The sequence below is a fragment of the Gordonia sp. IEGM753 genome, from assembly GCF_050321825.1.
In the GTDB taxonomy this organism is placed as follows: Bacteria; Pseudomonadota; Gammaproteobacteria; order Pseudomonadales; family Pseudomonadaceae; genus Aquipseudomonas.
Window position 1 is genome coordinate 1,565,260 of record NZ_JBNQGB010000001.1, and the last position, 113,825, is coordinate 1,679,084.

The window sequence follows — 113,825 nt, forward strand, 5'->3', positions numbered from 1 at the left end:
CATACTTCCTGCCAGATTTTTCAACACAGGTGATGTCCTTACTCCAATGATGCAGCAGACCAATGTCTGTCATGCGAGGCATCTGTACGTCTGTGTTGCTTGAAAAGGATTTTAGTAATGAATGTCCAAAGCGACCTTGCCGTAACTACACGCCAACTACCATCGCTACGCGGTATGCAGATCACCACAATGACGATGCTGATCTTCGCTGGCCTCATCAACAATCTCGATCGTAGCGCTCTTTCAATCGCGAACCCTTTGATCAGTCAAGAGCTTCAAATCAGTGCTGCCGGCATGGGCGTATTGATGTCAGCGTTCTCACTGGTCTACGCGTTTTCTCAGCTACCGATAGGCATCATTCTTGACCGACTGGGAGCGCGCCTGGTTCTTGGGTGGGGACTTATCATCTGGTCTTCGGCGCAAGTATTTTGTGGATTGGCAAACAGTTTCAGTCATCTTTTCATTGGTCGTGCTGTGCTCGGAGCAGGTGAGTCTCCCCATTATCCCGCGAGCGCAAAAGCTGTCAGTGAATGGTTCACCGCGGAAAAACGTGGAGGGCCAACAAGTCTCTTTTTGATCGCGGGAACGATTGCACCAGCCATGGCGCCACCGCTGCTGACTCTCTTGATGCTTAGTCTTGGGTGGCGTTGGATGTTCGTCGTGCTGGGTGTAATGGGCATTTTTTTAGGTCTTGCTTGGCTCGCCTTTTATCGGAACCGTGCTGACTTTGATCAAGCGGTAGCAAAAACCGATGCGCCGGTAATTGTGAAGGAAAAGATCTCGTTACGTGAGTGGTGTAGCCTTTTTCGCCAGCGTAATACCTGGGCGATGATCTTCGGATCGGCTGGAGTCATCTACATGATCTGGTTGTACATGTCCTGGCTGCCGGTCTATTTGCAGAATGAACGCCACGTGAGTATCGCCCTGACGGGCTGGCTGGCAGCTATTCCTTATGCATTAGGCACTTTAGGTCAACTCAGCTGCGGGATGCTTATCGACTGGCTTGTACGTCGAAGATGGTCAATTTCGGCAAGTCGCAAGCTGCCGATTTGCGGTGGTCTGTTCGGCGCTGGCATTGCGACTCTGTGTGCTGTATTCGCTCCGACAACGACGGGAGCGTTAATTGCGATTTCTACTTCCATGTTCTTCATCTATTTCGCAAACGTTGGCACCTGGGCGTTGGTCGGTGTAATGGTCGATACGCGCTTTGTTGCGACAATGGGCAGTTTGCTTACTTTTGGTGGTTATCTTGGTGGATCCGCGGCGCCCGTGATCACTGGCATCTTGGTCGATCAAACACATTCCTTTTCCATAGCCCTGAGCATCAGTGCTCTTTTGGCGTTCACCGCGGCGCTGATCTATTTGTTCGGAATTAAGCTAAATCCCACCATTAAGAAATAGGTTTTCCATAGATGGCTCAAAGGAGAGGGTGGGGCGTTTTGCCGTCTGAGCACCTCGGTTAACAAGCTCAAGGCGGGCTGCTGAATAGCACGGTTGAAGAAAGTTCATACCGGAACAGATGGATGAGGCGCGCAAGCATTGGTGGCCAACCAATCATTGCCCAGGTGAGCAAAGCCGCGGGAGAAACCCGCAGTACCGCCAACCAAGCCGCAGCAGTAGCAACTGAAACCAGCACTGGTATGCAGCAACAGCTTCGAGAGGTCGAACAAGTCGCTACCGCGGCTCACGAGATGAGCGCCACTTCGCAAGACGTCGCAAAAAATGCCTCAATGGCTGCCGGGGCCGCGCGCGATGGCGACGGTGCTACTCAGCACTGCAAAGAAATTATTGAAGCCACAACAGGCTCTATCCAATTGCTGGCAAAAAATATGGGGGATGCGATGAAAGAGGTTCATCAGCTCTCCGACAACAGCGAGAAAATTGGCAGTGTCCTTGACGTTATTCGCTCCATTGCTGAGCGGACAAATCTACTGGCACTAAATGCTGCGATCGAAGCGGCACGCGCAGGTGAAACCGGTCGCGGTTTCGCAGTTGTGGCTGACGAAGTTCGTCACTTGGCCAAGCGAACACAAGACTCAGTGAGTGAAATTCAGGGTGTCATAGAGAATCTACAGAACGGCACACGAGGTGTAGTCAATGCGATGGAGTCACAGCACCGCCAAGCTGACTCAAGTGCTGAACATGCGCTAAAAGCTGTGACAGCGCTCGCACGAGTAAGTCAAAGTATTGAAGTGATAAACGACATGACCCTACAGATCGCGAGCGCGGCCGAAGAGCAAAGCGCGGTCTCTGAGGAGGTCAACCGGAACGTATCTGCAATCCGAGACGTGACCGAGTTACTTGCAGAACAGGCACGTGAGTCTGCAAGTGTCAGTCAGTCACTGAATGAGCTGGCGAATCAGCAGCAGACGCTAATGGGTAATTTTAAAGTTTGATGTGGTGAGCGCGAGGCGTCGCAAGGTATGAAGCTTGTCTAGAAAGGCGTTGAACCAGCCAACCAACTTTCCCATTTCGTCGCGTCGTTCAAAATCGAGGCGACGCGTGAGGTCACCCTCACCATTTGCGATATTTTCAAGCATGGCAGAAACCCGAATAATCGGTTTGCTAATGCTCGCGGCGAGTAACCACATCAGAGTGAGACCTACTATCGCAACCGAGCTTCCAATGATGATTTGTTTGCCAATGCCTTCAGCATTAAATCGCTGAAGGGTTAGCTGTAGATCCTGCGCCGGTGCCATAAGAGTCGCTTCTGGGACACTGATGATGACTTGCCAAGGTGATGCGCCCTGCACAGGTGAAAAGGGGACAGCGATCATCAATGCACCGTCACTGGTAGTTTCTGTCACCGTCAAACCATCTTTACGAGCCTGCTCTATATTGGTCGTTGTTCGTACAGGGTCGACTGACCGAAGCAAAGTCAACGTTATCCAGCTTGTCCTTATTAAAAGCCACAGCGATGCCGAGGATTTCCGGTGTGGCGGCTGCCTGTGCTTGCATCAATTGAAACAGGTGAGTACGCAGTACATTGCCAGGTAGGCGATCCTTAATTGCCTGGTTGCGCATTACGACGATTTGACTTGCGACTGTTCGAGTGAAGACGTTTGCGCTCACGAACCGTTCTTGGATGACATCGGCCTGTTGTTTTGCTGCGGCGTTCAGGTAGCGAAGGGCACCGTCCTTCAGTGAGCGCGTTCCTGATTCATCAACCAAATATGACGTTTGCCGTATGTGATCAATGGAAAAAAATACCAAACCAATGATCACACCAAGGAGGCAGAGGCCGGAAACCAGGATGATTTTTGTTTTTATTGCTAGGTGAGAGAACTGCATGAAAGCGCCTCGCATAAAGGGGTAATATCTTAATCGGCAAGGTAAACGATTACATTAGAATTGGCCTTGATTTTTTGAAGCGATGTATGAGTAAAAAATAAGACTCAGATGGTTGACACAGAATCTCGTAAACGATTACATTTGTCTTGTCAGCGATTTCTCCCAGCTTTTGCCAGGGGCGGAAGGGGCAAGGCAATTTGCTTCACGGCAGATTTTTTGGCTCTGAATGTAATTTTACAGTCAGGTGCCAGGTCAAGGCTCGGTTTGGTCACCCGCTTTGGCGCAAAGTTGTAATTTTTCGTTAGGGTTTTGTTTCATGTTTGACCCGCTGATTTCAGCGGGTATTTTTTCTTTGTTGGTGCTCTTCCTCACCCGCTTTCACACCGGCGGGTTTTTTTTGACGTTAAGAAAAGGGTCGGTCATGGGAAGTTGGGTTGCGATGTCGGAGGAGGGGGGAAGTGATTTTTCCGGTTACCTCTGTTTACCTCCTTCTGGCAGAGGCCCAGGCCTTCTGCTAATCCAAGAAATATGGGGGGTAAATGCCCATATTCGCGCGATGGCAAATGCCTATGCAGCCGAAGGTTTTGTGGTGCTCGCGCCAGATGTCTTTTGGCGTCAACAAGCCCGTATTGACCTGACCTATGACGATGCAGGTATTGAGCAGGCCTATAAACACTACAACGCGCTGGATATGAATCAGGCGTGCGATGACCTTGGTCGAGCTGTCGAATATCTAAAAGGTTGTGAGTTCGTCGAGGGGAGGCTCGGTGTGCTGGGATATTGCTTGGGCGGCACCTTGGCCTACTCCCTGGCAGCTAACGAACACCTCAGTGCCGGTGTCAGTTATTACGGCAGCGGGATTGGTGGGATGCTAAACAAAACTCCGCGGATGGCTTTTCCTTTCCTTTTTCATTTCGCCGGAGACGACCACCTCATCGCGATGGGGGAAGTCACCAGGCTCCAACCTTTACTGAAGGCTACCGGCAATGCCAATTTTCGAATTTATGAGGGGCAACGCCACGGCTTTAATTGTGTGGAGCGATCTAGCTATTCGATGGAAGCAGCGTTGCTCGCTAAGGCCGGCACGCTGCGGTTTCTTGCTCAACACCTGGTACGCTGAGTCATGCGTGCCAGCTTAGCGCTTGCTGCAAACTCTACAGCGTCCCGAAAGAGCGCCTCGCTTCTGGTATGCATGGCAGCATTCTTTCTCGCCATACATGATGCAATGGCCAGGCACCTGATCGCCACGCTTCCTGTAGTGATGCTGATATGGGTTCGTTATTTTTTGCAGGCGGTCTTGATGTCCGCTTGGGGATGGGCTCGATCAGGTCCTGCAGTATTCAGCACGCGGCACCTAGGACTGCACTTTGTAAGAGCACAGTGCCTTGTAGTATTGAGTGTTTGTTTCATTGTCGGATTGAAGTACGTGCCGCTCGCAGAGGCTACGGCATTGAATTTTTTATCGCCTCTGTTCGTGCTTCTGATTAGCAGGCTTGTATTGCGTGAGTCAGTCGTGCTCTCTCAGTGGGCAGCTGTTGCGGTGGGTCTGGTTGGCGTGCTGATGATCGTAAGACCAGGAGAGGAGCTATTCGTCCCTGCGGCGCTTTTGCCTTGCTCTGCAGCTTTCTTCTTGAGTATCTATCAGTTGGTGACACGAGCGGCATCAAGGTTCGATTCGCCAGCGACATCCACTATATGGCTCGGCATTTTTGCTTTCTTGATCGCCAGCTTCGCTCTTCCGCTTGTCTGGGTGACCCCGACGCTCGATGATTTGTCCTGGATGCTTCCTATGGGGTTGGCAGGAACATTTGCCCATTGGCTATTGGCTTCTGCGTATGTATCTGCGAGTCCCTCATTTCTCGCGCCATTCAGCTATATCCAAATCGTTTTCTCGGTTTTTTTGGGCTTCGTTCTGTACTCGACCTTTCCTTCGTTTGCGGCGTTAGGTGGGGTTTTATTGATCTCGATCGGTGGATTGATTGCTATCAAACGTCATAAATAGAGATCTTTCGAGAGGCACGAAGGCGCATCCACAGTCCTCTACAGATAAGGTGCGCTGGTTGTTCTGACCAATGGCGTGAAAATCGCTTGCGAATTGGATAGTAAACGATTACATATAAAGTACCTTCATATGTTGTGGTTATTCGTATGAGCTCCAGGTCAAGGAATAGCAATACTTTGTAGATTCCATAGCTCGCTGGCTTATTCGGAAAATGACTGTCGTAAGGCCGCTGATAGCGGATGTAAGTGTTTTTTTTGATTTTGAATGTAAACGATTACGAGCCTTGAAAGCCAAGTATTGGCAGGCTCGCCCAACAAGCTTGACGGAGGTTTTTGTGACTAATACAGCAATTGATTCGAACGAACCGGCAGAAGCAAAAGGGACTCTGGTCTACGTCACTCGTGAGACTGAAGTCAGCTACTGGCAGCCGAAGCCTGCAAACGGCTATGTCTCTGTGGCGGTATCACCTCAGTTGTTCAAGATGAACCGTAACTTCTCCGTGGGTACGCAAATGCTGCCGCCTGGCGGTCGTGTTCGTGAACATGCGCATGCGGCTAATGAAGAAGTCTTGCACTTCGTATCTGGCACCGGCACCGCAGTGGTCGATGGCAAGGTGTACAAGCTTGAACCAGGCGTGACCCTGTTCTTGGGTGAGCACAACTCTCACACGTTCAGCAATGACGGCGACGTAGATCTGCACTGGGTATGGTTCATGAATCCAAGTGGTTTGGAGACTTTCTTCCGTGATGTTGGTCGCCCTCGTCAGCACGGCGAGCCTGCTCCGGAGCCATTTGAGCGCCCAGCAAATATCGAGCAGATCGAGTCCACCGGTATTTTTGCCTACACCAAAAACTGAGATTGATGACATGGCAGAAAAGATCTACGCCCAGGAGAGAGGGGCGGGCATCCCTGTAGTTTTGATCTCAGGATTGGGCGGGCTGGCCGAGTTTTGGCAGCCGGTTGTCGATCAACTCAAAGACGACTACCGGGTGATTACGTTCGACCACCCCGGAGTAGGTCGAAGCGAAATTGAAGGGTCACCCAACATCCTGGGTATCAGGGATGCCTTACGTGGATTGTTGGATGAGAAGGGCATTGAGTCGGCTCACATAGTGGGGCACTCGACCGGATCATTAGTCGCACAAAGCATGGCGCTGGATCACCCCGAGCGGGTAAAGAGCATCCTGCTTAGCTGTGGCTGGGCCATGCCTGACAAGCGTTTCAAGGACTTTTTTGCCTATCGTCAGTATCTGCTAATCAAGCTAGGGGGCGCTGCTTACAACGCGCTCACTCGCTTGGTTGCTTACCCATCGAAATGGTATGGCGAGAATTTCGCAATCGATGATCCGCTCGATTTTGAAAAGGTTTCATCGGTAGATGTTGAGATGACCTATGCACGAATGGAGATGCTTCTGAACTTCAGCCGTCGTGATGAGTTGTCGACTCTGAATCTGCCTGTGTGGGTCGTTGGCGCTCAAGATGATTACATCATTCCTTTTCATCATTCGCAGGAACTGGCCAGTCTCATTCCTGGATCCAGCCTCGTTGAGCTGAGTGGTGGTCATTTTCCACCGGTTACTCGCACCAAGTATTACACCGCACTACTTCGTCAATTCTGGGAGTCCATAGCATGAGCACTAACAAAATCAGCCGCGTCGGGATAATCGGGCTTGGGGCTATTGGCAAGCGCGTCCTGAATGCCTTGCAAACCCAACACCTTCCTCAGGCGTCCTACGCTGCAATTGATCATGCCCCTCATGCTGACGACTTCGTCAAAGCGCATAGGCTCGAGCTTTTCACTGAAGCCCAGCAACTGATCGATTGGAAACCAGACCTGGTTATCGAATGTGCAGGTCATGGTGCGGTAGTTCATTCAGTCCCTGTGTTCCTTAATGCAGGTATAGACGTCGTAATTGCTTCTATCGGCGCACTTGCTGATAAGTCGCTGGCTGCAGATCTTGAGCAAGCGGCGGAGTCAGGTGGTGCACGATTGATACTCGTCTCGGGCGCGATCGGTGGCTTGGATGCCATGCGCTCTGCTCGAGCTGCTGGCTTGGACGAAGTGTTGTACGTAGGTCGCAAACCACCGCAGGCGTGGGCAGGAACACCTGCCGAAGAAGAGTTCGACCTTGATCAAATCAAGGTGCCAACGACGATCTTCCGTGGTACCGCTGCTCAGGCATCCATTCGCTTTCCAAAAAATGCAAATGTGACGGCTGCTGTTGCATTGTCCGGAGTTGGTTTCGACGACACACAGGTAGAGTTGATCGCTGATCCGACTGTTGGAAAGAACGTGCACGAGGTTAATGCCAAGGGCGCGTTTGGTGAATTGTCGATTCGACTGATCAATAACCCGCTGCCTGACAATGTGAAGACATCCTGGTTGGCGGCGTTGAGCATTGAGGAAGCGGTCAGTAAGCAGCTACTGACTACCGTATTCTAGTTTTTGATTGAGAATGTAATCGTATACAAAAAGACATGTTCTTCTGACCTCATTTCAGTGGCGGATAAGAGTTTCTTGTTCCTGTCGCGGCTCTCAAGAACAAAGCATTTATGGCGAAGGAAAAGTCGGCGCTTGCGCCGCTTTTTCGTCATGGTTTTTTAATAGCCAGAGGTGGTCGATGTGTTTCTATCGCTACCGTCTCTGACGATCTCAGCCTGAGCCATAGCTCCTCAGCCTCCTATGGTTTTGCGCTGATTCTATAGCCTGTCTCAGCGCAAGGTATGGGCAGTCAAAGCATGGCCTGAGGGCATCAAAGAATTTTGATTTGTTCCTAAGTTTCGTGCAGTGATCTCAGCGATCCAGAGCGGCGCGCTGATCGGTACCTCAGGGAGTTACGACTATGTTTAACCATGTTGAAGGCTATGCCGGCGACCCTATTTTGTCTTTGATTGAAGCCTTTGAAAAAGATCCGCGGGCAGACAAGGTCAACCTGAGTATTGGCCTTTATTACGATAATAACGGTGAGATACCTTTGCCATCTTCTGCGCGCGAAGCAGAGATGAATCTCTTTGAGAAAGGGCAGCATGCATCTCTGTACCTGCCCATGGAAGGCCTCTCTGAATACCGTGAGGGTGTACAGGGCTTGCTGTTTGGCAAGGATCATCAGGCCGTCAAATCTAACAGGGTGGCAACAGTACAAACGATCGGGGGGTCTGGCGCGCTCAAGATTGGCGCTGACTTCCTAAATCGCTACTACCCCAATTCACAAGTTTGGGTTAGTGATCCTACTTGGCAGAACCATCATGCGATATTTGCTGGCGCGGGCTTCAGGGTGAATACCTATCCCTATTTTGATGCTGCTTCAGGGACGGTAGATTTTGCCGCGATGGTACAAGCTCTGGAAAGTCTACCCGCGCAAAGTATTGTTGTGCTTCACCCTTGCTGTCACAACCCAACGGGCGCTGACTTGACACCTGATCAATGGGATGTTGTGACGTCAATCGTGAAGGCAAGGGAGTTAATTCCTTTCCTGGACATTGCGTACCAAGGCTTTGGCGTTGGTATGGACGAGGATGCGTATGCAATTAGATCAATGGCTCAAGCAGGTGTCAGCTGCTTGGTCAGCAACTCTTTCTCGAAGATCTTTTCCCTATATGGCGAGCGAGTAGGGGGGCTTTCAGTGGTGTGCCAGGATGAGGCTACAGCTGACAAGGTTCTGGGACAGCTAAAGGCAACAATTCGGCAAAACTATTCGAGCCCACCTCGACATGGGGCGCAGATCGTCTCAACAGTCTTGGCTCAACCGGAACTCAAAGCGTCCTGGATTGCGGAGGTGGAAACTATGCGTCTGCGCATCGTTTTAATGCGCAAAGCGTTAGTGGCGAGATTGAGTACTGCGTTACCTGATCGAAATTTCAGTTTTTTTCTGACTCAGCAAGGGATGTTTAGCTATACCGGCTTCAATGCCGATCAGGTGATGCGCCTGAAGGTCGAAAGCCGTATTTACCTTATCGGTAGTGGTCGGATCTGTATGTCTGGATTGAACCCTCAGAATATTGATCAGGTTGCTGAGGCAATGGCCAGGACATATGGCATTCGAGAATGCGCTTGATGGTGTAGTTTTGTGATTGAGCATGACAGAACCCGTCTTTACACGGGCTCTGTCATTTCTATTGCTGTAAATGGCTGCTCCTTCGTCATTCAGTTACCGCAGAGTCCTGGATCATGTACCAAGGCCTTACGATTTACCTAGTCAGGGTGCTTCTATCCTGAGCAACTTACCTTGGAGGCTTACGCCTCAGCATTGGAGGGAAGGCAATGTTTGATTCGTGCCAGTGGATTAACGAGCCCAAGATCTGGTCAATCGATGGACATAAGTTGTCAGTCACGACAGATGCCAATACCGATTTTTGGCGAGGCACCTACTATGGTTTTTTTCGTCATAGCGGCCATTTCTTTGGAGCCAAGGTTACCGGCGATTTCACAGCGCAGATCCGTGTAATAGGCGATTTCAAAGAGCTTTATGACCAAGCTGGGTTGATGGTACTCATCGATGAAAAGCGCTGGATCAAAGCGGGCGTGGAGGTGAATGACAACGCTGTCGTGAGCAGCAGCGTATTGACTAATGGCCTCTCAGATTGGGCCGTTAGCTCGGCATTGACAGGTGGCAATGAGTTTTGGCTCCGCATCACGGTAGCCCAGGGCTCTGTTCGTGTTCAGATTTCTGAGGATTACATTGTTTGGCCGCTAGTGCGGCTCGCGGCGTTCCCGGTTGCAGAGCACTATCTGGTAGGCCCCATGTGCTGCACACCTGAGCGGACGGGGCTGCGCTTGAGCTTCAGTGAGTTCACTGTTGGGCCTGCATTGAAAAAAGAGTTACATGATCTCAGCTAAGAGATGCGGCGACGCCTTGAGCAGCGGTTAAGTCAATTTTCACCGAGCCTTGCAGATCTTGAGTCGGTGATTGGCGACGAGCTATGTATATATATGGGTTTCAGATTTAGCGCCTACCGATAGTGAAATACACGATTTAACATAATATACATTATGCGTAACGACGTGTTTCCAGATCAGCCCGGTTCCACGCAGATCTCAAGCAGTGTCGAGATTTCTTAAAAACAAGAATTTTCATGCAAAAGAAATAGGCTTAAAAACCAATAATATACGGAGGTTATTTCGATCCTTTCTTAAGCATTCTCCTTTTTAACTCCTACGACATCGTGGCGTGTCCTGTCTTTCGGCTTCACCAATAGTCCGCCGTACTAAAGATCAGAATTTTTCCCCCTACAACACAGAAACTGTAGAACTGTCGTTGTCACTTTAAAATCAGAAAAATCAACTTAAAAACATATCCTCGAAAAATTCATAGGCCTAGAAAATCACGAAAATAATTCTTCGTGGTTTAGGTATATGAAGTAATCGGCGCTGTCCCACTCAGTACAAAAATCGATACCACGAACATCATTGGACTTAACCCATGACTACATCCATGAGCCTCATACGACATTTTAGCCCTTTGCAGCCATACGGGAGCATGCCTGTCGTCGGAGCCAGCAGTTCTCGGAAGAATCGCGTGAAATTGCCCTAGAATCGCGCGTTCGTGCACCGTATGCGAGTTCTTCTGTTCGTTTGATATAAGGGGGCTTTTGGTTACAGCTTGTACAAGCACGTCGCTATGTGAAATCTACAGCGTTCAGCGTGGAGTTTGTGCACAGATTTCAAGGGCTGCCATACGTGGGAAAGACAAACGCCGGCTGATGTACATGCAGATGCTGCGGGTTTGGCGGGTGCCACCTTGCGATTGAAGGCTGTGAGCTTTCCTCCCACCAAATACCCTGGAAGCTCGCCAGAATCTGGCTAGATGAAAAGCTCAGTAAAATGCTTGTCCGGTACCGTTGTTAACCACAATTTTGACTTGTAAACCTCAGTGGTTAACAAGTCAAAAAACAGGCTTACAGAATGGTACTGCACCTGATTGTTAACCTTGACTTACCTAGCGCGCCTGGGATTTCAAAGCTCCGCATTGCTGTTCGAGCCTCGCGAATTGCCAGTCGAAATGTTTACCCTTATTATTGCTCGCGTTGCACTGTCAACAGCGACCGTAATCATCGGATTCGGTAGATGTTGCCCCTCCTTATCTACCAATAAAACGTCGAGCTCAAACGTACAAATTTCAACGGACTTCTTCATTTTTTGACACCCTGCTAGATTAGGTTGGAGTTCATCAGAACGTCATGAAGCGTCATGTCTGAAGAGTGATTTGTGCTCTTGAGGATAGTCTATGCACCACCTGCCGCCAGAGGCACCTTAACAGGCTCTATATGGAGAACATCAGCCAACTCAACTAAACATCTATTTAGTTGAGCTATATGTATTGTTGATTGGCTTCCCTACTGAATTCATCTTTCTTTCGCGGTACTTACGGCGATCATTGCCTCTGTCCTATCGTTGTAGCCAGTAGCGCTCCCCTACTCTGCCCCATCAAATCATGCGTTAGATGGCCCAGTTCGGTCGCATTTAGTGCGCCGGATGGGTTGAAATACCGATTTCATCCTTGGAGAAACGACTTAGAAAACCCTATTCAGGGTTGGGCATGACGCTGAGCGTGACTCCGGCGCAAGCTGTGGTTGGAATGGCGCCGTTATGGGTACCGCTTACGCCCTGCAATTCTGGTCTGTTATCAGAAACAGCCTCGATTTTGATGACCGGCCACGGTGATGCGCGCCCCGCCTTGAGGTCGTCCAGAAAGGAGGCGACCATTCCTGAGTTGAACCAGTAAGGATTTATTCCAAGGAAACTGTGCGCTCGCCGAGCCTTCCGGTGAGTGCAAGTGCGATAGCTTCCATCAGAGATTACTTACCAGCGTCGCTGCCGCCCACCAGTAGTTTCATCTTTGGGTTGGGGGTAAGCTCGAGATTCCGGTGGATTCTGTAGCCCTTAATTTGATCTTTGTGATAATCGTACACTCTTGGTACTTGGGTCGGTGCTGCGTTGCTGGGCTTTTAGAGGTGATGGCCAATGTGGTTCGAACTGCGAACGGTTAGCAAGCTCATGCAGAGTAGTTCTCAGATTTCCGGAATTCGCGTGCTTGCCGCTTGCGAAATGACTAGTCACCCTCCCCGGGCTTCAATTGCCTGATTCGGCCAGGTGACAGTGGAAAATTTACCATCCTGGATGCCATCGAGCTTTATCTTGGCGCCAGGCGTAGTGCTCCCTTTGGGGATACCGACCATTACAACCTCAACGTTAATGTGCCTATCAGCATTTCAATTACGTTGGGCGACCTGCCGAACGACCTGATCAATTCGGTGCAGGCTACCATGCGCGAAGCATAAAATCGGGCTAGGCTAGCTTCAAATGTCGCAACCGAAGTTAGCCAGATGGTTTCTCCTCGTACCCAAACAGCTAAATCGACACCGCCAGCCCGCAAGCCTACGGAGTACTTGACCCAAGTCAAAATCGAACAGCTCAGCCAGCTCAGTATTTTCTTGCTGGCCAGGGAGGGTTTCGCCCTCAAAGATGTTCAGGCCATGCTCTCGGTCTCTGAGCTTTACTCGTCATCGAGGGTCATCAAGCGGATCGTCGGCAAGCCCATCCGAACGAGCCAACGTCAGGGCGATGACTCAGACAGCTCGGCTTAACGTTCAGCAGAGCGCGGTGGCCTTTCAATACGCGAAGGTTCTAGAACACGCGACGACTATTTTTGGCACACAGCGGCTTGCCAAAAATGGCTCGATCGGCCTTGTAAGCACCTTGCAGGCAATGTCCCTCTTAACCTTATCGATAACTCTCTTGGGTTTCAGGCTGTCGAGGACTACCTAGAGCGGATTGAGTTAGCGGCTTACCAATGACCTTCCGGCCTCAGGCGCTTAGGCAAGAACATGATCATACGGGCTAAATCTGTGGGCAACGCTACGGTGTTGCAGGCGAGCTCTGCTACCGCTGTGACGAGGCCATGGTTGTTACAAATTCTTAACTTGGACGATTACACCAGAAGCTGATTGAAGTGTTGCAAGAGTAGACAGGCTTCCATTGCAGCGACCATGGCAACCGCTGCGGCTATATGCACACGCTGCAATGCTGCCATACTCGGCGCTCGGATAGGCTTTTGGTTGGCTCGGACTCTTTTGATCATGTGCAAGTGAAACGGTGTCATTGGGTGAAAGCGAAGCTAATTCGGTTTCAATATTTTTGAGAAGATCGGATACATTTTGCCGATTTTCTTTGTGCAAATATGCAACAACCATCATGGTAAGTGGATGGACGTTGAGCACTGAGGACAACTGTTCCAGCTTTTCCAGTGTGGGACTTTTCAGGCCTCGCTCCAAGGTGCTCAGATACGTCCGGCTGCTGATACTTGAAAAGTCCTCTTGGGTGAGCTGCTGCCGCTTACGGACCTGTTTGAGCGCAAGGCCAAACGCTGTGTTGAGTTCCAATTTGCCGATTCCGCAAAAGGAACGATGGAGCGCTATCGAAACCTATAGAGCTACAATCTATAGTGTTCATTTCGAGGTGGCTATGTTCACTACTTACCGTCATACAGAAATCGGATTGGAGCTGCCCGAAGAGCTATGCTCCGCTCCCCACCAGCAATTATGGAGCTGCGTCGAGCAGGAGTTGATCTTGCCTTGGTTCTACCTGCAGGTGGTACGTCGCTATGGGCGGGAATTAAATGCCACCATGCTGATGCTATATCACGCCCATGAGCTTAAGCAGTACGTTGATTACCAGTCAACACGAACGTGGATCGAGCAGGTGCAGTTGGTAACCCCGCCATATATGAATGGTCAAGCCAGATGGTTAATGGAGCCGCTGCAACAGGTCTCGCTCGTAGAAGCTCCAACGGATGGCGCCCATTTCCTAGTATTCAAGGTGACCAGCGGCTCTACCTATTCGTTGAGGGGCGACCTCGATCTCACACTCCCTGCTATGCATGTCTTGTTCTGTGCAGAGACCGATCTTCGTCACCCCAGATAGAACAGAGCGCAGGCGAGACAGCTTTGCTTCAATCATCGCCTGGTAAGCTGAAAACGGGCTCGATGAGCCCTGTTAACAAAGCGGGTTGCTCCTCGAGTCGGGCTGCTAGCACCATGTCAGCTTTGCTTGGGTAATGTCGCAAAAGAAACTTGGCATCGCGCCGAATTTTTTCGGGAAGTGATTTATCGCGGTATAGCTCAACTAAGAATTCGCGAGTCTGAATCACCGCGCGAGTACGCTCTTCCGGCATGGTCATTTTGATCTCCCAGCAGCTTCAGCAAAAGTTAAGGATGAAGGTTGATGTAATATGCAAGCTCCACCGTACACCCGCGTCTGTCACTTACGAAAGGCGCACACCGATCAGCTTAATTCAAGCTTGGTCATCATCCTTGCTAAAGTTCTAGGTCGCAACGGGCGAACGGTATGTGTGCGTTCATATCAGTTTTTGAGGGCATAGCCACGATTGGGTGGCTGATGGCGTTTGTACACCCGCTCACCTAGTCAGGGCGCAGCTGCTGACCAAGGCAGCCATAATTCCTCGCCATCGCGCTAGCTCCAACTGATAGGTTATGAGGTAAGGCAGGACCGCATCCATTTCGGCATTTTGCAATCTAGAAGCTTGCGAAATTCTTCATTGCTCAACGTATCAGTGATTTTCGACAGAGTCTCTTTGGACATCCCCCGCTTTCCAACGTAGTGGAGAGCTGTGAGTACTAATCCTAGATTGGTACCGGCATGCTGAAGGCGGTCTTTAGATACATGCTTGAGACGCACCAAGGCAATCCCGATTTTGATTTCGCGTGAAGAGCCGCTTGTATAATAAGTTGGTAGCACCTGCATTTGTGTGCTGAGGCCTAACCTGCGGATTGCCTCCGCTCCATGTACCTGTATCGTCTCACCGTTAGCTGTGGTGATTAACTTCATAACTGTGAGGGGGCTCGGACGCACTGGACCGATGTAGCTGTTCAACTTGGGGCGCATGTATACGCCTCGGGCCACGCGTTCTAGTAAGCCTGCGAGTACCAATTTGGAAAGTGCTTTATTGACCGCAGAGCGAGAGCCGACGGAGGCGAACTTCGTGCCGATGAAGGGCTGCCCTTTCTCCAGGCGTTTGACTCTCTGGTAGATGACGTACGCAACGGACACAAATGCCTCCCCCAATGGGAAACGCAGAGCTGACCCTTCAGCACCGGCGCACTACACGCCCAGTATGCATTCAAATAGCCAGGCCCGCAGTGTGTGTGACTCGCTCAAGTCGTCTGATAGTCCAAATATTCTGACCCGGATATTGCATGGTGCACCCTAGCCGTTCAGTGCCCGATCGCTTGCCAGCCTCCCCCCAGGCTCTGGATCAGCGCGACACTTCCCTGACTGAGCTGGCCCTGGGTGTCCCGCAGGTTCTGCTCGGCTTGCGGCAACACCAGTTGCTGGTTAAGCACCGCAGCAGGGTCGAAGGCAAGGTCAACGGTGGCCGAGGCAGGACGAAGGTGAAGTTATTTCGAGATGCTACAGCAGACTCGCTCGGTGCCACGCCCACCAGCACCGCCAAGGCATGTTCGTATTGCTCGCGATCGCGCAGTGAGGTCTGCAGATCGGCAATTGAGGTAGTACCAGCAGTTGGTCGTTTGTGGCAACACCCTGGGTGTACTGGGAATGGATCATGTCCAGCAGCTGCTGATTGATCTTCTGTTGCTGTTGCTACAACCGCACATCGATATTCATCTGCCGCAGTGCGAAGTAGTTACTGGCTACGCTGGAGCTGATGGACAGCCGCACCCCAGCCAGCAAGGCATGGGATTGCTGGGCCGTCGTTTGGCTCGACTCAATGCTACGGCGTACCTCGCCCCACAGGTCCGACTCCCAACTGGCGGTCAAGGTAGCGCTGACGCTGTTCTTGACCTCGCTTGAGGTGGTGTTGGTGGTGCTATCGCCGCCCTCCCCCCGCGAACCCTACAAGCCCACGCCAACCGTCGGCGACAGCCCGGCCCGACTCGAGCCACCTGCGACTTGGCCAGACTGGTCTCGGGTATTGATTCCAACGTCCAGCCAGGCTCATTTTTAGTTGGTTGCGACAGGCTGAGAACGGCCATGAGCGGACGTTCATTGCAGGTCAGATTACGGCCCAGAGTGTGTAAAAACGCTTCGTCAAAATTGAAGTGTGCGCGTCTCCGTTAAATCTGAAATTTATTGGCCCATCAGCAGATGTAGATTTCGCATAGAAGCGCGATTTCCAGTTCGATTTTGAGTACCTGTCGCGCCGAAAAACGTTTTTACACAGCCTCGGCCATTAGCGGCCTCTCAGATCCGGGTAGATCCATTTTGCAAGGGATAACTCGCATGCCCCAACCTTTTTCCGTCCTGCGCAAAAAAACGCATTCACTCACCTCCTAGAGTCACCAGTAATCCGAATAAGAAACACCAGCGTGAGCTTAGATTGGAAAGATGGGCGGCCTGCAGTCATGGAACTGGCGCTCATCTGGATAGCCAAGCTTGTTAGAGGCTGGGATAATGGGCGCTGCACTTTGAATGTAAACAGCGAAAACGCAGGTCTTATCAAAAAGGTTCCCAGGCTGAAAGTCAGGAAATCGAGTAGAGTTTTTACTTCTAACCATCAAAATCCCGACCAATAGTCAGATAACCAACCCTTCACTTGATGCTGGGGAGAACCTGATCTCTATCCACCTTGGCAACCGTTGCCCATAACTTTGTACTTTAACTCTTTGAGCTCGCCAGCCGAATTCTTATACACCATCGTATTTTCGATAATTCCGCCTGCATCAAAGGGGATCGGATCCACTCGCACCACTTCTTTAATGTCAAGCTTATCTTGGGTTTCAGGTGCGTCCTTTGCAAAAGCTGTATGTGTACCCACCATTAAAACCGCTGCAACCAACATAGATGCGAAGCGCATAATTACTACCTAAGTCAGATTATTGAATTAATAAATTTATGATGTAAGCATTACGGCTGGATTAACGAATCTATAACAAATTGTTTAACTTTGTGAACTGGTCAACTTAATCCTAGCTTAACCTTCGAAGGCTGGAATATCACAACAAATTCATTCAATACTATCGAGCGAGCATATAAGTATGATAGATACAGCGGCAGTCAGCTCTTTCTTGCGAAGGCTATTAGGACTAACTCTAAGCCTTCCAACGCAGAAAAAAATTGTTGAGATTGCACCACTGATGATTCGTTTGATAGTGGGTTACGGATTTATGGCTCACGGGTTCGCAAAATTTTTTCGAGGCCCTGAATCATTTGCGGTTGTGTTGCATGCGTTAGGGACGCCAAATCCGTACCTAATGTCAGTTATCACAATTGTTATCGAAATTTTTGGTGGTCTGGCGATCCTTCTCGGTGCGTTTATTACACTTGCAAGTATCCCCATGATTATCGTTTTGCTTGTTGCAACCTTTACTGTACACCTTCAATACGGCTTCAGTTCAATTAAGATTCTGGCCATCACTCCTGCCGGTGCTCAGTTCGGGCCTCCAGGGTATGAGACTGACCTTTTATACTTAGCAGGACTTCTAGCCCTTGTCATCGGCGGGCCCGGACGATTTGCAGTCGATACGCTACTGAGAAAACGACTAATTAGTAAATCTAACTAAAACAAATTAAAGGCTGCCTCCTGTATTAAAAATACTAATCATCGGCTTCATTCTTGTTCAAGAGTTTGGGGCCGCATACAAAATGATCAACAGGGTAGTGCTTATCCTGCTTTTTACAATAAAAGATTTGTGTTTGCTCATCGTTGCCGTGGGTGTGTCGCCCATAGACACTTCCTTCCATCACTCCATCACACTCGGTGTTGATTGGCCCAAACAGAGCACGTCAAGCCAGTCGTTTTAGCGACAATGCCTCGTGAACGTCTGCTTCGGGTCGTTTTCAGCCGATCACGACAGGCAGCATTCGATCCAAAGTAGTCCCTAATCAGCAAACGGGGCAGATGCATTCGACCTGATCGCCGGCGGATATTAACCATTGTTTCGAGTTGCGTAGAAGCTCCCTTCAGCCCGCTGCTGCCGGTAGTTAGCTCCAATCAAAAATGCAATCTGCAACGAGAAAATCCTTAACTGGACGACATTGCAGATGAACATACCCGCGCCCTGCCGGCGTTCTTCGCTTCGTAGAGTTGCTTGTCCGCAGCTTCTATCAAAGCCTCGAATCCTTGTTCGCCAGCGGCCGTCAATGTCGCGACGCGTAGAGAGATAGTCATCACGCGATCGACATCAGAAGCAGAATGCTCGATGCCCAACGCTCGGACACGCTTTTGCATTTTTTCTGCAATGTCGACCGCACCCGAAAGAACGGTATTGGGCAGAACGCAGGCGAACTCCTCGCCACCGTACCGAGCGACCAGGTAGTAGGGGCGTCTACTCAGCGAGTCCAGACACTGCAATGTCGAGATGGCCGAGTGGTTTCCATCCCTAGGAGAAAGACAGCGATTGCTCGCGACGCTTAATTTGGGAAAATCCAAGCTTTTAGAGCTAGGTAGGCTGCGGAAAATGGAAGCTTGGCTAAGCTCGCAATAGGTTTATGAAGCCAGGCTGGTCAGGGAAGACAGGCTGGGTAGTGCTTGTTTTGAGGGAGAGCAATGGAAATGCGCAAGAAATCTCAGTCATGGTTTGTCCCACTCCTGATTCTTTTCGCTGTCCTTTGGGCGATAGGCAAAAAAGACACGCCTCCCGCTCAGGTGCAACCGAGCCCCCCTCCCACTCCGAATACTCTGGTCTCATCTACCCCGGCTCCATCACCGACACCTGCCCCCTCAGTTGATCAATACGTAAGCGCGAACCAGCTCAATATCCGGGATCAGCCCGGCGGAAAAGTCATTTCCAAGCTGAGCCGAGGAGCCAAAGTTCAGGTCTTCGAAAAACGGGATGATTGGGTACGCATAAGCGTCGATGGCCAACCTGCGAAATGGCTTTCTTCCAAAAGTATTTGTGCCGGATCGAATTGCTACAGCGCCTCTAAACCGAAACCATCGCCTTCGCCAGTAAAACCAACCCAGAGGCAGACTCCAGAATACGGATCCTCCTGCCCTTGTTCTTCGGGAAACGTTTGCATCGGGCCAAGAGGCGGTCGGTACTGCATTACTTCAGGTGGCAATAAGCGTTACGGTGTTTGAGCGATTTTCGAGCGGTAGATATTCTCGATCACGAAGTCAGTGCAGTCTTCGATTTGGTATCGAACCCCTTCCAGCGAGAGGGGTCTGCTTTTGTACTACTCTCGGGAATAGATCCAATGTCCGCGCAACACAACCTTGTAATACTCGCTCGGGGAGGATACGCCGCTCGAGGAGTGCTTTATTTGATCATCGGCCTCTTCGCGTTGCTGGCAGCGCATGATTCGACAAAACCGAAGGACAGCCACAAGAGCCTGGAAACTTTACTAGGCCAGCCATTCGGATATTTTTTAGTTGGTCTTGTGGTGGCAGGTCTGCTCGCATTTTCGGCTTGGCGTGTCTTGCAAGCTATGCGTGATGTCGATCATCACGGCAAAAAACTTAAAGGAGTAGTAATTCGCACTGGTCTGTTTGCCGGAGGTTTGGTCAACGCCGCTCTGGCGTTTTTTGCAATGGGTCTACTCATTAGCGGTATTAGAAGCTCGGGGGATTCCGGAGGGCAGACCAAAGACTGGCTAGCGCATCTTCTGTCTTGGGATCACTCGAATTTGTTGGTGTACCTGATCGCTCTCATTCCGCTTGGTGTTGGAATTGCTCACATCATCAAAGGATGGAAGGCGTCGTTCGAGAAATATTTTGAGGCCGACGAGGACGTCATGCGGTACGTCCGGCCAGTGTCTCGGTTCGGTCTAATAGCCCGTGGATTCGTGTTTATAGAAATTGCCTTACTGCTGGCAATTAGCGGTTCCACTTATCAAGCCATGGATCCACCAGGTATGAAAGAAGCCCTCGACGCTCTCCAGAATCTTCCTGCTGGATGGCTGATTTTGATTGTGATGGCCCTGGGGCTAATTGCCTTCTCGGTTTACAGTTTCTCTGAGGCTTTCTGGCGCAAGATCAATATGGATGTGCCTGGAGTATCGAGACCATAGGGTGCAGCGATAATGGCGATCCACCTCTCGGATTAGAGCAGGAGCGGCCTCAATCTGCCGCTGGCGGTCATCGGCGCCGGCTCTTCATCATCGTGCTGCTGGCAGAGGAATTCTCGTATCAGTTTGGCAGTTCGCTTGGCGCTGGTGACCACGAAAAAATGCCCCTCGCCCTTTAGGACGTGCACTTCGGCACGGCGGATGCTGCGGCGCAGGATATGCGCGTTGTACGTCTGTACCAGCGTGTCGCGGTCGCCGGTAAGGATCAACGTTCGTTGGCGCAGACGGAACAGCCGCAGCAGGCTTGTCCAGCCGACCAAGGCAGCTAACTGGTAGTAATAGGTTCGCGGATTAACGGTGAGCATACCTTTCACCACACCGAAGCGCACCAGCGCCTGTATCGAATTACGCGAGCCTTCTTTTTTGTGCAGTTTGGCGCCTTTGAGGCTGCCAAAAAAATCCAAGATGTCTGCGGGCTTCACTAGAATCATCGGGCCAGCAGAGGTCGCCGCGAGGATCAACCGGCGCACCATGCTCGGGTAACGCAGTGCAAACTCTTGCGCCAATGCACCGCCCCAACTCACGCCGAACAGATCGACTTGGTCGATTCCCAGCTGCTTCAGCATTCCGGCGATCAAGTCGGCATGGCGCTGCAGGCGCATTGGCCAGCGGGGCATTTGCGATTTGCCGACTCCTGGCACGTCCAAGGTAATAGTCGTGTAGTCCATCAGCTCATCGCGCAGAGGATCGAAGGTACGAATCAAACCACCCAGGCCATTGAGCAAGAGTAGCGGTGAGCCTTGCCCACAGAATGAAACGTTCAACTGCAAGTTTTCAATGGTCAGTTTGTGCGTTGTCATTGTTGTCCCCCTCGCTTCATGTCGCTGAGATGGCAGCGGTAGATGATGACTCTTATTGTTCAAAGCATGGTCTCGATTATGGATTCTGACCTAGCATGGCTCCGAACGATCCAATAACAAGTGTTGGGTAAAGGAACCCTCGTCCGTACGCAGCACCTAATGATTGATCCTAGAATTTGAGAAAGACGAAATGCACATATCTGAGACAATCCAAGTCATGGAAGCGCTATCAGCCAACGAAGCAAACCTCAAGCTTCATGAAGGCTGGTCATTGATCTCTGTAGTGGTCACAACCCATCCTAATGGTCAGCTCCACCCCTGCTACATTCTCGGGAAATCGAATGCATCACCCAACCATCAGAAGCCCGATTGACTAGCGTGGCATCCACATAGCGATTCAGCTCACGAATCTGTGCTGGGAGGATATTTTGGCTAATCTGGATTGGGTTCAATGGCCAGCGATGGTTGTGACCGTTCTCGCCGCATGGCTAATCGGATCGCAGCGACCAGGACGACGAATGACCGGGTTTGTATGCTTCAGTTTGAGCAACGTGTTGTGGGTGACTTGGGGAGTGTACGCGGGGGCGTATGCGTTAATCGTCTTGCAGATTTGCCTTTTCCTTATGAACCTACGCGGGTTCAAAAAGAATTTTAAAGTCCAGCAGAAGTAAACCCCTCACGCGCATCGACGGCTCGCAGCTTTTCTCAACTCTCTATGTTCCCTCACCAACGCCCTCCACAGCTTGGGCATACCGTTTAGTCGTCTCGATTACCAAGCTTTCCCGTTCTTCGCGACTGATGAAACCTTGTTTTAGATATTCTTCGGTAAGCCTCAGTAATTCTTCGTGTTGCACTTGAACAGTCTTTCGAATTTCAGGCTTGTCCATCAATGACTGCCACATCTCAAGCGCCTGCGCTTTCCGATCTTCATCCATAACTAACGTTCCCGACTATGTGCGGAGAACCGTGGAGCGGCGCGATGTTCATCTGATACGACGTGTGGCAAACTCAGGCCAGCATCATCTGAATAAACATAGGCCACCCGCCTCCAAAGCAAAGTTGCAGGGTTTGGATCTGACCTTATAAGGGATCGGCACATCAAAGCTATCACCTAAGGCGCTTCTCCCGGATAAGAAAGAAGCTGGGTGCTACCCCTTCGACGCCTTCATCTTCCCCGCCTTTCTAGATGCAGCGTCTCCACGCATATCACGTGGAGAAAGCAAAGGTATCAAGTACATCGCTTTTCACGTTATCAAATGCAAGTTTACGCGCATCAGATTCTTGCGCTTGCACCTGGGCTTGAAGCTGCTCCCGCGCCAGGTGCCAGTAGAATTGCGCAGCTCCTTCTGGGCAAGCATCCTTCTCCCACAGTGCATACGCTCGTTCGCGGATGGCTGAATCGTCAATCATGACCTTCTCCTCAGTGATCAAGGTGTCGCTCCACAGCCCTCAATTCGAATTGATGTACTCGAACCTCCTGCCTCTTATATTAGCCTTTGCTGTGCTCCGGAGAGGTTGGCCCCTCCTTGATTCCCCGTGGGCCCGCCCCACCCCCAAACAATCAATCCCAAAACGGGAAAGATTATGAGACCAATGGCCCAGGCTGCTTTTATGCTCACGGATTTGTCACTACGAAAAACGCTGATCGTTGCCCATAGATCTACAAGCAAAATGATCACAGCGACGGCGATAGCGAAGTAAGTGGTGGCTTCCGACATGATTCGACCCTCCAAGCGCTAGTAAAACTTAGGCCTCGGCGTCATGCCTGCGTTCAAACCAATTTATTTTTTGCAACAGACGAAGCAATGCGACGCGTGACCTCCATGACATCGACTTCTGACAATCGGGCGAGGCGCATTGCATGGAATCAGAACTCAGCCGCTAGTCGGCTTGTCTTTTCTCCAAAGTACCGCCACACATTTGTGGCTTGACCGAGACATAGATGTGCATGCGAAATCTGACCAACAGCAATGATGGAGCCTGTCATGGCGCCTATGCTTGATGCTGTGACGAATAGGGAGACACAACTGCTTTCTCCCGTTGTCCCGAAATTCACTCAGTGAGCAATGGGAGGAATTTGATGATGGATGAGCAAAAAATTCGAGAAGCTGCGTATCGGCTTTGGGAGAAGGAAGGCAAGCCTCAAGGACAAGACTTGGAGCACTGGTTCACTGCTGAAAAATCAGCAGGCGAAGGGGATTTTGACAGTTCTACCTCTGGCTCAACATTAGGGAACGAAAATGCCCCGTCTCCAGCTGACTCTACTTCCGAGGCTGAGAACCCAGATAACGATGGTCGTTAAAGCTTGAGTTGGATGAAGCCACTACTAGCGGATACCCATCGATAGCGCGCACGCATCGAATGCGCGCTATCACCGTGAATTTATAGGGTGTCCGGGTGTGAGGGGATACTCTGCAGCCGTCGCAGGTTTAACCACTGGCACTCAGCCTCAGCCTCTTGTCGACTCAAAAAGGTTTCTTGCGAGCGCAACTTTTTCTCATTATCGTAAATGTTAAAACCTATTGGCGCTGTTTTGCAGTATCCGGACGTTCCCTTACGAGAGGAGCCAGTTTCAGTGGGGACTGCAGGGACAACAACGAATCTTGGGATCATCTTCACGTCCTCACAGAGATACCTTCACCATAGGTCACATCTGCAAAAGTCTTCCTCTGTTTCCGATAAGACACGCGAGCTTGCGATTACTCTCTTTGAGGTCTTTCGTGTAGACAGTCGCGCTTGATGTATGGCGCCATGTCGTCAGGATCCTCGATACCCGTTGAGATTCTTCTTGAAGCCTCGGGCGTTCATTCCCAGCAGAACACATTCGAGGATTATCAACGCGTAAGCGTCTGCGTGGAGTCCCCAGACAACCCACAAAGCATTACTCGAAATGAACCCCCAAAAGGCGATCATGCGCCGACGTGGTCGTTGCGAGCCAACGAACCAAGCTGAGATCACCGTTACTACCATGGCGGGCCATTGCACAAAGTCGATGTATTCCAAACTCATCCCCACCAGGCCTGCAATTCAGGAAGCACCAGCACTGACCAGAGGGTTAAGTAGAGGACTCCAAGCGTAGCGCCGAGAGAGGTCAAATACTCGCCAAACCCGCCCCGACATTTGAAATCCCGGCGTGCGCTGGTAATCACCGGGTTCGTCGCTGTCCAAACAATGCGTGCACCGATCCTCTCAAGATCGGCCACCAAGTGAACGTCTTCATGTGCGGCAAGATGCTGAAAGCCACCGGCGTTTCGATACGCTTCGGCGCTTAGTCCGAGATTAGCTCCGTGAATATGGCGATGGTTCTCGACGAATTGGTATAACTCGAGATACTTGGAACGTACCAGGTCTCCATGCTCATTCCAGTTGTCCACTTCAACTGTTCCACATACCGCATCAGCTTTGAACTCAATCTGGCGAGCGAGCCAGTCGTGAGCAACGACCGTGTCGGCATCGGTGAAAGCTAGCCACTGTGCGCCTGCATTAAGCAATTCCTGCGCTCCAGTCGCTCTGGCCTTACCCACATTCTGAAAAGTGGCCTCGAGCTTTGCGACACCCTGAGCCGAGACCAACTGCGCGGTGTTGTCCGAACAATCGTCCAAGACGACAAGTATCGTGACCAACTGACCATGCAAGTCTGGATGCCCCGCAGCCACCAGGACAGACGACAGGCAGTCGGTGATGTGGTTTTCTTCGTTATGGGCGGGTATCACAACACCGATCATTGGCGTTCTCTCGTTCAAGCAAATTTTTAGCTCTCCAGTTATCGACACCCGGCTTTAAAAGAAGGTTTAAAGAATCTACATCATCGCAAAGATCTGCTTCATGACGTCCTCAGCAGGAAAAAATCATTCGGATCTAGCTTCAAAGTCCCAATCCTATGACTGATTCATCAAACGAAATGCAGTGGGGCTGCAAATCCTTCGATTGGGCATACACTCAGAGCCAGGCTTTTATGACGCTGGCACGTTTTGCACCACTAAGGAATCAATGAGTGTATTTTATTTGGGAAGGAATTTTGCCAATTCTAGGAGTCGAAGTCGTCGTAGAAGACGATCCGACCTTGCGTTCACTGATGGTGGATATCGTCGCTGAAAATAGGTGCCAAGACTCTACCGACACGCGCTATGCGCTATAGACCTGTCGTTCTGACCCTGATACTCATCTCCCTAATTTTGGTAACGGGTGCGGCATTGAGTTTCTTTAGCCTGTTCGGGGCCTAGTAAACCTCCGGCGGGAGCTGGTTCATAACATCACTAATCAGCCCCCCCTAATCACTCGGCGTTTATGGCCAAAAGCGGTACCTAAAATTGGCCGAGTCGCGCCTACTGGTTGTTTCGACTGCCATCAACACTGGGTTGATCGACGACCATAATCTGTGCCAGCCCTACCAGTTCAACCTGCTTCAAAATCTCGTCTGGCGTCGCGTCAGCAGTGGGCATGATCAAGCTGTTCTCACCGTCCCCAAAATGGAGCTGTAGCAAGTGCATCGCGGCCTCATGAGCGGACAACCGAGCCTGCTTGATTTCAAATTGATGCGTGCGGGGCTCGCCTTTGAACAGGTATTCAATCTTGTAAATCTGCATGGTTGGATTCTCCTATCGGGTGCCATTAACAAACCTGACTTACAGGTCAGTTTTTAGTTTAACTGCAGATCCAAAAATCGGTTATCGACGGAGCTTCATGCGCCTTGATACGCGGCCTGCAATCGCCAAGTGCCGTCAGCCCTTGGCGTTGAACTCTTCTGTCATGGATACCGTCTAGCACATAGAAGCGGATAGAAATTAAGCTTTAAATCTCTGGCGTTATAGGACATATCCATGACCGACCGCGCACGTTTGAGTTACTTAAACGACACCCTCTTCGGCCCCATCGCTAAAACAATTGAATGCGACGTACTCATCACGCCCATTACGCCAGGTGCCTTTCAGGTACAGGTTATGTCGCCGGTGCCAGATGACCTACACAAGGCCCACTCCTTGACCATTATTCTTTCTTCAGGAGGACAGCGCTTGAACGGCACGGTGGCTCACGCCCGCAGACTGGAAAATGCTGATTTGGAGTTGCAGATCGATACATGAAAAACCATCGCCGCATCTAGGTCTCGGAGATCCTTAAATGAACAAACCGCGAGCTGAGACAGCTACCGTTCAAACCCTGATGCTTGAACGCAACCAATGGGTTCCCAACAACCCGCGACTGCCGGTACTCATTTACCCAACCGCGATTGCAGTTCAAGGCAACGATCCGGCTGCACTGTTCGAGCGAACCTTCATCGCCAATGGCTGGCCACCACAATGGCGATATGGGGTTTACAGCTACCACCACTACCATACTGAAGGTCATGAAGTGCTTGGCGTCGCCAGTGGTTGGGCTCGGTTGATGCTGGGTGGCCCGGATGGTCATGTACTTGAAGTCAGTCCAGGCGACGTGTTGCTACTGCCTGCCGGCACTGGCCACTGCAATTTAGACTCAAGCGAAAACTTTCTGGTCGTCGGTGCTTATCCGCCGGGACAACATGCAGATATCTGCCGCGAGGCACCAACCAGAGCCCAACTGGCGAGCATCGACACGCTGCCGTTTCCCGACCAGGATCCGGTGCAAGGCTCGCAAGGCGCCGTACACCGGTATTGGGCTGGCCAGCGTTGAGAAGTCAATCACGAACGGCGCGAACCTTTCCGCTGAAGACTCTGAAACCGTAGGTGTTGTAGATAAGCGTCACCGGGATCAGCACGGCGAAACCGACCAACATGAACATCTGACTGGTGGGACTTGAGGCGGCTGCTTGCAAGGTCAGGTTAGGCGGGACAATCAATGGAAAGAGCGCTGCGATCATCAAGGCGAACGCCGAGATGAAGATCCCCAGTGCGGCGAATAGAGGCAGATAGTGCCGGCGGCTTCGAAAGCTCAAGGTGAAGCTGATCAGCAGTGCAGTGGGCAATATTGCGGCTGGCAGCCAGACCAGTGGATTGGAAAGCCGCTGCGCATATCGAGCATCCAGCGTCGCTGTCCAGACCACTAACACGGCCAAAAGCACCGTGGTTACGATGGCCAGCACCCTCGCCTGTCGACCTGATCGACATTGCAGATCATCTACAGTACGCCAATACAGCCAGCACGCGCCCAACCACATATAGCCCAATACGAGCACGGCGCCACAATACAGCGGAAACAGGCCCGACCATTCCCAGCCGTTCCCGCTGTACTGCCCGTTCTGATACGGCACGCCTTGTACAAGCGTTCCCAGCACTATCCCCTGAGTAGCCCCGGCTAGCAGTGAACCGATCAACAGCAAGCCATCGACCATTCGCTTCACACGATAGCTTTTCGAGTAATCGCGAAACTCCAGCGCTACTGCGCGAAGAATCAATGCCAGGAACATCGCGATAAATGGCAAATAAAGCGCCGGCAACAGGATGGCGTAAGCCAGCGGAAACAACGCCAGCAGACCGCCGCCACCGAGCACAAGCCACGTTTCATTGGCGTCCCAAATCGGAAGGATAGTCACCGCCATGGCCCGTCGATGCTTACTGCAACGAGTAAGACCCAGCAACACGCCCACACCAAGATCAGTGCCATCCAACAGCACGTAGTTCAATACCGAAAACCCCAGCGCGGCAGCGGACAACAGTGTTATCCAGTCGGTGTCCATCATGGATGTCAGCCCTCAAGATTTACCTGTCTCGTCCGCCAAAGTAGGTTGTGGCCCAGGCTCGTCTTCGTGAGGCGGCTCGCGCAATAATCGCAGCAGCACCCAAAGCCCCACACCGAAGATCACCAGATAAAACGCCAGGATTGTCCACGTCGCCCCTATTACCTGCTGACGTGACACCGAAGACAGACTGTCAGCAGTGCGCATCAACCCATAGATAGTGAAGGGCTGACGGCCAACCTCTGTAACAGCCCACCCACTCAGCATCGCCAGAAATCCGGCAGGTGCCATCAGCACACACCCTCGGAGCATCCAGCGCGCGGCATATAAACGATGTCGCCAGCGCAGTACCACACTGAGCAGCCCCTGCCCCATCATCATTAGTCCCAAACCGACCATGAAACGGAACGCGAAGAACACCGCAGGCACCGGCGGGATGTCCTCAGGCGGAAACTCATCAAGCGCAGCTATGGTGCCGCTCAGGTCATGTCGCAAGTACAACGACGCTACACGCGGAATCGCCACCTCCCAATGGTTGCGTCGCTCAGCCATATCTGGAATGGCGAATAAACGTAATGGCTCCCCCTCACCGTCCGCCGGTCGTGTCCAGGAACCTTCGATGGCGGCAACCTTTTGCGGCTGAACTTTAAGGCTGTGCTCACCATGAAGATCCCCCACCAAGATTTGCACAGGTGTAAGCACCACGATCACCCACAACGCCATAGAGTATGCGAGACGAGCTCGCGGGTTCTGCGATTCACGTAATAGCTGCCAAGCGCTGATACCGGCCACTAGCGTGGCGCTGCCTATAAACGCGGCCAACGTCATATGCGTTAACCGGTAAGGGAACGAGGGATTAAAGATGATCGCCCACCAGCTTTCGGCTATGAAACGCCCATTGGCTCCGAGGGAATACCCGGCGGGTGTCTGCATCCAGGAATTGGCCGACAAGATCCAGAAGGCGCTGATCAAAGAGCCGAGGGCGACGGCGGAGGTGGCGAAGAGATGCAGACGAGGGCCAACTTTTTTCATTCCGAATAACATGATCCCGAGGAAACCTGCCTCCAGGAAAAATGCCGCCTGCACTTCGTAGAACATCAACGGGCCAAGAATATCTCCTGCCTGAGTCGAAAGCCGCGACCAATTCAGCCCGAACTGGTACTCCAAAATCAGACCTGACGCTGTGCCTACCGCAACGTTAAGCGCAAACACTTTTAACCAGTAAAGATAAACAGCCAGGTAGATCCTTTGGCCGCGCCATAGCCACAGTGCCTCCAGCACCATGAGAAAATTGGCTAAGCCAATGGTGAAGGCCGCCAGCACGATATGAAAGCTTATAGCAATCGCAAACTGAGCACGCGCTGCCGCCAGAGCTGAATCAACTGCGTTCATACCACCCACCCACCGTTTGCAAGAACGTAAGCGAGTCGACCGTTTTTTGAAGAGTGCAACGACTAGAGACATCGCTAAACGGGCTATCGAAGGTAAGCATTACAGATGTCCAATGTGCAGTATTGTCGGTTGACTCTCGCAATCCGCAATGATTCATAACGCCAAGAGAAGGCCAAATACCGCACATTGTGAAACGGACTCGAAGGTTTCTCCGGAAAATTTTTTATCTTGAAACAGGTACAACTGCGCATCCCGTAAACTGCAACCCATGAAAATATCAACCTTGCAAAATACACGAGAAAATCAATTCAACAGGCATCTCAATATATTGAATTAGTTGATATTTATCCGATGGTTATGGTTGGCACATCCTATGCAATCAAACGTTTCTGCGTAGCGTTGGCAGATTGATCGACGCGCGTCTAACCGTGATAACCAGAGGAGTCTCGACATGAACGCCATTGACCTCTTGAAAACAGACCACGAGCGCGTGAAGGCCATCCTCACCCAGCTCAGTGAGTCGACTGAGCGCGGTATCAAAAAGCGCACTGAATTACTGGCCAAGCTAGAGATGGAAATCACCATCCACACCAAGCTGGAGGAAGAAATCCTCTACCCAGCATTCAAAGAGGCTGGGGGTAAGGAGCAGGACGTAATGTATTACGAAGCGAAGGAAGAGCACCGAACTGTAGACTCTCTGGTACTCCCAGATCTGAAAGCGACAGATCCTGGCACGCCAGAATTCTCTGGTCGTGTGAAAGTAGTAAAGGAACTACTGGAGCATCACATCGAGGAAGAAGAAGCAGAAATGTTTCCTCAAGCTAACAAGCTCCTAGGTAAGGCCAAACTGAATGAACTCGGACAGCAAATGGAAGACATGAAAGCGGCGTACAAAAAAGCGCTTTCGAGCTCAAGTCTCGCGGCTTGATTGAACTGAATGGCCTGGCTAAGCGCCGGGCCTTTTTGTGTCCAAAAAAAGCCCGCAATTTCTGCGGGCTAATGAGGTCACTCACGCGAGCAATCCCGCTCGTACATGTTTGAGGTTTATCCATCGCAGAACGTTTAACTGAATAGAGATCAGGCAGACCAACGGCACGGCGCAGCCCGCTAGTCATCTCCCGTTCTATTTCTCTGAACTAACCTTTCCCATCGCTCCTCTCCCACTTACCACTAAGTTATTGAGGGGCAAGAAGTCATGAGAGCACTCACCTACCACGGCGCGCACAGCGTAAAAGTCGATACTGTTCCTGATCCAGTTATCGAGGATAGCGACGACATCATTCTTCGAGTAACAGCCACCGCGATTTGCGGATCCGACCTTCATCTTTACCGAGGGAAGATCCCAACCGTCGAACATGGCGATATCTTCGGTCACGAGTTCATGGGCATCGTTGAGGAAACAGGTTCAGCTGTCACTGCTGTACAGGCGGGTGACCGGGTGGTGATCCCTTTCGTGATCGCCTGCGGCAGCTGCTTTTTCTGCCAAATGGATTTGTTCGCCGCGTGTGAAACCACCAATACGGGGCGCGGCGCCATTCTGAATAAAAAGGCCATCCCACCGGGCGCCGCCCTTTTTGGCTTCAGCCACATGTATGGCGGCATTCCTGGAGGGCAAGCCGAGTTCGTGCGTGTTCCCAAAGCTAATACCGGGCCTTTCAAAGTCCCTGGGACGCTGTCGGACGAGAAAGTTCTGTTCCTCTCGGACATCCTGCCGACCGCCTTCCAGGCCGTGACAAACACCGGCATTAGCGCTGGGGCAAGCATTGCCATCTACGGCGCAGGGCCGGTCGGATTGTTGAGCGCCGCCTGCGCGCGAATGCTGGGTGCTGATCAGATTTTCATGGTTGATCACCACCCCTATCGCTTGGCTTATGCAGAGAAAACTTACGGCGTGATTCCAATAAATTTCGACGAAGACGATGATCCCGCAGACACGATCATTCGACAAACCAAAGGCATGCGGGGCGTGGACGGTGTCGTGGATGCGGTAGGTTTTGAAGCCAAAGGCAGCACCACCGAAACGGTTCTTGCGACCCTCAAGCTCGAAGGCAGTAGCGGCAAGGCATTACGCCAATGTATCGCAGCGGTTAGACGCGGCGGAGTTGTGAGTGTGCCTGGTGTGTACTCGGGCTTCATTCACGGATTCCTATTTGGTGACGCTTTCGACAAGGGGCTGACCTTCAAAATGGGACAAACCCATGTGCAACGTTTTCTTCCAGAACTACTCGGCCACATCGAGACGGGTCGCCTTGCCCCGGACGTCATCATCAGCCATCGCATGTCACTGGAACAGGCCGCTGAGGGATATAAAATCTTTGATAAAAAAGAAGAGGACTGCCGAAAAGTTATTCTGACACCTGGCGATAGCCACATCGCTAGTCCGGAGCGCGATAGCAGCGCAACACTGTTGACCACCTAAGTCTATCGGTAAGTGGAAAGGACGAGATGGTTCAGTTCTTTATCGAAAACTCTCGTCCTTTCATTTGGGGGGCGATCCGAAAATGGTAACGGTTTTCCACCCTGGTCGGCCTCGACTCTCCAGTTCGTTCAGGTATTGAAGACGATCTGTGATCTGTGTCATCAATAGATTCGCAAGGGGCCACAAAATCCCGAAATGCGAATACACTCACAAACTGACTCATCAAACGCCGGCAGGTGCGCTCGGCTAAGGGATCTCTGATTGATCGTACAGTGGGAAGGTTTTTTGCCTATTGAAGGATCGGTGATCGTCATCGAAGACGATCCGACCTTGCGAGCGTTGATGGAGGAAATCGTATCGGAGGTCGGAGGGAAGGCAATCTCCTTTGAGACAGCAGATGATGCGTTAACCTATTTGCTTCAAACTCATGAACAGTGTCGTTTGGTGATCGCAGATCACGGCGTACCCGGCCAGATACAAGGGATCGAATTTATCGAGATGGTAGGTAGTCGATGGCCATCGATTTCGGCAATCCTGACCTCTGGATATCTGATAGATCCTGAGGCAGTGCCGGCTTCTAGCATCTATCTGCACAAGCCGTGGTCATTAGATGATCTGGTTATCGCAATGGCGACTTTGTTGCAGCCTGGCATCGCGATTCATAAAGCCTGATTCACAGGATCGGAGCTGCGAGGTAGACTGGGATGGACTCGATTGTTCCTCTCATCAGAAGCTTGGTTAAAGCTTCCTCTATCTCATCAGCGGCACCGTGTTTGTGCTCCGTGAGTGACCACTGCCAGTAACGATCTGCCATCAGGCCGCCTACCGCTTCTGCACATAAGGCATCACAGCTCACGCCCATCTTTGTGGCTGATGCGATGACCGCTAAGAGTGCTTGCTCAAGTTGCTGAGTTCTATCGGAGGACAAGATACCGACTCCATGAAAAATGAAGCCGTAGTATGAGCCGATATCAATTTGACATCAAAGGCGATCTATAAGGTTGATCCTCCCGCATCTATCTGCTCAATGCCCCGGAGCTCTGCATTCGCTTGATTCAAAGCTGGTTTTACGTGCAGCCATCTCACTGCGAAGCTCGCCTATCAGTTCGGCAATCGCACGACTCGAATTAAGTGGGGCCGTCGACACACCAGTGACCAAAAGCTCAACGCTACCTGATGAAGGCTCTGTGACCTTGATCATCAGCGAACCATCCAGGTTCAGGGTGCAAGAGCAGGACAGAGGCAGGAAACCGCACTCAATAATATGTCGGAGTTCAAGAGCGGAAATCATCACGTTCTCCTAAGGGCAGTGTTCATTGATTGTTGTCCAAATTCGCAGCTAGTCAAAGGCTCGATGAAGCAATTTCGACACGCATTTTAAGACTACTTTTGCTGAAACGTTGCTGCTGCCTGTGTGCACTGCAACGCATTTCTGACAAAGAATTACGCATCGCTCTGACCTTTCTATTTCGCAGCTGTTCGGGGTGCCAATCAAAAAACGAGGAGATTTCGAACGCAGAAAGCCAGGCTAAAAAAACGCCCTCAAAGAAAGACAGAAAAACGTTGGAATTTTTTCTGAGAGCACCACTCTTTTGCCTATGAGCGTAAGGAGGGACTCATGAGCCTAACGGATATTTTCGTCATCGAGTACAAGCTTCACGGGCAGCCAAAGTCATTCGTCATTCGCGCCAAAACAATGCGCAATACAGACGCATGGCATTGGGCAAGCTGCGATGCAGGCCTAGCCCCAATTCCTAAACCTGGTAAACCTCCGTTGAAGGTCGTGTCAAAACCTCAGGCAGAGCGGTACGGTGTCACAGATGTGAAATGGCGCGAGACAGCTGCCCTGAATTGGACGGATGCCTAGACAAAGATATTTTACGTAGCGATATCCCTGCGAGTTTTAGTGCAGAAGAGGAGCAGTCAGATGCTGAAGCAGATGCCCGCGATGAACAAACCGACATTCTTGCGAGCCAAGTGGGCATCGACGTGCGACAGCTAATCAGCACCTTTCGCGCAAAGGTTTTCCGCCAAACCCGTCATGGGCTTTGCCATCATAGTCAGACAATCGGCTATGCCCAGGCGCCCCCTTCTTCGATTTTCGAGATGAAGCTTTTGCGCCTTCTGCCAATGCTTCGACTTGGTCGGCAGCGGTAACGCCGAACTGGCCAAATTGCGCACCTGCTTTCTATCTCAGACAGCCGAGCGCCTCAGGGATGTCCTACTGCAGCTGTTGAAAATCCTGAAGCGTCCCATCATGGTGGCGCGAATGTCAGGCAATCGGCACCTTCATGAGAAAAGTGGTGCCTTGCTCCAAATCAGAAATAACGTCGATGGATCCTTTATGTGAGGAGACGATTTCTGAGGCCATAAAAAGGCCTAAAGGGAGAGTCGCGATATTAGTAGCTTACCCATGAACTTCAAATGGGGACTGAGCCCCAGCCTTTCTCATTGATGTACATGATTGACGCATCGCCGGTTTTCACAGCTATTTTGATGTTCTTGATCAATAAGTCAGAGCAGCCTTGAGCCGGTAGCGCTGAAAGCCTGTGCACGCCCATAGTAAGTCCAAAATTGGCTACCTCCCCCGCTCCAAAATCGGCAGCGGGCGTCCCATCTATAAAAAAATGGATCGTGCACTGGCCATCATCTGATTCGTCACGCACCACGACCAGATGGGCATCTGATCGATTGGTGAAACCGTAAAGCCTCGACGTTGGAACCAGGTCGGCTTGATCTGGAGAATAATGTGACAACTGAACGCATCCTGAAATCGCAGCAACTGCAGCAAGGAAAATGATAGATTTCATCCCTTCCCCCAAAAGTTCTTGCACCAGAATGTGGAAATGTTAGAGGCCTAACGTCAAGGATCTAAGCCTCTTTTCAAGCACATCCTCGAAATGCGCTAAAAGCAAATCACATCGATCTTGGGTGAGGCCTGACCAACAAGAAATTCCCAATATGAAACCCTCGGCCTTCGCTCCATTTTTTCACAGCAAGAATCATCGATCCAGCATTTTCAATATCATGGATTATCCTCTCTGCTCGACGCCTTATCTCCTTAGGCAGATCGCCTGTATGGTCGCTCATGGCTTACCTCCCGCCTCCTCCAATAATGCATTTCGCTGGCAGCCGGAGCATCACGGCCATATGCATTAACGGACAGAAATGACCGGTTGTAGTTTCGATTTTTTGGAGTACAGGAGAGTCGTTGGGGGCCCATCAAAGCGGTCGGCAGACGCTGGGGCGCTCATCACACAACCGCGCTGGCTTAGACAGCTTCTTGGATTCTTAGCGTGGCAGCCCGTCAGGTGCGATTGCAACGTTGCTGGTTAGCAGACGAAAAATCCTAGAAAACTGCGCATGGCCGCCCTAATTGCTGGAGTTCAGAACCTGAATTGGCCTCGAGCCTGTAGGTTTGGGGAGTACATTGTTAATCGCTGCTACGGCGTTCGATACCACTTATGACGCACAGACCTATCTGTTCAAATCATACGACCAGTGCCGGCTGTGAGTCGCAAACCACAGGGCTTCTGGTAAAGTTTCGAGCTCACCGAACAAATGTGAAGTGCCTGCCGGTGCATGAGATCGGCCATCACGCCTGGGACATTTTGTGTAATACAGCTCGGGATGTCTCAGTCACCTAAATCAAAGCAACATTTCTACCAGCTATTCTTCGAGGTCGGAGGAGCTAACCTAGGCCCCCTCGCGTGTCGTTTGAATGCTGCTCCAGCTCAATGGCCTCAAGTAGATATTCCCGGAGCACACTCATCAGGCGAAACGAAGCGAAGCTAGCCTCCGCATCGGATTCTTCCTTAAAAGCTTCCGCCTGCTCGGGAGTTTTGCACCGGTATCGATATCCTTCACGGTCTGTTGCTTCGCCATAGAAAACATCGCCATCGGGACTGGTAAGCCTCACTACCCAGGTCATAACGGCTCCATCGAGCACATAGCGCCGGCCTCAATCATGTGGTGAAACACGTTTGGGGTGATCTTCTGCAGGTGTACTCAGAAATGCATCCCAGAGTGCATACGCATTACGCTGTCTATTGGCCGCCGCATCCCATTGATGCCCTGACACACATCTCGATGCAACCAGCGTCATCATTCCCATCGTAGCGGCGTCAAGCTCAATCAAAAGCTCGTGAGATTTGATCCTGAAATCTTCAATCGATGTCATTGCTTTTTCCTCCCTTGGAAATTGAGCCTATGAACTGATGTCTCATAGGAGGTTGAGTATGGCAATTCGAAAGTATTCAAGCGCCCTGACCGCCGGCAAATTACTCCAACGGAAATCTGTCACGGCTATTCGACGACGCTAGGGCATCAATTCATCGCCCTAGTACGAGGTGCGCGCAAATTTTCTTACGATTTCCGTTCGAAGAATATTGATAAACGCAGACGCGGATGCCTGTTCAGCTTTCGGGCAACCAGTAGATGCGCCCCAGGAAAGTTGCTTAGTCACGCCCCTAGCCGGTGACGGTGACTATGACAGCTGAGATTTGATCACGGAGTTCTGTGAGTGCCTTCCCTCAGATCGGAAACAAAGCCTTGAATGTTGTCCCAGCATCAATTGTAGAGGTAACGGAAACCGTGCCACCGTGTGCCTTTACGATTTCGCTTACGATGAAAAGCCCCAAACCTACGCTGCGGGTATCTTGAGGAAGATTGACTCCGCGAGTCATCGGGCTAAAAACAGTGGCAAGGAAGTCTGGAGGAATCGGTGTACCCCAGTTGTGCACCAACAACTCAAAGCCCAATTTCGTAATGGAGGATGTAACCGTCACGGGACGGTCTTCCGCACCGTAAGTGACCGCGTTAGAAATTAAGTTACCTGCCAATTGCGCAAGCCTATCGCCATCCGCGATACATAAACCATTGCCATGTGTTGAATGGACAAGCTCTCGTTTGGGATAAACGATTCTGAGTTGCTCGACGGTTCCCGCGATGAGCAGATGAAGATCGGTGGTCGCTTTCGTAATTCCGATACCACGCCCTATACGCGCCTGCGTGAAGTCCAACAAGTCGTCGATGAGCCTGCGCGCTCTTAGCGCCGCGTCCTGAGCGTGACGAACAAATTTTTGCTGCTTCGGCGTTAATGCCTGGCGATCAAGCATTTCCATGGACATTGATATCACCGAAAGAGGGTTACGCAGGTCGTGACTTACGATCCCGATCATCTGCTCGGAAAAAAGGGCGCGATCTTCAGCCGCAGCTTGCTCACGTTTTACGTCGGTAATGTCATGAAGGATGCCAACAAACTGAACAAGCTTATTATCAGGATCGAATGCGGCGCGACCAGTCGACAGCACGGTACGCTGAACGCCGTCAATTCCGTTCAATCGATAGATGCAGCGATATTCCTGAGCTACCGACTCAAGAGCCGCCGAAAAGAGACCGGCTTCCCGGTGCTGGTCTTGGGGCTCAATGAAGGTTGAGTAAGCGGCTGCGGAAACAAACTGGCTAGATGAGTAACCAAGCAGGCGCGCGACGCTCTCATCGTAACGGCGCTCGCGTGTCACAGGGTCGACATCCCAGACATGCATCTGGGCAGACTCTAACGCAACCCGCAGCCTGGCATCGGCTACCGAAAGATCTCGCTGGAGCGCTAAGTGTGCTTCGAGTGAATCCTCTGCCTGACGCTTGGAAATCAATACTTCTTGCTCGAACCGGTGCCTCTCGATCACCACAAATGCCGAAACCTCATCGAAAGTGCCACCCGAGTGCTCTCTTCTTCTCACGTTGACAATCATCGGCACTTTTTTTCCGTCAGACGTTGCAAACTCAAGCTTTACCTCGGAAATGGAACCTTGCATTTCCAATAAAGGTATCCAATGAGTTTGATGAAAAATTCGCCCCCCGATGGTAAGCAATTCTTGCAATTTACGATGGCCAATTAACTGGTCTTTCGGGTATCCAAGCCATTCGCAAAAAGTGGTGTTCACCCGGAGGATTACTCCGGCCTTACTCGTGACAATAAGGGCACATGGAGCGTACTCATAAAGTGAGTCAGCACCAGGAAGCGAGTCGGCATCAGCCTGCATCAGCGATTCGACTCTGAACGCTTTCAATAAAGCTTTGGATCGCATCGATGCAGAGACCAGGTGCGCTGAGGTGCGGACAGTGGCCCATGTTTTCAATCACCTCAAGTCGATTATCGGGAATCACCTTATGAAGGTAGTGACCAACCTCTACGGGCGCGATGATGTCCTCGGACGACTGAATAATCAGTGCTGGTGCCTGGAGCTTGGCGACATCATTACGATTGTCCGAAAGGAATGTCACCCTCGCGAATCGCTTTGCAATGTCTGGATCTGTCTGGCAGAAACTATTAGTCAACTCGACGCCAAGGTGTGGTTGTCCAGGCGCGCCCATGATGGCGGGAGCCATGGAGCTCGACCAGCCAAGGTAATTGCTTTCCAGAGTCTCCAAGAGAGAGTCGATGTCTTCCCGGCTGAATCCGCCAAAGTAATCCCCATCGTTGATGTAGGAGGGAGAAGGCCCAACCATCACATGCGCTCCGATAAGGCCCGGACGCGTATTGGCAGCGATTACTCCAGCCATAGCACTGACTGAATGCCCCACAAATATGACCGGCCCGCTGGCAAACTCATTGATGATTTCGACGATGTCCTGTGCGTATCCTTTCAAGGTTGAATATCTTGCAACCTCATAAGCCGAAAGGTCAGACTTACCACACCCTACAACGTCGAAAAGAATCGTTTGATAGCTTTCTGAAAAAGCAGGCTCAACCAGTCTCCACATATTTTGATCGCAACCAAAACCGTGCGCAAAAACCAAAGTGGCAGGGCCCGAACCTCGAACGCGAACGTTGTTGCGAATTTGTACAGACATGTTTGACCCTGCGTCGATGGGGATTGGATTCGTTGAAGCGGGTTTTGGCAGTCTACGTCGTGTGCCTCAACTGCAGCTGAGAGGGGGCTGCATAGCTCGCTCGCTACCTTGTGAAAGATATTATAGGTACGGGGCGGCCAACGAAGCATGAATAGGCGTCAGACAAACAAGACGCCAATGAATTCATTCGAGCGGATGGTTAGCAGTGAGCCACCAGTATAACGCCTTGTGAGCTTGGGCTTATGTCCATGACTATGCCTGCTCATTGCACCAAGAGCTCACTGAAAGACGACGGTTCAGCTAGGCTTTCCTCATCGAAAGCTCAAGCCTCATCGAAAGCTCAAGGAAGATCCCCATGCCAGATAGCTCTGAAGCGAACATAGCAGCAGCAGACGCTCTCACACTGCTACTTCACAACCAACATGCAATCTGCGCGGCCATTGAAGAGGTAACCAACTGGCTCTCTGAAAGCGGAGCGGAACACATCGCCGCCAATGCAATCGCATCGATGGAAACGCTCGACAAGAATGCTCAAGGCATCACAGATGCCATCATGCGCCTACGTCAATCCTACGCTTAAACGTCAGCCTTTCAGTCATCTCGATGGAACGTTGCGCCAGACCCCATCCTCTATCGCAACACCAGCGAATCTGAGGACTTCATCATGATTGACCCAGCAACCGGTATGAAGGCAGGCGAGCGCTACATCGTAAAAAGTCTCGGACGCACACGACATTTCCCAGGCTTCTTCCTCGACGGGAAATATTACCTCTGCCCCGAATTGATGACGGCCATAGGTTGGCTGGAAGGACAGCAGTTTTATTACGATGAGCTTGATCCCACGGGTGAGCCAGTATTTCCCGATCGACTTGCCGGCACTGTCGAAGACCTCACCCTGATTCTCGCGGACGGTGCGCGTTTGCCGTTAAACGAAATGCAGTACGAAGCAGAGATCGATCTCTCTGACATTCCGATCAGTCTTACTCCACCGGCATCAGGAGAACGACATGCTCCGACAAGCGATCAACACGGAGCTGAGGGCATCCGGATGTCAGGTAAACATCCCTACCCAATACTCCTGGCGGCGGGCGCTGCACTGATCCTGGGAATACTGTTTGGGGTCAAACAAGCTAAACGCCTTCCTACCCGAAAGCTGAGGTAGTCGTACTTCGTGAATTCTCTGGAGAAGTGCCCTTTGAAAGGTCGTAGAGAAGTAATGCATCCAGTGACCCCAGACGGTCGTTACTTCGTTGTCCAAGGACAGCTGTGGCGATGTTCCAATCCTGCACTGAAAGACGATGAGCGGCAGAGTCTTGTAAACGAGCTTATGGCAGCTCGACGTGACGTTAAGAAAGCAAAGGCTTCGGGAGACGCCTCGCAGGTGAAGTTAGCTCGGGGAAACGTACAAAAAGCCAAGGTAGCGCTCGGGGAACGGGGCCCTGTTTGGTGGACAGATGGAAGGCAAGACTTCAATATGCGCCAGGTCACCAATTCACCCTATGCTGAGTGGTTCAGCTCGCTTCTTGAATCTGATTAATTTCCGGCTCAAGGTCGATATCTAATTAACACAGGCGGCTAACAAAAAAAGGCCCTCAAGGGCCCTTTTTTGTACTCAATGCTGGCAGACCGACTTTATCAACACAATCGCCTTCCACACGCCCCCACCGCAAGAGCATGATTGCAAGCAGATATCGATTGCAATCGAAGTCGTATGATACGCACTGCGCTCAATTTTTTTTTGCAAGCAACTTTTCAACTAAATCTATGACTTCCAAGATTTTGAAAGGCTTGCGCAGAAATGAAGCGTAGCCAGAGCATCTTTCCGCCACAGTAGGCTCGGGCAAGGAACTCATCAATATTATGGGTATTGTCTTAAGCTTTGGATGGTTGGACAGGGAGGCAATTAGCGCAGCCCCGTCCATCACCGGCATCATAAAATCGGTGATCACCAGATCTGGACGCGTTTCGCCCGCTTTTTCTAATGCTTGCCGTCCGTTAGCCGCGAGGATCGAACGATGGCCCTCATCCTCAAGTACGTCCTCAAGGAGGGTGGCTATACCAAACTCATCATCGACGATCAGGACGATAGCCATAATTAGGCCTTGCCTTTCAGTTGCGGCGCAGCCGAACTTGCAACTGTGATCTGCTCCGCTGTCGGGCCGACTTGTGACAGGATGGTTTCGGCAGTTTCGGATGTATCGTTGATGACTAGCCCGGAATTAGTGATGGTGTATTCGTGTAGGGACGGATTGAAATTGCTGTTTCTCACTTTCAAAATTGAGAGCAGCCGGTACAAACTGGAGCGTACTTCGACGAAACGTAACAGCACCATATTCTCAGCGATGCTAGAGATATCATCGACAGGTATTCGAATAGCCGGGCCCAAGATGTCAGGTACTTCCAAAGAATAAACAGTCGTTACGCCTAGCACCCGCAGTTCATTAGCCAGCGCGGTGAAAAAATGATCCATTCTTGCTGGCTCAACTGCTGCCTTGGTAAAGCCTCCAAGCCCGTCTATGAACAGTCGACGGACTCCGCGTCGTCGGATGGCCGCCAGCAATCTTTCTCCGTAGGCGTCAAGCAGGTCATCCGTGGGAGGCTGCCACATGATTTCAACGGTGCCAGCGTCGATCATATTGGCTAAGTTTTTGCTCATCATCTCGACTTTGGCCCGAGTGCGTTCGGGTGTTTCATAAAACCCGAACATTAGGCCAGGCTCATCTTCTGATGACTCAGATAGGAAGTGCAGACCAATTGTTGTCTTTCCTGCTCCTGATGGCCCCATGACCATGGTCGTTGACGCAGCAGGAAGCCCTCCATCAAGCATCTCGTCCAGCCTAGCGAGTCCGGTCGATGCTCTTTTGGTTATTAGGGTTTCCTTCTGAGAGGGGCGCCCAAGCAATGCTTCTATTCGGGGGTGCACGACAAAACCTGCATCCGTAATCTTGTATGCGTGACGTCCTCGCAGAAACGCGCCACCACGAAATTTGGTCACTTGCAGGTCGCTCTCTGAGCGCCAACCGTAATTTTGCTCCCTTAGCCTTATTAACCCATCCACCATTGTTTGCTCGGGTGATACCTCGTCCATACCCGCATTGTTCGTCATGATCATGGTGCAATCGGTTGCGAGCGCGATTTCCTGCAAGCTGTGAATAAACTCTTTGAACGCTTGATCAGATTTCGCAGTGGTTTGCGCCGAGACTAACCCGTCAATCACCAGCAACGAGCATCTGCCGCGTAGTATTTCACGGCGCAGGAGAGTTGTGAGCCCTTGGGTGCCATCCTCCCGCAGCGCGTTGAAGGCGCTGAGATAGGTCAGTCCATCGGGAATGCGACTTTGATCGAAGAAGGAGAGTCCGCGCAGATTACTCATCATCCGAGCATGGTTCTCGGCGAGTAGGGTAACGAACAGTGCTCGACTACCTTCCACCTCGGAAATATGGTGGAAGCAGATCTGATTCGTCAGGATCGTCTTACCCGCGCCGGGGTCGCCTTGGATGATGTAAATCCCTCCCTGCATAAGACCACCATTTAAGATGGTATCGAGTCCCGAAATGCCCGTTGGCAATCTCTTAATTTCCGACTCTTTTGATAAAACAGGGGTGTTCATTTTGTGTCCTTCGCTAGTTGCAGAGGCATCGTAATAGTAAAAGCCGAACCCACGCCTGGTTCAGAGTACACGGTGATTGTGCCACCCATCGCTTCTGTCAATTGACGCACAATCCACAAACCGACGCCAAAACCTGTTACATGATCGGCTGGTCGCACCGCTCTTTCAAAACGCTCGAAAATACGATTTTGATCGGCAGGTGCAATACCTGGCCCGTTATCGCGGACGCAGATAACAGCAGTGTCGTTTTCGAAATCTGCAGTCGCAGTGATGAAAATCGGCGTTCCACCTCCGTACTTGACCGCGTTTGAGATCAGATTGTCGATTATCTGTTCCAAAGACAGCCGGTCACCAAGAATGGCCAATCCTCCCGGTTGGAGCTGAAGTACCAGGCTCGAACCCGCATGCTCAGCAAGAGGACGAACGCTTTCAGCTATCTCCTGGATGAGTCCGCAAACATTGACCAAGGCTGGATCGAACTTGAGATGTCCGGTAGTGACTCGCGATATGTCGAGCAGCGTGGTCGCCCGCTGGATATACCGCGAAATAAGCCATTCTATCTGCCCAAGGCTTTTCTCAATCTTATCCATTGAACAGTCAGGTTTGCCAATCATGTGGCGCAGAAGACTCACCCTGCCAAAGATAGGTGTCATCGGATTTCGAAGCTCGTGAGCGGCAATTGCAAGAAAAGCATCGCGAGACGCGATTGCCTCATGCAGCCTGACGTTTTCCTCCATCAATTCCGCATTGCGGATGCGAAGCTCATCAGGGCTTGGGCAATCGGATGGCATGGCATTTTATTCCGATAATCGACTAAGCGAGGCTCCGCTTGCAGAATTTCAGGTAGGCACACTTTGGGTCGACGACGTCAAGCCCCTAGCATAGTCGAACCTACTACCAGTATGTCGGTTAAGCCGCTATTTTTCACAACCGACGGGTCTATAGCTTTATAGGATGCGCAGCCATTGGTTAAATTCATTTTGCAAGATTTTCGGTAAGAACGAAGATGATTGCAGGAAGGTCATGCTGACGGCTGGTGAGATTTTTATGGCCTTGCCAGAGCGCGACACCGACAACGGCGTGCTGGTTACATAGGCCCAGTGCATTCCGTCGGAGCTCGACATCAGTGACGCTGGACATCCTCGATGTATCCGGATCCTGTGGCTCTATTTTTCAACATTGAGCTCACTGCGTGACATCCAGCACTCGCGCCAAATTGATTGATACCCCTCACATCCACTCGAACCATTCCTTGCGGCCATTCGTCTTAACTATACCAACATCCCCCGATAAGCTTTCCGGAGCCGCCAATGCTCATTCATCCAAAAGCCCATTTCAAACCATATAGACATGCAAGTGGTGGCTGGGGATCCGCGAACTCCGTGATGAAAATACTTTGGCGTGAGCAAGCATTTTCCAAGGCTCCCAAAGCCCTTCTAAAGCAGAACAAGCCGGATGGTTTCGCCTGCGTCAGTTGTGCTTGGGCGAAGCCAGGACACCCACACGCATTGGAGTTTTGCGAGAACGGTGCCAAGGCAACTGCATGGGAGCTGACATCGAAAAAAACCGACCCTGCTTTTTTTGCCAACCACACCCTGAGTGAGCTTCGGCAATGGCAGGATTATGATCTGGAGCAACAAGGTCGGCTTACCCACCCAATGCGATACGACTCGACGAGTGATCGGTATCGGGATACTACGTGGGAAGAAGCGTACCGCGATATTGGTGCGAAGCTAAAAACTATGGAGCCCGACAGTGTGGTGTTTTATGCCTCGGGCCGTGCCTCCCTGGAAACCTCGTTCATGTACCAGTTATTCGCCAGGGCTTATGGCACCAACAACCTGCCCGACAGCTCGAATATGTGCCACGAAAGCACGTCTGTGGGTTTGCAAGAAAGCATCGGTGTGCCGGTCGGTACAGTCACGCTGGATGATTTCAACCACACCGACTGCCTATTTTTCTTTGGCCAGAACGTCGGCAGCAACGCTCCGAGGATGCTTCATCAGCTGCAGGACGTGCGCAAACGTAACGTCCCCATTATCACCTTCAACCCGTTACGTGAACGAGGGCTAGAGCGCTTCGTTAACCCGCAGTCACCCACAGAGATGCTGACGCCAGAATCTACTGTCATCAGCACCCAGTATCACCAGGTCGCCATCGGTGGTGACACCGCAGCTATGATCGGCATTGCAAAGGCGTTGCTAGAACTTGACGATGACGCGCAACGAGATGGCGGCAATTCAATTCTCGATAACGACTTCATTGCCAAGCACACCGAAGGTTTCGAGGCTTTCGCGACCTCAGTTCGCACTCATCATTGGCAGCACATCGAACGTAAATCTGGTTTGAGTCGCGGCGCACTTGAAGCGGCGGCTACCACTTATGCACGTAGCAAACGGGTGATGATGATTTACGGAATGGGCTTGACCCAGCATCGGCACGGCGTTGAGAACGTGCAGATGGTGGTAAATCTATTGCTGATGCGCGGAAACATTGGCAAGCCCGGTGCCGGTGTTTGCCCGGTAAGGGGCCACTCTAACGTCCAAGGTCAGCGCACCGTAGGCATTACTGAAGACCCTAAAAAAGTACCCACCGAGTTGATCGAGCAGCATTTCGGTTTCAAGGTGCCGCAGCAATTGGGACTGTGCACTGTCGACGCCTGTGAAGGCATTCTGGCCGGTGAAGTACGAGGCTTCATTGGCTTGGGTGGCAATTTTCTGCGAGCTATTCCCGACACGGCACGAATGGAACCCGCTTGGCAGACGTTGGAACTGAACGTGCAGATCGCAACCAAACTTAATCGCACTCACTTAATTCCAGCAAACAACGCTTGGCTTTTGCCGTGCCTGGGACGGATTGAAATCGATAGGCAGAATGGGACAGAGCAAACCTATACCACGGAGGACAGCACCGGCTGCATCCACGGATGGCGTGGCAATGCCGAACCGGTTGGCCCACACATAAAAGCAGAAACCAGCATCGTCGCTGGCTTGGCTCTGGCCACCCTTCCCGCTGGTCATTCAATCGATTGGCAGGCATGGTGCGACGACTACTCAAAGATCAGGACGGCCATCAGTACTATTTATCCGGCAATCTTCCATGACATGGAGTCCCGCATGGCGGAACCAGGTGGATTTCATCGGCCCATCGCTGCCGCCAGGCGGGAGTGGTCGACTAAAAGTGGCAAGGCTCAATTCATCACCCCAGTCACTCTCAACGAAGATGACGACACCACACCCGAAGTCATGCCGCGCGATGTACTGCAACTGATGACGTTACGCAGCAACGACCAGTTCAACACCACCATTTACGGATACGAGGATCGCTTTCGCGGTATCAGCGGTACGCGTGAGGTGGTTTTCATGCACCTCAACGATATCGTTCGGCTGGGATTTGAAGTCGGAGAACGAGTGTTGATCACCACGGCTGTAGAACCTGAAGTGAAGCGTCAAGTAGGGCCATTCGAAATCGTTGCCTATGACATTCCAGAAGGTTGTGCCGCTGCTTACTATCCAGAATGTAATTCGCTCGTACCGCTCTGGCACCATGCCGAGCGCAGCAAGGTGCCAGCGGCTAAATCGGTGCCGGTGCGGATGAGTTCAGTACCACTCTACTGAGGAATTTGCGCGCAATGGTTGCCCATACATATGACGCTGGTCGGGTTTGTGGATACGGTCTAAAGAATCTGGACTGAATACAGTCGGGTTTGCTGAAAATCTGAGCGGCCTGCCTCCATTCATAGGTCACGCCACCCCGCCCAAATAATTATGCATTGCCGAGCCGTTCATCATCTAGACAGAGAAATTCCGCCTGGTCGTTTGCAAAGCACAAAGCGGCGAATTCAGTGCGCGGTTTTTTTGTATCCAGAGGACGCATGTTCGAACTGGTAGAAAATAAGGACGGCCATCGGTATCTCTCACAGAAATTTCGAGATCCATTCCCACGACATTTGTAGTAACGACCAAGGGACGAAAGCGAGATGAACAGCAATGACCTTGTTTACGACTTCGGAAAAAGAGGTGGCGGCGTAGACGTAGTGGGAGCAACGCGCGGCGAACCGTTGCCCGGGCGCAAAAAGGTCTAAAGATCAGCGCCGTGAAGGTCTGTTATTAATGGCGAGCCCCCTAGCCAGGTTCAGCCACATCGAGTTGACGCGGCACGTGCGATTTTGCAAAGACTTACCACACCCGACCCTTCAATTAATGTTCAAGCGCATAACGACGACAGTGCTCCAAGTAACCTCTCTCATGACTTCCGACCAACTGAACAACGCTCGACCAAAGCCAAGAAGGTGCATCGAGTGTCTTTGATCGGCAAGCTTGCAGGTCGCCAATCCAAGAAGACCGAGTAGCCATGTCCATCTGCCTTGCGTGAGCAATTCCAACCACTCTCGCCAGGTAACCGGCCGCAAGCATTGCATCTCGTTGGCTCAACTGATCCAGTTCCAGCTTCATGTCTTGAGGCAGCAGCTCGCGAATGAAAAATCCATGATCTAGCATACGTGTCGCCAGCATCCGATTTCCCAAGCCGGGCGAAAGAAAACGAGCGCCCTCGACGACTCGCTTACCATTATCTCTTGGCATTCCAGCTCTGGCTGCCCGAGGAGCTGCTGCACTGATTGCCTCTTTTATATCTAGCAGGCAAAATTCTTGATCGTTTTCATCACCCACTCCTAACAGCACTGCGTACCGCTTTAAGCCCAGCGAGCTGCAACCTTTTACCCAATACGCAGAGTCGAGCATTTCGACAGGGTCATCTTTCGACCGCCCTTTGAGTGAGGTAACCAGGGTATGGATTTCAGAGGTGGCGCAAAGTGCTTTTAGAGCATCACGCTCAGCTCGGGAAAGAGACCAAAAATGCTTACCCAAGGGAATGGTGGGACGAGTGTCCTCAATGCGCTCTTTTGCTAAGTGCTTCCACGTCCTTTGCACCGCGTTACGCATACCAGCGTTAACCTGAGCAGGTCTAGGTGGCTCTGTATCTACGTCGTCTACGAACGCTTGCTCATACCCACGCATCATTTCTTCAAGCATTCGAGCAGTCGCGACGCCAGGCAGATCAGCCCCACGGGCTGCCGTTGCTAATGACAAAGCAAGCCTGACCAGGTCGTGTGCTGGATTGCCAATAACGGTCTGATCTAGATCGCGAATATGGATATCAATCCGGCCCTTCAAATCACCAGTCGGCCCAAGGTTTCCAGCGTGACAATCCCCACAAATCCAAACGGGCGGCCCACTAGGGAGACGCCTCCCCGACTGACTATGTAGCCATTCATAAAACTGAATAGTGCTCCCTCGCACATAGGCGTGAGCAGATCAAGCCATCTTCAAATTTCTAAGCTGAGCAAGTGGTTCAAGTCGTGCGGATGGACGCGGGGTTTTCATGAGAAATTCTTAGAGGGCTGAAACCTGTTGACTCCCGCGAACCCTCAAATGTTTCAAAATATTACAGCGCATCAAAATGATCCATTCGGGCTATCCCTGGCGCGGTTGTGCCGCATCGGGCACGCATAAATACGCTGTAAATATCCTGAACTGTTGAGCACTCAGGGCTTCTATCGATAGACCGCGCTGGTCATCGAACGCTTGAACTTTACTTTAAGGAGGTGACACGCATGCGCCTGCAAACCTCATTCATATTTGATCTGGATGGCACCCTGACTGATAGCGTTTACCAGAATGTCTTTGCGTGGAAAACTGCACTGGATTCAGAAGGCATTCCCTTGGCCATGTGGCGCATTCACAGAAAGATCGGTATGAGCGGTGGGCTGATGCTTAAGATGTTAGCCCGTGAAACCGGACTGCAGATCAATCCAGATCAGGCTAAAAGGCTTAGTGATAAACATGCCACAGCGTATAAGGATCTGCAGGGTCAGATCAGCGCTCTCCCTGGCGCCGTCGAGCTTTTGGATACCCTGAACCACGACCAGCTCAAGTGGTGTATTGCTACAAGCGGAGGGATGGATACCGCAGCAATAAATCTCAAGGCACTAAGTCTCGACATCGCGGACGTCACTCTCATCACCCGCGATGACGTCAAATCTGGCAAGCCCGATCCAGACCTGTTCCTCGCGGGCGCAAGCAAACTCGCTGTGCCCATCGAAGAATGCCTAGTGATTGGCGATGCCATCTGGGACATGCTTGCCGCCAGACGATGTAAGGCTACAGGTATAGGGCTGCTTTCTGGTGGCTACGACACGGGTGAGCTCGAGCGTGCAGGGGCACTCAGAGTCTACGAAGATCCACTGGCCCTGCTGCAGCACCTTGATGAGGTTGCCTCCCGTCCGAGCCCCTAGCGCAGTTGAGCGCCTATGATGCAAGTGATAACCGAAATGCCAACAGCCTGAGACCGACTATACATCGATATAAAAAAAGGCCCTCACGGGCCTTTTTGTACTCAAACCAAACTCACTTGGTCAGCCAGGACTCGACTTTGTCGGAACCGTGTTCCGCCTTCCACTCTTTCAAAGTTTTGTGGTTGCCACCTTTGGTTTCCACGACTTCGCCAGTTTTAGGATTCTTGTAAATCTTCACTTGGCGAGGTTTGCGGCTGCCGGATTTTTGCTCTGCCGCAGGTGCTTTGCGACCGGCATGTGGATCAAGCAAATTGACGATGTCTTTCAGGCTATAGCCGTACTTGGCCAGCAAAGCACGAAGCTTCGTTTCGAATTCGATTTCCTGCTTAAGGCCAGCATCCCCTTTCAAGGTTTCAAGTGCTGCAAGTTGTTCGGCGAGATGTTTTTCAAGTTGGCGGAATTCTGCGAGCTTGGACATGGGAAACCTCTTCTGGATTAGTATTCTAACGGTACACCAAAAAGAGAAACTTGCATCAACATCCGGATCAGGCAGCTCGATATCCACCAATAATTTGAATTTCACAAGCGGCACAAGGTCACCTACTAGGAGAATCAGAAGACGACAAAGCAAAGGGAGAAGTTTATGAGCCTTGCAATGATCATCGTCAGCATGATTGCCGCATGGGCGGCAATAATAATTTCCATGTTGTGGGGGTATGCAGCGAATCACACGTCGGCACTATCCATTTGTTCAGGACGAAACTGTCGCTGATGCCCGCTGTAAACATTCTCCTACGTACTGAGCCCTTTTCGTTCCGCACCACTCAAAACTTATACCTCAGAGATAGCTTGAGCAGATATCAGCTGGGGAGTTCACGAATAGGGAAACCCCAAACATGTATCCGACGACTCCAGACGGTCGCTACTTCGTAGTCAAAGGCAAGCTTTGGCGTTGCACCAACCCATTGTTGCCCGCACACATTCGGCAGCGCCTTGTCGATGACCTGATGGCTGCGCGTCGTGAGGTGAAGGCAGCTAAAGCCTCTGGAGATGCTGGCCAGCTATCTGCGGCCAGGGCAAAGGTTCGGAAGGCCAAGACTGAGCTCGGAGAGCGTGGGCCTGTCTGGTGGGACGATGGGAGCCCTGACGTCAATAGAAAGCAGGTTGCCAATACACCCTATGCCGACTGGTACTTGTCACTCAGCGCCGTGAGCCCTCCAGATATTTAGCGGTTACCGCTTAATCTTGTCGTAGCGCTCACGAGCCGGGCCGTGATGTCGACATACTCTTCCTGTGCCGTCCAAAAGCCGATGGCAATTCGAACTACCGGCAGTAAACAGTCCACAGCTGATCAACACGGGTCGTGAAACTTTGGCTCATCATCTCTCTTCGCATTCCCCAATCTGGATCGGTAGGCACGCTTGCCAAACGCATCGTCCCCCTGCCCCACCTTCCATTGATCGCGTCCAGAACACCCATGACTTTCTCGGTAGCCTCAGGTTGGGAGATGGAAAAAAGATCGTCGGTGTATTCACCTTTCTGGCAGAGATTAACCAGAAGCACCTCTGCTTTGCTGTACTTAAAACCAGGTTGGAAAACGCTCTCCACGGCATCAACTGCAGTCTTCGTCAACAGGCGAACATCGTCGGTAGGGTATGGGAGCTCGACCAGAACACCGTTGGCATATTTCGCCTCCTCAGGGTTGAACATGCCCGTGCGAATACTCACTCGAATTCTCTTGCAGAGTGATTTCTGAGCGCGAAGCTTTTCGGTGGCTCTCATCATGTAAGTAGCGACGGCCTCCTGTATCGGTGCGATCTCAGTCAGCCGCTTCCCAAACATCCTTGAACAACAAATCTCCTGCTTGGGCGGATCAGGCTCATCAAGCTCCAAACATGATGTGCCAGCAAGCTCGCGAGCTGTCTTCTCGATGACGATACTGAACTTGTTACGCAGCGTAGTGGGGTCAGCTAGCGAGAGATCCCACGCCGTATTGATACCCATGCTTTGTAGATGCAGAGTCATCTTGCGACCCACACCCCATACGTCTGACACCGGGCATTTTTTCAACACCCAGTGACGCTTGGTTTGATCGCGGAGATCGACCACCCCACCACTCTGCGCTTGCCATTTTTTGGCGGCATGATTGGCGAGCTTGCTCAGAGTTTTCGTACCTGCGATACCTACCCCAACGGGAATACCTGTGCTGCGATATACCTGAGCCCGTATGCGACGACCAAGACCCTCTAAATCATCAGGAACGCCAGACAAGTCTGCGAATGCTTCATCAATGCTGTAGACCTCCACAGCAGGCACCAGCGACTCGATGACAGTCATAACGCGCTGGCTCATGTCGCCGTACAGCGCATAGTTCGACGAGAAGGCGACGATGCCGTGTTGCTTAAGCTTTTGCTTAATCTGGAAGTACGGCTCGCCCATTTTCACGAATGGCTTAGCATCGTAACTTCGGGCGATCACACATCCATCGTTATTACTGAGGACGACAATTGGCGTGTTGCGCAGGTCAGGCCGGAAGACCCGTTCGCAGGAAGCGTAGAAACTGTTGCAGTCGATCAGTGCAAACGCGGGCTCAGGCTTTTTCATGGCTGTGCACGCTGTACATGACAACGCCCCAAACCAAAAGCTCTTCACCTTCCATCATGTAACGCGAAGGATATTTAGGATTCTCTGACTTAAGAACGATCTGGCCACTCTCCTTGATGAGACGCTTGCACACGGGCTCACAATCTACCGCTGCAATCACGATGTGGCCCGACTCAACCTCCAGAGATCTATCGACGATTGCCAGGTCTCCCGGAAAAATACCGGCACCGACCATGCTGTCCCCTTCGATCCGCACCAGGTACATATGCGGAGCACGCAGATCCAGAAGCTCATCCAGCGAGACTTTTTGCTCAAGATGATCTGCGGCAGGCGAAGGAAATCCTGCAGGCACGCGGTAGGAGTAGAAAGGAAGCTGGATGCCGTTACTGGAAAGCGGCCCAAGTATGGTGACCATAATGCAAACGCCAAATACTGTATGTTCGTACAGTTAACCGTTGAGGTGGGATTGCGGTCAAATATTGTGTGTATCTAGCCGACCGGAGGTAATTAATCAGCCGGGCTTTTGCTGCGCACGGAGCTCATTCCACGTAACGGATCCACAGATACGTCCTATCGGTGATCGCCTGCGCGACTGCAGAAATGCGTGCTTGTAGCTCTTCATCGCCAGTGTTGTAGAGCGCACAGAAGTCTTTGGCTACCACCTTAGCTAGGGATGTATCAGGTGGCTCAGCACGAATGAAGCCGATGTAAGAAGCACCTACGCCCATCAACTCATAGCCATGCGCTTCTGAAAAATGACGCGCAACCGCAAAGTTTTTCGCAGGATCCAAGTCGGAAGTGAAATAGCCATTCGGAAAAGCCGCGACTGCCTGGCAAGACTGTTGAACGGGCACCAGGAGAGCGGAAAGGGGCTGATCTAGAAGGGAGATGGGGTTGTTCTGATAACCGATCCACTCTTGCAGGGCCTGCTCATCAAGCGTCAATCCATGAGCGCAAGCATCTTCGAAGGACGTGGTTGCAACCAGGTTTGTGAAATTTCGAAGGCAGATTGCAAACTCCGCTTTCGTAGTCGGATAGCCTATGTATTCACCATTCTCGAAGCACTCTGGAGGTAAGCCCGCTATGTCCTGCTCCGATGCATCGTCCATCCCTAAATTATTGCGCGCATGCCCCGAGGTGTAGCGGGCTTGGTGAAGGTCATCTAGCGAGAACAAAGGTTTAAAGCCCGGGTGCGACGCAGCAATCTTACAACGAGCTTCGGTCAGATCGTCAAAGCTGGCAATCCCGCTCACGCCGTACTCATCACATGTACCTACAGACGGGTTCTCACGCATTCCATTGCCGCGAAATTCGATATCCATAAATTGGTCTGCTCCTTGTCGTTACTGGAGTGAGTGAGCAATCTTAAGCGTTCCAAAATGATCATATGAAGATTGCTTACAAACGACAACAGGCCTCGGATTGACTCCCCATGAATGGCCGGTATCCCTTTTTTATTGATGAGTGTCCACCTCCTCAGCGGGATAAAACTCACCCTCCTTCCCCATCTTTTTCAGCCGCTCGCGCACAATTACCTCAACGCTGGCCACGGCGGCTTGATCGTCAGAGTTGACCAACTGCAAGCACAGGCGTCGGACATTCTGATCGTGGGTGCCCTCACTCATCATCTCGTGGGTGAAGACCTGTTCGCCACGCCATAGGCATAGCTGGGTATGCGTCCCGACGAGCCATATTCGTTGATTGATCTTAGGTCGGTGGTAGCCAGTTGATTGACGGTGATCGTCTTATCCATTGCGCTGTGCCTTCCCAATGAGTAGATACAGGTAGGCCTACAGGCATAGCGGGTCGTTCCAAGCGTCGGCAGCTCAACCGCGCCAATGGTAGTAAACCACGCCCCGGATGAAGGTGGGACACTAGAAAACTCATGGCGGTAAGTCCGAAAAGACGAGGGCAATCCCATGACTGACCCGGCTGGTTTACATTCAGACGGGCGCGCCTAGATAAACCTTACTCACCCCCTCCTCGGGCCAATACTGCTAGTGCAATAGTTGGCGTGCTGCCTACGGAACGACCGACAGCTATCGGCCCAGAGTGTGTAAAAACGCTTCGCCAAAATTGAGGTGTGCGCGTCTATGTTAACTCTGAAATTTATCGGCACGTCAGCAGATGTGGATTTTGCGTAGAAGTGCGATTTCCAGTCCGGTTTTGAGTACCTGTCGCGCTGAAAAACGTTTTTACACAGCCTCGGTCAATAGCGGTCGCTCATGACAGACCGCTGACTCCCCATGGACGGCACTCACCCGCAGAGCTTCGTCCATGCCACCTAAGTGACTATCGATGGAAGACGGACGGTGAAAGTGGTACCGCTACCAGCTTCAGATTCGACTTCAATGTTACCGTGATGGGCGCTTACGATAGCTGAAGCGATATAGAGCCCTAGCCCCAGCCCCGCTTCGGCGCCGTACTCGACGCCGCCTTGTAGATGGCGAATCAACGGGTTAAAGAGGCCCGGCTTTGCGTTTTCCTCAATTGGAAGTCCAGCATTATGGACAGACAACAAGGCAAATCCATCAACGGTTTTTAGAGTGACTGTGATTGGAGTGTCGGCCTCACCGTGCTGAATCGCGTTCCCAATTAGATTGGCGATCACCTGCTCCATCCTAGATTTATCAAACAACCATGGCAGGGTGTTTTCCGTCATCAAATCTACCTGTCGATCTGGGTGGTAGGCTTTAGCTTCTTCTACCATTCCCCTACAGGTCTGAACCAGATCGCCGTGTTCCATACGAACTGGAATTCCCGATCCTAACTGAGTGCGGGTGAAATCTAGAAGATCACCCACTATTTTTATAGATCGCTTCACACTCGTATAAATACACGAAACATTCTTGGTAGGCTTTGGCGGGAGATCCCCAGCGCGCAAAAGAACCTCAGCGCTGAGTAATACGGCACCGAGCGGGCTTCTCAAATCGTGACCGAGTACGCCAAGAAACACGTTTCGCGCTGTCTCTACAGCAGTGGCGTATGTCACCACAGACTCTGCGAGCGCCTGGTCAATGGCTTCGTTAAATCGAATGACATCGTTAACTTCTTGATCCTTGGACACATGGTCAGGCGGCAGCCACAACGCAAGCACGCTGGTACGCAGGGCTCTGTACTCTGCGATCACCTGTCCAATGGTAAAGCCCGAAGCATGTCGAATGTCCGCGTGTGATTCTGCTGAGGTGATACTGTTCGATCGAGGCGCATTTCCGTGAGATTTCAAGATCCTTGCTTCAGGGCTCTGATGGGTTTGGAGATCAGCGGCAATAGTCCGCAGCATGTGCTCTGCGTGATCTCTCAAGGCCATCGCATCCATCCCCTCAGCGGCCGGGGTCAGCGTCTTGGCGAAGTCCTCCCACTGCTGAAGGATTGGTTCCATGTTTTGTTGGATGAAATCAGCTAGGCGCATTTTTTGCCCCCTTTATGAAAGTGGATTATCCGAACAACGAGCTTAAGCAGTGAACGGACGACCGAAATACCAGACTACGCTACCGGGCGTACCTATCTTGGGTCGTTTGCAGCCGGTCGCGGCAGGCAGCGTTCAGCCGGTGCAGTCATTCAGGCGATCCAAAGCACGGGTGATCTCAATGCTGGAAGGTCACCGCACCACCCAGAGCAGAACGATTACGCTCGAAGCCCATCCGATTGCAAGGGTTTCTATTCCAAGCGTCATGACAAGAAGCAGAGGATATTTCCACAAGGCTCTATCTCCTTTAACTCATTAATCGGTCAGTAGGAGCATCAGAGCAATATCCAAGCCACCTATTAACATCTGGTCTCCCCCCTCTCACAGCAACGAAGTGGGCACTTTACATTTCGGTAGATTTCTATTCCCTTATCCACAATGCCCAAAAGTGGGGGGTACTTTTCCCAGTAATAGGTGCTAGGTGGGCGGGATGGTGGAGGCTCGGTTGAAGGTGGACACGGAATACCAAAAAGTCTTGTCGGCTGTCACGATGGGCAACAAACGGCCAAAAGCAGACCATGGACACGCAGTTAATACGTCAGTAATGTGTAAAGTAATATGTCGCCCCCCCTTCTTAATGTCGCGTTTAAAACGTCGATTTTTTTGATTGCTCAAGGGATTACGCATGAACAAGGAATGTTGTGCCAAAAGCCGTTCGGCACCTAAAAGTTGAATCTAAGGAGCAATAAAGTGGAAATCAAGATTGATGTGTTGGGTTCTCCAACAGAAAAGGATAAAGGAGTTCTGAATAATAGGTTTTCAGAATATCTTCGAATTCAATATCCAAATCTACCAACAGAATCGGAAGATAAAATATTTATGGTGATTGCACACGATGAAGTAGGCGACTACATCGGTGCAATAAGCTGTAATTGTTACTGGGATGGCTTAGAAATTGACACCTTTTGGGTTAAGGAATCTCATCGCGGTAAAAAAGTAGGATCTATGCTTTTGGAAAAAGCAGAAGCGATTGGTGCCAACAATGGGGCTGTAGTAGCATTCTTAAAAACCGTTGATGCTAAAAAGTTCTATGAGCGGCATGGGTATGTGATTTATGGTGTTCTTGAGGACCGCCCAATCGGGACTAACCTGTATCATTTAAAGAAACGGCTAGTAAAACATGCATAACAACTAGTTCAAATCGTTCACTTCGCTCAATGGGACGGACTAAAGCCCCCCTTAACCAAATGCTGGTCAGAGTCCGCTATGGGTCGTTTTCTGCCTCTCGCGACGGACAGAAAACGGCCAGAAACAGGCATTTGTCACGTGTCATTACCGACCTATGGTCTCAGAAAACAGCCTCATTTATGGATCGACAGCGGTGGGAGTCCTTTACAACTCACAAGCGACGCCATCATCGTCGAAGTAGTAAATGTTTTCATGCTTGTAACCCCACTTACCGTCTCTGATCCGGATATGTGGCTCGAATGTGAAGCAGGCCACCTCGCCTAACTTTCGTTTGTTACCCGATTCAATGTAAAGCCTTTGATCGCGCTGCTCGCAGATGCTGTGACCAACGCTGCCAAGAAAATCGAGATTTTCGAAACCGATATCGATTATTGACTCATTCGCCAACTCATACAGTTCATTGAAAGTGGTTTCAGGACTGACCGTTCGTAGCATGAGGGCATGCAGACTGCGCTCTGCTTCATGCCCTCGAGTAAATTCATCACCGAGCGGCACTGATCGACACACACCATCCTCGATATAGAATGAGCGTGCGCAATCGCCCCAATCACTCCCTGATCGGGGGCTGAGGTCGACGGTCACAAGATTATTCAGACCCACTTTTTCGCTGCTTGGTTGATAGTCTCGACCTGACACAGAAATCGAACTGCGCGATCCGAGTAGTACGAATGCCGGACAATCGTAATACCAGGTATCGGGAAACCCTGATTTTCTCAGTAAATCAGCTGCAATTCTCGCGATCAAAGACTCGGTTAAGTCTGGTTTTATTAAGTCAACGAGCTGCGCCAGGACAGATTTCGCTGCTGTCTGTACAAGTACGTTGCGTGGTGCTGGCATAAGTGAAGCCTCTATCGTCGTCCTTGGATGATGGAGCAGGCGTTTGAGCAAAATTGAACGTCAGCTAATGGCCGTTTTCAGTCGGTCACCGCAGGCAGAAACGGCCAAAGAGCAGTCGCTTTCCCTAAGTGCTTGTTGTTCGGGAGTGGTACGCGGACGGATAAACAATGGACGGCCTAACGATTCCCCTCGTCTCCGAAGAAATCGTCCCTTGCGACCAAGCCAAAATCATCAGGGGCGTCAGCAGCTGTGTCGCTGAACAAATTCTCGGTCCGCCGTTCCTGCTTGAGGTAAGCAATAGTCTTGAAGAAGCAGTCCTCACAGAGATGCAGCTCATACCGCTCGCCGTCATGTCTGGTGCCATAACCCCAGTGAGCGTGGAGAGTGGCGTATTGAAGTCCGCCATTCTCCGAACGCGTGGAACTGCTGCATGCATCACACAAGACGTCAATGACTGTCTCGATCTCGACTCTTCCCGTGATCTTCATTGCTGCCCTCTACCTATGTCTTGAATCAGCAAGTCAGCATACAGCTTGCGAGGCGACCTATTGAATCGTTCGATGCAGCAACATTGACGCCACAGTGTTTGCTTGGGGCGGTTGCAGCCCTTCCTAACAGGCGCCTTTCGACCCAGCGATAGCAGTGGCGACAGGCAAATATTAGCCAATTTCTGCCTTTCTCGAATGTCTGTTTGGGTTGTGGTCCTTCGATTATGGAGGCTCCCCCTCAAGGAAAGTCTCGGGAGCGGCAAGTCGCGGCGGATATGAACACGTCAAAAGTTACGTGTGCTATCCGTCGCCCAGTCAGCAGTGGTTCGGCCTCACGTAGCCGTATCGATAAATGGCGAACCTAAATCCTCCAGCCGTGGTTGCAAGGGATTAGACCTGAGCAGACGGGACTCTCGACTGGATAAATTCGCCATGCTGATAGAATCGCACTAGCAACTCATAACACTCCTCTGAGAATTGGCATGAATCCAGATTTAACTGAAGAAGAAATGCGCCGGGCGCTGTTCGGTGGTAGCGAGCAAGCTCCGCAATGCAGTGAGCCTCCTGTGCAAATGCCTGTCTCGGATATCGTGATCACACAGCCGGCGAAAGTGGCAGAGAAAAAGAAAGTCGCGAAAACATTTACACCCAGGCTGAGAGTCACGCTTCGAGTGGGCAATGAATTTGAAGGTGAGACGCACGAGATGGTCCATGAGGCCGATACGCTAAGTACCCTGCTAGCCGAGCAAGAAGCTACTAGGGCGGCCAAGAAAAAATTCCGATTTGTGAAAGTGGTTTCGATCAAGTCGATGTAAGAGAATTTTCACGAGGCTTGCGGGCTGGGCGTGGAACGCCTTTCATTTGGTAGCCGACCCGAACGATCTCTCTAGGATGGGGAATCCAGGCCTGTCGCCGTCGCAATTTATGCCCAATTACCATCGCTGATATGTGATGGTCGCTTACAGTTACAGCACTGTGCAAGCGAACGCGGAATGTGTACTTAGTATGCAACTCAAAACAATACCTAGAAATTCACAGCGGCGTTTCTTTACCCTTATACGCATCAAGACTCCCCCTGCTCATTTTGGGAGCCACCTTCTTCGCTTGAGACTTGAGTCGCCCGGCGCGCTTCAGTGGCCCCGAACAATCGTTCGAAAAAACCATCTGACTTAGGCGCTCATGCGCATATTTGAGGTCGAGAGTGCTTGCAACCGAACCGCGGCACACCGCGTCAAATGCGATCAATTTAACTCTCCTCTGGCCTTATCTCGTGGAGCTTTCATTGTCAGTGTGCGGATGACCCGCGGCTTGTCGTAGCTGAGTGAGCTCCGCTGAATAGTGCAACGACAACCTCGTGGCTTCGACCAGTTGCGCACTTGCCCGTGAAAGGCCTTCCTCAAACCGCTTGGATTCCGCTCGCGACATACCAAGCTGTTCTTGAAGCGCTTCTTTCGCACCGTCAGCCTTGGCAACTGCTGTCTTCATGGCGGCAATCTCACTGGCCAATCGAACCGCCGCATCTTCATGCGTCGCCGCAGCTTTGGCCTGCTGTCGAGCCTCACTCAGCAAGCGCTCGTTATCTCTGTTCAGTCGAGTCAGTTCGTCCTGCTTGACCATCAACGTCTGCTGAAGTTGGCGCAGCTCAACCTGAGCCTGCTGCACCTGTCCTTCGTGCCGTTGCTGTTCCTGATCTCGCTGTTCCTTGACTGCATTGCGGTAATGCTCCAAAGCGTCTCGGGAATGAAGGTGTTTCTCTTCCAGAGAGCGGATCTGCTCATCCTTCTCCTGCACGCGAATTTCCAAGTCGCTGCAATTTTGGCTCAGGCGGGCATTGCGGGTAAGCTCGGTTTGCAGGCTTGTCTGACAAATCTGCAACTCATCCGCTTGAAGTGCTAACGCTCCTTTTTGACTATCCACTTCACGCTGCAATGATGTGAGTTCGGCACTCAAGCCATCGAGCTTTTGCTCCAGCTCGCTGCGCTGCTCGTCGAAGCGCGCCTGGGCGTATGCAAGAGCTTCGCCTCCCTCCTCCATCATTCGCTCTAAAAGGCCGGCAACAAGCTCGGTCAATTCATCACTCAGCCGATCTCTAGAGGCTCGCGGTCGAGGGTCAAAATCTCCGATTTCCTTCAAATAACGGTGAATAGTTGTCTTTGAGCCGGTATTTCCCAACTCGATGCGCACAGCGTCGATGCTCGGATTCTCTCCCCGAGCAAGCAGCGATTCCCTGGCTTTCTGGACAATCGCCTTGTTAATTCCGCCGCGTGCCATTTTTCTCTCCTACGATTACGTACTGTTTTACATACCACGTATATACATAGCACTTTACTGCTATAAAAAGAATAATATAAGAGTGATTATTTGATAAAATAATCGAGCGTTATCGCATCATATGGCTGGTTTTGGCCTTCTCCGTCGCCGGAAAAGGTACGTTTCGCGCAGAAGGGTCGAGATGAACAAGGTTGATCGTTACCTGCAGGCTGGCACCCGGGAAAACACCCGCATCAGCTATCGTGCCGCGGTGGAGCACTTCGAAGTGACTTGGGGCGGGTTCTTGCCGGCGACAGGGGATGGCATCGTGCGTTACCTCGCCGAGTATGCCGACAAGCACGCTATCAACACGCTGAAGCAGCGCTTGGCCGCATTGGCTCAGTGGCACATCACGCAGGGATTCCCTGATCCCACTAAAACCCCCAATGTGCGTCAGATGATCAAGGGCATCCGCGCGCTGCATCCCACCCCGGAAAAACAAGCCACTCCCCTACTCCTGCAACACCTGGAGCAAGCCGCTCAGTGGATGGAGCAAGAGGCTGCGCAAGCGGCCGCCCGCCAGGATCTGGAAGGCCTACTGCGTAGTCGGCGTGATTTGGCTTTGGTTCTGATCGGGTTCTGGCGGGGGTTTCGCGGTGATGAGCTGTCACGCTTGCAGGTAGAACACACCCAGGCGCAAGCCGGCGTGGGCATCACCTTTTACCTGCCGCACAGCAAAGGCGATCGCCAGCACCGTGGCACGTCTTTTCGTACACCCGCCTTGAAGAAGCTCTGTCCTGCCCAGGCTTACATTAATTGGATTACGGTCGCCGGCATTGTGCAGGGCCCAGTCTTCAGAAAGCTCGATCGTTGGGGGCATCTGGCTGAAGACGGCTTTAACGCCAACAGCCTGATTCCACTGCTGAGAAGAATTTTTAATCGCGCGGGTGTGACTGGCGATCTGTACACCAGCCACTCGCTGCGTCGTGGTTTCGCCACCTGGGCAGCGGCGAATGGGTGGGATATCAAAGCGCTGATGACGTACGTCGGCTGGAAGGACATGAAGTCCGCTATGCGCTACATCGACACGGCAGATTCCTTCGGGGCGTTGGCGATAAGTCAGCCGCTTACTTCATCAGCGATTCCCCAAGAGCAAGCGTTGACGGTGGCTACCCCTAGGGCCCGATGAGGCTCATATGGGTAGCCATAGCCACTTGGAAGCCATGGCGAAGCTGGCTCGGTAGCCCTACCCGTCCGAACTGATGTGACGAACAGCCAACAAATGCAGGCTTTAGCAGATCAAGCCGTCACTTTTGGTGATGGGCGCATCGACATCTGGATTAACAATCCAGGTGTCGGTGCGGTGAGCGATTTCGAGGAAACGCCACTTGATGCTCGTGAGGAGGTGTTGCAAACGGATATGCTCGGTTACCTGCGCGGTGCCTATGTGGTCTGGCCTTACTTCAAGGCGCAAAAAACGCCGCGTTTTGTTCAATACCCTTTCACTCGGGAGTTGGGTCGCATAACCCTATTCCGCAGCTTACAAGGCCAGCAAATACGGTCTGCGCGGCTTCAGCGTCAGCCCCACCTGCCCAGGAATCACGTACACGGCGGACCGCCGCCCCGTCGCTCAGACTTAGCCAGTATGCCACGTAGCCCACTGGCAAGGTCTGTTCAGAGGACTTCTCTTGGGTGACGTACCAAAGACAAATCGAATTTACTGACTACACCTTCTGAGGCCACTGAGCTTCCACGACTGGGGCATCGACCGTCATAAATCGACGGCTGACAGTCCCATACAGGGTCCATCCGAGCATGGTGACAATACCGCCCAACATCATTGCATCGGCACCGGAGCTATAGAGCGCGTAGTAGCTATACGCAGCCGCGACATAGGCAATGCCATTGGTAAGCAAGGCCTTGCGAGGAGTGACACCAGCCGCCTTCTGAATCGTCATCAAAGCGGCCATCGACATCAAGTACGGGACCAGATTGGTCACTACCGCCAGGTTGACGATCATGTCGAACTGTTTGCTCAGGTCCGGACTGATGGTCATCAGCGTCAAAACACTCTGACAGACCACCAGCACCAGCATGCCGACGATGGGGGTGCCGGACTTGGTCGTCTTGGCGAAGATCTTCAGGAAATAGCCAACATCGGCCGAGCTTTTGAACACTTGGGCAATGGTGAACTGCCAACCGAGCAGCGAACCGATACAGGCAATGATCATCAGCCCCATGACAATGTTGCCTATCAGTGGGGTGAACATGGTGGCGAACGCCAGCCCGAAGGGCGCGGTGGAGGCGGCAAGGTCCATGTTCGGCACAATCCCGGCGATCACATTAGTCGACGCGATATAGATGACCGCTGCACCGATCGTCCCGCCCAGTACTGCGATCGGCACATTACGCTCTGGATTTTCCACGGCGTCGGTGTTCGCACACGCCGATTCGAGACCAAGAAAGGCCCACAGGGTTATCGAAATCGATGCGCCAACCGCATGGAAAATCGGCATGTCGTGTGGGTTCCAGGCGGCAACGTACAGCGATGAGTCGAACCAGAACCAGCCCAGTATCGAAACCCCCAGCACCGGAATGATGACGCCCATGATGGTGACATTGCCGATCTGGCCGGTAATGTGCGGGCCGCCGAAGTTGGCGATAGTGGTCAACCACAGCAGCACTACGGTAGCTACCGCAACGCCGATAGGCGTCAACGTCACATGGAACAACTCCGTCGCATACCCTACCGCGGTAATCGCGATGGCTACGTTGGCGATCAGCAGCGACACGCCATAGGTGTAGTTGGACATGAAGTTGCCGGAGCGACCAAAGGCGTATTCGGCATACCCTCCCATACCGCCAGGCTTGCGGCTGAAACGCCCGCACTTGGCGAAGGCATAGGCCAGGGCCAGCGAACCGAGTGCCGTCACTATCCACGAGAAAATCGATATCGTGCCCACTTGCGCAAGCTTGGACGGCAGCAGGACGATACCCGACCCCAGCATGTTGATGGCCGTCAGCACGGTGAGCTGCACCACGCTCATCTTCTTCACGATAGTTCCCATATTTGAACTCCCAAAACGCTCATTCGCGGAGCGCTGCGTTGCGGATAGACGAATACCGGGATGATTTTCCCGTGCCGTCTCGGGAACGTTTTATTGCTTGATGACGTATCCATACGCCCGAATGCGACCACCCTCTTCCGTCTTGAGGTAAACACCCTGTAATTCGGGATTGAAGCCAGGCAAGCGATTGATTGCAACCTGTAGCGCCAGGAAATAGCTCAGCGCCGCACCCGACCACACTTCACCGGGGACCACACACAGAACCCCCGGCGGATAAGGTAGAGCCCCTTCGGCGGCGATTCGTCCCTTGGCGTCCTCGAGTGCGATCAGTTCCACTTTGCCGCGCACGAACTCAAGATTCGCCTCGCGGGGGTCCATTACCACTGTGGGCATGTGAGCTTTGCGGAACATGTCCTTTTGCAATTGTTTAACGTTATGTCCTGCGTAGAGCTGGTGCATTTCCAGGCACAACTGGCGGATGCTGTAGTCCTTGTAGCGGGCTTCGTGGGCGCGATAGATCCCCGGCAATACCTCGGCCAATGGCGCGTCGTCGTGGATAAACCGCTCGAAGCGCGCGATCTGCGCAACCAGGTGCTGCATCTTGGCCTGGCTTTCAGCTGGCGTGAGCAAGAACAGAATGGAGTTCAGGTCGCTTTTTTCCGGGACCATGCCGTACTGGCGCAAGAACGTGGCGAGGACCCCGGCATGAATGCCGAACTCCGTGTATTCGCCCGTCGTCGCATTGATGCCTGGGGTGGTAAACAGCAATTTGCACGGATCGATGAAGTATTGATTCTCGGTATAGCCCTCGAAGGCGTGCCAGCGCTCCTCGGGATGAAACATGAAGAACCGTCGGTTAGTGGCGATTTCATCGGTTGGATAATCCTGCCAGTAACGCCCGTCGATGGTCGGCGGCACGAACGGCCGGATCAAGGTGCAGTTATCCATCACCAATTTTCGGGCTTCAATGCCGGCGCGAACGCACTCGTCCCACAACCGGTGACCACTGCGACCGCTGTGCATCCGCGCATTGACATCGAGTGAAGCAAACAGCGGGTAAAACGGGCTGGTGGACGCCTGGGCCATGAACGCGTTGTTCAGCCGATGATGATTGCAGTAGCGCTCCTGGCCTTTGATGTGGCGATCCTTTTTATGGATCTGCGACGCCTGGGAGAAACCCGCCTGCTGCTTGTGAATTGACTGAGTGACGAAGATGCCGGGATCGCCTGGCCCAAGTTCGAGCAGCATCGGCGAGCAGTCCTTCATCATCGGAATGAACTGCTCATAACCGACCCACGCCGAGTCGAAGAGGATGTAGTCGCACAGATGGCCGATGCTATCGACTACCTGCCGGGCGTTGTAGATGGTGCCGTCGTAGGTGCCCAACTGAATCACGGCCAGCCGGAATGGTCGGGGATCGTCGGCCTTGCCTGGCGCAACCCGGCGCAATTCGTCCCGCAGGTAGGTTTCGTCAAAACAGTGCGCATCGATACCGCCGATGAAGCCATAGGGGTTACGCGCGGTTTCCAGGTACAGCGGTGTAGCACCGGCTTGAAACAAGGCGCCCTGATGGATTGATTTGTGATTGTTGCGATCAAACAGCACGACATCGCCCGGCGTCAGCAAGGCGTTGGTCACGACCTTGTTCGACGCTGAAGTGCCATTCAAGACAAAATAGGTCTTGTCCGCGTTGTAGACTTTCGCGGCACGCTTTTGCGCTTCCAGCGGCGCCCCTTCATGGATGAGTAAATCGCCCATTTCCACGTCGGCGTTACAGCGGTCGGCACGAAACAGTTTCTCGCCAAAGAAGTCGAAGAATTGGCGACCGGCCGGGTGCTTGCGAAAGAACTGTCCGCCCTGATGTCCCGGGCAAGCAAACGTCGAATTGCCGCGCTCGACATAGTGTTTGAGCGCACCGAAGAACGGCGGCAACAATGCTTCCTCGTATTGACTGGCCGCTGTTTCCAGTTTGTCGCCGTAGTACTCGGCCTTACCGCTGCCCAAGTCGAACACCCCGCTGATTTGCAGCAAGACATGCTCAATGCTTGGCAGGTTTTCCCGAGACAGTTCGTCCTTGGCGCTAACGGCAAAGAAGATCGGGATATCGAATCCGGATCGACTGATGACATCGAGCACACCGTTTTGAACATCCACGCCGGTTATCACTGCGGCAGCAACATCCGTCAGGTCGGTTTGAGAAAAGTCCACGACTTCGCGCGAGGTTAAAAAACTGCTGCGTGAGGCTGCGTTAGCAGCCACTTTTAGTTTATTCACCGATTTTATCTCTGTGAAAAGCCTGAGCGCCCAGTGCCGGAGCCTGCACCGGGGTTGTTATGCAGCGGACCAGATAACGCCCCTCCTCCACTTCGACGCCATGGGTGTCATGAGTGAACCCGGGGAAATGCCGGTCAAAGCTTTCCAATGCCTTGAGGTAGCCGAGTACCACACCATCGGCAGCGCCAGCGTTCTCACCCGGCATCAACAATGGAATACCCGGCGGATAAGGCACGACGGCAGTCGCCACGGTACGGCCCGCCATATTGTCGAGGGACACAATTTCCACGTTGCCCCGTACCAGTTGCTCATACGCCATTACCGGGCTCAGATCAGGCACCGGCAACATCGAAAATGCCTGAGACATTGTTTCGGTGGTGCCCAGCTCGACCATCGCCACAAACATGGTTTTACAGAGGTCGCGTAGCCCCATGCTCTGATAACGCTGCGGATGTGTGGCCAGAAGCCCGGGCAATACTCGATCTAAAGAAGCGTTGGCGTCGTAATCGCGTTTGAAGTCGAGCAATGCGTTGACCAGCGTCCCCCATTTGCCCTTGGTGACGCTGATGGAGAACAGCACCAGAATGGTGAAATCGGTGGTTTTCTCGACCACGATGCCATGCCGGTCCAGATAGGCCGTGACCACTTGGGCAGGTATACCCAGCCGGCCATGCCGCCGCCAGGCAGAATTCCCGGCGTGGTGATCGAAACCTTGATCGGGTCGAGCAGGCAATAGCCGTCCTCTATATCGCCAAAGCCATGCCAGGCGGCATAGGGCTTGAGAACCCAGCAAGCAGGGTCGCTCGCCAGCAAGGCCTCGTCGGCGGTATGAAAAGGTATTGTCTGGCCTGTCTTGGGCAAGGTCACCGTATCCGGCTGCCAGACATTAAAAAACCACTCATCGCGGCCTTGAAACTCGCCATTGAGCCGGGCGAGCATGCGCCGAAAGGCAATCGCCTCGCGAATGGCATCGCCTGTCAGGGCCTTGCCACCCGGGCCGTCCATCATCGCGGCGCTGACATCGTTGGAGGCGATGATGGCGTAATTCGGCGAAGTCGAAGCATGCATCATGAACGACTCGTTGAATCGTGCATGATCGATAGGGCGCCGGCCGTCTCGAACATGAATCATCGAAGCCTGGGACAACGCCGCCAATAATTTGTGAGTGGACTGGGTGGCAAACACCGTCGGCCGGTCCGGGCCGTGATCGCCCGGCTCGCCATGCATGGCGAAACGTTCGCGATAAATCGGATTGAAGCGTGCATAGCCGAACCAGGCTTCGTCGAAATGCAGGCGGTCGACGCTAGCGCCCAGCAACTCCTCGACTCGCGACACGTTGTAGCAGAGGCCGTCATAGGTAGAGTTGGTGATGATCGCGTGCATCGGCGCCGGGTCGGTCCCATCAGTCACCAGCGGGTTGTTGGCGATGCTCTCGCCGATCGCCTCAACGGTCAGGTGCTGCGGGGGTATTGGCCCGATCAAACCGTAATGGTTACGCAACGGCACCAGATAAGTCGGTATCGCCCCAGACATCGTCATGGCGTGCTCGACCGACTTATGGCAGTTGCGGTCACACAGGGTGACCTGGCCACGGGTCACGCTGGCCATCAGGATCACCCGATTGGAGGTCGAAGAGCCGTTGGTGACATGGTAGGTGCGATGGGCGCCGAAGACCCTGGCCGCATACACTTCGCTGGCACCAATGGGCCCGGAGTGGTCGAGCAACGAACCGAGTTCACCGACAGAAATCGACAAGTCGGAACGGAACAGGTTTTCACCAAAAAAATCGAAGAACGCGCGTCCTACTGTCGACTTCAAAAAGGCCGTGCCACCGGTATGCCCCGGGGTGTGCCAGGAGTATTCATAGACCTGGGAAAAGCGTACCAACGCGCCGAACATCGGCGGCAATACCTCGTCTCGATAGCGCTGGATGGCCGCAATGATTCGCCCACCGATAAAGACGCTAGTGTCTTCCAGCAGCCAGATGAAATCATCCGATTTCTGCATGGCATCCAACGCAATGGTGGCTGCACTGCTGCGGTCGGCCAGGAGAAAAATCGGCACCGCTTCACTGCGTTCGCGCACGGCATCCAGCACGCTCATGGCTATCTCATGGCTGTCGTCCAGACTCAGGTCCCAATCGAGCAGCACACATTGCACCATCGGGTCGGAATGGATGATTGCAATCGCATCCAGTGCCGATTGCGCCAATATGACTTCCACCTGACGCCCTTCCAATACCTCGGCTAACTCTCTCACCGCGCGGCCTGCCGCCGTTTTATTTGAAAGCTCTTCATGTATGAGTAAGGCTTTCATACCGAGACGTCGTTGCTGCTCAAGGGGCATCGCAACCTCCAGATTGGATAGGTGAAGCCGGGAGCGAGTCAAGATTCTAACTCCGTAATCAACTGCGCAAGTGTATGTAGTCGAACGCGAACTATAATCAACGACAGAACCATACTTCGGAGTATTGCTTTACGGAATTCAGCTGGAATTGATTTATTTAATTGTTTTCAGTACGGTGTGACCGATACAAACCGTGGTTTCAGCTATTAGGTGAGCGTGATCGCAAAATCCATGTCGTATACCGTTACCGCTTGACTTCGACCAAAGGAAAAAACAAAAAGAGCAAAGCTTATCGGTAGATGCTTTTTACCCCACAACATTAATCGCGAAATAAACGCAGGCATGAAAAATTTTTGACTGTTGGGCTTGAGTGCCCACTTTCCAAAAAACCGCTCCGGAAATCACATTGACAGCCAATACTGCTTTTCCCCATAACTCTTTTCCTTCTCCGCAATCATAATGCGCGCGCTTAACTCAGGAAAGCATCGGAATCTACTCACGCAATACTGATTAAAATGATAGTTCGACCCAAAGGAAAGAGTGCTTAATCCTTTAGGGTTGGCACAACCATGAGTAAATATACTCAGAACATTTATTGTATTCTTCCTTCATCGCTAAACCTTGTTTGTATCAGCTTCGCTGACAAAAATTTTCAAGCAGCGGCAAATCCATGATTTCGACTTTACGACCTTCAAAAGTCATAAGTCGTAGATCGCGCAGCCGCGCAATGGCTCGGCATATCGTTTCGGATCTGACGCCAATGGAGGATGCAATATCCTCACGCGACATACGCAGGTGGAAGCACTGCGCGGAGTAACCCCTCAGTGCAAAACGCCTGGAGAGACCGAGCACGAAGATTGCCAAGCGTTTTTCCGCATTGCAATGCCCCAGAGTGATCAACATGTTCTGGCTGCGGATAATTTCCCGGCTCAGCATTCTGTTCAAGCTCAACTGCAACAGAGGTAAATCCCGAGCGAGACGTTCCAACCGATGATAGGAAATCAGGCTGACTTCACTGTTTTCGAGTGCCGACGCTGTGCATACATGACGCTCTCCAGTGATTGCTTCTAACCCAATAGGTTCGCCGGACATTGCGAAACCCGTAACAAGGCTATGTCCTTGCTCGCTGACAAGAATGGTTTTAAAACTTCCGATCCGGACAAAATACAAATATTGCGAAGAACCGCCCGCGTGATAAAGGTCGGCCCCCTTGGCAATACGCACTTTGTGAATGATTAATTCGTCAAACCGCTCGCGGTCCTCATCGGAGCATTTTGACGACAAAAAAAGATCATGAATTGCGGATTGATCAAGGGCTTTTATCGAGGGGTAAGGAGGCGCAAAAAATGGCGTCAACGGCCTCGTTTGTTCGGTATTGATCAGTATCATTCACACTCCAGCATTTATCTATCGCGCGGCAATTCAGGAAGCCCATCAGCAGTAGCGTCAACCGAAGGCTGGCGTCAGGTCGAGTTCGTGAATGATCTCGTTATCGCCAGTCGCCGGGTATCGACTATGAAACCCAAGGCTGCGCGCCAGGCGATGCATGCCGAAGTTTTTAGTCTGGTGAATCGACATCATCTTTTTGAAGCCATTGCGTTGAGCTGCAACGATCAAGTGCTCCATCAATAGCGTCCCAATTCCATGACGTTGCCAGCGATCCGCGACTACTAAAGCACACTCGCACTGCTGGATATCGGCAGAGTCGGCGTAACGGCTGATCCCGACCTCAGTGAGATGCCCATTTTCATGAACCATCGCGATGTATGCCATTCGATTGCGGTAATCCACGTCCATCATCTGGTCCAGGAGCGACACGTTCTCGTGCCCCATCGCCCCGAAAAAACGGGTGCGAAACGACTCGGCAGACATCTGGTTAATAAACTCGAACTCGAGTTGGCGATCTTGCTCATGCAGTGGCCGAATGAGTACGTGGGAGCCATTGTCCAAAGCTTCGATCCAATGCTCATCGGGTGACTCATGACCCAGCGCCGCAAGAATTTTTTCTACTGCATAGTCAGTCAACATAATGAGTGCCTGTATCAAGGAGTGAAAAAATAGCGTCAGGTGATGAGTTGCCACGTATGGCGGGCAATTTCTTCGTCTTCCTGAGAAGCAAAAACTCGCACCGCACAAATGGATTCAGAGGTACTTATCAAGTCTCTGCCCAACTGATTTAGCGTGCTGTCCAGGGACAAACCGATCCAGGCCAGCCCTTCACAAATCTGCGCGCGTACTGCGGCATCATTTTCGCCAATCCCCCGGTGAAGACCAACGTGTCGATACCACCAAGCACCGCGATCATTGTAGCGATCTGCTTGTAGGCCGAATAACAGAACATCTCGATCGCCAGGCGGGCGTCAGCCTCAGTCGTCGCCGCGATCTTTAGTGTGCGCATGTCAGCGCTAAGTCCAGAGATTCCAAGCAATCCGGATTGTCGATCAACCAGCGCCTCGACCGCCGTCACACCAAGTCCTTTCTGGCGTATCAGGTAAATAAGAACTCCGGGGTCCAGGTCACCGCTTCGGGTGCTCATGATCATTCCACCGCTGGGGGTCAATCCCATGCTGGTGTCTACTGACAGACCTGCACGTACTGCAGTGATGCTCGCCCCGTTGCCCAAATGGGCGATTATCAGACGCTCGGGCAGACTGACCCCAAACCGCCGGACAATGGACTCGCAAGACAACCCGTGAAAGCCATAGCGCTGGACCCCCTGCATACAAAGCTCTTTGGGCAAGGCCAGCACACGGGCAACCGCAGGCATTTGTGCGTGAAATCCCGTATCAAAACACATCACCTGTGCAACCTCCGGAAAGTGTCTGGAGGTTTCCTCAATAACTGACAGGGCCATCGGTGTGTGCAAAGGAGCAAAGTCGATCACCTGTTGCAGTTGCTCAAGCACCTGCAGGTTGATGCGACATGGCTGGCGAAACGCCGGGCCGCCATGTACGACGCGATGCCCTATGCCATCCAAAGGGCCCAATCGCGTCTGCTCCAACAAGCGTTCAATCTCATGCAACGCGTGCTTCGTCGTGATCATGGGCACAGAGTGTCCAATCAACGGGTGCTGGTGTGCGTCGATCGCATCAAAGCGCCCGGCCTGTGTATCGAGCGCCTGCGCTTCACCTGAAATCAATCTCAGGACGTGATCAAACGTGACTCGATAAACACCGAACTTGAGTGAGGACGAACCGCTGTTGAGCGCCAGAATAAGTCGCACCCGTCCAGAGATCGGTTCGTCGTCCGGCTCGGCATTCGCGGGGTTCAGACTGTCCATTGCCAATCCCGCACATGCGGCAAGTCTTCGCCGTGCTCGCTGATGTATCGCTTGTGGCACTCGATCATGGTCCAGTAGCGCTCTCGTGCACGGTCAACTTCACTAGCCAGCCGCGGGATGCGTTCGATAGCATCCAACGCCAACTGGTAACGGTCCAGATTGTTGAGCACCACCATGTCGAACGGCGTGGTGGTTGTGCCCTCGTCACGGAAACCGCGTACATGAAAGTTGTCATGATTGGAGCGTTTGTACGTCAACTTATGGATCAGTGCGGGGTACCCGTGAAAGGCAAAAATCACCGGCCTGTCATGGGTAAACAATTCGTCGAAATCCTTGTCCTGCAGGCCGTGGGGATGCTTGCTATTGGGCTGCAAAACCATAAGATCAACCACGTTGACCACACGAATGCGTATATCGGGGATGTACTCGCGCAACAGCGTCACGCTGGCCAGCGTCTCAAGCGTCGGCACGTCGCCGGCACAGGCCATGACGACATCCGGCCCCTCCGATCCCTCAGTCCCCGCCCAGTTCCATATCCCCGCCCCGGCAGTGCTATGACGAATGGCAGAGGGCATATCCAGCCACTGCCACTCCGGTTGTTTACCGGCAATGATCAGGTTGATGTAATCGTGGCTACGCAAGCAATGATCGGTGACTGACAGCAAGCAATTGGCATCCGGCGGCAAGTAGATGCGCACCGTGTCGGCCTTCTTGTTGGCGACATGATCGATAAAACCGGGGTCCTGATGGGAAAACCCGTTATGGTCCTGACGCCATGTGTGCGAGGTCAGCAGGTAGTTAAGCGACGCGACCGGCTTACGCCACGCAATAGCCTTCGATTCTTTGAGCCACTTCGCGTATTGGTTGAACATTGAGTCGATGATGTGGATGAACGCTTCATAGCAGGAAAACAGGCCGTGGCGCCCGGTTAACAAGTAGCCCTCAAGCCACCCTTGGCACAGGTGTTCGCTCAAGACTTCCATCACACGGCCATCGGCGCTGAGATTGAGATCGATCTCTTCAATCGCGGCCAGCCAGGCTTTGCCAGTCACCTGATACACCGCATCCAGACGGTTCGATGCGGTCTCGTCAGGCCCGAACAGCCGAAAATTGCTGGATTCGAGATTGCGCTGCATGACGTCACGCAGATAGTTACCCAGTACGCGAGTCGCTTCGGCCCTGACTGCACCGGGTCGGTTAACGGGGACAGCATAATCGTGGAAGTGAGGCAGCGACAACGGACGCAACAGCTCTCCCCCGTTGGCGTGAGGGTTGGAGCCCATTCGCTGATGGCCGGTCGGAGCCAGTTCAGCCAGCTCGACACGAAGTTGGCCGTTTTTGTCGAACAGCTCTTGCGGCCGATAGCTGCGCAGCCACGACTCAAGCTGTTGCAGATGTTCAGGTTTGCTGAAGTCGGCAATTGGCACCTGGTGTGCACGCCAGGTGCCTTCGACTGGCAGTCCGTCGACACACTTGGGTCCGGTCCAGCCTTTGGGGGTGCGCAAGATAATCATCGGCCACGTCGGCCGTTGCGGTCTTTCACCTTTGGGTGCCCGACGGGCTGTTGCCTGAATGTCGCGAATGCTCTGCATAACGGTATCGAGCGTGGCCGCCAGTGCTTGATGCACCAGCAACGGGTCATCGCCCTCGACGAGATAAGGCTCATAGCCATAACCCCGCATGAGCGAGATCAATTCCTCGTAAGGGATACGTGCCAACACACTCGGGTTGGCAATCTTGAAACCGTTGAGATGCAGAATCGGGAGTACGGCGCCATCACGAATCGGATTGAGGAATTTGTTCGAGTGCCAACTGGCTGCCAGCGCGCCGGTCTCGGCTTCACCATCACCAATCACGCAGGCAACGATCAACTGTGGATTGTCGAAAGCCGCCCCGAAAGCATGCACTAGGGAGTAACCCAGCTCCCCACCTTCATGGATGGATCCGGGTACTTGCGCCGAGACGTGACTGGAAATCCCGTTTGGCCAGGAAAATTGACGGAAGAGCCTGCACAGCCCGTTGCGATTACGCTCGATCGCTGGATAACGCTCGGTATACGAGCCCTCGAGATAGGTCTGCGCAACGATACCGGGGCCACCATGGCCAGGCCCCGCAATGAAAATCATATCGAGGTCAAAAGCTTTGATCACCCGATTGAGGTGCACATAAAGCAAATTCAAACCCGGCGTTGTCCCCCAATGGCCCAGCAGTCGTGGCTTTAGGTGTTTAAGTAACAAGGGCGCTTCAAGCAAGGGGTTGTCTTGCAAGTAAATCTGCCCGACGGACAGATAGTTGGCTGCCCGCCAATAGGCATCCATGACCTGTAACTGTTGAGTCGTAAGTCCCTGGCGCATTGCTTTCTCCTTAGCGGATGGCTATCAGCTGTACAGCCGACGGAACACCGCGGGCAACAGTTCCGGCAGATCTTCTGCCATTAATCCAGGGCCGAATTCCGCAGCCGCCGCGCCGTGCAACCAGACTCCCGCAGCGGCACTGTCAAAGGCCGACATTCCTTGCGCGAGCAGGCCCAGGATAATTCCACTCAAAACGTCGCCCGTGCCAGCGGAGGCCAATGTTGGCGGCGCATTGGCGTTAATGATTGCTCTGCCATCCGGGGCGGCAATCACGGTGTCACTGCCTTTGAGGACGACTACCGCCCCGCTACGCCGGGCGGCGGCTCGGGTGCGGGTCAGCTTGTCGCCAAAGGGATCAAAAACACGACGGAACTCATTCTCATGGGGCGTCAGCACGCAAGGACCTTGAATGGCTCGATCCAGCGCACCGGGTTCATCCTGAAATGCGGATATCGCATCGGCGTCGATGATGGTTGGGCGGCCAGTGGCAAGCATTGCCAGTGCATGGCCGAAGGTTTCCTTGTCCACCCCGGCACCCGGGCCGATCAACCAGGCGGAAAAGCGACTGCCATTAAGCAAGTGACCAAAATCTTCCGGCGTCACCCATGGACGCACCATGATGCTGTTCAGCGCTGCGGCGTAAATGGGGAACGCTATTTCAGGCACCGCAATGGTCGTGAGCCCAGCCCCGGCTCTTGCTGCACCTCTGGCAGCCATTCGGGCAGCACCGGTCATTGGATACCCGCCAAAGATCAGTGCATGGCCACGGCTATGTTTGTCGGTGTCAGCCTTGGCTTGCGGCAGGTTGGCCAGCCACAACGCGGGATGATTCTCAAACGTCTGGGGTGCGATGGAGTCGATCACCGCTTTGGGAGTGCCAATGTCGGCAACGATAACTTCGCCGCACAGGTCCCTCCCCGGTAGCAGCAGATGACCTGGTTTTTTGCGGAAAAAAGTCACGGTCAGAGCTGACGATACCGCCCCTAACGCTTCTCCGGTATCGCCCATTACCCCGCTAGGTGTATCAATTGCGACAATGGGTGCGGTGCCATGGCTGGCGGCGGCAAGCGTTTCCAGCGCCTGGCCTTCCAATGGGCGACTGAGACCTGCCCCGAACAGAGCGTCAACGATCAATTCGGCACCTTCGAGCACCGAGGGACTCAACGCTTCCACTTCCCCGCTCCATCGCTCGGCATGTTGCCGCGCTTCGTCTTTGAGGCTGAATCGGCTACCCAGCATTGCCACCCTCACCAGCCAACCGGCTTCTGCCAGCAGATGCGCGGCGACAAAACCATCACCACCGTTGTTACCTGGCCCGCACAGCACCAGCACAGGTCTTGGTGTCCAGCGGCACTCGATTTCGTGCGCCACTGCCGCACCGGCATTGGCCATCAATTCAAAAGAGGACACACCGGCAGCGACCGATCGCCGATCAACATCCGCCATCTGCCGAACTGTCAGCACGGCAGTCTGGCGACTAGTCAGTACAGACTCGGAAATCAACATATTCATGCTCTGCCACTCTTTCAAAGCGCACTGAAGTCAATGACCACTCGCGATGGAACATCACCGCGTTCGAGGCGCTCGAAAATCTGGTTGATCGCCGACAACGGCTGCAATTCGATGTCTGCCTTGACCTTGCCCTGAGCAGCAAAGGCCAGAGCCTCGGCCATGTCCTGGCGATTGCCTACAAACGAACCGCGAACGGTGATGCAATTGGCGACCACGTCGAATAGCGGCACTGGAAACTCACCCGGCGGCAACCCCACCAGCACACAAGTCCCGTGTTTACGCGTCATGGCGACGCCTTGATTGAATGCGCTGAGCGAAGGCGCCGTGATCAGCACACCATGGCCACCGCCGCCAGTAGCCTCTTTTACCGCCTCGACCGGGTCGCCCGTTTTTGCGTTAACCACGGCATCGGCTCCAAGCCGGGTGGCATGGGCCAGTTTGCGGTCATCAATATCAACGGCGCAGACTCGCAGCCCCATGGCCTTGGCATACTGAACCGCCAGGTGACCCAGTCCGCCCACACCAGAAATCACAATCCACTGTCCGGGCCGGGCACCGGTTTCCTTGATGCCTTTGTAAGTCGTGACGCCGGCACAAATGATCGGCGCCGCCTCTCTTGGATCAAGGCCATGGGGAATGTGCGCGACGTAGTTCGGGTCGGCCAGAATGTATTCGGCAAAGCCGCCGTTCTTTGTGTAGCCGCCGAATTGTGCTTGGGCACACACAGTCTCCCAAGCCGACAGACAGTATTCACAATGCCCGCAGGCCGAATACAGCCACGGCACACCGACCCGCTCGCCTTCCTTGACACTGGTTACTCCGGCTCCGAGTGCTGTGACGATACCGATGCCTTCGTGTCCCGGAATAAAAGGCAAACCCGGTTTGAGCGGCCAGTCGCCACGAGCCGCATGCAGGTCGGTATGACAAACCCCGCAGGCCTCGGTACGAACTAGAATCTGCCCGGGACCGGGGGTTGGAATATCGCAACGTTTAAGCACCAGCGGCTGGCCGAATTGTTCAACGACGGCAGCCTGCATTTGGAGTGTCATGGGAGCTTCCTTTTTGAGCGGTCCCGTACGTGGGGCCACATGAAGTGACAAGAGCCCTGAATGCGCGCCAAGCGCTCTTAAACCGGAGCGTCGATGGAGACGTAACGCACCAGTTTTTTGTTAACGAAGGCCTGGATGCCCATATCGCCCAACTCACGCCCGTAACCGGAGTTCTTAATCCCGCCGAAGGGCAATTCAGCATCTGACCAGCTGATGTTGTTGATAAACATCATGCCGGTATCGATCCGGCTAGCGACTCGCAGACCACGGCCTACGTCCCGTGTGAACACCGAGCCACCTAGGCCGAAATCCGAGTCATTGGCTAGCGCGATCGCCTCTTCTTCATCCTTGACCCGGAAAAAAAGCGCGACAGGGCCAAAGAATTCATCTCTGAAAGCCGGATTGTCGGGCGCAATGTTGGTCAGGATGGTCGGACTCATGTAAGCGCCCGGACGACGAATTCTCTCGCCACCAAGCAGTACCTCGGCGCCGTTAAAAACAGCGTCTTCGACCTGTGCCAACAATTGTTGCAGGGCGGACTCAGTCGACATGGGTCCCAGTGTTGTGCTTTCGTCCATCGGATTGCCTGGCTTAAGCGCGGCCAGTGCTGCCTGAAAGCGCTCGATAAATACATTTGCGACTTCTTCAAGCACGATAAAACGCTTGGCGGCGCAACAGGTTTGCCCGCAGTTGTACATACGGCCCCAGACCGCCCATTTGATGGCGAGGTCGAGGTCGGCGTCCTCCAGGACGATAAATGCGTCGCTGCCGCCCAGTTCCATCGATGAAGGCTTGAGGTTGGCTCCGGCCCTCGCCGCGAGACTGCGGCCGGCGGCTACGCTACCCGTCAGGGCGACACCTTTGATGCGTGCGTCGTCCACTACGCGGTCCGACTGCTCATGGGAAATCATCAGGTTGGTGTAGAGGCCCAAGGGTGCTCCGGCCTCGACCAACAGCGACTCGAAAGCCATCGCGCATTGCGGAACACAACCGGCGTGCTTGACCACCAACACATTGCCCGCCATGAGATGCGGCCCTGCGACACGTGCCAATTGGTAAAAAGGAAAGTTCCAGGGTTCAACGCCGAAAATCACCCCGATAGGGCTGCTTTCCACATGGGCTTCGCCCTGTTGGGGGTGGAGTCTTCGGCGTGCCAAAAAAAGCTCAGCATTCTTTGCGTAATAATCCAGAATATCGGCGCTGAAGGTCACTTCACCACTTGCTTCGCTGATGCGTTTCCCCATCTCCAATGTTGCCAGTCGAGCCAAATCATCAATCCTGGAATGCATCAGTTCTGCCGCCCTGCCAATCACTGCGGCACGTTGCGCATAAGAGGTGTGTTTCCAACTCTGAAAACAATGATCTGCGGCAGCAAGCTTTTCTTCCAGCTCGAGATCGCTGATTTGTTCAAAGCTTTCCAGCAACTGGCCGTCACTGGGATTAACACTTGTATAAGCCATGACGAATGCCTTCACTTGAGTGAACACAGGCCGATGGATTTCGGCTGAGAGCCCACAAGTGTTATTCCCTATGGGAGTGCTCTGGTAGTGGCTAAATGCGCAGCTCTCTCGAAACGAAAGCGCCCTGATTTCAATCCCCGAGCACAGCTCGCACCGCATCGATATCGTGGCTGCTGCCATGCACCATCAATAAATACTCGTCAGCCTTGAGGGCAGTTTCGTATTTGATGACCTGGTCTTTGCTTAACCCCATATTTAATAGCGCTGCGCCGAGTGCGGAGACACCGCCGACAATCACAGCGCCCTCCAGCGCACTTACCAACATGGCCACCAAAGGACCCGCCAAGGCAACGAGCCCCAGGCCAGGTAGGAAGAAAAATGCCGGAGTAATAAGCAGCCCCCAGACACTGCCCCAAAGAGCTCCCATGGCGCCCCAAGACTTTACTTTGTCTCCCAACTGGTAAAACCCGATCGGGTGTTCTTCCGTGTGATAGCCCTTACCCACGATAGAGAGTTTCTTTACGTCAAAGTCTGCCTGGCTCAGAGCACGTATCGCACTTTCGGCTTCGGCATGGGTTTTAAAGATGTAGAAATCAGAACGGTTAATGCTCATGATCTGAGGCCTGCTCATGGGGTCGTATCTGAAAACGGTGCAAGACACACGAGTTCCGCTGCCGAACACCGCATGAAGATCAGTAGCTGACGATGATGTTGTTCTGCACATTCTTTACGCCAGCCGCACTCCAGGCTGAATGCATCGCCAACTCTCGCTCCGCCCAGTTGTCGACTGTCCCGGACAAGGTCACATCAGCACCGTGGACTTCGACCGTAATCTTCTGCGAGTCAATAATGGCCCGACGCTTGAGCGCATCCGTGATGTCGGTCTTCACTCCTTTTGCCGATATCGTGGACTTGATCAAAATGTTGTTACTGATCCCCCTGACGCCCATCAGGTTACGGACCGCGCCTTTGGCTTCCCTGCGCTGGTATTCCCACTCCACATCGCCGGACAGAGTCACCCAACCACCTTCAACCTGAACCTTAATCGAGTCGTTGGTCAGGTTGGTTGTCCACTCCAAGGCACTTTCAGCAGAAAGCGCAATATCGGCATCGTTACGCTGACTCGCGCCCGGCAGTTTGACGTCCATTTCTATGGCCAGCGCGCGAACACCCGAGACCTTCTGCACGGCTTGTTCAGCGGCCCATTTTTCGACGTAACTGTTGACGTGTCCGGCGAGGGTCACGATGCCATCCTCGACCTCAACACCGATCTGTTCGGCATTGACGGAGGGGTCCCAGCGCAGCTCTGCAAGGATGTCGTTTTTTAGTTCCTTATCGGTTTTCATCAATTCAATCCCGAATAATGTGGTTGCCGGTGCGGCTTTTATGACAGGGCCGTGCGTCAGTCAGTCCCTGGGCCTCAACGCCAAAACGACAGTTGTGGCTGCGCAGTGGCAGAGTCAATCAAGTTAGGCGCCTGATTTGCTCATGAGTAGCCTCGGAAACTACCTACACTCTCGGCTGAAGCCATCGCGCAACAGGTCAACTGCAATGAGCAAATTCATGCGTCGTCATGCCGAAACCCATAACAGCAGCCGTATAGGCTGGCTCAGAGCGGCTGTGCTGGGGGCAAACGATGGAATTGTGTCAACCGCCAGCCTGTTAATCGGCGTTGCAGCCGCCAGTACCACGCACAACACGCTGATCGTGACGGGTGTCGCGGGGCTCGTAGCGGGCGCTATGTCGATGGCGGCAGGTGAGTACGTTTCCGTGCACTCCCAGGCCGATACCGAGCACGCTGACTTGGCAAGAGAGAAAAAAGAGATCGAAACAAAGCCTGCGGCTGAACATCAAGAGCTTGCACATATCTACGTCGGCCGAGGGGTTGCCCCTGAACTGGCCAGACAGGTGGCCATCCAGTTAATGGCGCACGATGCCCTTGGTTCACACGCCCGAGATGAACTGGGTATTTCCGAGGAACTGAGTGCCAAGCCTCTTTCGGCAGCGTTTGCGTCAGCGACGAGTTTCATCGTCGGCGCCATTTTGCCGGTCGCCGTAACGCTGATAGTGCCGCTTCAGAACGTGATCCTTTGGATATCGATCATGTCACTTGTTTTCCTCGCCACATTGGGCGCCGTCGCCGCAAAGGCCGGGGGCGCTCCCTTGCTGGCGGGGGCCTGGAGGGTGACATTTTTGGGGGCGTTGGCGATGGTCATTACCGCCGTGGTTGGCAGACTATTCGGGGCGATTGTCTAGCGCTAATAACGTGGCTATCACGCTTCAGGAGTGGGAACAAATCATCGTCAGGAATTCATTTTCGACACTGACGCCAGAAGGAGCTTTGTCATCCGAAAGGATCAGCTCGCCGCTGTAATAGGCAAAGTAAACCGAGTTTGTCGTACCTCGCTGGCGAGCAAAGCCACACACGGCAAGGTCACGGCGGTCGGTATTCACGGCGGTCGCGTAGAGCGGGTCGAACACCCATCCGTCACCCTCCAGCCCGGTCAGTGCTTTGGTCTTGGTAACGTAGTCGTCCTTGGCTGTAACCGGCACTTTGATGCGGGGCTGATTGAGATTTTCGATCGAGTCCGGCGTGGTCACCGTTTTTTCAGTCGGAGCATGTCCGCAGCCGGCAAGGCAAGCACACATCAGACCCAGCAAAATGTTCATTTTCATAGCGGTGCCATTCAATTGAATTGAAATGCGTCTGTCGCTAATTGGCGCGACCGGCCTTTTTGAGCATAAGTTGTGCGCGCTCATTGGCTTCGTCTGCCGATTTCTTTGCCTCCAGGGCCGCACGCAGTGCCTGATCAGCTTTGGCCGCCGATTGATCCGCGTGCACTCTGGCCGCTGTTGCCATGTCTTCGGCGCCGCTTATCCGGGCATCAATCTCCTGTCGGCGGTGACTGCAACCGGCAGTCATCGCCAAGACCACGATCAATGAAGCAGTCAGGGTGAGTTTTCTCATGGTGTGACTCCTTGGCGCCTGAATAGGCGAAGTTCGGTCTGCCGATGCAGAGAGATCACCCTATTCGGTAGTTGGCTCTGAAAAAAGGCTCGGAAACTACCTAGGCAAGGGATGTGCAGATCAGCAGCACTTAAACGCCCATGTCATGCAACGCCTTGAAGGCCTTGAACAAGACACGAGGATCAGTCGCGCCCTTGTAGACTTTTGGCGGTTTGCGTTTGAGCCCCAGCAAACTGGAAACTGCGCATTGCGCAGTACGTATCGAGTACTCCACGGTGAAGACGACGTCGTTAGGCAGTTCACAGTACTGCCCTATAAAGGCCAGGTTTTTGTATCCCTCGGGCACGACCTGAGGTCGATCGCCCTCCTCTCGCGGCATGAACTGACTGGTGATGAACGGCATCATGCAGGGAATGCAGATTGCGCTTTTCAGGATGGCCTGGCTGTCTGAACCAAAGTGCAGATGCCCAAGCAACTCCGTCATGATTTCCCGCCCGGTACAGGCAGACATCGGGATATTGACGAAATTGCCCGGGACGTCGACATGCAATCCGTAGCCCCAAAACACGCTGACTTCCTCGGGCTGGTCAATAAAGTGGGGCTGGAATGGCACCACTATCGACATCAACCAGTTGGACTCAGGAAAGGTTATTAAACCGCCCTCCCCCGGTACGTTGCCGGTAAATTCCACGGTCCGTCGCAAAAAGACCGGATCGCTGAGGGTCGTCGTAAACGATACCCACTTGGTCGCATCGATATGATTGGAAAACACCTGTGGGTGGCCAAACTCGGGCCTGCCTTTTGCCAATGTTTCCCAAAGAGCCCAAGCGCCTTTGATCGCTTTGCTTTTCAATTGCGGAGCCTGATCCATACCTCCAATGCTCGACGCTTCGGTCATGGAGCCAAGCGTCACTAACACGTAATCACAGCTTCGAACATCGACGACTGACTGCCCGCCATTGCGCTCGTAGAGGATACGCTTGACGCTTTTGCCGTTGCTTTGCTCACGCAAATGCATATCCGTCACGCAAGCCCCTTGCTCAAAGACCACGCCGTGCTCGACCAGCCATTTGTGCAAGGGCCTGACCAGCGAATCGTACTGGTTGTAGACCGTTCGCATGATGCCTTCGAGCCGATTGAATCCCGCCACCATGTGTGCGAAGCGCACGATGTAGCGACGGAATTCCCCGGCACTGTGCCAGGGTTGAAATGCAAACGTGGTGCACCACATCAACCAGAATTGAGTCTGGAAGAACGACTCTGAAAACTGATCGGCGATCGTGGTTCGTCCCAATGCTGCTTCCGACTCGATTGCGATCCTCTCGATCGTCAGAATGTCACCCTCGGTAAGTCCGAATTCCGGAGCCGTTTCCCTGAGACCGTTGCGGGCAAGTCGTGACTTGGAAGACGTGTGCATCCGTTCATTCCAGGCGAGTGTCTCCTGCGTGACGGTTGTTTTGCCATCAAGGGTCGGAATCGACGCGAACAACTCCAGAGTGCATACATACTTGCTCTCGAACATTCGTCCCCCACGAAGCACATAACCGTCCTGTGCCGATCCTCCACCATCAAGACTACCCCCGGGCGTGTCGAGTTTTTCGAAGAGGGTGATGTTGCGCCCGATGACATCGCCATCACGGATCATGAACGCGGCCGCAGCCATAGCCGCTATTCCCCCGCCTACGAGGTAGAAACGTGGCTCAGTTTCACTCGGTACATTTGTTTGCGAGTCATCTTTATCGGTCATGGGTCGTACTCTGAGTGCCGAGTCGTCGAAAAGCACCCCCGTAGAGATGCACCGGTCTGAATTTCAGGGTATGAGGAATCACAGTGGGGGCGACAGACTCGGAAACTACCTAGGGGTTTTCTGTAAGCAAGGCATTCTATAAGCGACCGTCGGTCGGAGACCTTTGACGACATACACTGGTACAAACGTAGGCGCGGTTCAGCAATGGCGGGGTAACTTTTAGCAGGTCAGTTGGGAATGCCATTTACAACGTTGCTGACTCGAACAGCATTGAAGCGTGGACATTGCGTAGCGACTAAAGGGGTGTAGGATCCAAGGAGACGTATTCCTTCGGAATGCATTGCTGCGAGATCACAATGCCTGTTCGCCTTCCACTCGACGCTGGAACGGCCACGCCCAAGGTGATTACCCCATCTCCTTCAGCCGATGCTGCAACGCTGGGCTCGAAAGAGCAATTGACACCAAAGAACACAACCGAATCCACTCACCAGTTGCGCTCCTTGAACATCGAGCTGACTGAGATGAATGATCAGCTTCGTGCTTCGCTCGAACAGCAACGGACCGCCTCGCTTGTTTCACTGAACGTGCTGAATAGCATGAACATCGCGGTCATTCTGTTAGACGCAAATCTGAATATCCGCTTGTTCACCCCCGCTAGTCAGTCACTATTCAACATTCTTACCCAGGACATTGGGCGACCACTGGCTGACCTATGTCCGATGGCAACCGATGTGAATCTCCTGGATGATGCCAGGACTGTCATGCGTGATATGACTCCGCTGGAGCGAGAAGTCGAATCGCGTAGTGGAGTGAGTTTTACCCGTCGGATTTCGCCCTATAACAAACAAGATGATTTTGTTGAAGGTGTGATCATTACCTTTACCGATATCTGCGATAAAAAGCAGGTCACCCAAGCGCTTGAAGACGCAACGCAGAAAGCGGAACTCGCTAACGCCACCCGGATACGCTTTCTCTCCTCCGCCAGTCATGATCTACGCCAGCCTTTACAAACACTCAAGTTGTTGCAAGGCCTGCTGCTGGGCATTCTCAAAGATGAGCAACCTCGAAAGCTGACGGTCAGGATTGGCGAAACCGTGGGCGCAATGTCCGGAATGCTGAATGCCCTTCTGGATATCAACCACATTGAAACCGGCGCGATCCTGGCAAACCCCGTCAGCTTTCGAATGAGTGACCTGCTGGATCGACTCGCTGACGAGTTCCGCTACAAGGCAGGTGCCAAAGGTTTGAAACTGAAGGTAGTTCCTTGTCATCTTTCGGTGGAAAGTGACCCGCGCCTACTGGAGCAAATGTTGCGCAATCTGCTGTCCAATGCGCTGCAGTACACCCATGAAGGTCGGATACTTCTGGGCTGCCGCCGCCACGGCCGGTGGCTCAGCATTGAAGTCTGGGATACCGGTATAGGCATGGGGTCATCGGAGCAGGAATTAGTCCTCAAAGACTACGCGGCGCCTATAGAAAACTTCAGTCTGGGGAATGGCACAGGATTACTTATCGTTAAACGCTTGTGCACCGTGTTGGGCCACCGTTTACGTGTGCAATCGAGTCTTGCAAAAGGGTCTGCATTTTCTATTGACGTCGCTTTATCCCGTGAAAGCGCAGCCCTGCCAAGCGCGGCGCAAGAAAATGATTTACAAGAGCACGGCCCAGTAACCAACAAAGAAATGATCCTGATTGTCGAGGATGACGTTGAACTGCTCGAATTACTGGGCGGCCTGCTCAAATCTGAAGGATATCAAGTGGCAATGGCGATCGACGGTGTCACGGCGCTCGAAAGCGTCACACATCGAGGTGTCCAGCCTGATCTGATACTGGCTGACTTCAATCTGCCAGGATCGATCAATGGCTTGCAACTAATCAGCCAACTGCGCAAAAGACTGCACCGCAGCATTCCCGCCATCATCCTGACTGGTGATATTTCACGACAGACCTCCCGTGACGTGGCGTTCGAGCACTGTACTCAGCTCAACAAACCGGCGAAGCTCAAAGAGGTCATTTTTGTTATTACTTCCTTGCTTGCACAACAACGCCTGGCGATTGTTGACGATGAGCAACTCGATAAAGCCGAGTCCTGCGATACCAAGACATCAATCATATTTGTAGTGGATCGTGACGATCTTTTTCGCGATACGATTCGAGGTGTGCTTGAATCCAGCGACTACCTAGTCCAGGACTATGCGTCATGCGAGGCGTTCCTGAAGGACTACTCTCCCGGCCTACGTGCATGTTTACTGGTGGATACTCATCCGCCAAGGATGGAAGGCCTTGAACTCCTGCATCGATTGAGACGCAACGGCGATAACCTGCCCGCCGTAATGATTAGCGGTAGCAGCGAAGTTTCAATCGCCGTAGATGCCATGAAGGCAGGTGCTTCAGATTTTATTGAAAAGCCATTTGGTCGTAGCGAGGTACTTCAAAGTGTTGCGAGAGCCTTGGAGCACTCACTTGACGCAAATAAAAAGCTGGCATGGACTCAGGAAGCCACTCATTGCATTGATAGCCTGACCCTCCGGCAGCGACAGATCATGGACATGGTACTTGCAGGGCATCCGAGCAAAAACATCGCAGTAGAGCTCGGAATCAGCCAGCGCACGGTTGAAAATCATCGGGCTTCGATCATGACCCGCACTCATTCCAAATCCATTCCCGCACTGGCTCGTATTGCATTGGCAGCCAATTTTCAGACTTCTGCGCAGTCGGCCTCCGGTGTGAGCACGCTGCGTAAAAACTAAGTTTCCTACAGACCAGCAGTCATTCGTTCATGTCTTTGATCAGATAGCTGCCTACAATTTGCGTAACCCCCGTCAACGCCGTACGTAGCAACTCCGGTTCAGTGCGATAGCGCAACGGCGTATAGCCATAGGTGTTGGCGCCGTTGAACGCGGTTATCGGTTCATTGCGCTGCCAGATCAGTTCATCGCCGCGTTTTATGACGCCGCTCACAGCAATCGTTGGGTACACCACGCTGCTGAAGCCTTGAGTCAGAGCGAAACCCCAGTTCAGGATGGTCAGTTCAATCTGTGCATCGGCAGGTTCGTTTTCAGCAGCGATCTTGAAACGCCCGGTAGCGACCAGTTGCTCCTCGAAACTCTTTTTGACCAACTCACCCAAGTTGATATCAGCGGTTTCCATGTTGTAAAGAATGGCATCAACCGTCGACATTGACGCTAGGTCGCCTGCTTTCAGGCCGACGGCAAATCCGGCGCCACCCAAAGCAGCCTTGGTCAGGTTCGATGCACCTGCTGCCATCCCTACACCGGCGCCGACACCTGCGCCCAATGCAGCGCCCCATGCTTGTTCACGTCCCATGTAACTCATTTCCTGGGTTTCCACGAAACCGGGAGAATTTTCACTGTGTGTATCTGGGCACGGTATTCGGGCTTGAATTTCTGGTTGGTACATCCGACAAGGAAAAGAACGGCAAACATCAGGACAGCAATCTTCTTCATAAACAACTCACGACACCAAAGGAATATGCGTAAGTTGTCGTCACCGTCAGAAAATTCTGAAGAGCGATGTGGTTTGTAGCATCTAACGGCGAAGAAAAAAAAGCTGCAGGAGCAGCCTCAAGGATGGGGGGCAGAGATGACTTAAGCATCACTCATGTTCTCTTATAGGACGTAGCTTTGTTGGGCAAGCAACAAGATCAATCGACCACATGGAATCTGGGTAGCTTACATTTCCAACGAATGGCAGCAATACGGCTGACAAAAACGAACGCAATAGCGATTGCAGACGCTACTTCAAGTGAAATCTGCAAATCCAACAGCGTGATGTAGGCGACGGCACCCAAAATACTGATGGATGCATAAACCTCACGTTTAAACACCAACGGTATTTCGTTACACAACACATCACGCATCACACCCCCTGCGACTGCGGTAGCTACACCCATGATCACTGCGATGCTGGGAGGGAGGTTTTGTTGAAGAGCCATATCTGTTCCTCTGACCGTAAATACAGCCAATCCAAATGCATCGGCTACCAACAACACCCTATCGTTGAAGGTTTTCAAGGTCCTCGCCCAAATCATGGTTCCTAGCGAAGCACTAACTCCTACCAAAAAGCCATTCTCATTGGAAACCCACTCGATCGGATAATGTGCCATCAGTACGTCACGCAAGGCACCGCCGCCTAAAGCGGTGACTAAACTTATGGTAATTACGCCGAACCAGTCCAACGATTTTCGCCCTGCCATTAGGGTGCCTGTCACTGCGAAGGCTGCAACGCCTGATAACTCACAGTAATAGATCACCCAACCAGCGTGGTAAGCCTTCATCTACGGAACCAGCCTGTACTGCAAATGGGAAAAGTTCTTGAAATGAACCGCCCTCAATGACACACATCAGGGCCTAATAACATTATCATATTATGATAATAAAAGCACAGCTGAGGCGTGCGATGAGCACAGGGCAAAAAAACACGGTGATGTATCGTCATGAGGGTTATCCGCTCAGAATCAAGCGTGCAAGTCGAAACGGCAGGCGACTTGGCAATGGCGTATAGCCCAGCGGGTTTGCAGCCTTGCGTGGCGATAGACGTTTACCGCTTTACAGGTAAGGGCAACCTCGTCGCGATCATTTGCGACGGTTCGTCGACTTCTGATCACGGTCAATCCAGTTAACTGTAACGAACCTAACCGGTGACAAATAAATCTCCGGACATTACAATTTGATTAACATTGATCGTTTTAGGGTACAGGCAATTCCATGGAAAATAAGACTGCACGACTAACTGTGCTCATTGATCCCATTAAGAAAAAAGCGCTTGAGGAGCTGTGCGCGTCTCAGGACCTGACGCCCTCTCAGGTCGTTCGACAGCTTATTCGAGACTATCTGGAGACGCATGGCGCGTCCTACGCCACCAAAAGCAAAGCTGCGGCCAATGGCAAGTGATTCATCTGCGCATGAGCGGGTACGACGAATACCTGCTCATCGCTCCTTCTACTCTCTTGCACCTCATCTCTAACCCTGGGTTTTGTCGATCTCGGCGTAACTGCCCAGTGCGCCACTGAAGTCAGCATGATAATGCTGTGAGCCGAGCGCCTGAATAATCCCTGCCCTGTCGAGCTTGCCAAGGACTTTTTCGTTGGCTTCACACAACTTCACGACGATGCTGCGCTTGCGCAACTGCTCAATAACTTCGAGCAGCGTTTGTAAGCCCGTGATATCCATGAACGGCACCCGTTTCAGGCGAATAATCAACGTCCCGGGATCGGTGTGCGTCTGAGCTAAAACGCGCTCAAAGTTTTCTGCTGCGCCAAAGAAGAGAGGCCCCTCAATGGTGTAAACCAAAACACCAGGTGGAAGATGTACATGCCCATTCATGCGCAACTCTGCCTCCAGCTCTTTTTCGACCATTAGCTGAACCTCTACAGATGAAGCCATCCGACGCATAAATTGCAGCGTGGCGAGAATGACCCCGATATTCACTGCAATCGCTAGATCGCTGAAAACGGTCAGGCTGAAGGTGATTAAAAGGATCGCAACGTCCGCTTTAGGGGCTCGTTTGACCATGCGTTTGAAGTGTTTCAGTTCGCTCATGTTGTAAGCGACCACGAATAAGATCGCAGCCAACGCGCACAGCGGGATATCCGAAGCCAGAGGTGCCAAGAAGAAGATCAATAAAATCAAGGTGACGGCGTGCGCAAAACCCGCAATGGGGCTGTTGCCACCGTTGCGGATGTTGGTCGCTGTTCGAGCGATCGCACCTGTTGCGGCAAAGCCACCAAACAGAGGAGTGACCAGGTTGGCAATGCCTTGTCCGATTAACTCCTGATTGGAATCATGTTTGGTGCCGGCCATCCCGTCGGCGACAACAGCAGACAACAGCGACTCGATAGCCCCCAGCATCGCGATCGCGAACGCAGGACCAATCAATTCAATGATCTGTGGCAGCGTTATTTCAGGCAGACCCATTTTGGGTAGGCCTTGAGGAATCCCCCCGAATGCACTCCCGATCGTTGCCACGCCATCGAATTGAAAACCGGAATGCAACGCCGTCACAACGACCATGGCAATCAGAGGACCCGGAACACGCCTCACGCCTGGAATTTTAGGCGCAAGAATCACCAGCAGCAGGCTCAAGATGGCTAACAGGGTCGTGGGCACATGAAGGCCGGGCAGCGCCTGGATGAGGTGCCAAAGCCGCTCATGAAAATGCTCGCCACTGATTTTCGGCAAGCCCAAAAAGTATTTCCACTGCCCGACCCAAATGATCACACCGATGCCAGCGGTGAACCCAACGATCACGGGATCGGGAATAAACTTGATGAGTGCGCCCAGCTTGGTGATGCCGAGCAGTAATAAAATTGCGCCCGCCATCATTGTCGCGATCTGCAAGCCATCAACGCCGTACTTGGCGGTTACGCTGGCCAGAATGACGATGAACGCCCCGGTAGGGCCGGCGATCTGTAGTCGACTCCCGCCGAAAAGCGAAACCAACAAGCCACCTACAATTGCCGTGTAGATCCCTTGCTCCGGCTTGACGCCCGAAGCGATGGCAAATGCCATGGCCAAGGGTAGCGCCACGACGCCGACGATGACCCCCGAAACGATATTTCGAAGCCAATGCTCGCGCCCTAACAAGCCCGCTTTCCAAGCTTCTCGTATCGCAATCATGACTAGCCTCGCTTTGGTGGCATGTGCATACTATTCACATGCCGTGATAATAGTAAAGCAATTGGCCTAGCCTCGTACGACACCAGCGACACTGTAGATACAGTGTCGAGAGCGCATAAACTTATGCCCGGAGACCCCGCATGAAACGCGACGACGTCAAAACCAAACACGGTGAAGGCATGCACTTCGACACGCATGTGATAGCCAACCCGGCCAATACGCACGAGTGGATCATTCTTTTCAAAAAGGACGCCGGGAGAAGCTATTTTCTGGTCAATGACAGCGAAGAAATTGAGTCATTTGGACACCTCGATGAACTGATCCGCGAGCTTCGAGAGCTGGGTATCAAGTCCGCCGAAGTTCATTTCTGATTGTTCCACTCAAGGAGTTTGAGATGTCAGTAAAGGTGGGGTATCTGTCCGGTCAAAGCGAAGCGTATTAGTCGGTACATTTCGGTAGCCGCTGCATCCAATTTCGGACTGAGCAGGGAGCAAAGGAATATGCCGCCACACTAAAAGAAAGAATCGACGCACCCCATGCCTTCCCGCGAACTCACCACGTCTCTCACAGCCAAGATCATTGATCACCGCGCTCATCCGAGCCTGTCGTTCACACCCATGACCCCAGCGCCTTGACGCTTGGGACATTCGAGCGCGCAAAAAAATGGCCACACAAGGTGGCCTAAGACGGGTTCAAGCACAGGAGGATCTCTATTGGCCAACAGATACAGGCCCGCCCTGAAGTCTTAGGGCCAATAGAGTGGGTCCGCTGGCTGATAAACCCCTTCATCAGCAGCGCTCAGCTGGCAATTCGATCCTGGTCTGTGGGTCAGGACCTCATCGCCTATCATTATAATAATGTTAACATGTGATTGTAATAAACATCTAATCAGGTGATCGCATGACTACCGACTTCAAAAAGGCTGCACTGGATTACCACGAGTTCCCAACCCCAGGAAAAATCAGCATTGCGCTGAACAAGCCTGCCGACACAGCCGCCCAACTCGCACTGGCTTACAGCCCTGGCGTAGCCGAGCCTGTACGCGAAATAGCAAAGAATCCCGAGAATGCCTACCGCTTCACCGGTAAAGGAAATCTGGTGGCTGTGATCACCAACGGCACTGCCATTCTGGGCCTGGGCAATCTAGGTCCCTTGGCCAGCAAGCCGGTCATGGAAGGGAAAGCATTGCTGTTCAAGCGTTTTGCCGGAATCGATTCGATCGATATCGAAGTCAACGCTGAAAGCTCCCAGGCCTTTGTCGAGACAGTCGTACGCATTGCTGACACCTTTGGCGGCATTAACCTGGAAGACATCAAAGCTCCTGAGTGCTTTGAAATCGAAGAAGCACTGATCGAGCAATGCAGCATCCCCGTCTTCCATGACGACCAACACGGCACTGCCATCGTCACTGCCGCCGGCATGCTCAATGCACTTGAGATTCAGGGCAAAACCCTGGGAAATGCGAGAATTGTTTGCCTTGGTGCGGGTGCCGCAGCCACTGCCTGTATGCGACTACTGCTGAGTCTCGGCGCTCAAAGACGCAATCTGTACATGGTCGATCGCATCGGCGTTATTCACTCCGCTCGGGAAGGCCTCAATCAATACAAAGCACAATTCGTTAACGACGGTGGCCCGCGTACGCTGATGGAAGCCATGAAGGGCGCTGATGTGTTTGTCGGTCTGTCTGGAGCCAATCTGCTTCCGGCAGAAGCACTGGCAGCGATGGCACCTAATCCGGTCGTGTTTGCCTGCTCGAACCCGGACCCTGAAATCAGCTACGAGCTCGCCATGGCCACTCGTGATGACCTGATCATGGCGACCGGTCGCTCTGATTACCCGAACCAGGTCAATAACGTTCTGGGCTTTCCCTTCATCTTCCGCGGGACGCTGGATGTCCGCGCTACCCGGATCAACGAAGCAATGAAAATTGCGGCGGTTGAAGCACTGCGCCAATTGGCCAAAGAGCCGACGCCTGTGGAAGTGCTGCAAGCGTTCAACGTCGATAAGCTCGAGTTTGGGCGCGATTACATCCTCCCCAAAGCGCTCGATGCTCGCCTGCTCGGAGCGATAGCCGGCGCAGTGGCCAAGGCTGCTATCGACACCGGCGTTGCGAAGCTGCATTACCCGACGCACTACCCGCTCTAAGCTGATGCTCCAGCAGGAGATCCTCTGTTCACCGATCAGGCATCAACTACCAACGGGCAGCCCCGACTAAATCGCGAGTACCTGGTGATATCAGATATGCATAATCGGCTGGCTTTTTTGCTCCTCACACCCTTGAGACAAGGGTGAATAAATGCCGATCAAATATGTCAGGAGCCTCACCGGGCGAAGGCGTACCACAGCCGCAAACCGACATCTTGGGTTTGTCCTGGCCTTCGTCGCAGGAGCAATCAACGCTGGCGGTTTCCTGGCGGTGCATCAGTACACCTCACACATGACAGGCATCGTTTCTTCGATGGCAGACAACAGTGTGCTGGGAGACTACGACCTGGTTCTTAGTGGCACCGGCGCATTGTTGTCTTTTCTGGTTGGGGCTGCGTGCTCTGCGGTCATGGTCAATTACTCCCGACGCAGACGGATGCACAGTGAGTTTGCCGTGCCCCTCTTGTTCGAAGCCTTTCTGCTCATCTGCTTTGGATTTATGGGCGCTCAGCTTTCCACCGTGGATGGTTTGTTCGTGTCCGTCACCGTGATGCTGCTGTGTTTCATCATGGGTCTGCAAAACGCGGTGATTACCAAAATATCCAAAGCCGAAATCCGAACGACTCACATCACCGGGATCATCACGGATATCGGTATCGAGTTTGGAAAACTGTTTTATTGGAATGCCGTTAGCACATCGACCCATCCAAAAGTTCTCGCCAATCGGACCCGACTCAAAATACTGATACTGCTCGCGCTGAATTTCTTCTTCGGCGGCGTGGTGGGTGCATTTGGCTTCAAGCACATCGGGTACATCTCAACGGTACCGCTCGCGATGGTTCTGGTGACGCTGGCAATCGTGCCTGCCTTTGATGACGTCAGGCTTTTTGTCCGCCGTGTCATGCGAAAGTGAGGCAATGCCTGTTGTTAGGTGCGAGCCCGCTGGTTTTGGATTGGCGGTGCGACGTCCAGAACGATTCGAGCCCCCCTACTCCTTTATCCCTGTCTTAAAGCCACCTCAACCCGTCATGCACGGACGTTCAAATGCCTCACAGTCCTCAAGATGAAAACCCTCTTTTCCTACGCATAGAATTAACATTATATGTTAATGTTATACGCGTATTCGCTGGAGCAATGACAGCACGCTTGACCCGGTAGCTCGCCCCGCATCAGCATCATCCTCTAGTAGTTCTGTGCGGCGCGAGATCTGACACCCTCTCAGGACGCCCGTCATTTCATCCGCGATGACCTGCGCAGTCACGGCGCGGCCAATGAAACACAGCGCACTGCAGCGGTATAGCCGTCGGGCAGTCAACGCTTATCAGCAGACTCGTGACTCCAGTCTCAATGACCCAATCAATACAGCCGGCTGACATAGCGCTGTTAAGGAAGAGAACATGAGCAAAACAATCGCAATCATCAAGGGTGACGGCATCGGCCCTGAGATCATGCAAGCGACGTTACGCGTACTCGATGCTCTTGACTGCAATCTTCGCTACGACTTCGTTGAGGCCGGCCTAGAGGCCTTACAGCAACATGGGCAGTTGATGCCCCCAGTATCCATAGAGACAATCGCCAAACATGGTGTCGCACTCAAAGGTCCTCTGACGACACCGATTGGTCGTGGGTTCTCATCGATCAACGTCCACCTTCGCCGCCATTTCGATCTCTATGCCAATGTACGACCCGCGATCAGTTTCCCTGGTACCCGTTCGCGCTTCGAAGATATCGACATCATCACGGTGCGCGAAAATACCGAGGGGGCGTACCTACCCGAAGGACAAAGTATTTCAGCGGACGGCGAAGTCGCTTTGGCGAGCATTCGCGTAACACGCACAGCCTCCGAACGCATCGTGCGATATGCGTTCGAGTTGGCTCGCAGCAAAGGTCGCAAGAAAGTTACCGCAGTGCACAAGGCCAACATCATCAAGTCTTGTTCCGGTTTGTTCCTCGAGGCTGCACGTGCAGTCGCTGCGGGATATCCGGAAATCGAATTTCACGAAATGATCGTCGATAACGCCTGTATGCAGTTGGTGATGAATCCCCATCAATTCGATGTCATTGTCACCACCAACCTGTTTGGCGACATCCTTTCAGACTTGTGCGCAGGCCTGGTGGGTGGATTGGGCCTGGCGCCCGGGTCGAACATCGGCGCCGATGCGGCCATCTTCGAAGCGGTCCACGGCTCGGCACCAGACATTGCCGGCAAGAACATCGCAAACCCATGTGCATTGTTGTTGGCTGCCGCAGACATGCTTGATTATTTGGGCATGGTGGACAAGGGAACACGCATTCGTACCGCGATCCGCGTTGTTCTGAAAACCTCCTGTGATCAAGTGACACCGGATATGGGCGGAACCGGTACAACCGAGTCCTTCGCTGACGCCTTGGTGGCCTATTTGCGAGACTAGATAGACACACTCGCCAGCTCAGTCAGAGCTGGCGCTTTTACATCCATCGCTGCGGCTCAGCAGGAGGGCTGGCCAATCGATTAGAAAATCTCCTGATACTCCTCTGATTGGTCTGGTCAAGGAGTCAATACCTCAAAACCATCATTAGTGACCAGGACCATATGTTCCCACTGGGCCGAGAGCGAAAGATCCTTGGTGATCACCGTCCAGCCATCACCAAGCGTTCTTACATCGCTCTTTCCAGCATTGAGCATTGGCTCAATGGTGAAGATCATGCCCGGTTTCAGATTCAGCCCTTCGCCTGGGTTGCCATAATGAAGAACCTGCGGCTCATCGTGGTAAACCATGCCGATGCCATGTCCGCAGTATTCGCGCACAACGCTGTAGCCCTCACGGTGCGCCACAGTTTGAATGGCATGCCCGACATCACCGAGCGTCGCGCCAGGACCTACGGCATAAATGCCGGCACACATCGCCTCATAGGTGGTGTCCACTATCCGGCGAGCCTCAGCGCTTGGCTCACCCACAAAGTACATGCGACTTGTGTCACCGAACCAACCATCCTTTAGAACTGCGATGTCGATATTGATGATATCGCCATCCCGAAGCTTTCTATCTGACGGGATGCCGTGGCACACCACATGATTGACAGATGTGCACAAGGTATTAGGGAAACCTTGATAGCCGACATTGGCAGGAATGGCCTTTTGCACGTTGACGATGTAGTCATGACATAGCGCGTCAAGTTCGTCGGTAGAAACGCCTGGTTTGACATAAGGCGCTTCATGCTCAAAACTTCCGCGGCCAGTTTACCAGCGCCCGCGACAGGGCAATTTCTGCTGGCTTTTTAGTTGGCACTTCCACCCTCATTATGCGACTCCAGATATTGAATGAACGGGCATTCACTTGTCGAAAATACTCAACATAAACTTAACGCTTTCTATTTATAACTTGCAGGCTTGTGCCCCCCCCAAGCAGGGGGGGGGGGGTAATAATTTTGTTATGTTTCAATATTTATAATAAAACCAGATCAACACAGCAAATTACTCGCCAGCACTTCGATCACCGGTTGCAGGCGCTGCATATGGGTACAGATGTGGAGCTTCAATACGCTCTTTCAGCTTTGCCGCGTAGTCCTTTGCACCCTGCTCATTACGGAACTGAATTCTCCGCACTCCTACACACACGGACCATAGTTCTTCACTCGGACTTGACAGATGTTCGACCCTGACAGACATGACGACACTCCAAGGAAAAAGAATTCAAAAATGAATTTCAGCAACCTTGATACCGATTTCACGCAGTTCATGAATCAAATCATCAAGGTGTCGGAAGGGTTCAATTTCTTCGTTGTCATTAACCAGGAAAAAGCTTCTTCCTGCTTCTTTTTTAAAAAAGGCGATCCACTCCTGGGTGTTTGCCGGATTGGCAATCAAATGGGTATCAAACTGAATGCCTTCAGCGTGTTTGATTTGTACGTCCTCACGTTTCATGCAGCTCTCCAAACGCTCACATATTTCTGTTCTCATGCGCGATTTTGCCTCCTTGCAACTGAGCAAAAAACGTCGCCGCTGCCTGAGGCAAGACTGAGTAGATTACCTTTCTATTATCACCACATGATAATATTATGCACATATAGACCCTCGCAGGCTAGTCGTCAGCAGAACCACCAAGCCGCCTGAGGTACGCTGGCCTGGGTGGCTCCGCCCAATGCTTTGTCTTTGAAGGCACACGACCTTGCCGATGAGCTTCAAGTGACAGAAGACCCTAATGGCCAGATCGAGAATAAAACCGAACCAAAAAGCGCTCATGATCAGTAATGGCTATCAATTCCACTCCTTGAAGGTGATTGTCTGTACGGGTCAAAACGACTTACTTGACCGCGATGATTGCACCTTGAAGAGCACACATGGCGTCATGCTCAAACGCATGAAATGAGACCCTGGCAGCAGCGGATCTTCTTTGCTTTTGATTTAACGCATACGGTTTCTGAATTTCAAGGACGAAAGTCATCATGCGAAAAACAGGAATTAAGATGCGTATCCCGCTCAGTGCTCCGACACTGGAGCCCGGGCAGCGATTGTTTGTTTGCCTTGAGCAATGCGTCGTCGTCCAACAGCGGGAAACAAAAATCTACCAGGTTGTGTTTGATTGCAAAGCGCCTAAAACAACACGAATTCTTTGGACAGAAGACGAGTGGGTTTTCATCGGCAGACACAAACAAAATGCTGAAAAAGACCCTGCGTTGGCTATATTTGTATCAACACTCAAAGCTGAATGATGGGCTTGCTACCCAGTTGATGAGTCTCTTTTATTTGGGTGCCGTTCTTTTAGAATGTTTTGGAATGCAGGTATTTGAATAGAGCAAGATAAGAGTGATGCATCGCTCGAAACTTGGCATGGACCGGGGCATGCACTGTTAATCATGCGACCAAGCCGCAAAACGCCGCGCTTAGTCCCCGCAGCGTGACGTCGGCCGAAATAGCCAAAAAGGTGATCAGTGCCATACGCGTTCACGCAACTCCCCCAGAGCGGCTCCCGAATTCTCCTTATCCTTCCAGCCGACAATGACCGCTGCTAGGTTTTCGCGAACGCGGATCGGCCAAGCACCACCTGGTCGCTTGTCTCGACCGGCAGATCATCGGCGAATCCTAAATCATCCATTAAGCATCTATTCCGCGAAATTCCACGGCGACCAGCGTGGTTCGTTTTGCAGGTGACGCCGTGTCGCCCTCGCCTCTCTTTAAGTTGTTCGCTTCGAAGTCGTTGTGGCGCGTTTGCGCACTTTAGGTTTAGGCGCGGCACCGTTTGCGTCTGCTGCGCCAGTCGCTGACCCAGAGTATCCACTCGTGCTTGTTGTGATGCCGCCAGTTGCCGCTGCTGGGGCTTGCCTCCTTGAGCTGCGCCGCGCGGCTCTTGCTCTCCTCGCGGGCTCGATCGATCTCGCGGTGCGCACGATTTTCGACACCGCGAAGGTAGGTCTCCTGCACGGCACGCTCCTGCTCGGCCCCGTGTCGCAACACCAGCAGCTATTGCTGCAATGCATGGCTCTGCTGCTGCATTTCACCGCGTTCACGCAGCAGGCTTACGCGCTGCTGCTGCAGGTCCTCGATCTGTGTCTTGCGCTGCACCGACAGCTGCTCCAGATCCGACAAGCGCGTCTCGGCGTTCTGGCGACCGGCCACAGCCTCCGATGCTTGCTGGCGATATTGGGCCTAATCTTGGCGCGCCTGGTCCTCCACGACGGCGACTCGCTCGCGCTCGCTCGACAGCCAAGGCCTGACATTGTTCGGCCAACGCCTGCTCGGCAACGCCTCGCGCCAGATGGATCGCCTGTTGCCACACCGCGACAAACACCTGCGACACGCCCCGGGCAATGACGGTAGATGGTTTCACCCTTCAGCCGCTCGGCCAGGCGCGCCCATCATTGATCGAGCAGGCTGCTGACCCGCGCCGGTCTACCGCGACCCAACTCCAAACGCACGCGCTCCACAGTCGGCCGTTCGCCACGGGCCAACACGGCGTCGGCGGCGGCAAACACGTCGTTTTCCGGCCCCCTGCTGCCATGGTTTATCTCCGGCTATATTAGGTCTGATAATGGAATGTTATCCGCCGTTAATTCCGAAGACGGAAATTTCAGTCCGATGAACTTACTCAATAACACCGATCAGTTAGCGCTGGTCGACGCAACGCCCTTCGACCCGCATGTTCTGGCGCTAAACGCCCAGGAAGCCGCAGCAGCGTTTCTCGCTGCGGGCACGGCGACCAACACCGTGCGCAGCTACCGCGGCGCCCTCACCTACTTGTCGGCCTGGCTGCAGTTGCGTTACGGTCAGGCGCTCGGGGGTGCGCCCTTGCCGGCCACGGTAGCGATTCAGTTCGTCCTTGATCATTTAGCCCGGCCGCTGAGCAACGGTACCTGGGCGCACCTGCTGCCGCCGGCGATCGACGCGGCGCTGGTCGCCGCCCGGGTCAAGGGGGAACTGGGGGCGCTGCTCGCCACCTGCAGTGACGGCGTTCGCGGTGTGCGCGGTGTGCGTGATCGCGCCCTGCTCTTGCTGGCCTGGAGTGGTGGCGGTCGGCGGCGCTCGGAAGTGGTGGGCCAGCAAGTGGACGATGTACGCCGCTTGGATGCCGACACCTGACTGTACTCTCTGGGAACGACCAAGACCGCCACCGGCGGCGTGCGCCGTGAGAAGCCATTGCGGGGACCTGCAGCACAGGCCCTGAGCGCCTGGCTGGCGGCCGCTCCCGACCACATAGGGCCCGCTGTTTCGTCGGCTGTATAAAGGCAACAAGGTTGGAGCCGCGCCCCTATCAGCGGATCAAGTGGCGCGCATCGTTCAGCGCCGGGCGAAATTAGCCGGACTGGAGGGGGATTGGGCAGCGCACAGTTTGCCTTCGGGCTTTGTTACTGAGGCTGGCCGGCAGGGCGTGCCGCTAGGAGAGGTCATGGCCATGACCGAACATCGCAGTGTGATCTCAGTGATGGGTTACTTTGAAGCTGGCGCACTGCTAAACAGCCAAGCAACAAGGCTCCTTCCGTAAGGGCATCAGTTCCACTGAACGATGAATACAGCACGGACTACCCTCATGCCAACTTAGGCAAAATACTGACATGACCTGGGCGTGCATCCGAGGTGAGTCTGTACCGTGCCCCCCCGCTCAAACTCGTAGATTTTGACATACACTTGATAGTGACTACGATTTAAGAGAAATCTTGGAGAGAGCTAACAAGTATGAATGGCGATAGAGGTGATAAATCAATCTCTGAACAGACCTTCATAAACGAGGTATTTATTAAAGACCGCCAAGCGCCTAAGGGCAAACCTTCTCACTCGGCATATTCCAACCTCAATACGGTCAGATCCTACAAAAATGCCGTAGATCACTATCGCTTCACCTATGGGAAGCAGCTGCCTACCTCCGCAGCGGCAATAATAGAATATTTGTCGGTATCCAGAGATTCGTTCTCGCCTGGCACGCTTAAGATCCAATTGTCTGCTCTCTCTGACTGGCATAGCAGCCAAGGCTTCGCGGACCCCACCAAGGATGAGGACGTCCGTGAGTTCATGGACCACATCAAAAGAACTAGCGGTCACGTTCCCCGCCGCCGGCTGGCGGTGACGTTTAATGACTTCACATTAATGGACGATTGTCTTGATGAGGATGCACACGATGAGCATAGCGAATTGTTCCTCACCCCCACCGGCGAACAATTAAGGTCTCTACGTGACCGAGTGATCCTGCTCCTAGGTTATTGGTGCTCGCTTTCAGCCAAGCAGATCGTCGGCTTGGAGATAAACGACCTGGAGATTTCAAGCGCCCGAGGTATGCTGGTCAATCTCTCACCCGCCACTAATCATCGAGCTAAAATGTTAGTTCCCTATCTGAAGCTTCATTGCCCAGTGAAAGCGACCGAAGAGTGGATAGCCGCAATATTTTCTAATGAGGGGCCTCTATTGCGTCCAATAAATAGGTGGGGAGAGATCAAGAATGAGAAACTCCATTCACAAACAATTAATCTTATTCTTGATACAGTTGCGAATAACGCAGGTGTGATCGCTCGGATCACCAGTACAGGTTTGAGTAATGGATTAACTGGTAACGAAGAGGCTGGAGGCTGGGACCGAGAATCGATTCTCGCGCATGTCGGGTGGCACGGTTACCCAGGCCGGCATGTAATGTCTATACGGTAGAGCGCTGAGCTCGCCGCAAGCATTATGAATCGAGGGAAAATTTTCGGCATAGCATACGAAGTTCAATGGGATATTTTGACATTTGCTTGAAAAACCAGCTTTTAATTCCCAGTTCGGGGACGCCAGCTAGCGCTGCATATAACAGACCCTTATCCCCAGGAACCAACATACCCATTTCGGCAAATAATTGACTGGCACGCAACCAGCGTGCTTGTGATCCTGGCAGCTCTAGTAAAAAAGCGCTCAATGCCATCGCTAACAAACGAGGATAAGGTTCAACCACCTGCGCAATTCCAGACAAGGCCACCGAAGCATCACCAGATAACTGGCGAGGAATTGAGAAATTCCGCCCTGTAATTTTTTTTACTAACTGATAGCAAAAGGGGGTGGCCTCTGTCCTTCGCACATGACTTCGCAGCATTACACTCATCAAATCATAGATGAGAGCCAATTCACCGCTCGATATAGAGGGCTTATACATAATGAGTTGTTGAATTCTCAATTGCATTATAAAAGCAAGACCATCAATTTCTTTGGCTAATTCTCTAATTGGCCTGCCGATAGGCAACTTTGATGAAAGAGGATGCTCATTGGACTGGTGGCTCTGCGGACTTAGATACCCATGTTCGATCAAAAACTTGCAAGCCTTTTCGGCCCGGTATTTCGTGCTGCCAACGCGATGCTCTGTACCCAATGAACACAATATGCATCGGTGCTTAACACAAATGACATACCACCCCAATGACCATTGTTCTCGCCAAACGGCAGTTTTCTTCGTTTTAAGGTCATCTTTCACACAAGCAGGGCAGAAATTAATCCGTTCCGATGACGGAATAAGCATAAAGAAAGTCGCGGGCTTCTTATGTAAACTTAGATCAGGAGGAATGTAAGGCAACATCGAAACTAAACCACTGAAATCTTGATCGGAATAATAGTCGGCGTCGCTATCGGCCCGAGCATCCAAGTACCCTCGCATGCCGCAGAAAAACTGGCCTTCCCCGCCAAGAGACGCGTAAAATAACTGTCTTTCTAACCAAGAGGATATAGTTTCATCGCCGAGTGTCTCATTCACTACCTAGTCCTTCCTCGCTACCGGCATCTCCCGCCCTTTTTTTATTAAGTCTAGATCAATTTCCTCACGCCCTTCAAGCACTGCCCACGAGGCGGCGTTACAAAGCATCTTCACAATGGCATCAAGTACCCCATCTGATTCGCTCACTAAGTACTTTACGATCGCCGGCTTATCCACATCAGAGGGCGATTTCAGAGGAAATGTCATGGTGTAGGTCGCTATGAAAGATCGTAATACTTGCTCATCCCGCCAAGGCGTTAATTCAATTCTAGAAAATCGCCTTGCAAATTGTCGATCTGAGTTGATCGCCTCATTACATTCATGAGTACCAATTGCAATGACTATAAGGTAGTAAGGGGCACCCGATAGCTCCTTGATAAGCTTCATATTTCGGCTTAGATCAGATCGATTGGCGTGCAGCATATCGTTGACTTCATCCAACACAATGCCCCTAATATCCCTGGAAACGATCGCCGCGGAAAGTTTCTCATCGTCGATTCGACTAGTCCTATACATGTTGCCCGTGACCGCGCCAATAAGGTCATCACTAAAAATTCGATGGCCTGCGGCATGCTTCGCCCTGATAGTCATGGACGCCAGCGTTGCGCCAGAGTTACGTCCGAAACCGTACAAACTCAATATTCTTTGATAAAGAGCACTTTTGCCCATCCCTCCCCCAGAATGGACCAACAAGCAAGGTGATTGGTGCTTTATAGGTAGCTGCAGCATGTATTTCACATGCCCCAAGATTTTTGCAGCGAGTGGGTATTCAACCCAAATATCTTCGTTAATTGCCCGGATGCGCACAGCTTCCTCAGCATCGACAATACTCCGACGACTTGGGATGACATGCGAATAGTGCTCCGACTCGCTCATTTAACACCTCATGTGTCCACGGGAAATATGCGGGGTGGGGATTCGTAGTCATCATCGTCAATGTTCACGGTAGCAACAGACATTTCGAATACCCCAGCGACACGGTCAAAACCAGTGGTGTTTTCGCGATGTTCCCTCTTTTTTTGGGCTTGCTTGGTTAACGCTTTTGAGTTTTCGACCAATGCCCTATTTTTTTGTATCATTAAAAAAGCCTCTTCAGAGGTCACCTTGGCCATACCCGGTCTATCTCTTTTAACTTCCCTTTTGGCCGCTCGATACTCTTCAATACTCACGTCAGGTCGGGTAATGTCGCTGTACGGCACCTGTATATAGCGCTCCCCTGAAGGGTTAACCCATATATGTCGCAGTGAATTAGGATTATATTTGACTGACCACTTTTTACTCGATATGTAAGGAGCTAATGAAGGTGACCAATACATGATATCCCAAAGTTGGATACCTTGACGGCTTATCACTCGCTTTTCTTCCGGTAGAAAATCAATAAAAAAGTCTTGCGGGTTCGCGAGCAACGCCGGATGTGATAACTTTCCAGCCTCTGTTGTCCAGTCTTCAATCCACTTTTCATGGGGCGTCATGCCGTCCAACATACGATGCTTACTGTGGTGGTAAGACTGAATCGCGCGCGCGAACCATAATCTGAACTCGGAAAATGTAAGACAGGCTTGCCCTTCACTGTCATAATCCCCTCTTAACACCACATTGGAAAGTGTTGTTCCAGGAAGAAAGTGAATATAACTCATGGCTAAAGTTCCATTTAGCCGCTCAATATGTCCTCCCCACCAAGGTTTACCAATTGGCCGCCAAGCTAAATGTATATTATTTTTTTTTGAGGCAATCCTAAATGAAGGTGACTTAAACTCCTTTGCATTATCCATGGCAATTTCTTCTGGCTTTCCGTAATACGGATACTTAATATCTTCATCCCCAAGTGCTTCAATCCACTTTCCTTTAGGAAATACAGCGTGACTGATTGCCATTGCAACGTTATAAGACCCTGGGGCATTTAGCGATAAATAGTAACCAGGCACGACTCGGTTATGCACATCAATAATCAACGTGGCCCAAGGACGGCATAGCGGCTTGCGGTTTTTTTCATCCACGATGATGCAATCTATAACACAGTGATCCATCTGCCACTTTGCAAGTGCCCTTGGCGAGTCGTTATGCTTGGGCCGGGCTGAGTACTTATCATTCGCTCGCTTCACTCCGATACTTAACTTCGCCAACATTGATTCGGGAAGTTCTTTCAATCTTTTTTGAACGGTTCCATAAGAGGGGGGAGAGACACCAGCCGCCCGACACATTTCTTCAGCCCTTAGATGAACTCCCTTGATCGTACTGCCTGGGCCCTTCCATTCGTGCTCGATAGCGAAATTTATGATAACTTCTATATTGCGAGCGATAAATTTGGAACCTGCCTTCCTCCCTTTTTTGGATCTTAAAAGGCTACTTGGCCCCTCCTCCTCGTTATAATTTCGCACAAGTACATACACACGAGACTCGCTCAACGATAGAGTTGCTTTCAATTTCGCAAATGCCTCATGCTCTTCAGCATGCTGCATATATTCTTTAATCGCTAGATACCGAAACTCAGCCAATTCCCACTCAGCCAATGATGCACCCGACAAATCTTTTTTTGGCTCCTCGATTGATGAAGAACTTAAAGAAATCAGCTCAATCTTTGATAGGTCAGCTTCAGCAAAAACATGCTCCGCTTCGCAGTACAGCTGAACCGAGGTTTCCGTAAGGGAAGCTACGTAGCTCCACACTTTTCCCTCATAGAGAAATCTGTCGTTTTGTTGAATTTTCATAGCTGATTCGAATATTATCTAAATACAATAATTCAAGCAGAATTCTATTTAAATGCAAAAAAAAGATTTTTTCGGATAAACATCATGTGCGCACGAAAAGATAATTCTAAAAATCAACGAGTTACAGATTCTTGACATTAAGTGTTGACGACAAGCAGCTGGTTTGCCTGTTTAGCTTCATTGTCGTGTGAGCTGTTCAATCAACGCTGCATGCTCCGGGAATGCTTCACTGAGTGTGTACCTGTCACCCATTTGCATGTCTGCGAAATCAAACCCCGGTGAAACGGCTTCACTGATCAATCCGTATCCCGTTGTTCCAGCTTCAAGTCGCGAGGCTTTCCACACGCCGGCTGGCACATGGAGCTGCAGGTATTCACCGGCAATTATGTCGCCGCCCATGACGACGGTCTCTAAAGTGCCATCCGGATAAATCAGGCTGTACTGGATGGCATCACCGGCATGGTAGTAATGCACGATGTCAGCTTGATTCAAATGAAACTGGCCAATGGGAGATTCAGTGGTCAACAGGTAGTAAATGGATGTCATCAAATAGCGCGGGCCACCGACTGTTTCGATCAGGGCGCGATGATCGGCTTGGTAGGTTCGACGAAAGTAACCGCCTTCAACATGAGGTTCCAGATTGAGTGTGCTGATTACTTCTTCAGCGCTCGGAGATTTGCGTGGGATCATGTTTTGCGCTCCCTGCCGTCAATGCAGACTGATAAGCCCGTGATATTAAATAGCTATACTAAACATCTATTTAGCGTAGTTAACTATTTATTGGCAACCGTTGTCTTCGAGGCCAAACGTTGATGAACACACCGCGCGCTGTGACAGCTCTTGTTCAAACCCTGATGCTCGAACCCAATGATTGGGTTCCTAACAACCCACGCTTACCGGTCATTATTTACCCCAAAGCGATTGCAATTCAGGATAGCGACCCCGCCGAGCTGTTCGAGAAAACCTTCAACGACAATGGCTGGCCGCCACAATGGCGCTACGGAGTTTACAACTACCATCACTATCATACCGAGGGTCATGAAGTGCTTGGTGTCTTCAGCGGCCAGGCCCGGCTGATGCTTGGGGGGTCAAACGGACATGTTATTGAGGTCAGTTCAGGCGATGTTTTGTTATTGCCTGCTGGCACTGGCCATTGCAATTTAGCCTCCAGCGAAGACTTTCTTGTCGTCGGTGCTTATCCGCCGGGTCAACACGCCGACATCTGTCTCGAGGCACCCACTACAGCCCAATTGGCTAAAATAGTTGCACTACCCTTCCCCGCCCGAGACCCGGTACAGGGTTCGCAGGGCGCCATTCACCAGTATTGGCTCGACACACTACGCAAGAGTTAACGGCAAGCTCGGGGTGTCAGCCTGCAAAATAGCGACTGGGCAGTTGACCCGTAGATTGCTTGAACGCTGTGGTGAACGCACTTGAGCTGCTGTAGCCCAACGCCATCGCGACATGGGTAACCGATCGACCTTTTCCCAATTGAACAACCGCATCGAGCAGGCAGGCTTGTTGGCGCCATTCGATATAACTGATACCGGTATGCAATCGAAAGTGCCGGGTGAAGGTTCGGCGGCTCATTCCCGCTCGCTCGGCCATTTCGTCAATACTCACCTCCAGCGAAGGCTGGGCCAGGAACTCGCGGCACACTCGTGCGAGGCGTGGCTCTGATGGCAATGGAGCATTGAGTGAAAGTGCCGGCATCTCGGCGATCTCGTGCAGCAGCAACTCCATCAGGTGGCCGTCGCGTCCTTGTTTATCGTAACGCGCGGGGGCGTCAATCGCCTTCAACAGCAGTTGCCGCAACAGGACGGAAACGTCGAATACCTGACACTGCTCTGGTAGCCCGTGCCGGCACGCAGCCTGTTTGCGGATATAGGTGTTGTGCAAGGTAACGGGGCCACGCATTTGCATGGCGTGGGGTAAATGCGCGGGTACCCATATCGCGCGTTGCGGCGGAACCACCCAGTTACCTTCATCGGTAAACACCGTGATTACCCCGCTGGCAGCATAAGCGAACTGTCCACGCGGATGGCTGTGTAACGCAAACATCGTTCCGTCCGCATAATCACGTGCGGTCACGACGACATTACGCGGCGTATTTTGGTAGGGAAAAACGTTGATTTCCGGCATGGCCCGATTCTAATGATCATTGGCCTGAGATTGAAAGCGGGCCAATGTATTTTCTCGCATATTGCTCCAGACCTGAGCATTGACGCTCTGCCATTTGGGGGAAAACCGAACATGCAAAGCCGACACCTGCTATTGGCGGTCCTGGTAACCGCCGTCTGGGGGTTGAATTTCCCGGTGACCAAACTCGGACTCTCCGAGATAGACCCTCTGTTGTTGACTGCGTTGCGTTTCACGCTGACCGCTTTGCCTTGGGTTTTTTTCGTCGCTCGTCCACGCGTCGCGTTTCATTGGGTGGTCGCGTACGGGCTGATCTTTGGCGTCGCGATGTGGGCTTTGATCAACGTGGGGATTGCGTGGGGCGTGCCACCCGGTAGCGCATCGCTGCTGCTTCAGTTCAGCGCATTTTTCACTTTGGGTTGGGGTGTACTTTTTTTCAAGGAGCGCTTGGGAGCGGCACAGTTACTGGGCAGTTTGCTGGGTGTGATCGGGTTGGCCGGCATCGTGCTGAATAGCCCGGGGGATGTGCCGAGGGCAGGTTTTGCACTCGTGCTTTGCAGCGCAGTGGCATGGAGCATCGGTAACATCATCATCAAAGTCTCCCGGGTCCGCGAGATCTTCGCCTTCGTGGTATGGGCCAGTTTGTTTGCGCCCATCCCACTACTGACGCTCACCTGGCTGTGGCATGGCTCGGCACCGTTCAACGCGCTGCCGTCGCAGCTCAATGCGATGACGCTATTTTCACTCGTATTTCAGGTCTACGCGGCGACCCACTTCAGTTATTGGGGGTGGAATTTTTTGTTGCGCGAATACCCGGTGTCACGGGTGGCGCCACTGTCGCTGTTGATACCCGTGTTTGGCATCACCAGTTCCATGATTATCCTGGGCCTACGCCCAAGCCTTTTGGATGGAGCTTTTATGTTGCTGATTCTATTTGCGCTGGCCTTGGGCGCAGGAAAAGTTCGCGTATCGATGCCCTGGCGAAAGCGGTGTTTATCTGTGCGCTAAACACCGGTCTCACGCAGGCCAACACGCTGGCAACCCGTCGACCGAAGGCCGTGGGACGTTGCAACATCATCAGGTGTGGTGACGGCCACACGCTCACGCCTGATCCATTGCCTCGACCACGCCCTGATCTTCACCCAGAAAACCGCCGCTTTGATGCTGCCACAGCCGCGCATAGATACCGTTCTTCGCGAGCAATTCGCTGTGGGTGCCCTGTTCGACGATGCGTCCGTCATCCATAACGATGAGTCGGTCCATGGCCGCAATCGTAGACAGCCGATGGGCGATGGCGATCACGGTCTTGCCCTGCATCATGTCATCGAGGCTTTCCTGGATCGCCACTTCGACTTCCGAGTCCAGCGCGCTGGTGGCCTCGTCAAGCAGCAGGATCGGAGCGTTCTTGAGCATCACCCGGGCAATCGCGACGCGTTGGCGTTGACCGCCCGACAGCTTGATGCCGCGCTCACCGACCAGTGTGTCGTAACCGCTATGGCCTTGCCGATCGCTCAGTTGGCTAATGAACTCATCGGCCTGGGCACTGGCCGCCGCGTCGCGGATTTGCGCGTCGCTCGCATCGGGACGGCCGTAGGCAATGTTGTCGCGAATGGAACGGTGCAGTAGCGAGGTATCCTGCGTGACCATGCCGATGGCAGCGCGCAGGCTGTCTTGCGTCACGTGCGCGATGTTTTGGCCGTCGATGCGAATCGCGCCGCTGTCCACGTCATAGAAGCGCAGCAGCAAGTTGATCAGCGTGGATTTGCCGGCGCCAGAGCGACCCACCAGGCCGATTTTTTCGCCTGGCCGGATGCTCAGGCTCAGGCCATCGAGCACCTGGCGTTCGCCGTTGTAGTTGAACCTCACATTATCGAACGTGACCGCGCCGCCGGAAGTCGCTAACACGCCCGCACCCGGAGCATCCTGCACCTTGGCGCCTTGGGTCAGCGTCGCCATGCCATCCTGGACGGTGCCGATGCTCTCGAACAGCGAGGTCATTTGCCACATGATCCAGTGCGACATGCCATTGATGCGCAACGCCATGGCGGTGATCGCTGCCACTGCCCCAGCGCCGACCTCGCCCTGGTGCCACAGCCACAGAGCATAACCACCTGCGGCCATGATCAACGCCACCACCAATGCCTGATTGACGATTTCGAACTGGCTGACCAGGCGCATCTGACGAAAGCCGGTTTGCTTGAAATCTTCCATGGCCGCACGCGCAAAGTGCGCTTCACGATTGGAGTGGGAGAACAGCTTTACCGTCGTGATGTTGGTGTAGGCGTCCGAGATCCGCCCGGTCATCATCGACCGCGCATTGGCCTGTTCCTGGCCGACCTTTCCCAAGCGAGGCACGAAGTACAGCATCGCCAGCCCGAACAACACGACCCAGGCAATGAAAGGCAGCATCAGTTTCAGAGCGAAGCCGCCGGCCAGTGCGATGATCGCGATGAAATACACCCCGATACCGGGGGCGATTTCGATCAAGGTGAAGAGCATGTCGCGCACCGCTAACGCGGTTTGCATCACCTTGGTAGTGACCCGGCCGGAGAACTCATCGGAAAAAAACGAAAGGCTTTGCCGCAGCATCAGGCGATGGAAATCCCAGCGCAGCCGCAATGGCAAGTTAATCGCCAATATCTGGTGTTGCACCATGGTACGCAACGCGACCAGCCCGACGCTGGTGACCATGACGATGCCCATGCCCCACAGCACGCGACGCTCCTGCGCAGCCGCTTCGCCGCCAGCCTGCCAGGTCGAGAGCAGGTCCACGACCTGCCCAAGAAAGGAAAAAAGCCAGGCTTCGTAAATCGAAACAGTGGCGCTCAGCAGTGCCAGCGCAAGGATGTAACCGCGGGCGCCTCGCGTGCAGGCCCACAGGAAACGAGCCAGGCCAGTGGGTGGCGGCGGTACCTCGTCAGGAGGAAAAGGGTCGAGCCTTCGTTCAAATCCACGAAGCATGGTGGTCTCCAAAACGATAAAGTTGAGGAGATTCTGCCATTGAACGGTTGCCTTGAGGGATTTGCGAAGCCAGAGGCACAGGCCTCACTCCGCCAAATTACGCAGTTTCGCCAACTCGGCGGCGGCCATTGGAATACCGTGTTGCAGGGCCTTGGCACGGCTGCGGTAACGGCGCGCGCCCGGCAGTCGTTCCAGCCCTGCTGCCTGCATTTGCTGCACCAGCTCATGACTGCGACTGGCGAAGCGCCCTCCTCCGGATTTGCTTGGATCGATCACGATCAGCAATTGGCCGGTCCAGGGCGTTTGCGCACCTGGGTGCCGGGACCAATCGAACTCGAAAGAGAAGTTGCCGCCGGTCAATGCCGCCGCCAGCAGCTCGACCATCATCGACAGCGCCGAGCCCTTGTGTCCACCAAACGGCAGCAAGGCGCCGCCGTTGAGAATCGCCTTGGGGTCACAGGTTGGCAGGCCGCTGCTGTCAACGCCGATGCCCGGCGGCAACTGCTCGCCCTTACGTGCGGCGATCTGCACATCGCCGTGGGACATGGCGCTGGTGGCCAGATCAAACACGATCGGGTCGGCGTCAGCGCATGGTGCGGCAAAGGCAATCGGGTTGGTGCCGAACAGAGGGCGCTGGGCGCCATGGGGCACCACGCAGGTCATGCTGTTGACCACGCTCAGGGCCACGAGGCCCTCTTCGGCGAAGGGTTCGACGTCTGGCCATAACGCGGCGAAGTGGTGGGAATTGCGGATCGCCAGCACGGCAATTCCGGCAGCGCGGGCCTTTTCGATCAACAATGCGCGCGCCGCATTCAGCGCGGGCTGGGCAAACCCGTTGGCCGCATCCACGGCGACAAAACCGCTGGCCACATCCTCCACCACCGGCACTGCCTGGCCGTCGACCCAACCGCTGGCCATGGACGCCAGATAACCGGGAATGCGAAACACCCCATGGCTGTGGGCACCATCGCGTTGCGCTCGGGCGCAATTGTCGGCCAGCACCTTTGCAACCTCGGCGCTGGTGCCGTGGCGCAGGAAGATGCGCTGCAGCAACCGGGTCAATTCGCTCGGCTCAAGGTGCTCGACTTCGGGGTGAACGGGGGTCGCTTCGGACATCGCAGGCTCCGGTGGAGTTGTTGTTGGAATTGGCCTGACTATCGCGTCACGCTAGTTATCTGTCAAATATTGACTTAATGACAGAAAACATTCATTTTCCATTTCACGCGCTGTCCCACCACAGGAATTCGCTTTGAGCCAGCCCATCAAACAACGACTTGAAAGCAGTCTGTCGAGCGCCACCGCTTCGGGCCGGGCCATTGCCAGCTACATGCTGGCCAATCTTTACGAGCTACCGTTCCAGACCGCTGCTGATATCGCCACCACACTTGGCGTCAGCGAATCCAGCGTCGGGCGTTTCTGCCGCGCCATCGGTTACAGCCACTTCAAAGACCTGAAGAATGACCTGAAAATTGACCTCGGCGACGGCCCATGGCTGGTCGGCGATCGCTTGCAGGAATTCCGCCAGCAGCCGAACCAGGCACCCCAGGGTTTACCGCGCAGCTTCGAGCTGGAAGTCGGCGCATTAATGAAAGTCTATGAGTACAGCCTGACCCCGGACTGGATGAAGGTGGCGCAGCGCCTGACCACCCGGCGCAAGGTGTTTGTCGCAGGCTTCCAGACCGAGCGCGGTATCGCCGCCTCCATGGTCCATCTGTTGCAGTACTTGCGCGATGACGTGCACTTGGTGGACGGCGCTGCCGGGCACTACGCGGATGTGCTGCTGAGCCCGCCGCAAGATTGCGCGCTGGTGGTGTTCGAGGCCCGGCGTTATTCGCGCCACGCCCTCAACTTGTGCCGTAAGGCCCGAGAAGCCGGCATTGCAGTGACCCTGGTCACCGATACTTTCTGCGATTGGGCCGAGCAGAACGCCGATGAAGTTTTCCGCGTGCCCACCGAGTTCAATCTGTTCTGGGAATCCACCGCCGCCATGCTGTCGCTGGTGCACTTGCTGGTCAACGAGGTGTGCAAGCAACTGGGCCCGGACGTCGAGCGTCGCCTGGAAGCGACCGCCGCCCTGCATAACGATTTCGTAGGTTACACATCCTCCGCCAGACCAAAACAATAATCGAGGTGCTAAATGAAGAATGTCGTTCGCTTTGCCAGTGCATGTGCAATGGTCCTCGCCGGTGCTACCGGTGCCCAGGCTGAAGTGCTGAAGATCGCCACCGAAGGCGCTTACCCTCCCTTCAACTACGTCGACTCCGACAACAAGCTGCACGGCTTTGACGTCGACATCGCCAACGCGCTGTGCGAACGCATGAAGGTCGAATGCAACATTGTCGCTCAGGATTGGGAAGGCATTATTCCGGCGCTGATCGCGAAAAAATACGACGCGGTGGTGGCCTCGATGATTGCCACCGACGAGCGCAAAAAGAAAATCGCCTTTACCAACCACTACTACCGCACCCCGTTGTCAGTGGCCGTGGCCAAGGACTCGGACATCACCGATGCCCAGACAAACTTCAAGGGGCGCACCGTCGGCGCTCAATCTTCCTCGACCCAAGCCATCTACGCCGAAGACCATTACGGCCCGGCCGGTGCCGATGTGAAGTTTTACCCCACCCTGGACGAAGCCAACAGCGACCTCGCTGCCGGTCGTGTCGACGGGGTGATTGCCGACAAATTTCCGTTGCTGGCCTGGGCTGACACCGCCGGCAAGGACTGCTGCAAGATCATCGGTGACGTGCAAGGCACCACGGCCGATGCCGCAATTGCCGTACGCCAGGGTGACGATGCCCTGCGCGAACGTCTGAACAAGGCGCTGGATGAGATCGTTGCCGACGGCACTTACAAGAAGATCTCCAGCCGCTACTTCGCCTTCGATATCTACTGACCGCTCCGGGCCGTATGGCGGCCCGACTCCTTCGAGTACCCAGGCCCTGCGCTCACACTTGAGTGCGGTGCCGGCGTGCAGGCTCAATTTGTCCTGAGGGTTCGAGCATGTTCGAACATCTGTCACTGTTATCGTTCGCCAGCGGCGGCTGGGGTTCGGCCTTGTTGGCCGGGGCTTTTGTCACCATCGCCCTGGCCCTGAGCTGCGTACCCATCGGCCTGCCCCTGGGGTTGGGGATCGCCCTTGCAGCGCGCTCTAAAAAGCGCTGGGTGCGAGCCTTTGCTACCACTTTTTCCACGGTATTTCGCGGCTTGCCCGAGCTGCTGACCCTGCTCATCATTTACTACGGCTGCCAGATCGCTGCGCAAAAACTGCTGGCCGCGATGGGCTACCCCGGCGAAGTGGCGATCAACACCTTCGTCGCCGCAATGATCGCCTTCAGCCTGGTATTCGCCGCGTTCTCCAGCGAGATCTGGCTTGGCGCGTTCAAGACCATCTCCAAGGGGCAGTACGAAGCCGCCTCGGCCTTGAGCCTGTCGCGCCGCACCACGTTCACCAAAGTAGTGTTGCCGCAACTGACGCGCATCGCTTTGCCGGGCCTGTCGAACAACTGGCTGTCACTGCTCAAGGACACCTCGCTGGTGTCGACCATTTCGCTGGTGGACCTGATGCGCCAGACCAACCTGGCCGTCAGCGTGACCAAAGAGCCGATGCTGTTCTACGCGGTTGCCTGCTTCGGCTACCTGTTTTTCTCGGCGTTGTCCGGGCAACTGTTCCGTTTCCTTGAGCAGTACTTCAATCGTCATCAACGGAGCGCGCGCTCATGAGCCTGGATGAATTGCTCAACCTGTTCCTCAGCCCGGAGCTGCTGGACCGTTACGGCGCACGCTTTATCGACGGCTTGCTGGTGACCGGCAAACTGGTGGCGATTTCCTTCAGCCTTGGCGCTGTATTGGGCCTGCTGATCGCCCTCGCCCGCCTGTCCAACAGCCGTTTGCTGCGCAACGTCAGCGGCGCGTATGTGTACTTCTTCCGTGGCTCGCCGCTGCTGGCCCAATTATTCATGCTGTATTACGGCCTGGGCTCGTTCAAAGGCTTCTGGCAGGACGTCGGTTTGTGGTGGTTCTTCCGCGATGCATGGTTCTGCACCTTGCTGGCATTCACCCTGAACACCGCCGCCTACCAAGCCGAAATCCTGCGTGGCAGTTTGCTGTCAGTGGCCGAAGGGCAACGCGAAGCCAAGGCCTTGAGCCTTTCGCGATGGACCAGTTTTCGCAAAGTGATCTTGCCGCAGTCACTGCTGGTGGCCATCGGACCGCTGGGCAATGAACTGATCCTGATGATCAAGGCCAGCGCCATTGCCTCCCTGGTGACCATCTACGATTTGATGGGTGTGACTAAACTGGCCTTCTCCCGCAGCTTCGACTTCCAGATCTACCTGTGGGCCGCGGTGCTGTACCTGGTGATCGTAGAAGTGGTCCGGCGCTGCCTGAAACTGCTCGAAGGTCGCCTCAGCCGTCACCTCAATTGACCGGGCTCTCGATTGTTCGGGCGCTCAATTGACCACATTTCAGCGGGACGCCCTGGCGGCCCGTGCATCAAGGATTGAAATTCATGCATTGCCAAACCATCGTTCTGGGCGCCGGGATCGTCGGCGTCAGCACCGCCCTGCAACTGCAAACACGCGGTCAGCAGGTGATCCTGCTCGACCGCCAGCAACCGGGCAACGGCACCAGCCACGGCAACGCCGGGCTGATCGAACGCGCCAGCGTGATCCCCTACGCCTTCCCTCGGGAAGCCTCGAAACTGCTGCGCTATGGCCTCAACCAGCAATCGGACGTGCGCTACAGCCTCCGCCATCTGCCCAAGGCCGGCCCTTGGCTGCTGCAATACTGGCGCCACTCCGCGCCCAAAAGCCTGGCCCGCGCCACCCGCGCCATGCTGCCGTTGATCGAGCGTTGCGTCAGCGAACACATGGCACTGGCTGAGCCTGCCGGGATGCAGAGCCTGATCCAGGGTGAAGGCTGGATCGAAGCCTTCAACGACACGGCGGCCTTCGCCAAGGCCCAGGCCGACGCCCAGGCGTTGGAAGAGTACGGCCTTAACTACCGAGTGCTCGACCGCCAGCAAATCCATCAATTGGAACCCGGGCTGCACGCCGACGTGGTGGGCGGCCTGCACTGGCTCGACCCCAAAACCGTCACCGATCCTGGCGGCCTGACGCGAGGCTATGCCGAGTTGTTCAAACAGCGTGGCGGGCGCTTTTTGATTGGCGACGCCCTGAGCCTGCGTCAGGTCGATGGCCAGTGGCAGGTCGGCAGCGAGGCGGGCCTAGTCACTGCCGAACAGGCAGTGGTAGCCCTGGGCCCCGAAGCGCGGGGGATTTTTGAGCCGCTGGGCTACAAGATTCCGCTGGCGATCAAGCGCGGTTATCACATGCATTACGCCGCGTTGCCGGGCACACATCTGCAGCATCCGTTGCTCGACCCGTTGGGCGGCTACGTGCTGGCGCCGATGGTCGGCGGCATTCGCCTGACCACAGGCATCGAATTCGCCGACCGCGACGACCCGATCAACGAAATTCAACTGCGCCGCTGCGAAGCATTGGCCCGCACGCTGTATCCGCTCGGTGAACGGGTCGATGCCGAGCCCTGGCTTGGCCGCCGCCCGTGCCTGCCCGACATGTGCCCGGTGATCGGCCCGGCCTCGCGCCACAAAGGCCTGTGGTTCAACTTCGGTCACGCCCACCACGGCCTGACCCTGGGCCCGGTCAGCGGCCGCTTGCTGGCGGAAATGCTCACCGGTTGCATACCGTTCACCGACCCTGCGCCCTACAGCGCCGACCGCTTCCATTGATCGCCGGAGACCTGACCATGCTGAACCAGACTGCCCCGTTGAGCCCCCCGCCGATCGCCGCCAACGACCGCCGCAAAGTGGTGGTGGATATCAGTGGCCTGAACAAATTCTATGGCGCGTTCCACGTGCTGCACGACATCAATCTTCAGGTGCGCGAGGGTGAGCGCATTGTCCTTTGCGGCCCCTCCGGCTCTGGTAAATCGACACTGATTCGCTGCATCAATCGCCTCGAAATTGCAGAGAAAGGCCGGATCCTCATCGACAGCACCGACCTCTCCCAAACCACCCGTGATGCCGCCCGCGTGCGCAGCGAAGTGGGCATGGTGTTCCAGCACTTCAACCTGTTCCCGCACATGAGCGTGCTTGACAACTGCACCCTGGCCCCGATCTCCGTACGCGGCCTGTCGCGCAAAAAAGCTGAAGAACTGGCGCTGAAATTTCTGGCCAAGGTCGGTATCGAGAACCAGGCAAACAAATACCCGAGCCAGCTATCGGGTGGGCAGCAACAACGCGTGGCGATTGCCCGGGCGCTGTGCATGGAGCCTAAAATCATGTTGTTCGACGAACCGACCTCGGCGCTGGACCCGGAGATGGTCAGTGAAGTGCTGGATGTCATGGTCAAGCTTGCAGGCAGTGGCATGACCATGTTGTGTGTGACCCATGAGATGGGCTTCGCTCGTCAAGTGGCGGAGCGGGTGCTGTTTCTCGACGGGGGCAAAATTGTCGAGGATGCGCCGCCGGAAGCGTTCTTTGGAGCGCCCAAAAGTCCTCGCGCGAAGGCGTTTCTTGCGCAGATTGTGCATTGAGGCGGCGCACAGCTATCGGTGGCTACGGCCACCTTAACCCACAGGCGTTCTGATTTTTTTCCGCTGCCCTTTACCTGATGACCTAACCTCATAGGCTGGGTGATCAAATACAGGGTTGAAGTGTTCTATGCGCACTGGATTGAAGTTAATCATTCTCGCGTTTTGCGCCGTGCTTCAACTCAATGGCGGGCTGCTTCTGGCTGCCGATGCACTGACGCCTTCACCGTCCACTTTCGCAGTGTCT

110 protein-coding genes and 6 pseudogenes (1 of these 116 running past the window's edge) are annotated in these 113,825 nt (G+C 53.1%); 52 read left to right on the top strand and 64 right to left on the bottom strand.

From position 1 onward, the window contains the following. The first annotated feature begins 117 nt into the window (after positions 1-117). Both ACQR3R_RS07110 and ACQR3R_RS07115 read left to right on the top strand, forming a co-directional pair. Complete coding sequence (locus tag ACQR3R_RS07110; RefSeq protein ID WP_428271309.1) at positions 118-1,401, top strand: MFS transporter; 1,284 nt, start codon at positions 118-120, stop codon at positions 1,399-1,401. A gap of 122 nt (positions 1,402-1,523) precedes the next feature. Further along, positions 1,524-2,396 (top strand): methyl-accepting chemotaxis protein, encoded by an 873-nt coding sequence (locus tag ACQR3R_RS07115; RefSeq protein WP_428271310.1) that lies wholly within the window; start codon positions 1,524-1,526, stop codon positions 2,394-2,396. Here ACQR3R_RS07115 and ACQR3R_RS07120 read toward each other — a convergent pair. Then, positions 2,373-2,807: a HAMP domain-containing protein gene (locus ACQR3R_RS07120; RefSeq protein ID WP_428271311.1), complete on the bottom strand. Its 435-nt coding sequence runs from the start codon at positions 2,805-2,807 to the stop codon at positions 2,373-2,375. The genes ACQR3R_RS07115 and ACQR3R_RS07120 overlap by 24 nt on opposite strands. A gap of 13 nt (positions 2,808-2,820) precedes the next feature. Next, the gene (locus tag ACQR3R_RS07125; protein WP_428271312.1) at positions 2,821-3,291 is read right to left on the bottom strand and encodes a hypothetical protein; all 471 of its coding nucleotides are present in this window, start codon (positions 3,289-3,291) and stop codon (positions 2,821-2,823) included. Positions 3,292-3,607: 316 nt separating this feature from the next. On the opposite strand from ACQR3R_RS07125, the gene ACQR3R_RS07130 reads away from it, so the two are divergent. The 9 genes from ACQR3R_RS07130 (at position 3,608) to ACQR3R_RS07170 (ending at position 13,087) form a co-directional block, all read left to right on the top strand. Further along, positions 3,608-4,411: a dienelactone hydrolase family protein gene (locus ACQR3R_RS07130; protein ID WP_428271313.1), complete on the top strand. Its 804-nt coding sequence runs from the start codon at positions 3,608-3,610 to the stop codon at positions 4,409-4,411. A 3-nt stretch (positions 4,412-4,414) separates the two neighbouring features. Beyond that, positions 4,415-5,293, top strand: a complete 879-nt coding sequence (locus tag ACQR3R_RS07135) for an EamA family transporter (RefSeq protein ID WP_428271314.1) — start codon at positions 4,415-4,417, stop codon at positions 5,291-5,293. Between the two features lie 334 nt (positions 5,294-5,627). Further along, positions 5,628-6,149: a cupin domain-containing protein gene (locus ACQR3R_RS07140; protein WP_428271315.1), complete on the top strand. Its 522-nt coding sequence runs from the start codon at positions 5,628-5,630 to the stop codon at positions 6,147-6,149. Positions 6,150-6,159: 10 nt separating this feature from the next. Beyond that, the gene (locus tag ACQR3R_RS07145) at positions 6,160-6,927 is read left to right on the top strand and encodes an alpha/beta fold hydrolase (protein ID WP_428271316.1); all 768 of its coding nucleotides are present in this window, start codon (positions 6,160-6,162) and stop codon (positions 6,925-6,927) included. Further along, positions 6,924-7,736 (top strand): aspartate dehydrogenase, encoded by an 813-nt coding sequence (locus ACQR3R_RS07150; RefSeq protein ID WP_428271317.1) that lies wholly within the window; start codon positions 6,924-6,926, stop codon positions 7,734-7,736. Before ACQR3R_RS07145 ends, ACQR3R_RS07150 begins: the two co-directional genes overlap by 4 nt. A 400-nt stretch (positions 7,737-8,136) precedes the next feature. Next, positions 8,137-9,348, top strand: coding sequence for an aromatic amino acid transaminase (locus tag ACQR3R_RS07155; protein ID WP_428271318.1), 1,212 nt, complete (start codon positions 8,137-8,139; stop codon positions 9,346-9,348). 206 nt (positions 9,349-9,554) lie between these two features. Beyond that, entirely contained in the window at positions 9,555-10,130 is a 576-nt protein-coding gene (locus tag ACQR3R_RS07160; RefSeq protein WP_428271319.1) for a DUF1349 domain-containing protein, read from the top strand. A 2,549-nt stretch (positions 10,131-12,679) separates the two neighbouring features. Beyond that, positions 12,680-12,877 carry a hypothetical protein gene (locus ACQR3R_RS07165; protein WP_428271320.1) on the top strand — a complete coding sequence of 66 codons (198 nt, stop codon included), beginning with the start codon at positions 12,680-12,682 and terminating at the stop codon, positions 12,875-12,877. Positions 12,878-12,904: 27 nt separating this feature from the next. Continuing rightward, the gene (locus ACQR3R_RS07170) at positions 12,905-13,087 is read left to right on the top strand and encodes an antitoxin Xre/MbcA/ParS toxin-binding domain-containing protein (RefSeq protein WP_428272598.1); all 183 of its coding nucleotides are present in this window, start codon (positions 12,905-12,907) and stop codon (positions 13,085-13,087) included. A gap of 111 nt (positions 13,088-13,198) precedes the next feature. Here the strand turns inward: ACQR3R_RS07170 and ACQR3R_RS07175 are convergent, their stop codons facing one another. Next, on the bottom strand, positions 13,199-13,672 hold the full coding sequence (locus ACQR3R_RS07175) for a helix-turn-helix domain-containing protein (RefSeq protein ID WP_428271321.1): 474 nt from the start codon (positions 13,670-13,672) through the stop codon (positions 13,199-13,201). An 82-nt stretch (positions 13,673-13,754) separates the two neighbouring features. On the opposite strand from ACQR3R_RS07175, the gene ACQR3R_RS07180 reads away from it, so the two are divergent. Continuing rightward, positions 13,755-14,213 carry a hypothetical protein gene (locus tag ACQR3R_RS07180; RefSeq protein WP_428271322.1) on the top strand — a complete coding sequence of 153 codons (459 nt, stop codon included), beginning with the start codon at positions 13,755-13,757 and terminating at the stop codon, positions 14,211-14,213. Between the two features lie 28 nt (positions 14,214-14,241). Here ACQR3R_RS07180 and ACQR3R_RS07185 read toward each other — a convergent pair whose 3' ends face one another. From ACQR3R_RS07185 to ACQR3R_RS07205, 5 genes are all read right to left on the bottom strand, one after another. Then, positions 14,242-14,469 carry a BPSL0761 family protein gene (locus ACQR3R_RS07185; RefSeq protein WP_428271323.1) on the bottom strand — a complete coding sequence of 76 codons (228 nt, stop codon included), beginning with the start codon at positions 14,467-14,469 and terminating at the stop codon, positions 14,242-14,244. 311 nt (positions 14,470-14,780) lie between these two features. After that, entirely contained in the window at positions 14,781-15,359 is a 579-nt protein-coding gene (locus tag ACQR3R_RS07190) for a DUF6088 family protein (RefSeq protein WP_428271324.1), read from the bottom strand. 164 nt (positions 15,360-15,523) lie between these two features. Further along, a complete protein-coding gene (locus ACQR3R_RS07195; RefSeq protein WP_428271325.1) occupies positions 15,524-15,652 on the bottom strand; it encodes a hypothetical protein in 129 nt (42 codons plus the stop codon). A 259-nt stretch (positions 15,653-15,911) separates the two neighbouring features. Then, the gene (locus tag ACQR3R_RS07200; RefSeq protein WP_428271326.1) at positions 15,912-16,088 is read right to left on the bottom strand and encodes a hypothetical protein; all 177 of its coding nucleotides are present in this window, start codon (positions 16,086-16,088) and stop codon (positions 15,912-15,914) included. A 799-nt stretch (positions 16,089-16,887) separates the two neighbouring features. Further along, positions 16,888-17,124, bottom strand: coding sequence for a DUF2790 domain-containing protein (locus ACQR3R_RS07205; RefSeq protein WP_428271327.1), 237 nt, complete (start codon positions 17,122-17,124; stop codon positions 16,888-16,890). Positions 17,125-17,305: 181 nt separating this feature from the next. Here ACQR3R_RS07205 and ACQR3R_RS07210 point away from each other — a divergent pair, with 181 nt between their 5' ends. Next, entirely contained in the window at positions 17,306-17,830 is a 525-nt protein-coding gene (locus ACQR3R_RS07210; protein WP_428271328.1) for a DoxX family membrane protein, read from the top strand. Between the two features lie 461 nt (positions 17,831-18,291). Here ACQR3R_RS07210 and ACQR3R_RS07215 read toward each other — a convergent pair whose 3' ends face one another. Then, positions 18,292-18,699 carry a diguanylate cyclase gene (locus ACQR3R_RS07215; protein ID WP_428271329.1) on the bottom strand — a complete coding sequence of 136 codons (408 nt, stop codon included), beginning with the start codon at positions 18,697-18,699 and terminating at the stop codon, positions 18,292-18,294. Positions 18,700-18,822: 123 nt separating this feature from the next. Between ACQR3R_RS07215 and ACQR3R_RS07220 the strand changes: the two genes are divergently transcribed. Both ACQR3R_RS07220 and ACQR3R_RS07225 read left to right on the top strand, forming a co-directional pair. Continuing rightward, the gene (locus ACQR3R_RS07220) at positions 18,823-19,350 is read left to right on the top strand and encodes an SH3 domain-containing protein (RefSeq protein WP_428272600.1); all 528 of its coding nucleotides are present in this window, start codon (positions 18,823-18,825) and stop codon (positions 19,348-19,350) included. 116 nt (positions 19,351-19,466) lie between these two features. Beyond that, on the top strand, positions 19,467-20,279 hold the full coding sequence (locus tag ACQR3R_RS07225) for a DUF1206 domain-containing protein (protein WP_428271330.1): 813 nt from the start codon (positions 19,467-19,469) through the stop codon (positions 20,277-20,279). A 32-nt stretch (positions 20,280-20,311) separates the two neighbouring features. Here the strand turns inward: ACQR3R_RS07225 and ACQR3R_RS07230 are convergent, their stop codons facing one another. From ACQR3R_RS07230 to ACQR3R_RS07245, 4 genes are all read right to left on the bottom strand, one after another. After that, entirely contained in the window at positions 20,312-21,136 is an 825-nt protein-coding gene (locus tag ACQR3R_RS07230; RefSeq protein WP_428271331.1) for an alpha/beta fold hydrolase, read from the bottom strand. Between the two features lie 713 nt (positions 21,137-21,849). Continuing rightward, positions 21,850-22,071: a hypothetical protein gene (locus ACQR3R_RS07235; protein ID WP_428271332.1), complete on the bottom strand. Its 222-nt coding sequence runs from the start codon at positions 22,069-22,071 to the stop codon at positions 21,850-21,852. A gap of 271 nt (positions 22,072-22,342) precedes the next feature. After that, entirely contained in the window at positions 22,343-22,546 is a 204-nt protein-coding gene (locus ACQR3R_RS07240; protein WP_428271333.1) for a DUF2934 domain-containing protein, read from the bottom strand. Between the two features lie 74 nt (positions 22,547-22,620). Then, positions 22,621-22,854, bottom strand: coding sequence for a PLDc N-terminal domain-containing protein (locus ACQR3R_RS07245; RefSeq protein WP_428271334.1), 234 nt, complete (start codon positions 22,852-22,854; stop codon positions 22,621-22,623). Between the two features lie 365 nt (positions 22,855-23,219). Between ACQR3R_RS07245 and ACQR3R_RS07250 the strand changes: the two genes are divergently transcribed. Next, positions 23,220-23,438 carry a DUF2934 domain-containing protein gene (locus tag ACQR3R_RS07250; protein ID WP_428271335.1) on the top strand — a complete coding sequence of 73 codons (219 nt, stop codon included), beginning with the start codon at positions 23,220-23,222 and terminating at the stop codon, positions 23,436-23,438. 703 nt (positions 23,439-24,141) lie between these two features. Here ACQR3R_RS07250 and ACQR3R_RS07255 read toward each other — a convergent pair. Together ACQR3R_RS07255 and ACQR3R_RS07260 are read right to left on the bottom strand one after the other, a co-directional pair. Further along, complete coding sequence (locus ACQR3R_RS07255) at positions 24,142-24,861, bottom strand: glycosyltransferase (RefSeq protein WP_428271336.1); 720 nt, start codon at positions 24,859-24,861, stop codon at positions 24,142-24,144. Positions 24,862-25,461: 600 nt separating this feature from the next. Then, complete coding sequence (locus tag ACQR3R_RS07260; RefSeq protein ID WP_428271337.1) at positions 25,462-25,722, bottom strand: hypothetical protein; 261 nt, start codon at positions 25,720-25,722, stop codon at positions 25,462-25,464. 234 nt (positions 25,723-25,956) lie between these two features. Between ACQR3R_RS07260 and ACQR3R_RS07265 the strand changes: the two genes are divergently transcribed. Further along, a complete protein-coding gene (locus ACQR3R_RS07265) occupies positions 25,957-26,217 on the top strand; it encodes a hypothetical protein (RefSeq protein ID WP_054613986.1) in 261 nt (86 codons plus the stop codon). Positions 26,218-26,254: 37 nt separating this feature from the next. After that, positions 26,255-26,785, top strand: coding sequence for a cupin (locus ACQR3R_RS07270; protein ID WP_322268536.1), 531 nt, complete (start codon positions 26,255-26,257; stop codon positions 26,783-26,785). A gap of 4 nt (positions 26,786-26,789) precedes the next feature. On the opposite strand, the gene cydB is transcribed toward ACQR3R_RS07270, so the two are convergent. After that, positions 26,790-27,791: a cytochrome d ubiquinol oxidase subunit II gene (cydB, locus tag ACQR3R_RS07275; protein WP_322268537.1), complete on the bottom strand. Its 1,002-nt coding sequence runs from the start codon at positions 27,789-27,791 to the stop codon at positions 26,790-26,792. 12 nt (positions 27,792-27,803) lie between these two features. Then, complete coding sequence (locus tag ACQR3R_RS07280) at positions 27,804-29,180, bottom strand: cytochrome ubiquinol oxidase subunit I (RefSeq protein WP_428271338.1); 1,377 nt, start codon at positions 29,178-29,180, stop codon at positions 27,804-27,806. A 451-nt stretch (positions 29,181-29,631) separates the two neighbouring features. Here ACQR3R_RS07280 and ACQR3R_RS07285 point away from each other — a divergent pair, with 451 nt between their 5' ends. The 3 genes from ACQR3R_RS07285 to ACQR3R_RS07295 all read left to right on the top strand — a co-directional run bounded on the left by ACQR3R_RS07285 (position 29,632) and on the right by ACQR3R_RS07295 (position 32,271). After that, the gene (locus ACQR3R_RS07285) at positions 29,632-30,108 is read left to right on the top strand and encodes a PA2171 family ribosome-binding persister protein (protein ID WP_054052561.1); all 477 of its coding nucleotides are present in this window, start codon (positions 29,632-29,634) and stop codon (positions 30,106-30,108) included. Between the two features lie 267 nt (positions 30,109-30,375). Then, positions 30,376-31,599: a zinc-dependent alcohol dehydrogenase gene (locus ACQR3R_RS07290; RefSeq protein ID WP_054052559.1), complete on the top strand. Its 1,224-nt coding sequence runs from the start codon at positions 30,376-30,378 to the stop codon at positions 31,597-31,599. A gap of 261 nt (positions 31,600-31,860) precedes the next feature. After that, positions 31,861-32,271 carry a response regulator gene (locus ACQR3R_RS07295; protein ID WP_054052557.1) on the top strand — a complete coding sequence of 137 codons (411 nt, stop codon included), beginning with the start codon at positions 31,861-31,863 and terminating at the stop codon, positions 32,269-32,271. A gap of 352 nt (positions 32,272-32,623) precedes the next feature. Here ACQR3R_RS07295 and ACQR3R_RS07300 read toward each other — a convergent pair whose 3' ends face one another. Further along, positions 32,624-32,890 (bottom strand): DUF1652 domain-containing protein, encoded by a 267-nt coding sequence (locus tag ACQR3R_RS07300; RefSeq protein WP_082356743.1) that lies wholly within the window; start codon positions 32,888-32,890, stop codon positions 32,624-32,626. Positions 32,891-33,217: 327 nt separating this feature from the next. Here ACQR3R_RS07300 and ACQR3R_RS07305 point away from each other — a divergent pair, with 327 nt between their 5' ends. After that, positions 33,218-33,466: a DUF6555 family protein gene (locus tag ACQR3R_RS07305; protein WP_054052552.1), complete on the top strand. Its 249-nt coding sequence runs from the start codon at positions 33,218-33,220 to the stop codon at positions 33,464-33,466. After that, positions 33,427-33,756, top strand: a complete 330-nt coding sequence (locus ACQR3R_RS07310) for a hypothetical protein (RefSeq protein ID WP_428272612.1) — start codon at positions 33,427-33,429, stop codon at positions 33,754-33,756. The genes ACQR3R_RS07305 and ACQR3R_RS07310 overlap by 40 nt, the downstream gene beginning before the upstream one ends. Before the next feature lie 263 nt (positions 33,757-34,019). Here ACQR3R_RS07310 and ACQR3R_RS07315 read toward each other — a convergent pair whose 3' ends face one another. The 4 genes from ACQR3R_RS07315 to ACQR3R_RS07330 all read right to left on the bottom strand — a co-directional run bounded on the left by ACQR3R_RS07315 (position 34,020) and on the right by ACQR3R_RS07330 (position 38,454). Further along, positions 34,020-34,409, bottom strand: coding sequence for a hypothetical protein (locus ACQR3R_RS07315; protein WP_428271339.1), 390 nt, complete (start codon positions 34,407-34,409; stop codon positions 34,020-34,022). 1,151 nt (positions 34,410-35,560) lie between these two features. Further along, the gene (locus ACQR3R_RS07320) at positions 35,561-35,779 is read right to left on the bottom strand and encodes a hypothetical protein (protein WP_082356742.1); all 219 of its coding nucleotides are present in this window, start codon (positions 35,777-35,779) and stop codon (positions 35,561-35,563) included. 352 nt (positions 35,780-36,131) lie between these two features. Further along, entirely contained in the window at positions 36,132-37,688 is a 1,557-nt protein-coding gene (locus tag ACQR3R_RS07325; protein ID WP_428271340.1) for a PAS domain S-box protein, read from the bottom strand. Continuing rightward, positions 37,633-38,454, bottom strand: a complete 822-nt coding sequence (locus ACQR3R_RS07330; RefSeq protein ID WP_428271341.1) for an alpha/beta fold hydrolase — start codon at positions 38,452-38,454, stop codon at positions 37,633-37,635. The genes ACQR3R_RS07325 and ACQR3R_RS07330 overlap by 56 nt, the downstream gene beginning before the upstream one ends. 355 nt (positions 38,455-38,809) lie before the next feature. Here ACQR3R_RS07330 and ACQR3R_RS07335 point away from each other — a divergent pair, with 355 nt between their 5' ends. Continuing rightward, complete coding sequence (locus tag ACQR3R_RS07335) at positions 38,810-39,034, top strand: hypothetical protein (protein WP_259495827.1); 225 nt, start codon at positions 38,810-38,812, stop codon at positions 39,032-39,034. A gap of 84 nt (positions 39,035-39,118) precedes the next feature. Next, positions 39,119-39,616 (top strand): short chain dehydrogenase, encoded by a 498-nt coding sequence (locus tag ACQR3R_RS07340; RefSeq protein ID WP_322268546.1) that lies wholly within the window; start codon positions 39,119-39,121, stop codon positions 39,614-39,616. Between the two features lie 565 nt (positions 39,617-40,181). Here the strand turns inward: ACQR3R_RS07340 and ACQR3R_RS07345 are convergent. From ACQR3R_RS07345 to ACQR3R_RS07355, 3 genes are read right to left on the bottom strand one after another with little or no spacing between them, the layout of a single operon-like run. Next, on the bottom strand, positions 40,182-40,547 hold the full coding sequence (locus tag ACQR3R_RS07345) for a response regulator (RefSeq protein WP_428271342.1): 366 nt from the start codon (positions 40,545-40,547) through the stop codon (positions 40,182-40,184). 2 nt (positions 40,548-40,549) lie between these two features. Beyond that, positions 40,550-42,064 carry an ATPase domain-containing protein gene (locus tag ACQR3R_RS07350; protein ID WP_428271343.1) on the bottom strand — a complete coding sequence of 505 codons (1,515 nt, stop codon included), beginning with the start codon at positions 42,062-42,064 and terminating at the stop codon, positions 40,550-40,552. Continuing rightward, positions 42,061-42,855 (bottom strand): ATP-binding protein, encoded by a 795-nt coding sequence (locus ACQR3R_RS07355; protein WP_428271344.1) that lies wholly within the window; start codon positions 42,853-42,855, stop codon positions 42,061-42,063. The genes ACQR3R_RS07350 and ACQR3R_RS07355 overlap by 4 nt, the downstream gene beginning before the upstream one ends. Before the next feature lie 519 nt (positions 42,856-43,374). Here ACQR3R_RS07355 and ACQR3R_RS07360 point away from each other — a divergent pair. Then, positions 43,375-45,681, top strand: coding sequence for an FdhF/YdeP family oxidoreductase (locus tag ACQR3R_RS07360; protein ID WP_428271345.1), 2,307 nt, complete (start codon positions 43,375-43,377; stop codon positions 45,679-45,681). Positions 45,682-46,263: 582 nt separating this feature from the next. Here ACQR3R_RS07360 and ACQR3R_RS07365 read toward each other — a convergent pair. Continuing rightward, positions 46,264-47,367 (bottom strand): annotated as a pseudogene (locus tag ACQR3R_RS07365) (DUF2252 family protein); the annotation flags it as partial. Between the two features lie 311 nt (positions 47,368-47,678). Between ACQR3R_RS07365 and ACQR3R_RS07370 the strand changes: the two are divergent. Further along, positions 47,679-48,359, top strand: coding sequence for an HAD-IA family hydrolase (locus tag ACQR3R_RS07370; RefSeq protein ID WP_428271346.1), 681 nt, complete (start codon positions 47,679-47,681; stop codon positions 48,357-48,359). Between the two features lie 112 nt (positions 48,360-48,471). On the opposite strand, the gene ACQR3R_RS07375 is transcribed toward ACQR3R_RS07370, so the two are convergent. From ACQR3R_RS07375 to ACQR3R_RS07390, 4 genes are all read right to left on the bottom strand, one after another. Next, entirely contained in the window at positions 48,472-48,942 is a 471-nt protein-coding gene (locus ACQR3R_RS07375) for a histone-like nucleoid-structuring protein, MvaT/MvaU family (protein WP_428271347.1), read from the bottom strand. 740 nt (positions 48,943-49,682) lie between these two features. Next, a complete protein-coding gene (umuC, locus tag ACQR3R_RS07380; protein WP_428271348.1) occupies positions 49,683-50,963 on the bottom strand; it encodes a translesion error-prone DNA polymerase V subunit UmuC in 1,281 nt (426 codons plus the stop codon). Next, positions 50,950-51,378: a translesion error-prone DNA polymerase V autoproteolytic subunit gene (locus ACQR3R_RS07385; RefSeq protein ID WP_428271349.1), complete on the bottom strand. Its 429-nt coding sequence runs from the start codon at positions 51,376-51,378 to the stop codon at positions 50,950-50,952. Before ACQR3R_RS07385 ends, umuC begins: the two co-directional genes overlap by 14 nt. Positions 51,379-51,502: 124 nt before the next feature. Further along, the gene (locus ACQR3R_RS07390; protein WP_428271350.1) at positions 51,503-52,285 is read right to left on the bottom strand and encodes a DUF4253 domain-containing protein; all 783 of its coding nucleotides are present in this window, start codon (positions 52,283-52,285) and stop codon (positions 51,503-51,505) included. 114 nt (positions 52,286-52,399) lie between these two features. Between ACQR3R_RS07390 and ACQR3R_RS07395 the strand changes: the two genes are divergently transcribed. Then, the gene (locus ACQR3R_RS07395) at positions 52,400-52,624 is read left to right on the top strand and encodes a hypothetical protein (RefSeq protein WP_428271351.1); all 225 of its coding nucleotides are present in this window, start codon (positions 52,400-52,402) and stop codon (positions 52,622-52,624) included. Positions 52,625-53,247: 623 nt separating this feature from the next. Here the strand turns inward: ACQR3R_RS07395 and ACQR3R_RS07400 are convergent. After that, the gene (locus tag ACQR3R_RS07400) at positions 53,248-54,375 is read right to left on the bottom strand and encodes an ATP-binding protein (protein WP_428271352.1); all 1,128 of its coding nucleotides are present in this window, start codon (positions 54,373-54,375) and stop codon (positions 53,248-53,250) included. A gap of 747 nt (positions 54,376-55,122) precedes the next feature. On the opposite strand from ACQR3R_RS07400, the gene ACQR3R_RS07405 reads away from it, so the two are divergent. Beyond that, positions 55,123-55,560, top strand: a complete 438-nt coding sequence (locus tag ACQR3R_RS07405) for a GNAT family N-acetyltransferase (RefSeq protein WP_428271353.1) — start codon at positions 55,123-55,125, stop codon at positions 55,558-55,560. 204 nt (positions 55,561-55,764) lie between these two features. Here the strand turns inward: ACQR3R_RS07405 and ACQR3R_RS07410 are convergent, their stop codons facing one another. Next, the gene (locus tag ACQR3R_RS07410; RefSeq protein WP_428271354.1) at positions 55,765-56,457 is read right to left on the bottom strand and encodes a M24 family metallopeptidase; all 693 of its coding nucleotides are present in this window, start codon (positions 56,455-56,457) and stop codon (positions 55,765-55,767) included. 970 nt (positions 56,458-57,427) lie between these two features. On the opposite strand from ACQR3R_RS07410, the gene ACQR3R_RS07415 reads away from it, so the two are divergent. Further along, complete coding sequence (locus ACQR3R_RS07415) at positions 57,428-57,760, top strand: hypothetical protein (RefSeq protein WP_428271355.1); 333 nt, start codon at positions 57,428-57,430, stop codon at positions 57,758-57,760. Between the two features lie 448 nt (positions 57,761-58,208). On the opposite strand, the gene ACQR3R_RS07420 is transcribed toward ACQR3R_RS07415, so the two are convergent. After that, complete coding sequence (locus tag ACQR3R_RS07420; protein ID WP_428271356.1) at positions 58,209-59,216, bottom strand: DNA-binding protein; 1,008 nt, start codon at positions 59,214-59,216, stop codon at positions 58,209-58,211. A 181-nt stretch (positions 59,217-59,397) separates the two neighbouring features. Between ACQR3R_RS07420 and ACQR3R_RS07425 the strand changes: the two genes are divergently transcribed. Together ACQR3R_RS07425 and ACQR3R_RS07430 are read left to right on the top strand one after the other, a co-directional pair. Next, positions 59,398-60,384 carry a tyrosine-type recombinase/integrase gene (locus ACQR3R_RS07425; RefSeq protein WP_428271357.1) on the top strand — a complete coding sequence of 329 codons (987 nt, stop codon included), beginning with the start codon at positions 59,398-59,400 and terminating at the stop codon, positions 60,382-60,384. Positions 60,385-60,432: 48 nt separating this feature from the next. Beyond that, positions 60,433-60,891 (top strand): annotated as a pseudogene (locus ACQR3R_RS07430) (SDR family NAD(P)-dependent oxidoreductase); the annotation flags it as partial. Positions 60,892-60,919: 28 nt separating this feature from the next. Here the strand turns inward: ACQR3R_RS07430 and potE are convergent. The 13 genes and pseudogenes from potE to ACQR3R_RS07495 all read right to left on the bottom strand — a co-directional run bounded on the left by potE (position 60,920) and on the right by ACQR3R_RS07495 (position 77,884). After that, positions 60,920-62,263, bottom strand: coding sequence for a putrescine-ornithine antiporter (gene potE / locus ACQR3R_RS07435; protein WP_428271358.1), 1,344 nt, complete (start codon positions 62,261-62,263; stop codon positions 60,920-60,922). A gap of 90 nt (positions 62,264-62,353) precedes the next feature. Further along, complete coding sequence (locus tag ACQR3R_RS07440) at positions 62,354-64,537, bottom strand: ornithine decarboxylase (protein WP_428271359.1); 2,184 nt, start codon at positions 64,535-64,537, stop codon at positions 62,354-62,356. After that, positions 64,530-65,150, bottom strand: a complete 621-nt coding sequence (locus tag ACQR3R_RS07445) for an Orn/Lys/Arg family decarboxylase (RefSeq protein WP_428271360.1) — start codon at positions 65,148-65,150, stop codon at positions 64,530-64,532. The genes ACQR3R_RS07440 and ACQR3R_RS07445 overlap by 8 nt, the downstream gene beginning before the upstream one ends. Positions 65,151-65,221: 71 nt before the next feature. Then, a pseudogene (locus tag ACQR3R_RS07450) lies at positions 65,222-66,883 on the bottom strand (Orn/Lys/Arg decarboxylase N-terminal domain-containing protein); the annotation flags it as partial. A 630-nt stretch (positions 66,884-67,513) separates the two neighbouring features. Continuing rightward, entirely contained in the window at positions 67,514-68,272 is a 759-nt protein-coding gene (locus ACQR3R_RS07455) for a helix-turn-helix domain-containing protein (protein WP_428271361.1), read from the bottom strand. Between the two features lie 57 nt (positions 68,273-68,329). After that, complete coding sequence (locus tag ACQR3R_RS07460; RefSeq protein ID WP_428271362.1) at positions 68,330-68,911, bottom strand: GNAT family N-acetyltransferase; 582 nt, start codon at positions 68,909-68,911, stop codon at positions 68,330-68,332. A gap of 35 nt (positions 68,912-68,946) precedes the next feature. After that, positions 68,947-70,163: pseudogene (locus ACQR3R_RS07465) on the bottom strand (acetate/propionate family kinase). After that, positions 70,151-72,517: a phosphoketolase gene (locus ACQR3R_RS07470; protein WP_428271363.1), complete on the bottom strand. Its 2,367-nt coding sequence runs from the start codon at positions 72,515-72,517 to the stop codon at positions 70,151-70,153. Before ACQR3R_RS07470 ends, ACQR3R_RS07465 begins: the two are co-directional and overlap by 13 nt. Positions 72,518-72,541: 24 nt before the next feature. Next, positions 72,542-74,029, bottom strand: a complete 1,488-nt coding sequence (locus ACQR3R_RS07475) for an NAD(P)H-hydrate dehydratase (RefSeq protein WP_428271364.1) — start codon at positions 74,027-74,029, stop codon at positions 72,542-72,544. Between the two features lie 14 nt (positions 74,030-74,043). Beyond that, positions 74,044-75,078 carry an alcohol dehydrogenase AdhP gene (gene adhP, locus ACQR3R_RS07480; protein WP_149660425.1) on the bottom strand — a complete coding sequence of 345 codons (1,035 nt, stop codon included), beginning with the start codon at positions 75,076-75,078 and terminating at the stop codon, positions 74,044-74,046. Between the two features lie 77 nt (positions 75,079-75,155). Beyond that, on the bottom strand, positions 75,156-76,718 hold the full coding sequence (locus ACQR3R_RS07485) for an aldehyde dehydrogenase family protein (protein WP_428271365.1): 1,563 nt from the start codon (positions 76,716-76,718) through the stop codon (positions 75,156-75,158). Then, the gene (locus tag ACQR3R_RS07490; RefSeq protein ID WP_149660423.1) at positions 76,669-77,151 is read right to left on the bottom strand and encodes a general stress protein; all 483 of its coding nucleotides are present in this window, start codon (positions 77,149-77,151) and stop codon (positions 76,669-76,671) included. Before ACQR3R_RS07490 ends, ACQR3R_RS07485 begins: the two co-directional genes overlap by 50 nt. A 79-nt stretch (positions 77,152-77,230) precedes the next feature. Continuing rightward, positions 77,231-77,884: a BON domain-containing protein gene (locus ACQR3R_RS07495; RefSeq protein ID WP_428271366.1), complete on the bottom strand. Its 654-nt coding sequence runs from the start codon at positions 77,882-77,884 to the stop codon at positions 77,231-77,233. A gap of 205 nt (positions 77,885-78,089) precedes the next feature. Here ACQR3R_RS07495 and ACQR3R_RS07500 point away from each other — a divergent pair, with 205 nt between their 5' ends. After that, positions 78,090-78,794 carry a VIT1/CCC1 transporter family protein gene (locus ACQR3R_RS07500; RefSeq protein WP_428271367.1) on the top strand — a complete coding sequence of 235 codons (705 nt, stop codon included), beginning with the start codon at positions 78,090-78,092 and terminating at the stop codon, positions 78,792-78,794. A gap of 24 nt (positions 78,795-78,818) precedes the next feature. Here ACQR3R_RS07500 and ACQR3R_RS07505 read toward each other — a convergent pair whose 3' ends face one another. The 3 genes from ACQR3R_RS07505 to ACQR3R_RS07515 form a co-directional block, all read right to left on the bottom strand. Beyond that, entirely contained in the window at positions 78,819-79,214 is a 396-nt protein-coding gene (locus ACQR3R_RS07505) for a hypothetical protein (RefSeq protein WP_149660421.1), read from the bottom strand. Positions 79,215-79,251: 37 nt separating this feature from the next. Beyond that, positions 79,252-79,506 (bottom strand): Lpp/OprI family alanine-zipper lipoprotein, encoded by a 255-nt coding sequence (locus ACQR3R_RS07510; protein ID WP_149660420.1) that lies wholly within the window; start codon positions 79,504-79,506, stop codon positions 79,252-79,254. Between the two features lie 130 nt (positions 79,507-79,636). After that, on the bottom strand, positions 79,637-81,253 hold the full coding sequence (locus ACQR3R_RS07515; protein WP_428271368.1) for an oleate hydratase: 1,617 nt from the start codon (positions 81,251-81,253) through the stop codon (positions 79,637-79,639). A gap of 356 nt (positions 81,254-81,609) precedes the next feature. Between ACQR3R_RS07515 and ACQR3R_RS07520 the strand changes: the two genes are divergently transcribed. Next, positions 81,610-84,003, top strand: coding sequence for a response regulator (locus ACQR3R_RS07520; RefSeq protein ID WP_428271369.1), 2,394 nt, complete (start codon positions 81,610-81,612; stop codon positions 84,001-84,003). Positions 84,004-84,022: 19 nt separating this feature from the next. On the opposite strand, the gene ACQR3R_RS07525 is transcribed toward ACQR3R_RS07520, so the two are convergent. Both ACQR3R_RS07525 and ACQR3R_RS07530 read right to left on the bottom strand, forming a co-directional pair. After that, positions 84,023-84,580: a hypothetical protein gene (locus ACQR3R_RS07525; RefSeq protein WP_428271370.1), complete on the bottom strand. Its 558-nt coding sequence runs from the start codon at positions 84,578-84,580 to the stop codon at positions 84,023-84,025. 337 nt (positions 84,581-84,917) lie between these two features. Beyond that, the gene (locus ACQR3R_RS07530; RefSeq protein WP_428271371.1) at positions 84,918-85,550 is read right to left on the bottom strand and encodes a TRIC cation channel family protein; all 633 of its coding nucleotides are present in this window, start codon (positions 85,548-85,550) and stop codon (positions 84,918-84,920) included. A 430-nt stretch (positions 85,551-85,980) separates the two neighbouring features. Between ACQR3R_RS07530 and ACQR3R_RS07535 the strand changes: the two genes are divergently transcribed. Beyond that, complete coding sequence (locus tag ACQR3R_RS07535) at positions 85,981-86,166, top strand: ribbon-helix-helix protein, CopG family (protein WP_428271372.1); 186 nt, start codon at positions 85,981-85,983, stop codon at positions 86,164-86,166. A gap of 69 nt (positions 86,167-86,235) precedes the next feature. Here ACQR3R_RS07535 and ACQR3R_RS07540 read toward each other — a convergent pair whose 3' ends face one another. Further along, positions 86,236-87,891, bottom strand: a complete 1,656-nt coding sequence (locus ACQR3R_RS07540; RefSeq protein WP_428271373.1) for a SulP family inorganic anion transporter — start codon at positions 87,889-87,891, stop codon at positions 86,236-86,238. Positions 87,892-88,031: 140 nt separating this feature from the next. Here ACQR3R_RS07540 and ACQR3R_RS07545 point away from each other — a divergent pair, with 140 nt between their 5' ends. The 4 genes and pseudogenes from ACQR3R_RS07545 (at position 88,032) to ACQR3R_RS07560 (ending at position 92,447) form a co-directional block, all read left to right on the top strand. Continuing rightward, positions 88,032-88,262, top strand: coding sequence for a hypothetical protein (locus ACQR3R_RS07545; protein WP_054614678.1), 231 nt, complete (start codon positions 88,032-88,034; stop codon positions 88,260-88,262). A gap of 529 nt (positions 88,263-88,791) precedes the next feature. Beyond that, positions 88,792-90,036: a malic enzyme-like NAD(P)-binding protein gene (locus ACQR3R_RS07550; RefSeq protein WP_428271374.1), complete on the top strand. Its 1,245-nt coding sequence runs from the start codon at positions 88,792-88,794 to the stop codon at positions 90,034-90,036. A 151-nt stretch (positions 90,037-90,187) separates the two neighbouring features. Beyond that, a pseudogene (locus ACQR3R_RS07555) lies at positions 90,188-90,922 on the top strand (YoaK family protein); the annotation flags it as partial. Between the two features lie 511 nt (positions 90,923-91,433). Next, positions 91,434-92,447 carry an isocitrate dehydrogenase gene (locus tag ACQR3R_RS07560; RefSeq protein WP_054614675.1) on the top strand — a complete coding sequence of 338 codons (1,014 nt, stop codon included), beginning with the start codon at positions 91,434-91,436 and terminating at the stop codon, positions 92,445-92,447. A 116-nt stretch (positions 92,448-92,563) separates the two neighbouring features. On the opposite strand, the pseudogene map reads toward ACQR3R_RS07560, so the two are convergent. Together map and ACQR3R_RS07570 are read right to left on the bottom strand one after the other, a co-directional pair. Further along, positions 92,564-93,217 (bottom strand): annotated as a pseudogene (gene map, locus ACQR3R_RS07565) (type I methionyl aminopeptidase); the annotation flags it as partial. A gap of 492 nt (positions 93,218-93,709) precedes the next feature. Continuing rightward, positions 93,710-93,940 (bottom strand): hypothetical protein, encoded by a 231-nt coding sequence (locus ACQR3R_RS07570; protein WP_054614673.1) that lies wholly within the window; start codon positions 93,938-93,940, stop codon positions 93,710-93,712. A 542-nt stretch (positions 93,941-94,482) separates the two neighbouring features. Between ACQR3R_RS07570 and ACQR3R_RS07575 the strand changes: the two genes are divergently transcribed. Continuing rightward, entirely contained in the window at positions 94,483-94,728 is a 246-nt protein-coding gene (locus ACQR3R_RS07575) for a hypothetical protein (protein ID WP_428271375.1), read from the top strand. A gap of 511 nt (positions 94,729-95,239) precedes the next feature. Here the strand turns inward: ACQR3R_RS07575 and ACQR3R_RS07580 are convergent. From ACQR3R_RS07580 to ACQR3R_RS07590, 3 genes are all read right to left on the bottom strand, one after another. Next, positions 95,240-95,437, bottom strand: coding sequence for a hypothetical protein (locus ACQR3R_RS07580; protein WP_428271376.1), 198 nt, complete (start codon positions 95,435-95,437; stop codon positions 95,240-95,242). A 39-nt stretch (positions 95,438-95,476) separates the two neighbouring features. Next, positions 95,477-95,632 (bottom strand): hypothetical protein, encoded by a 156-nt coding sequence (locus tag ACQR3R_RS07585; RefSeq protein WP_428271377.1) that lies wholly within the window; start codon positions 95,630-95,632, stop codon positions 95,477-95,479. 239 nt (positions 95,633-95,871) lie between these two features. Further along, on the bottom strand, positions 95,872-95,988 hold the full coding sequence (locus ACQR3R_RS07590; RefSeq protein ID WP_428271378.1) for a DNA-binding protein: 117 nt from the start codon (positions 95,986-95,988) through the stop codon (positions 95,872-95,874). Positions 95,989-96,091: 103 nt separating this feature from the next. Here ACQR3R_RS07590 and ACQR3R_RS07595 point away from each other — a divergent pair, with 103 nt between their 5' ends. The 3 genes from ACQR3R_RS07595 (at position 96,092) to ACQR3R_RS07605 (ending at position 98,146) form a co-directional block, all read left to right on the top strand. After that, positions 96,092-96,592, top strand: a complete 501-nt coding sequence (locus ACQR3R_RS07595; protein ID WP_428271379.1) for a hypothetical protein — start codon at positions 96,092-96,094, stop codon at positions 96,590-96,592. 136 nt (positions 96,593-96,728) lie between these two features. Next, complete coding sequence (locus ACQR3R_RS07600) at positions 96,729-96,995, top strand: tyrosine-type recombinase/integrase (protein WP_428272601.1); 267 nt, start codon at positions 96,729-96,731, stop codon at positions 96,993-96,995. Positions 96,996-97,186: 191 nt separating this feature from the next. After that, on the top strand, positions 97,187-98,146 hold the full coding sequence (locus ACQR3R_RS07605) for a hypothetical protein (RefSeq protein WP_428271380.1): 960 nt from the start codon (positions 97,187-97,189) through the stop codon (positions 98,144-98,146). A gap of 22 nt (positions 98,147-98,168) precedes the next feature. Here the strand turns inward: ACQR3R_RS07605 and ACQR3R_RS07610 are convergent, their stop codons facing one another. The 4 genes from ACQR3R_RS07610 to ACQR3R_RS07625 form a co-directional block, all read right to left on the bottom strand. Further along, the gene (locus ACQR3R_RS07610; protein WP_428271381.1) at positions 98,169-99,218 is read right to left on the bottom strand and encodes a TniQ family protein; all 1,050 of its coding nucleotides are present in this window, start codon (positions 99,216-99,218) and stop codon (positions 98,169-98,171) included. Between the two features lie 3 nt (positions 99,219-99,221). Then, the gene (locus ACQR3R_RS07615) at positions 99,222-100,094 is read right to left on the bottom strand and encodes a TniB family NTP-binding protein (protein WP_428271382.1); all 873 of its coding nucleotides are present in this window, start codon (positions 100,092-100,094) and stop codon (positions 99,222-99,224) included. Between the two features lie 8 nt (positions 100,095-100,102). Further along, positions 100,103-101,926 carry a Mu transposase C-terminal domain-containing protein gene (locus ACQR3R_RS07620; RefSeq protein WP_428271383.1) on the bottom strand — a complete coding sequence of 608 codons (1,824 nt, stop codon included), beginning with the start codon at positions 101,924-101,926 and terminating at the stop codon, positions 100,103-100,105. 177 nt (positions 101,927-102,103) lie between these two features. Next, a complete protein-coding gene (locus ACQR3R_RS07625; RefSeq protein ID WP_428271384.1) occupies positions 102,104-102,616 on the bottom strand; it encodes a cupin domain-containing protein in 513 nt (170 codons plus the stop codon). A gap of 122 nt (positions 102,617-102,738) precedes the next feature. Between ACQR3R_RS07625 and ACQR3R_RS07630 the strand changes: the two genes are divergently transcribed. Continuing rightward, the gene (locus ACQR3R_RS07630; protein ID WP_428271385.1) at positions 102,739-103,278 is read left to right on the top strand and encodes a cupin domain-containing protein; all 540 of its coding nucleotides are present in this window, start codon (positions 102,739-102,741) and stop codon (positions 103,276-103,278) included. Positions 103,279-103,294: 16 nt separating this feature from the next. Here the strand turns inward: ACQR3R_RS07630 and ACQR3R_RS07635 are convergent, their stop codons facing one another. Further along, positions 103,295-104,068, bottom strand: coding sequence for a helix-turn-helix domain-containing protein (locus tag ACQR3R_RS07635; RefSeq protein WP_428271386.1), 774 nt, complete (start codon positions 104,066-104,068; stop codon positions 103,295-103,297). A gap of 12 nt (positions 104,069-104,080) precedes the next feature. Between ACQR3R_RS07635 and ACQR3R_RS07640 the strand changes: the two genes are divergently transcribed. Then, positions 104,081-105,073 (top strand): EamA family transporter, encoded by a 993-nt coding sequence (locus ACQR3R_RS07640; protein WP_428271387.1) that lies wholly within the window; start codon positions 104,081-104,083, stop codon positions 105,071-105,073. A gap of 93 nt (positions 105,074-105,166) precedes the next feature. Here ACQR3R_RS07640 and ACQR3R_RS07645 read toward each other — a convergent pair whose 3' ends face one another. Then, complete coding sequence (locus ACQR3R_RS07645) at positions 105,167-107,026, bottom strand: ATP-binding cassette domain-containing protein (protein ID WP_428271388.1); 1,860 nt, start codon at positions 107,024-107,026, stop codon at positions 105,167-105,169. Positions 107,027-107,110: 84 nt separating this feature from the next. Then, complete coding sequence (locus tag ACQR3R_RS07650) at positions 107,111-108,142, bottom strand: Ldh family oxidoreductase (protein WP_428271389.1); 1,032 nt, start codon at positions 108,140-108,142, stop codon at positions 107,111-107,113. Between the two features lie 133 nt (positions 108,143-108,275). Here ACQR3R_RS07650 and ACQR3R_RS07655 point away from each other — a divergent pair, with 133 nt between their 5' ends. The 7 genes from ACQR3R_RS07655 to ACQR3R_RS07685 all read left to right on the top strand — a co-directional run. Then, positions 108,276-109,151 carry an SIS domain-containing protein gene (locus tag ACQR3R_RS07655; RefSeq protein ID WP_428271390.1) on the top strand — a complete coding sequence of 292 codons (876 nt, stop codon included), beginning with the start codon at positions 108,276-108,278 and terminating at the stop codon, positions 109,149-109,151. 12 nt (positions 109,152-109,163) lie between these two features. Further along, a complete protein-coding gene (locus ACQR3R_RS07660; RefSeq protein ID WP_428271391.1) occupies positions 109,164-109,919 on the top strand; it encodes a transporter substrate-binding domain-containing protein in 756 nt (251 codons plus the stop codon). A 107-nt stretch (positions 109,920-110,026) separates the two neighbouring features. Then, positions 110,027-110,746: an ABC transporter permease subunit gene (locus ACQR3R_RS07665; RefSeq protein WP_428271392.1), complete on the top strand. Its 720-nt coding sequence runs from the start codon at positions 110,027-110,029 to the stop codon at positions 110,744-110,746. Continuing rightward, positions 110,743-111,450 (top strand): ABC transporter permease subunit, encoded by a 708-nt coding sequence (locus ACQR3R_RS07670; RefSeq protein ID WP_428271393.1) that lies wholly within the window; start codon positions 110,743-110,745, stop codon positions 111,448-111,450. Before ACQR3R_RS07665 ends, ACQR3R_RS07670 begins: the two co-directional genes overlap by 4 nt. A gap of 83 nt (positions 111,451-111,533) precedes the next feature. Continuing rightward, on the top strand, positions 111,534-112,775 hold the full coding sequence (locus ACQR3R_RS07675) for an FAD-dependent oxidoreductase (RefSeq protein WP_428271394.1): 1,242 nt from the start codon (positions 111,534-111,536) through the stop codon (positions 112,773-112,775). 17 nt (positions 112,776-112,792) lie between these two features. Next, positions 112,793-113,581: an ATP-binding cassette domain-containing protein gene (locus ACQR3R_RS07680; protein WP_428271395.1), complete on the top strand. Its 789-nt coding sequence runs from the start codon at positions 112,793-112,795 to the stop codon at positions 113,579-113,581. Positions 113,582-113,708: 127 nt separating this feature from the next. Continuing rightward, positions 113,709-113,825, top strand: the 5' end (the start) of a protein-coding gene (locus tag ACQR3R_RS07685; RefSeq protein WP_428271396.1) for a DUF3772 domain-containing protein. It continues 2,256 nt past the right edge of the window; only the first 117 of its 2,373 coding nucleotides appear in the window; the start codon lies at positions 113,709-113,711; its stop codon lies beyond the right edge, outside the window.

What these genes read in the sequence shown, in the direction of transcription:
- ACQR3R_RS07110 (WP_428271309.1), top strand. Translation starts at nt 118, where the DNA reads ATGAATGTCCAAAGCGACCTTGCCGTAACTACACGCCAACTACCATCG.
- ACQR3R_RS07115 (WP_428271310.1), top strand. Translation starts at nt 1,524, where the DNA reads ATGAGGCGCGCAAGCATTGGTGGCCAACCAATCATTGCCCAGGTGAGC.
- ACQR3R_RS07125 (WP_428271312.1), bottom strand. Translation starts at nt 3,291, where the DNA reads ATGCAGTTCTCTCACCTAGCAATAAAAACAAAAATCATCCTGGTTTCC.
- ACQR3R_RS07130 (WP_428271313.1), top strand. Translation starts at nt 3,608, where the DNA reads ATGTTTGACCCGCTGATTTCAGCGGGTATTTTTTCTTTGTTGGTGCTC.
- ACQR3R_RS07135 (WP_428271314.1), top strand. Translation starts at nt 4,415, where the DNA reads ATGCGTGCCAGCTTAGCGCTTGCTGCAAACTCTACAGCGTCCCGAAAG.
- ACQR3R_RS07145 (WP_428271316.1), top strand. Translation starts at nt 6,160, where the DNA reads ATGGCAGAAAAGATCTACGCCCAGGAGAGAGGGGCGGGCATCCCTGTA.
- ACQR3R_RS07150 (WP_428271317.1), top strand. Translation starts at nt 6,924, where the DNA reads ATGAGCACTAACAAAATCAGCCGCGTCGGGATAATCGGGCTTGGGGCT.
- ACQR3R_RS07155 (WP_428271318.1), top strand. Translation starts at nt 8,137, where the DNA reads ATGTTTAACCATGTTGAAGGCTATGCCGGCGACCCTATTTTGTCTTTG.
- ACQR3R_RS07160 (WP_428271319.1), top strand. Translation starts at nt 9,555, where the DNA reads ATGTTTGATTCGTGCCAGTGGATTAACGAGCCCAAGATCTGGTCAATC.
- ACQR3R_RS07180 (WP_428271322.1), top strand. Translation starts at nt 13,755, where the DNA reads ATGTTCACTACTTACCGTCATACAGAAATCGGATTGGAGCTGCCCGAA.
- ACQR3R_RS07185 (WP_428271323.1), bottom strand. Translation starts at nt 14,469, where the DNA reads ATGACCATGCCGGAAGAGCGTACTCGCGCGGTGATTCAGACTCGCGAA.
- ACQR3R_RS07205 (WP_428271327.1), bottom strand. Translation starts at nt 17,124, where the DNA reads ATGCGCTTCGCATCTATGTTGGTTGCAGCGGTTTTAATGGTGGGTACA.
- ACQR3R_RS07210 (WP_428271328.1), top strand. Translation starts at nt 17,306, where the DNA reads ATGATAGATACAGCGGCAGTCAGCTCTTTCTTGCGAAGGCTATTAGGA.
- ACQR3R_RS07220 (WP_428272600.1), top strand. Translation starts at nt 18,823, where the DNA reads ATGCGCAAGAAATCTCAGTCATGGTTTGTCCCACTCCTGATTCTTTTC.
- ACQR3R_RS07225 (WP_428271330.1), top strand. Translation starts at nt 19,467, where the DNA reads ATGTCCGCGCAACACAACCTTGTAATACTCGCTCGGGGAGGATACGCC.
- ACQR3R_RS07230 (WP_428271331.1), bottom strand. Translation starts at nt 21,136, where the DNA reads ATGACAACGCACAAACTGACCATTGAAAACTTGCAGTTGAACGTTTCA.
- ACQR3R_RS07235 (WP_428271332.1), bottom strand. Translation starts at nt 22,071, where the DNA reads ATGGATGAAGATCGGAAAGCGCAGGCGCTTGAGATGTGGCAGTCATTG.
- ACQR3R_RS07240 (WP_428271333.1), bottom strand. Translation starts at nt 22,546, where the DNA reads ATGATTGACGATTCAGCCATCCGCGAACGAGCGTATGCACTGTGGGAG.
- ACQR3R_RS07245 (WP_428271334.1), bottom strand. Translation starts at nt 22,854, where the DNA reads ATGTCGGAAGCCACCACTTACTTCGCTATCGCCGTCGCTGTGATCATT.
- ACQR3R_RS07250 (WP_428271335.1), top strand. Translation starts at nt 23,220, where the DNA reads ATGGATGAGCAAAAAATTCGAGAAGCTGCGTATCGGCTTTGGGAGAAG.
- ACQR3R_RS07255 (WP_428271336.1), bottom strand. Translation starts at nt 24,861, where the DNA reads ATGATCGGTGTTGTGATACCCGCCCATAACGAAGAAAACCACATCACC.
- ACQR3R_RS07260 (WP_428271337.1), bottom strand. Translation starts at nt 25,722, where the DNA reads ATGCAGATTTACAAGATTGAATACCTGTTCAAAGGCGAGCCCCGCACG.
- ACQR3R_RS07265 (WP_054613986.1), top strand. Translation starts at nt 25,957, where the DNA reads ATGACCGACCGCGCACGTTTGAGTTACTTAAACGACACCCTCTTCGGC.
- ACQR3R_RS07270 (WP_322268536.1), top strand. Translation starts at nt 26,255, where the DNA reads ATGAACAAACCGCGAGCTGAGACAGCTACCGTTCAAACCCTGATGCTT.
- cydB (WP_322268537.1), bottom strand. Translation starts at nt 27,791, where the DNA reads ATGATGGACACCGACTGGATAACACTGTTGTCCGCTGCCGCGCTGGGG.
- ACQR3R_RS07280 (WP_428271338.1), bottom strand. Translation starts at nt 29,180, where the DNA reads ATGAACGCAGTTGATTCAGCTCTGGCGGCAGCGCGTGCTCAGTTTGCG.
- ACQR3R_RS07285 (WP_054052561.1), top strand. Translation starts at nt 29,632, where the DNA reads ATGAACGCCATTGACCTCTTGAAAACAGACCACGAGCGCGTGAAGGCC.
- ACQR3R_RS07290 (WP_054052559.1), top strand. Translation starts at nt 30,376, where the DNA reads ATGAGAGCACTCACCTACCACGGCGCGCACAGCGTAAAAGTCGATACT.
- ACQR3R_RS07300 (WP_082356743.1), bottom strand. Translation starts at nt 32,890, where the DNA reads ATGATTTCCGCTCTTGAACTCCGACATATTATTGAGTGCGGTTTCCTG.
- ACQR3R_RS07305 (WP_054052552.1), top strand. Translation starts at nt 33,218, where the DNA reads ATGAGCCTAACGGATATTTTCGTCATCGAGTACAAGCTTCACGGGCAG.
- ACQR3R_RS07310 (WP_428272612.1), top strand. Translation starts at nt 33,427, where the DNA reads ATGGCGCGAGACAGCTGCCCTGAATTGGACGGATGCCTAGACAAAGAT.
- ACQR3R_RS07315 (WP_428271339.1), bottom strand. Translation starts at nt 34,409, where the DNA reads ATGAAATCTATCATTTTCCTTGCTGCAGTTGCTGCGATTTCAGGATGC.
- ACQR3R_RS07320 (WP_082356742.1), bottom strand. Translation starts at nt 35,779, where the DNA reads ATGACATCGATTGAAGATTTCAGGATCAAATCTCACGAGCTTTTGATT.
- ACQR3R_RS07325 (WP_428271340.1), bottom strand. Translation starts at nt 37,688, where the DNA reads ATGCGATCCAAAGCTTTATTGAAAGCGTTCAGAGTCGAATCGCTGATG.
- ACQR3R_RS07330 (WP_428271341.1), bottom strand. Translation starts at nt 38,454, where the DNA reads ATGTCTGTACAAATTCGCAACAACGTTCGCGTTCGAGGTTCGGGCCCT.
- ACQR3R_RS07335 (WP_259495827.1), top strand. Translation starts at nt 38,810, where the DNA reads ATGCCAGATAGCTCTGAAGCGAACATAGCAGCAGCAGACGCTCTCACA.
- ACQR3R_RS07340 (WP_322268546.1), top strand. Translation starts at nt 39,119, where the DNA reads ATGATTGACCCAGCAACCGGTATGAAGGCAGGCGAGCGCTACATCGTA.
- ACQR3R_RS07345 (WP_428271342.1), bottom strand. Translation starts at nt 40,547, where the DNA reads ATGGCTATCGTCCTGATCGTCGATGATGAGTTTGGTATAGCCACCCTC.
- ACQR3R_RS07350 (WP_428271343.1), bottom strand. Translation starts at nt 42,064, where the DNA reads ATGAACACCCCTGTTTTATCAAAAGAGTCGGAAATTAAGAGATTGCCA.
- ACQR3R_RS07355 (WP_428271344.1), bottom strand. Translation starts at nt 42,855, where the DNA reads ATGCCATCCGATTGCCCAAGCCCTGATGAGCTTCGCATCCGCAATGCG.
- ACQR3R_RS07360 (WP_428271345.1), top strand. Translation starts at nt 43,375, where the DNA reads ATGCTCATTCATCCAAAAGCCCATTTCAAACCATATAGACATGCAAGT.
- ACQR3R_RS07370 (WP_428271346.1), top strand. Translation starts at nt 47,679, where the DNA reads ATGCGCCTGCAAACCTCATTCATATTTGATCTGGATGGCACCCTGACT.
- umuC (WP_428271348.1), bottom strand. Translation starts at nt 50,963, where the DNA reads ATGAAAAAGCCTGAGCCCGCGTTTGCACTGATCGACTGCAACAGTTTC.
- ACQR3R_RS07385 (WP_428271349.1), bottom strand. Translation starts at nt 51,378, where the DNA reads ATGGTCACCATACTTGGGCCGCTTTCCAGTAACGGCATCCAGCTTCCT.
- ACQR3R_RS07390 (WP_428271350.1), bottom strand. Translation starts at nt 52,285, where the DNA reads ATGGATATCGAATTTCGCGGCAATGGAATGCGTGAGAACCCGTCTGTA.
- ACQR3R_RS07395 (WP_428271351.1), top strand. Translation starts at nt 52,400, where the DNA reads ATGGCCGGTATCCCTTTTTTATTGATGAGTGTCCACCTCCTCAGCGGG.
- ACQR3R_RS07400 (WP_428271352.1), bottom strand. Translation starts at nt 54,375, where the DNA reads ATGCGCCTAGCTGATTTCATCCAACAAAACATGGAACCAATCCTTCAG.
- ACQR3R_RS07410 (WP_428271354.1), bottom strand. Translation starts at nt 56,457, where the DNA reads ATGCCAGCACCACGCAACGTACTTGTACAGACAGCAGCGAAATCTGTC.
- ACQR3R_RS07415 (WP_428271355.1), top strand. Translation starts at nt 57,428, where the DNA reads ATGAATCCAGATTTAACTGAAGAAGAAATGCGCCGGGCGCTGTTCGGT.
- ACQR3R_RS07420 (WP_428271356.1), bottom strand. Translation starts at nt 59,216, where the DNA reads ATGGCACGCGGCGGAATTAACAAGGCGATTGTCCAGAAAGCCAGGGAA.
- ACQR3R_RS07425 (WP_428271357.1), top strand. Translation starts at nt 59,398, where the DNA reads ATGAACAAGGTTGATCGTTACCTGCAGGCTGGCACCCGGGAAAACACC.
- potE (WP_428271358.1), bottom strand. Translation starts at nt 62,263, where the DNA reads ATGGGAACTATCGTGAAGAAGATGAGCGTGGTGCAGCTCACCGTGCTG.
- ACQR3R_RS07455 (WP_428271361.1), bottom strand. Translation starts at nt 68,272, where the DNA reads ATGATACTGATCAATACCGAACAAACGAGGCCGTTGACGCCATTTTTT.
- ACQR3R_RS07460 (WP_428271362.1), bottom strand. Translation starts at nt 68,911, where the DNA reads ATGTTGACTGACTATGCAGTAGAAAAAATTCTTGCGGCGCTGGGTCAT.
- ACQR3R_RS07470 (WP_428271363.1), bottom strand. Translation starts at nt 72,517, where the DNA reads ATGCGCCAGGGACTTACGACTCAACAGTTACAGGTCATGGATGCCTAT.
- ACQR3R_RS07475 (WP_428271364.1), bottom strand. Translation starts at nt 74,029, where the DNA reads ATGAATATGTTGATTTCCGAGTCTGTACTGACTAGTCGCCAGACTGCC.
- adhP (WP_149660425.1), bottom strand. Translation starts at nt 75,078, where the DNA reads ATGACACTCCAAATGCAGGCTGCCGTCGTTGAACAATTCGGCCAGCCG.
- ACQR3R_RS07485 (WP_428271365.1), bottom strand. Translation starts at nt 76,718, where the DNA reads ATGGCAGCAGCCACGATATCGATGCGGTGCGAGCTGTGCTCGGGGATT.
- ACQR3R_RS07490 (WP_149660423.1), bottom strand. Translation starts at nt 77,151, where the DNA reads ATGAGCATTAACCGTTCTGATTTCTACATCTTTAAAACCCATGCCGAA.
- ACQR3R_RS07495 (WP_428271366.1), bottom strand. Translation starts at nt 77,884, where the DNA reads ATGAAAACCGATAAGGAACTAAAAAACGACATCCTTGCAGAGCTGCGC.
- ACQR3R_RS07500 (WP_428271367.1), top strand. Translation starts at nt 78,090, where the DNA reads ATGAGCAAATTCATGCGTCGTCATGCCGAAACCCATAACAGCAGCCGT.
- ACQR3R_RS07505 (WP_149660421.1), bottom strand. Translation starts at nt 79,214, where the DNA reads ATGAAAATGAACATTTTGCTGGGTCTGATGTGTGCTTGCCTTGCCGGC.
- ACQR3R_RS07510 (WP_149660420.1), bottom strand. Translation starts at nt 79,506, where the DNA reads ATGAGAAAACTCACCCTGACTGCTTCATTGATCGTGGTCTTGGCGATG.
- ACQR3R_RS07515 (WP_428271368.1), bottom strand. Translation starts at nt 81,253, where the DNA reads ATGACCGATAAAGATGACTCGCAAACAAATGTACCGAGTGAAACTGAG.
- ACQR3R_RS07520 (WP_428271369.1), top strand. Translation starts at nt 81,610, where the DNA reads ATGCCTGTTCGCCTTCCACTCGACGCTGGAACGGCCACGCCCAAGGTG.
- ACQR3R_RS07525 (WP_428271370.1), bottom strand. Translation starts at nt 84,580, where the DNA reads ATGGGACGTGAACAAGCATGGGGCGCTGCATTGGGCGCAGGTGTCGGC.
- ACQR3R_RS07530 (WP_428271371.1), bottom strand. Translation starts at nt 85,550, where the DNA reads ATGAAGGCTTACCACGCTGGTTGGGTGATCTATTACTGTGAGTTATCA.
- ACQR3R_RS07535 (WP_428271372.1), top strand. Translation starts at nt 85,981, where the DNA reads ATGGAAAATAAGACTGCACGACTAACTGTGCTCATTGATCCCATTAAG.
- ACQR3R_RS07540 (WP_428271373.1), bottom strand. Translation starts at nt 87,891, where the DNA reads ATGATTGCGATACGAGAAGCTTGGAAAGCGGGCTTGTTAGGGCGCGAG.
- ACQR3R_RS07545 (WP_054614678.1), top strand. Translation starts at nt 88,032, where the DNA reads ATGAAACGCGACGACGTCAAAACCAAACACGGTGAAGGCATGCACTTC.
- ACQR3R_RS07550 (WP_428271374.1), top strand. Translation starts at nt 88,792, where the DNA reads ATGACTACCGACTTCAAAAAGGCTGCACTGGATTACCACGAGTTCCCA.
- ACQR3R_RS07560 (WP_054614675.1), top strand. Translation starts at nt 91,434, where the DNA reads ATGAGCAAAACAATCGCAATCATCAAGGGTGACGGCATCGGCCCTGAG.
- ACQR3R_RS07570 (WP_054614673.1), bottom strand. Translation starts at nt 93,940, where the DNA reads ATGAAACGTGAGGACGTACAAATCAAACACGCTGAAGGCATTCAGTTT.
- ACQR3R_RS07575 (WP_428271375.1), top strand. Translation starts at nt 94,483, where the DNA reads ATGCGTATCCCGCTCAGTGCTCCGACACTGGAGCCCGGGCAGCGATTG.
- ACQR3R_RS07595 (WP_428271379.1), top strand. Translation starts at nt 96,092, where the DNA reads ATGAACTTACTCAATAACACCGATCAGTTAGCGCTGGTCGACGCAACG.
- ACQR3R_RS07605 (WP_428271380.1), top strand. Translation starts at nt 97,187, where the DNA reads ATGAATGGCGATAGAGGTGATAAATCAATCTCTGAACAGACCTTCATA.
- ACQR3R_RS07615 (WP_428271382.1), bottom strand. Translation starts at nt 100,094, where the DNA reads ATGAGCGAGTCGGAGCACTATTCGCATGTCATCCCAAGTCGTCGGAGT.
- ACQR3R_RS07620 (WP_428271383.1), bottom strand. Translation starts at nt 101,926, where the DNA reads ATGAAAATTCAACAAAACGACAGATTTCTCTATGAGGGAAAAGTGTGG.
- ACQR3R_RS07625 (WP_428271384.1), bottom strand. Translation starts at nt 102,616, where the DNA reads ATGATCCCACGCAAATCTCCGAGCGCTGAAGAAGTAATCAGCACACTC.
- ACQR3R_RS07630 (WP_428271385.1), top strand. Translation starts at nt 102,739, where the DNA reads ATGAACACACCGCGCGCTGTGACAGCTCTTGTTCAAACCCTGATGCTC.
- ACQR3R_RS07635 (WP_428271386.1), bottom strand. Translation starts at nt 104,068, where the DNA reads ATGCCGGAAATCAACGTTTTTCCCTACCAAAATACGCCGCGTAATGTC.
- ACQR3R_RS07640 (WP_428271387.1), top strand. Translation starts at nt 104,081, where the DNA reads ATGATCATTGGCCTGAGATTGAAAGCGGGCCAATGTATTTTCTCGCAT.
- ACQR3R_RS07645 (WP_428271388.1), bottom strand. Translation starts at nt 107,026, where the DNA reads ATGCTTCGTGGATTTGAACGAAGGCTCGACCCTTTTCCTCCTGACGAG.
- ACQR3R_RS07650 (WP_428271389.1), bottom strand. Translation starts at nt 108,142, where the DNA reads ATGTCCGAAGCGACCCCCGTTCACCCCGAAGTCGAGCACCTTGAGCCG.
- ACQR3R_RS07660 (WP_428271391.1), top strand. Translation starts at nt 109,164, where the DNA reads ATGAAGAATGTCGTTCGCTTTGCCAGTGCATGTGCAATGGTCCTCGCC.
- ACQR3R_RS07665 (WP_428271392.1), top strand. Translation starts at nt 110,027, where the DNA reads ATGTTCGAACATCTGTCACTGTTATCGTTCGCCAGCGGCGGCTGGGGT.
- ACQR3R_RS07670 (WP_428271393.1), top strand. Translation starts at nt 110,743, where the DNA reads ATGAGCCTGGATGAATTGCTCAACCTGTTCCTCAGCCCGGAGCTGCTG.
- ACQR3R_RS07675 (WP_428271394.1), top strand. Translation starts at nt 111,534, where the DNA reads ATGCATTGCCAAACCATCGTTCTGGGCGCCGGGATCGTCGGCGTCAGC.
- ACQR3R_RS07680 (WP_428271395.1), top strand. Translation starts at nt 112,793, where the DNA reads ATGCTGAACCAGACTGCCCCGTTGAGCCCCCCGCCGATCGCCGCCAAC.